The sequence below is a fragment of the Paenibacillus sp. RS8 genome, assembly GCF_041956825.1.
GTDB lineage: Bacteria > Bacillota > Bacilli > Paenibacillales > Paenibacillaceae > Paenibacillus_AQ.
Genome location: NZ_CP168131.1, coordinates 4,776,426 through 4,891,768, shown reverse-complemented (window position 1 = coordinate 4,891,768; position 115,343 = coordinate 4,776,426). Strand labels below are relative to the sequence as shown.

The 115,343-nt window shown below is 40.8% G+C and carries 125 protein-coding genes and 1 pseudogene (2 of these 126 cut by a window edge); 23 read left to right on the top strand and 103 right to left on the bottom strand.

Translation table 11 applies throughout. From position 1 onward, the window contains the following. Positions 1-858, bottom strand: partial view of an ABC transporter ATP-binding protein gene (locus ACDZ28_RS23220; RefSeq protein ID WP_375102854.1) — the 5' portion only. 87 nt of this gene lie to the left of the window's left edge; only the first 858 of its 945 coding nucleotides appear in the window; its start codon is at positions 856-858; the stop codon falls past the left edge of the window. Positions 859-1,043: 185 nt separating this feature from the next. Here ACDZ28_RS23220 and ACDZ28_RS23215 point away from each other — a divergent pair, with 185 nt between their 5' ends. Together ACDZ28_RS23215 and ACDZ28_RS23210 are read left to right on the top strand one after the other, a co-directional pair. Next, complete coding sequence (locus ACDZ28_RS23215; RefSeq protein ID WP_375102853.1) at positions 1,044-1,265, top strand: helix-turn-helix transcriptional regulator; 222 nt, start codon at positions 1,044-1,046, stop codon at positions 1,263-1,265. After that, positions 1,246-1,692: a hypothetical protein gene (locus ACDZ28_RS23210; RefSeq protein WP_375102852.1), complete on the top strand. Its 447-nt coding sequence runs from the start codon at positions 1,246-1,248 to the stop codon at positions 1,690-1,692. Before ACDZ28_RS23215 ends, ACDZ28_RS23210 begins: the two co-directional genes overlap by 20 nt. A 106-nt stretch (positions 1,693-1,798) precedes the next feature. Here ACDZ28_RS23210 and ACDZ28_RS23205 read toward each other — a convergent pair whose 3' ends face one another. The 5 genes from ACDZ28_RS23205 to ACDZ28_RS23185 all read right to left on the bottom strand — a co-directional run bounded on the left by ACDZ28_RS23205 (position 1,799) and on the right by ACDZ28_RS23185 (position 6,678). Then, positions 1,799-3,349 carry a TPM domain-containing protein gene (locus ACDZ28_RS23205; RefSeq protein ID WP_375102851.1) on the bottom strand — a complete coding sequence of 517 codons (1,551 nt, stop codon included), beginning with the start codon at positions 3,347-3,349 and terminating at the stop codon, positions 1,799-1,801. 129 nt (positions 3,350-3,478) lie between these two features. After that, positions 3,479-3,991, bottom strand: a complete 513-nt coding sequence (locus ACDZ28_RS23200) for a hypothetical protein (protein WP_375102850.1) — start codon at positions 3,989-3,991, stop codon at positions 3,479-3,481. A 70-nt stretch (positions 3,992-4,061) separates the two neighbouring features. Continuing rightward, complete coding sequence (locus ACDZ28_RS23195) at positions 4,062-4,424, bottom strand: acylphosphatase (RefSeq protein ID WP_339290997.1); 363 nt, start codon at positions 4,422-4,424, stop codon at positions 4,062-4,064. A 217-nt stretch (positions 4,425-4,641) separates the two neighbouring features. Beyond that, positions 4,642-5,580 (bottom strand): cysteine synthase A, encoded by a 939-nt coding sequence (gene cysK / locus ACDZ28_RS23190; protein WP_339290995.1) that lies wholly within the window; start codon positions 5,578-5,580, stop codon positions 4,642-4,644. Between the two features lie 72 nt (positions 5,581-5,652). Continuing rightward, on the bottom strand, positions 5,653-6,678 hold the full coding sequence (locus tag ACDZ28_RS23185; RefSeq protein WP_375102849.1) for a LacI family DNA-binding transcriptional regulator: 1,026 nt from the start codon (positions 6,676-6,678) through the stop codon (positions 5,653-5,655). Between the two features lie 325 nt (positions 6,679-7,003). On the opposite strand from ACDZ28_RS23185, the gene ACDZ28_RS23180 reads away from it, so the two are divergent. Further along, the gene (locus ACDZ28_RS23180) at positions 7,004-8,056 is read left to right on the top strand and encodes a 2,3-butanediol dehydrogenase (RefSeq protein WP_042127492.1); all 1,053 of its coding nucleotides are present in this window, start codon (positions 7,004-7,006) and stop codon (positions 8,054-8,056) included. Between the two features lie 78 nt (positions 8,057-8,134). Here ACDZ28_RS23180 and ACDZ28_RS23175 read toward each other — a convergent pair whose 3' ends face one another. Next, positions 8,135-8,731: a GNAT family N-acetyltransferase gene (locus ACDZ28_RS23175; protein WP_375102848.1), complete on the bottom strand. Its 597-nt coding sequence runs from the start codon at positions 8,729-8,731 to the stop codon at positions 8,135-8,137. Then, entirely contained in the window at positions 8,728-9,408 is a 681-nt protein-coding gene (locus ACDZ28_RS23170; RefSeq protein WP_042127488.1) for an HAD family hydrolase, read from the bottom strand. Before ACDZ28_RS23170 ends, ACDZ28_RS23175 begins: the two co-directional genes overlap by 4 nt. Positions 9,409-9,536: 128 nt before the next feature. Between ACDZ28_RS23170 and ACDZ28_RS23165 the strand changes: the two genes are divergently transcribed. Continuing rightward, positions 9,537-10,031, top strand: a complete 495-nt coding sequence (locus tag ACDZ28_RS23165; RefSeq protein ID WP_042127487.1) for a DUF6803 family protein — start codon at positions 9,537-9,539, stop codon at positions 10,029-10,031. Between the two features lie 71 nt (positions 10,032-10,102). Here the strand turns inward: ACDZ28_RS23165 and ACDZ28_RS23160 are convergent, their stop codons facing one another. Further along, on the bottom strand, positions 10,103-11,551 hold the full coding sequence (locus ACDZ28_RS23160) for an MDR family MFS transporter (protein ID WP_375102847.1): 1,449 nt from the start codon (positions 11,549-11,551) through the stop codon (positions 10,103-10,105). A 152-nt stretch (positions 11,552-11,703) separates the two neighbouring features. Here ACDZ28_RS23160 and ACDZ28_RS23155 point away from each other — a divergent pair, with 152 nt between their 5' ends. After that, positions 11,704-12,261: a PadR family transcriptional regulator gene (locus tag ACDZ28_RS23155; RefSeq protein WP_042127485.1), complete on the top strand. Its 558-nt coding sequence runs from the start codon at positions 11,704-11,706 to the stop codon at positions 12,259-12,261. 50 nt (positions 12,262-12,311) lie between these two features. Here ACDZ28_RS23155 and ACDZ28_RS23150 read toward each other — a convergent pair whose 3' ends face one another. The 4 genes from ACDZ28_RS23150 to msrA all read right to left on the bottom strand — a co-directional run bounded on the left by ACDZ28_RS23150 (position 12,312) and on the right by msrA (position 16,396). Continuing rightward, positions 12,312-13,718 carry a cell wall metabolism sensor histidine kinase WalK gene (locus ACDZ28_RS23150; RefSeq protein ID WP_076118461.1) on the bottom strand — a complete coding sequence of 469 codons (1,407 nt, stop codon included), beginning with the start codon at positions 13,716-13,718 and terminating at the stop codon, positions 12,312-12,314. Beyond that, positions 13,715-14,422, bottom strand: a complete 708-nt coding sequence (locus ACDZ28_RS23145) for a response regulator transcription factor (RefSeq protein ID WP_375102846.1) — start codon at positions 14,420-14,422, stop codon at positions 13,715-13,717. The genes ACDZ28_RS23150 and ACDZ28_RS23145 overlap by 4 nt, the downstream gene beginning before the upstream one ends. Positions 14,423-14,517: 95 nt before the next feature. After that, positions 14,518-15,708 (bottom strand): ArsR family transcriptional regulator, encoded by a 1,191-nt coding sequence (locus ACDZ28_RS23140; protein ID WP_042127481.1) that lies wholly within the window; start codon positions 15,706-15,708, stop codon positions 14,518-14,520. Between the two features lie 175 nt (positions 15,709-15,883). Beyond that, positions 15,884-16,396: a peptide-methionine (S)-S-oxide reductase MsrA gene (msrA, locus tag ACDZ28_RS23135; protein WP_042127479.1), complete on the bottom strand. Its 513-nt coding sequence runs from the start codon at positions 16,394-16,396 to the stop codon at positions 15,884-15,886. Positions 16,397-16,558: 162 nt separating this feature from the next. Between msrA and ACDZ28_RS23130 the strand changes: the two genes are divergently transcribed. Beyond that, on the top strand, positions 16,559-17,467 hold the full coding sequence (locus ACDZ28_RS23130) for an aldo/keto reductase (RefSeq protein WP_042127476.1): 909 nt from the start codon (positions 16,559-16,561) through the stop codon (positions 17,465-17,467). A 55-nt stretch (positions 17,468-17,522) separates the two neighbouring features. Here ACDZ28_RS23130 and ACDZ28_RS23125 read toward each other — a convergent pair whose 3' ends face one another. The 25 genes from ACDZ28_RS23125 to ACDZ28_RS23005 all read right to left on the bottom strand — a co-directional run bounded on the left by ACDZ28_RS23125 (position 17,523) and on the right by ACDZ28_RS23005 (position 35,741). Continuing rightward, positions 17,523-18,329: a class I SAM-dependent methyltransferase gene (locus tag ACDZ28_RS23125; protein ID WP_375102845.1), complete on the bottom strand. Its 807-nt coding sequence runs from the start codon at positions 18,327-18,329 to the stop codon at positions 17,523-17,525. A 56-nt stretch (positions 18,330-18,385) separates the two neighbouring features. Further along, positions 18,386-19,015 (bottom strand): class I SAM-dependent methyltransferase, encoded by a 630-nt coding sequence (locus ACDZ28_RS23120; RefSeq protein WP_375102844.1) that lies wholly within the window; start codon positions 19,013-19,015, stop codon positions 18,386-18,388. A 74-nt stretch (positions 19,016-19,089) separates the two neighbouring features. Next, on the bottom strand, positions 19,090-19,488 hold the full coding sequence (locus tag ACDZ28_RS23115; protein WP_042127470.1) for an Rrf2 family transcriptional regulator: 399 nt from the start codon (positions 19,486-19,488) through the stop codon (positions 19,090-19,092). Positions 19,489-19,595: 107 nt separating this feature from the next. Beyond that, positions 19,596-20,123 (bottom strand): N-acetyltransferase, encoded by a 528-nt coding sequence (locus ACDZ28_RS23110; protein ID WP_042127468.1) that lies wholly within the window; start codon positions 20,121-20,123, stop codon positions 19,596-19,598. 33 nt (positions 20,124-20,156) lie between these two features. Then, on the bottom strand, positions 20,157-20,561 hold the full coding sequence (locus tag ACDZ28_RS23105) for a hypothetical protein (RefSeq protein WP_042127466.1): 405 nt from the start codon (positions 20,559-20,561) through the stop codon (positions 20,157-20,159). 67 nt (positions 20,562-20,628) lie between these two features. Continuing rightward, positions 20,629-21,426 carry a DUF817 domain-containing protein gene (locus ACDZ28_RS23100; protein WP_375102843.1) on the bottom strand — a complete coding sequence of 266 codons (798 nt, stop codon included), beginning with the start codon at positions 21,424-21,426 and terminating at the stop codon, positions 20,629-20,631. Between the two features lies 1 nt (position 21,427). After that, complete coding sequence (locus ACDZ28_RS23095) at positions 21,428-21,634, bottom strand: helix-turn-helix transcriptional regulator (RefSeq protein WP_042127462.1); 207 nt, start codon at positions 21,632-21,634, stop codon at positions 21,428-21,430. Between the two features lie 10 nt (positions 21,635-21,644). Beyond that, positions 21,645-22,118 (bottom strand): DUF2975 domain-containing protein, encoded by a 474-nt coding sequence (locus tag ACDZ28_RS23090; RefSeq protein ID WP_042127460.1) that lies wholly within the window; start codon positions 22,116-22,118, stop codon positions 21,645-21,647. 203 nt (positions 22,119-22,321) lie between these two features. Further along, on the bottom strand, positions 22,322-22,537 hold the full coding sequence (locus ACDZ28_RS23085; RefSeq protein WP_042127458.1) for a helix-turn-helix transcriptional regulator: 216 nt from the start codon (positions 22,535-22,537) through the stop codon (positions 22,322-22,324). A 10-nt stretch (positions 22,538-22,547) separates the two neighbouring features. After that, positions 22,548-23,030, bottom strand: coding sequence for a DUF2975 domain-containing protein (locus ACDZ28_RS23080; protein WP_076298949.1), 483 nt, complete (start codon positions 23,028-23,030; stop codon positions 22,548-22,550). 219 nt (positions 23,031-23,249) lie between these two features. After that, on the bottom strand, positions 23,250-24,449 hold the full coding sequence (locus tag ACDZ28_RS23075; RefSeq protein WP_375102842.1) for a hypothetical protein: 1,200 nt from the start codon (positions 24,447-24,449) through the stop codon (positions 23,250-23,252). Between the two features lie 24 nt (positions 24,450-24,473). Next, the gene (locus ACDZ28_RS23070; protein WP_375102841.1) at positions 24,474-25,319 is read right to left on the bottom strand and encodes a hypothetical protein; all 846 of its coding nucleotides are present in this window, start codon (positions 25,317-25,319) and stop codon (positions 24,474-24,476) included. After that, positions 25,316-26,002 (bottom strand): ATP-binding cassette domain-containing protein, encoded by a 687-nt coding sequence (locus ACDZ28_RS23065; RefSeq protein ID WP_375102840.1) that lies wholly within the window; start codon positions 26,000-26,002, stop codon positions 25,316-25,318. Before ACDZ28_RS23065 ends, ACDZ28_RS23070 begins: the two co-directional genes overlap by 4 nt. Further along, positions 25,999-26,409, bottom strand: a complete 411-nt coding sequence (locus ACDZ28_RS23060; RefSeq protein WP_375102839.1) for a GntR family transcriptional regulator — start codon at positions 26,407-26,409, stop codon at positions 25,999-26,001. Before ACDZ28_RS23060 ends, ACDZ28_RS23065 begins: the two co-directional genes overlap by 4 nt. A 234-nt stretch (positions 26,410-26,643) precedes the next feature. Further along, positions 26,644-26,907 (bottom strand): CDP-alcohol phosphatidyltransferase family protein, encoded by a 264-nt coding sequence (locus ACDZ28_RS23055; protein ID WP_081954080.1) that lies wholly within the window; start codon positions 26,905-26,907, stop codon positions 26,644-26,646. A gap of 8 nt (positions 26,908-26,915) precedes the next feature. Beyond that, positions 26,916-27,578, bottom strand: a complete 663-nt coding sequence (locus tag ACDZ28_RS23050; RefSeq protein WP_375102838.1) for a uridine kinase — start codon at positions 27,576-27,578, stop codon at positions 26,916-26,918. Between the two features lie 40 nt (positions 27,579-27,618). Next, the gene (locus tag ACDZ28_RS23045; RefSeq protein ID WP_375102837.1) at positions 27,619-27,855 is read right to left on the bottom strand and encodes a DUF3977 family protein; all 237 of its coding nucleotides are present in this window, start codon (positions 27,853-27,855) and stop codon (positions 27,619-27,621) included. A gap of 155 nt (positions 27,856-28,010) precedes the next feature. After that, positions 28,011-28,667: a CatB-related O-acetyltransferase gene (locus ACDZ28_RS23040; RefSeq protein ID WP_042127439.1), complete on the bottom strand. Its 657-nt coding sequence runs from the start codon at positions 28,665-28,667 to the stop codon at positions 28,011-28,013. A 174-nt stretch (positions 28,668-28,841) separates the two neighbouring features. Further along, complete coding sequence (locus ACDZ28_RS23035) at positions 28,842-29,309, bottom strand: DUF2691 family protein (RefSeq protein WP_042127437.1); 468 nt, start codon at positions 29,307-29,309, stop codon at positions 28,842-28,844. A 121-nt stretch (positions 29,310-29,430) separates the two neighbouring features. Beyond that, positions 29,431-30,927 (bottom strand): malate:quinone oxidoreductase, encoded by a 1,497-nt coding sequence (locus ACDZ28_RS23030; protein WP_375102836.1) that lies wholly within the window; start codon positions 30,925-30,927, stop codon positions 29,431-29,433. A 246-nt stretch (positions 30,928-31,173) separates the two neighbouring features. Beyond that, entirely contained in the window at positions 31,174-31,434 is a 261-nt protein-coding gene (locus ACDZ28_RS23025; RefSeq protein ID WP_339290956.1) for a hypothetical protein, read from the bottom strand. A 205-nt stretch (positions 31,435-31,639) separates the two neighbouring features. Next, on the bottom strand, positions 31,640-32,641 hold the full coding sequence (locus tag ACDZ28_RS23020; RefSeq protein ID WP_375102835.1) for a Gfo/Idh/MocA family protein: 1,002 nt from the start codon (positions 32,639-32,641) through the stop codon (positions 31,640-31,642). A gap of 31 nt (positions 32,642-32,672) precedes the next feature. Then, complete coding sequence (locus ACDZ28_RS23015) at positions 32,673-33,761, bottom strand: Gfo/Idh/MocA family protein (RefSeq protein ID WP_375102834.1); 1,089 nt, start codon at positions 33,759-33,761, stop codon at positions 32,673-32,675. A gap of 30 nt (positions 33,762-33,791) precedes the next feature. Further along, positions 33,792-34,553, bottom strand: a complete 762-nt coding sequence (locus ACDZ28_RS23010; protein ID WP_339290950.1) for a sugar phosphate isomerase/epimerase — start codon at positions 34,551-34,553, stop codon at positions 33,792-33,794. 24 nt (positions 34,554-34,577) lie between these two features. Next, positions 34,578-35,741 (bottom strand): Gfo/Idh/MocA family protein, encoded by a 1,164-nt coding sequence (locus ACDZ28_RS23005; RefSeq protein WP_375102833.1) that lies wholly within the window; start codon positions 35,739-35,741, stop codon positions 34,578-34,580. A gap of 155 nt (positions 35,742-35,896) precedes the next feature. On the opposite strand from ACDZ28_RS23005, the gene ACDZ28_RS23000 reads away from it, so the two are divergent. From ACDZ28_RS23000 to ACDZ28_RS22985, 4 genes are all read left to right on the top strand, one after another. Beyond that, positions 35,897-36,733 (top strand): AraC family transcriptional regulator, encoded by an 837-nt coding sequence (locus ACDZ28_RS23000; RefSeq protein WP_339290948.1) that lies wholly within the window; start codon positions 35,897-35,899, stop codon positions 36,731-36,733. Positions 36,734-36,800: 67 nt separating this feature from the next. Next, a complete protein-coding gene (locus ACDZ28_RS22995; RefSeq protein WP_375102832.1) occupies positions 36,801-37,232 on the top strand; it encodes a GNAT family N-acetyltransferase in 432 nt (143 codons plus the stop codon). A gap of 29 nt (positions 37,233-37,261) precedes the next feature. Next, the gene (locus tag ACDZ28_RS22990) at positions 37,262-38,152 is read left to right on the top strand and encodes a LysR family transcriptional regulator (RefSeq protein WP_375102831.1); all 891 of its coding nucleotides are present in this window, start codon (positions 37,262-37,264) and stop codon (positions 38,150-38,152) included. 354 nt (positions 38,153-38,506) lie between these two features. Next, a complete protein-coding gene (locus ACDZ28_RS22985; protein ID WP_042127419.1) occupies positions 38,507-39,667 on the top strand; it encodes an asparaginase in 1,161 nt (386 codons plus the stop codon). Between the two features lie 64 nt (positions 39,668-39,731). Here ACDZ28_RS22985 and ACDZ28_RS22980 read toward each other — a convergent pair whose 3' ends face one another. The 4 genes from ACDZ28_RS22980 to ACDZ28_RS22965 all read right to left on the bottom strand — a co-directional run bounded on the left by ACDZ28_RS22980 (position 39,732) and on the right by ACDZ28_RS22965 (position 43,662). After that, positions 39,732-40,427: an ABC transporter ATP-binding protein gene (locus ACDZ28_RS22980; RefSeq protein ID WP_076118416.1), complete on the bottom strand. Its 696-nt coding sequence runs from the start codon at positions 40,425-40,427 to the stop codon at positions 39,732-39,734. Then, a complete protein-coding gene (locus ACDZ28_RS22975) occupies positions 40,424-41,521 on the bottom strand; it encodes an ABC transporter permease (RefSeq protein WP_375102830.1) in 1,098 nt (365 codons plus the stop codon). Before ACDZ28_RS22975 ends, ACDZ28_RS22980 begins: the two co-directional genes overlap by 4 nt. Positions 41,522-41,611: 90 nt before the next feature. After that, positions 41,612-42,988: a sensor histidine kinase gene (locus ACDZ28_RS22970; RefSeq protein ID WP_375102829.1), complete on the bottom strand. Its 1,377-nt coding sequence runs from the start codon at positions 42,986-42,988 to the stop codon at positions 41,612-41,614. After that, positions 42,985-43,662: a response regulator transcription factor gene (locus tag ACDZ28_RS22965; protein WP_042127411.1), complete on the bottom strand. Its 678-nt coding sequence runs from the start codon at positions 43,660-43,662 to the stop codon at positions 42,985-42,987. Before ACDZ28_RS22965 ends, ACDZ28_RS22970 begins: the two co-directional genes overlap by 4 nt. A 143-nt stretch (positions 43,663-43,805) precedes the next feature. Between ACDZ28_RS22965 and ACDZ28_RS22960 the strand changes: the two genes are divergently transcribed. After that, positions 43,806-44,279, top strand: a complete 474-nt coding sequence (locus ACDZ28_RS22960; protein ID WP_339290936.1) for a ferritin-like domain-containing protein — start codon at positions 43,806-43,808, stop codon at positions 44,277-44,279. Positions 44,280-44,297: 18 nt separating this feature from the next. Here the strand turns inward: ACDZ28_RS22960 and ACDZ28_RS22955 are convergent, their stop codons facing one another. The 5 genes from ACDZ28_RS22955 to ACDZ28_RS22935 form a co-directional block, all read right to left on the bottom strand. Next, positions 44,298-45,113, bottom strand: coding sequence for an SDR family oxidoreductase (locus ACDZ28_RS22955; protein WP_375102828.1), 816 nt, complete (start codon positions 45,111-45,113; stop codon positions 44,298-44,300). A 48-nt stretch (positions 45,114-45,161) separates the two neighbouring features. After that, complete coding sequence (locus tag ACDZ28_RS22950) at positions 45,162-45,611, bottom strand: MarR family winged helix-turn-helix transcriptional regulator (protein ID WP_042127406.1); 450 nt, start codon at positions 45,609-45,611, stop codon at positions 45,162-45,164. A gap of 147 nt (positions 45,612-45,758) precedes the next feature. Then, positions 45,759-46,955: a metallophosphoesterase gene (locus ACDZ28_RS22945; protein WP_375102827.1), complete on the bottom strand. Its 1,197-nt coding sequence runs from the start codon at positions 46,953-46,955 to the stop codon at positions 45,759-45,761. 182 nt (positions 46,956-47,137) lie between these two features. Next, complete coding sequence (locus tag ACDZ28_RS22940) at positions 47,138-47,548, bottom strand: bacteriohemerythrin (RefSeq protein WP_081389791.1); 411 nt, start codon at positions 47,546-47,548, stop codon at positions 47,138-47,140. 141 nt (positions 47,549-47,689) lie between these two features. Next, positions 47,690-48,559: a cation diffusion facilitator family transporter gene (locus tag ACDZ28_RS22935; protein ID WP_042127403.1), complete on the bottom strand. Its 870-nt coding sequence runs from the start codon at positions 48,557-48,559 to the stop codon at positions 47,690-47,692. Between the two features lie 291 nt (positions 48,560-48,850). On the opposite strand from ACDZ28_RS22935, the gene ACDZ28_RS22930 reads away from it, so the two are divergent. Beyond that, positions 48,851-50,209, top strand: a complete 1,359-nt coding sequence (locus ACDZ28_RS22930; protein WP_375102826.1) for a PQQ-binding-like beta-propeller repeat protein — start codon at positions 48,851-48,853, stop codon at positions 50,207-50,209. A gap of 42 nt (positions 50,210-50,251) precedes the next feature. Here the strand turns inward: ACDZ28_RS22930 and ACDZ28_RS22925 are convergent, their stop codons facing one another. Both ACDZ28_RS22925 and ACDZ28_RS22920 read right to left on the bottom strand, forming a co-directional pair. Continuing rightward, complete coding sequence (locus tag ACDZ28_RS22925) at positions 50,252-50,755, bottom strand: ferritin (protein ID WP_042127399.1); 504 nt, start codon at positions 50,753-50,755, stop codon at positions 50,252-50,254. A gap of 105 nt (positions 50,756-50,860) precedes the next feature. Further along, entirely contained in the window at positions 50,861-51,061 is a 201-nt protein-coding gene (locus ACDZ28_RS22920) for a hypothetical protein (RefSeq protein ID WP_339290926.1), read from the bottom strand. A 49-nt stretch (positions 51,062-51,110) separates the two neighbouring features. Here ACDZ28_RS22920 and nagZ point away from each other — a divergent pair, with 49 nt between their 5' ends. Continuing rightward, a complete protein-coding gene (gene nagZ / locus ACDZ28_RS22915) occupies positions 51,111-52,181 on the top strand; it encodes a beta-N-acetylhexosaminidase (RefSeq protein ID WP_339290924.1) in 1,071 nt (356 codons plus the stop codon). Between the two features lie 20 nt (positions 52,182-52,201). On the opposite strand, the gene ACDZ28_RS22910 is transcribed toward nagZ, so the two are convergent. From ACDZ28_RS22910 to ACDZ28_RS22855, 12 genes are all read right to left on the bottom strand, one after another. Continuing rightward, positions 52,202-53,290 carry an efflux RND transporter periplasmic adaptor subunit gene (locus ACDZ28_RS22910; RefSeq protein WP_042127397.1) on the bottom strand — a complete coding sequence of 363 codons (1,089 nt, stop codon included), beginning with the start codon at positions 53,288-53,290 and terminating at the stop codon, positions 52,202-52,204. 30 nt (positions 53,291-53,320) lie between these two features. Beyond that, entirely contained in the window at positions 53,321-54,700 is a 1,380-nt protein-coding gene (locus tag ACDZ28_RS22905; RefSeq protein ID WP_375102825.1) for an ABC transporter permease, read from the bottom strand. Next, positions 54,690-55,409, bottom strand: coding sequence for an ABC transporter ATP-binding protein (locus ACDZ28_RS22900; RefSeq protein WP_042127391.1), 720 nt, complete (start codon positions 55,407-55,409; stop codon positions 54,690-54,692). Before ACDZ28_RS22900 ends, ACDZ28_RS22905 begins: the two co-directional genes overlap by 11 nt. A 39-nt stretch (positions 55,410-55,448) precedes the next feature. Next, positions 55,449-58,034 (bottom strand): hypothetical protein, encoded by a 2,586-nt coding sequence (locus ACDZ28_RS22895; RefSeq protein ID WP_052414594.1) that lies wholly within the window; start codon positions 58,032-58,034, stop codon positions 55,449-55,451. A 136-nt stretch (positions 58,035-58,170) separates the two neighbouring features. Continuing rightward, positions 58,171-59,505, bottom strand: coding sequence for a hypothetical protein (locus tag ACDZ28_RS22890; RefSeq protein ID WP_375102824.1), 1,335 nt, complete (start codon positions 59,503-59,505; stop codon positions 58,171-58,173). Next, entirely contained in the window at positions 59,502-60,590 is a 1,089-nt protein-coding gene (locus tag ACDZ28_RS22885; RefSeq protein WP_375102823.1) for a DUF58 domain-containing protein, read from the bottom strand. The genes ACDZ28_RS22890 and ACDZ28_RS22885 overlap by 4 nt, the downstream gene beginning before the upstream one ends. 3 nt (positions 60,591-60,593) lie before the next feature. Further along, entirely contained in the window at positions 60,594-61,571 is a 978-nt protein-coding gene (locus ACDZ28_RS22880) for an AAA family ATPase (RefSeq protein ID WP_375102822.1), read from the bottom strand. 138 nt (positions 61,572-61,709) lie between these two features. After that, positions 61,710-62,759, bottom strand: coding sequence for a GerAB/ArcD/ProY family transporter (locus ACDZ28_RS22875; protein WP_375105397.1), 1,050 nt, complete (start codon positions 62,757-62,759; stop codon positions 61,710-61,712). 83 nt (positions 62,760-62,842) lie between these two features. Beyond that, positions 62,843-64,063, bottom strand: coding sequence for an IS256 family transposase (locus ACDZ28_RS22870; protein WP_076119303.1), 1,221 nt, complete (start codon positions 64,061-64,063; stop codon positions 62,843-62,845). A gap of 124 nt (positions 64,064-64,187) precedes the next feature. Next, positions 64,188-65,342: a Ger(x)C family spore germination protein gene (locus tag ACDZ28_RS22865; RefSeq protein ID WP_375102821.1), complete on the bottom strand. Its 1,155-nt coding sequence runs from the start codon at positions 65,340-65,342 to the stop codon at positions 64,188-64,190. Next, positions 65,339-66,781, bottom strand: a complete 1,443-nt coding sequence (locus ACDZ28_RS22860; protein ID WP_375102820.1) for a spore germination protein — start codon at positions 66,779-66,781, stop codon at positions 65,339-65,341. Before ACDZ28_RS22860 ends, ACDZ28_RS22865 begins: the two co-directional genes overlap by 4 nt. Positions 66,782-66,934: 153 nt before the next feature. After that, a complete protein-coding gene (locus tag ACDZ28_RS22855; protein ID WP_076118388.1) occupies positions 66,935-67,795 on the bottom strand; it encodes a DUF421 domain-containing protein in 861 nt (286 codons plus the stop codon). Positions 67,796-68,001: 206 nt separating this feature from the next. On the opposite strand from ACDZ28_RS22855, the gene ACDZ28_RS22850 reads away from it, so the two are divergent. Next, a complete protein-coding gene (locus tag ACDZ28_RS22850; RefSeq protein WP_036678243.1) occupies positions 68,002-68,208 on the top strand; it encodes a DUF1657 domain-containing protein in 207 nt (68 codons plus the stop codon). Positions 68,209-68,308: 100 nt separating this feature from the next. Here ACDZ28_RS22850 and ACDZ28_RS22845 read toward each other — a convergent pair whose 3' ends face one another. The 5 genes from ACDZ28_RS22845 to ACDZ28_RS22825 form a co-directional block, all read right to left on the bottom strand. Beyond that, positions 68,309-70,009 carry a sensor histidine kinase gene (locus tag ACDZ28_RS22845; RefSeq protein WP_375105396.1) on the bottom strand — a complete coding sequence of 567 codons (1,701 nt, stop codon included), beginning with the start codon at positions 70,007-70,009 and terminating at the stop codon, positions 68,309-68,311. A gap of 64 nt (positions 70,010-70,073) precedes the next feature. After that, complete coding sequence (locus ACDZ28_RS22840; RefSeq protein ID WP_375102819.1) at positions 70,074-71,660, bottom strand: response regulator; 1,587 nt, start codon at positions 71,658-71,660, stop codon at positions 70,074-70,076. 178 nt (positions 71,661-71,838) lie between these two features. After that, the gene (locus tag ACDZ28_RS22835; RefSeq protein WP_375102818.1) at positions 71,839-73,524 is read right to left on the bottom strand and encodes an extracellular solute-binding protein; all 1,686 of its coding nucleotides are present in this window, start codon (positions 73,522-73,524) and stop codon (positions 71,839-71,841) included. 72 nt (positions 73,525-73,596) lie between these two features. Beyond that, a complete protein-coding gene (locus tag ACDZ28_RS22830; protein ID WP_042127373.1) occupies positions 73,597-74,493 on the bottom strand; it encodes a carbohydrate ABC transporter permease in 897 nt (298 codons plus the stop codon). A gap of 29 nt (positions 74,494-74,522) precedes the next feature. Then, positions 74,523-75,491, bottom strand: a complete 969-nt coding sequence (locus tag ACDZ28_RS22825) for a sugar ABC transporter permease (RefSeq protein ID WP_042127372.1) — start codon at positions 75,489-75,491, stop codon at positions 74,523-74,525. A 367-nt stretch (positions 75,492-75,858) separates the two neighbouring features. Between ACDZ28_RS22825 and ACDZ28_RS22820 the strand changes: the two genes are divergently transcribed. Together ACDZ28_RS22820 and ACDZ28_RS22815 are read left to right on the top strand one after the other, a co-directional pair. Then, entirely contained in the window at positions 75,859-76,332 is a 474-nt protein-coding gene (locus ACDZ28_RS22820) for a MarR family transcriptional regulator (RefSeq protein WP_341112547.1), read from the top strand. A 155-nt stretch (positions 76,333-76,487) separates the two neighbouring features. Beyond that, positions 76,488-77,723, top strand: a complete 1,236-nt coding sequence (locus ACDZ28_RS22815) for an MFS transporter (protein WP_375102817.1) — start codon at positions 76,488-76,490, stop codon at positions 77,721-77,723. 65 nt (positions 77,724-77,788) lie between these two features. On the opposite strand, the gene ACDZ28_RS22810 is transcribed toward ACDZ28_RS22815, so the two are convergent. From ACDZ28_RS22810 to ACDZ28_RS22760, 11 genes and pseudogenes are all read right to left on the bottom strand, one after another. Then, positions 77,789-78,223, bottom strand: a complete 435-nt coding sequence (locus tag ACDZ28_RS22810) for an NUDIX hydrolase (RefSeq protein WP_375102816.1) — start codon at positions 78,221-78,223, stop codon at positions 77,789-77,791. After that, complete coding sequence (locus ACDZ28_RS22805) at positions 78,214-79,107, bottom strand: PhzF family phenazine biosynthesis isomerase (protein ID WP_375105395.1); 894 nt, start codon at positions 79,105-79,107, stop codon at positions 78,214-78,216. Before ACDZ28_RS22805 ends, ACDZ28_RS22810 begins: the two co-directional genes overlap by 10 nt. Positions 79,108-79,143: 36 nt before the next feature. After that, positions 79,144-79,881 carry a DUF5071 domain-containing protein gene (locus tag ACDZ28_RS22800; protein ID WP_375102815.1) on the bottom strand — a complete coding sequence of 246 codons (738 nt, stop codon included), beginning with the start codon at positions 79,879-79,881 and terminating at the stop codon, positions 79,144-79,146. 19 nt (positions 79,882-79,900) lie between these two features. Next, positions 79,901-80,944, bottom strand: a complete 1,044-nt coding sequence (locus ACDZ28_RS22795; RefSeq protein WP_375102814.1) for a serine hydrolase domain-containing protein — start codon at positions 80,942-80,944, stop codon at positions 79,901-79,903. 149 nt (positions 80,945-81,093) lie between these two features. After that, positions 81,094-81,525, bottom strand: coding sequence for a hypothetical protein (locus tag ACDZ28_RS22790; protein ID WP_375102813.1), 432 nt, complete (start codon positions 81,523-81,525; stop codon positions 81,094-81,096). A gap of 15 nt (positions 81,526-81,540) precedes the next feature. After that, positions 81,541-82,254, bottom strand: a complete 714-nt coding sequence (locus ACDZ28_RS22785) for a hypothetical protein (protein ID WP_375102812.1) — start codon at positions 82,252-82,254, stop codon at positions 81,541-81,543. A 189-nt stretch (positions 82,255-82,443) separates the two neighbouring features. Continuing rightward, a complete protein-coding gene (locus tag ACDZ28_RS22780; RefSeq protein ID WP_375102811.1) occupies positions 82,444-82,974 on the bottom strand; it encodes a ClbS/DfsB family four-helix bundle protein in 531 nt (176 codons plus the stop codon). Positions 82,975-83,004: 30 nt separating this feature from the next. Further along, positions 83,005-83,448 (bottom strand): annotated as a pseudogene (locus ACDZ28_RS22775) (DUF2569 domain-containing protein); the annotation flags it as partial. Positions 83,449-83,560: 112 nt separating this feature from the next. Continuing rightward, positions 83,561-84,418: a S66 peptidase family protein gene (locus ACDZ28_RS22770; protein WP_339290896.1), complete on the bottom strand. Its 858-nt coding sequence runs from the start codon at positions 84,416-84,418 to the stop codon at positions 83,561-83,563. 20 nt (positions 84,419-84,438) lie between these two features. Next, positions 84,439-85,089 carry a pyridoxamine 5'-phosphate oxidase family protein gene (locus ACDZ28_RS22765; RefSeq protein ID WP_339290894.1) on the bottom strand — a complete coding sequence of 217 codons (651 nt, stop codon included), beginning with the start codon at positions 85,087-85,089 and terminating at the stop codon, positions 84,439-84,441. Continuing rightward, entirely contained in the window at positions 85,086-85,958 is an 873-nt protein-coding gene (locus ACDZ28_RS22760) for a phosphotransferase (RefSeq protein WP_375102810.1), read from the bottom strand. Before ACDZ28_RS22760 ends, ACDZ28_RS22765 begins: the two co-directional genes overlap by 4 nt. A gap of 261 nt (positions 85,959-86,219) precedes the next feature. Between ACDZ28_RS22760 and ACDZ28_RS22755 the strand changes: the two genes are divergently transcribed. Together ACDZ28_RS22755 and ACDZ28_RS22750 are read left to right on the top strand one after the other, a co-directional pair. Then, the gene (locus ACDZ28_RS22755) at positions 86,220-86,714 is read left to right on the top strand and encodes a hypothetical protein (protein WP_042127350.1); all 495 of its coding nucleotides are present in this window, start codon (positions 86,220-86,222) and stop codon (positions 86,712-86,714) included. Between the two features lie 97 nt (positions 86,715-86,811). After that, positions 86,812-87,570: a hypothetical protein gene (locus tag ACDZ28_RS22750; protein ID WP_042127348.1), complete on the top strand. Its 759-nt coding sequence runs from the start codon at positions 86,812-86,814 to the stop codon at positions 87,568-87,570. A gap of 71 nt (positions 87,571-87,641) precedes the next feature. Here ACDZ28_RS22750 and ACDZ28_RS22745 read toward each other — a convergent pair whose 3' ends face one another. Genes ACDZ28_RS22745 through ACDZ28_RS22735 form a run of 3 tightly spaced genes read right to left on the bottom strand, consistent with a single transcriptional unit; the run spans position 87,642 to position 90,116 of the window. Next, positions 87,642-88,115 carry a GNAT family N-acetyltransferase gene (locus ACDZ28_RS22745; protein ID WP_375102809.1) on the bottom strand — a complete coding sequence of 158 codons (474 nt, stop codon included), beginning with the start codon at positions 88,113-88,115 and terminating at the stop codon, positions 87,642-87,644. 45 nt (positions 88,116-88,160) lie between these two features. Then, on the bottom strand, positions 88,161-89,210 hold the full coding sequence (locus tag ACDZ28_RS22740; RefSeq protein WP_375102808.1) for a Gfo/Idh/MocA family protein: 1,050 nt from the start codon (positions 89,208-89,210) through the stop codon (positions 88,161-88,163). A gap of 18 nt (positions 89,211-89,228) precedes the next feature. After that, entirely contained in the window at positions 89,229-90,116 is an 888-nt protein-coding gene (locus ACDZ28_RS22735) for a sugar phosphate isomerase/epimerase (RefSeq protein ID WP_076118355.1), read from the bottom strand. Positions 90,117-90,239: 123 nt separating this feature from the next. On the opposite strand from ACDZ28_RS22735, the gene ACDZ28_RS22730 reads away from it, so the two are divergent. After that, entirely contained in the window at positions 90,240-91,124 is an 885-nt protein-coding gene (locus ACDZ28_RS22730; protein ID WP_375102807.1) for a helix-turn-helix domain-containing protein, read from the top strand. Between the two features lie 66 nt (positions 91,125-91,190). Here ACDZ28_RS22730 and ACDZ28_RS22725 read toward each other — a convergent pair whose 3' ends face one another. The 6 genes from ACDZ28_RS22725 to ACDZ28_RS22700 form a co-directional block, all read right to left on the bottom strand. Further along, positions 91,191-92,018, bottom strand: a complete 828-nt coding sequence (locus ACDZ28_RS22725; RefSeq protein WP_375102806.1) for a DUF3221 domain-containing protein — start codon at positions 92,016-92,018, stop codon at positions 91,191-91,193. Between the two features lie 76 nt (positions 92,019-92,094). Further along, the gene (locus ACDZ28_RS22720) at positions 92,095-93,198 is read right to left on the bottom strand and encodes a Gfo/Idh/MocA family protein (RefSeq protein ID WP_375102805.1); all 1,104 of its coding nucleotides are present in this window, start codon (positions 93,196-93,198) and stop codon (positions 92,095-92,097) included. A gap of 20 nt (positions 93,199-93,218) precedes the next feature. Further along, complete coding sequence (locus ACDZ28_RS22715; protein WP_341112524.1) at positions 93,219-93,941, bottom strand: ThuA domain-containing protein; 723 nt, start codon at positions 93,939-93,941, stop codon at positions 93,219-93,221. A 64-nt stretch (positions 93,942-94,005) separates the two neighbouring features. Then, entirely contained in the window at positions 94,006-95,166 is a 1,161-nt protein-coding gene (locus ACDZ28_RS22710) for a Gfo/Idh/MocA family oxidoreductase (protein ID WP_339290878.1), read from the bottom strand. Position 95,167: 1 nt separating this feature from the next. After that, the gene (locus tag ACDZ28_RS22705) at positions 95,168-96,268 is read right to left on the bottom strand and encodes a LacI family DNA-binding transcriptional regulator (protein WP_375105394.1); all 1,101 of its coding nucleotides are present in this window, start codon (positions 96,266-96,268) and stop codon (positions 95,168-95,170) included. 71 nt (positions 96,269-96,339) lie between these two features. Beyond that, on the bottom strand, positions 96,340-97,224 hold the full coding sequence (locus ACDZ28_RS22700; protein WP_042127329.1) for a LysR family transcriptional regulator: 885 nt from the start codon (positions 97,222-97,224) through the stop codon (positions 96,340-96,342). 128 nt (positions 97,225-97,352) lie between these two features. Here ACDZ28_RS22700 and ACDZ28_RS22695 point away from each other — a divergent pair, with 128 nt between their 5' ends. Then, positions 97,353-98,246 carry a DMT family transporter gene (locus ACDZ28_RS22695; RefSeq protein ID WP_375102804.1) on the top strand — a complete coding sequence of 298 codons (894 nt, stop codon included), beginning with the start codon at positions 97,353-97,355 and terminating at the stop codon, positions 98,244-98,246. An 82-nt stretch (positions 98,247-98,328) separates the two neighbouring features. Here the strand turns inward: ACDZ28_RS22695 and ACDZ28_RS22690 are convergent, their stop codons facing one another. The 6 genes from ACDZ28_RS22690 to ACDZ28_RS22665 all read right to left on the bottom strand — a co-directional run bounded on the left by ACDZ28_RS22690 (position 98,329) and on the right by ACDZ28_RS22665 (position 104,393). After that, a complete protein-coding gene (locus ACDZ28_RS22690; protein ID WP_042127325.1) occupies positions 98,329-99,828 on the bottom strand; it encodes a DHA2 family efflux MFS transporter permease subunit in 1,500 nt (499 codons plus the stop codon). A 251-nt stretch (positions 99,829-100,079) separates the two neighbouring features. Continuing rightward, the gene (locus ACDZ28_RS22685; protein WP_042127323.1) at positions 100,080-100,829 is read right to left on the bottom strand and encodes a stalk domain-containing protein; all 750 of its coding nucleotides are present in this window, start codon (positions 100,827-100,829) and stop codon (positions 100,080-100,082) included. Positions 100,830-100,955: 126 nt separating this feature from the next. Next, the gene (locus tag ACDZ28_RS22680; RefSeq protein ID WP_375102803.1) at positions 100,956-101,720 is read right to left on the bottom strand and encodes a M15 family metallopeptidase; all 765 of its coding nucleotides are present in this window, start codon (positions 101,718-101,720) and stop codon (positions 100,956-100,958) included. 45 nt (positions 101,721-101,765) lie between these two features. Then, positions 101,766-102,671, bottom strand: a complete 906-nt coding sequence (locus ACDZ28_RS22675) for a hypothetical protein (protein ID WP_375102802.1) — start codon at positions 102,669-102,671, stop codon at positions 101,766-101,768. Positions 102,672-102,738: 67 nt separating this feature from the next. Next, the gene (locus ACDZ28_RS22670; RefSeq protein ID WP_375102801.1) at positions 102,739-104,064 is read right to left on the bottom strand and encodes an FtsW/RodA/SpoVE family cell cycle protein; all 1,326 of its coding nucleotides are present in this window, start codon (positions 104,062-104,064) and stop codon (positions 102,739-102,741) included. Then, the gene (locus ACDZ28_RS22665; RefSeq protein ID WP_375102800.1) at positions 104,061-104,393 is read right to left on the bottom strand and encodes a PadR family transcriptional regulator; all 333 of its coding nucleotides are present in this window, start codon (positions 104,391-104,393) and stop codon (positions 104,061-104,063) included. Before ACDZ28_RS22665 ends, ACDZ28_RS22670 begins: the two co-directional genes overlap by 4 nt. A 365-nt stretch (positions 104,394-104,758) precedes the next feature. Here ACDZ28_RS22665 and ACDZ28_RS22660 point away from each other — a divergent pair, with 365 nt between their 5' ends. Both ACDZ28_RS22660 and ACDZ28_RS22655 read left to right on the top strand, forming a co-directional pair. Further along, a complete protein-coding gene (locus tag ACDZ28_RS22660) occupies positions 104,759-105,292 on the top strand; it encodes a PadR family transcriptional regulator (protein WP_375102799.1) in 534 nt (177 codons plus the stop codon). A 57-nt stretch (positions 105,293-105,349) separates the two neighbouring features. Beyond that, the gene (locus ACDZ28_RS22655) at positions 105,350-106,168 is read left to right on the top strand and encodes an SDR family oxidoreductase (RefSeq protein ID WP_042127317.1); all 819 of its coding nucleotides are present in this window, start codon (positions 105,350-105,352) and stop codon (positions 106,166-106,168) included. A gap of 159 nt (positions 106,169-106,327) precedes the next feature. Here the strand turns inward: ACDZ28_RS22655 and ACDZ28_RS22650 are convergent, their stop codons facing one another. After that, on the bottom strand, positions 106,328-107,782 hold the full coding sequence (locus ACDZ28_RS22650) for a DHA2 family efflux MFS transporter permease subunit (protein ID WP_076118628.1): 1,455 nt from the start codon (positions 107,780-107,782) through the stop codon (positions 106,328-106,330). 49 nt (positions 107,783-107,831) lie between these two features. Further along, positions 107,832-108,401 (bottom strand): TetR/AcrR family transcriptional regulator, encoded by a 570-nt coding sequence (locus tag ACDZ28_RS22645; RefSeq protein WP_042127315.1) that lies wholly within the window; start codon positions 108,399-108,401, stop codon positions 107,832-107,834. Positions 108,402-108,809: 408 nt separating this feature from the next. Here ACDZ28_RS22645 and ACDZ28_RS22640 point away from each other — a divergent pair, with 408 nt between their 5' ends. After that, a complete protein-coding gene (locus tag ACDZ28_RS22640; RefSeq protein WP_042127313.1) occupies positions 108,810-109,241 on the top strand; it encodes a DUF4395 domain-containing protein in 432 nt (143 codons plus the stop codon). Between the two features lie 12 nt (positions 109,242-109,253). On the opposite strand, the gene ACDZ28_RS22635 is transcribed toward ACDZ28_RS22640, so the two are convergent. From ACDZ28_RS22635 to ACDZ28_RS22595, 9 genes are all read right to left on the bottom strand, one after another. Then, positions 109,254-109,787, bottom strand: coding sequence for a hypothetical protein (locus tag ACDZ28_RS22635; protein ID WP_375102798.1), 534 nt, complete (start codon positions 109,785-109,787; stop codon positions 109,254-109,256). 64 nt (positions 109,788-109,851) lie between these two features. Then, the gene (locus tag ACDZ28_RS22630; protein WP_042127309.1) at positions 109,852-110,292 is read right to left on the bottom strand and encodes an NUDIX domain-containing protein; all 441 of its coding nucleotides are present in this window, start codon (positions 110,290-110,292) and stop codon (positions 109,852-109,854) included. A 25-nt stretch (positions 110,293-110,317) separates the two neighbouring features. After that, positions 110,318-111,193, bottom strand: coding sequence for a serine/threonine protein kinase (locus ACDZ28_RS22625; protein WP_375102797.1), 876 nt, complete (start codon positions 111,191-111,193; stop codon positions 110,318-110,320). Between the two features lie 22 nt (positions 111,194-111,215). Further along, positions 111,216-111,728 carry a GNAT family N-acetyltransferase gene (locus ACDZ28_RS22620; RefSeq protein ID WP_375102796.1) on the bottom strand — a complete coding sequence of 171 codons (513 nt, stop codon included), beginning with the start codon at positions 111,726-111,728 and terminating at the stop codon, positions 111,216-111,218. After that, positions 111,725-111,994, bottom strand: coding sequence for a PQ-loop domain-containing transporter (locus tag ACDZ28_RS22615; protein WP_042127303.1), 270 nt, complete (start codon positions 111,992-111,994; stop codon positions 111,725-111,727). The genes ACDZ28_RS22620 and ACDZ28_RS22615 overlap by 4 nt, the downstream gene beginning before the upstream one ends. Positions 111,995-112,059: 65 nt before the next feature. After that, positions 112,060-113,031 carry an ROK family protein gene (locus ACDZ28_RS22610; RefSeq protein WP_042127301.1) on the bottom strand — a complete coding sequence of 324 codons (972 nt, stop codon included), beginning with the start codon at positions 113,029-113,031 and terminating at the stop codon, positions 112,060-112,062. Between the two features lie 106 nt (positions 113,032-113,137). Further along, on the bottom strand, positions 113,138-114,646 hold the full coding sequence (locus ACDZ28_RS22605; RefSeq protein WP_375102795.1) for a PLP-dependent aminotransferase family protein: 1,509 nt from the start codon (positions 114,644-114,646) through the stop codon (positions 113,138-113,140). A gap of 32 nt (positions 114,647-114,678) precedes the next feature. After that, positions 114,679-114,990: an AzlD domain-containing protein gene (locus tag ACDZ28_RS22600; protein ID WP_052414590.1), complete on the bottom strand. Its 312-nt coding sequence runs from the start codon at positions 114,988-114,990 to the stop codon at positions 114,679-114,681. Further along, on the bottom strand, positions 114,987-115,343 hold the end of the coding sequence (locus ACDZ28_RS22595; protein WP_375102794.1) for an AzlC family ABC transporter permease. 387 nt of this gene lie beyond the right edge of the window; only the last 357 of its 744 coding nucleotides appear in the window; the start codon falls outside the window, past its right edge — the gene reads right to left on this strand; its stop codon occupies positions 114,987-114,989. Before ACDZ28_RS22595 ends, ACDZ28_RS22600 begins: the two co-directional genes overlap by 4 nt.

Here is a 115,343-nt window from a genome sequence, read left to right as displayed (position 1 = left end):
CTCTAATGTAGCTAACACTTTAATCAACTTCGAAATCGCAATATTTTCTGTTAGTTCAACGATAATCGTGTTTTGCTGTACCTTGTATTCAATATTTATTTCAAGACTAGATAACGCCTTATGAAGACGTTCCAAATCAGCGGACAAATCTTGGTTGCAGATAATACGGACTTTACTTTTGGCTTGCTCTTTCAATGCTGCCATTGTGTTATTATATACGTTTTTCCCATGTCGCATTATTGTGATCTTATTGCAGATCTTTTTTACCTCTTCTAAATTGTGTGTGGTCAAAATAATGGTGGTCCCGTACTTCTGTGCTAAATCATGCAGCATTACTCTTAAATGATCAATGCTTACTGGATCTAGTCCATTCGTGGGCTCATCTAATAGAAGGATTTTGGGTTTGTGAAGTAAGGCTCTAGTTAAAGCAACCTTCTTCTTCATCCCTGTAGAAAAGCCCTTAACAGGCAAATGCTTCTTATCTAGTATTTCAAAATCACTCAATAGCTCGTCTATTCGTTTGTCGTAATCACTACGTTTCATACCATATATTTGAGCAAAATAACTTAAGTTATCATATACACTCAAAGGCTCATATAACCCAACGTCTTCTGATAAAACACCACACATTTTACGAACAGTGTCACCCTCTAGATTAGGATTACAACCAAATACAGATACTTCTCCCTCATCAGGCTCTAAAAGTCCTAATAAGAAACGAAGAGTTGTTGTTTTCCCAGCTCCATTATGTCCCAATAAGGCGTAAACATCTCCCGCCTGAATGGAAAGGCTCAATCCATTGATAGCATCTACACGCCCGAATGTCTTTTTTACATCTTTCAGTTCAATTTTCCGCATCGCACAATCCTCCTTAATAAATCCAAAATAAGTATAGCAGACTATACATAGAATGTATAGTTAACTATACTTATTTTAATTGTGATAATTTTTTTTATTGATATAATAAGAAAGTACGACGTTGTCGTTTTCGGTTTTCATCATGAAAGCAATTTTCGATATTATATAATACATGGGAGCAGGACATGAAAACAAGAATAAGAGAATTGCGAAAAGAGCGAAAAATATCTCAAGAGGAATTAGCAAAAGCGGTTCGTGTCACTCGGTTAACCATTATTTCAATTGAGAATGAAAAATACACAGCTTCTTTAATCCTTGCTTATAAAATAGCTAAGTATTTTAGATTAACGATTGAGGAAGTATTTGATTTCTCTGAGGTGGAGGAAAATGATGAATCAAAAATATAAAGCGAGGATTCAAAAACGTTTACGTACCAAAATAGTTATCGCTGTTATTGGTGGACTTGCTGTAATAGGTACCTATATTATTAAATTGCTCAATACCACGGCAGATTTTGCTTCTATTGATGCGTATATCACAGGATTTTTCTTTGGTATTGAAGGCGTCTGTGTAATGAACATAATACAGCTTAGAAAGCTGCTTAAAGACGAGAATGCGCTTGAAGAAATGGTGATTTATGAAGAAGATGAAAGAAATCAAAGTATCAAATTAAAAGGTTACAACTCCACTATAAATTTAATGATTTGGTTGCTTTCATTTGGAAGTATTATCTCATCTTTCTTCAACCAGGTTATCTTTTTCACATTGGCAAGTGTTCTTGTGGTCCTCTTAATCGTGTCTTCATTATTCAGATGGTTTTATACTAGAAACTGAGTGGGGTACATAAGCTCCCTTCTTCCAATTAAAATAGCTGTCTCAGTAGTAGAATTTCTACTTGTGAGACAGCTCCTTTGCACCTCTTATTAATTGCATGATTTATTTAGTGTCTACCCGCTCCACCACCACTGCTGGCGCTACCTCCACCACCTGATGATCCACCACCGCCGGAATAACCTCCTCCACCGGAAGAGCCACTATCATTGTTAGAGTAGCTGCTGCTGGAAGAGCTGGAAGAGCTAGAAGAATGTCTACCTGCACCTCCGCCACTACTCGAACCTCCGCCCCCACGATTCTCGTTACTTGAGGAATTTCGTCCTGCTCCTCCACCTCTAGTAGAGCCGCCTCCACCGCTGTTTCCCCAGAAGCTTGACTGTGAGTTATTTGATGGTGTGTTTCTATGATGATGATGGTGATTATTATAGTGATTATTATAACGTCTGTGCCAACGTCTACCATAACCGTAATCCGCTTGACCGTACCAATTCCCATACCGCCGAATATTTCTTGGGCTATAAGGATTAAATGGCAAACCGTACATTTCAATATATTTATTGCGTCGTGAAAGACCATATCCGAACAATATGAGCGGAGCAAATATCAATAAGTATATTAGGAGACCTTTGCCTACACTAACACTAGCCTCCTTTGCTGAAGTGGTTGTTGAGGGCGAAGTTGAACCAGTTGTGCCCCCATTATTTCCTGCCGTCCCTGTTGTTCCAACGACCTGATCCGCTCTTGCTAGCAAAAAACTGTACAAAGCATTGACAGTTGCCGTAGCACCTGTCCCGTAATCTTTTTTCACAAATTGAGGCTCAAGTACGGTATCCAAAATATTACTAATCGCATCGTTAGTTAGAATCTTATCGATGTCCTTCCCTTGAAGAACATGATAGTTGTCTCCATCAATATCTAGTACGAGCATAACATCCTTAGGGCCTGCTGCAACGGAGGCAAACTTCATGTAGGTATAATCCTGAAGTGTCTTATCTCCTGCATTCTTTACAGTAACCACATAAATGCCACTGCCAGTTGTGGTTTTATATCTATTGCTAGATTCGTTCAGATAATCCTTTGTCACTTTTTTGAGTACACCGGCATTATCGGATACATAGTTTTTCGTGCCGACAGTTTCCACCCAAGTCCCACCCATGGCCTGAATAAAAGCGCCATACGTCTTGCGTGCGCCATTACTATATGTTTTAGCTGCAAAATCAGGTTCAAGGTATTGAGAAAGAATTTCTTTAATCTTACTGTTAGGCAACGTATCCTCAATACCCTTTCCTTGTACCGCCCAGTAATCATCATCTTTTATAGATAACAGCAATAGAAGCCCGTTATTCTTGTCGGCGGAACCTACGCCCCAGCTATTGAATAGCGAAGTGGCATACTCTTCCATCGAAACTCCATTTGTAGAATCAACTGTCACCACTACGACTTGAGCACCCGTATCCTGATGTAATCGAATCCCATAGTTCACCATGTAATTCTCAGCTTTCTCGTCGATCACATTCGCAAAATCATTTACATAAAATGACCCCGTATGCTTTGGTACAGCAGTCTTGGCTGAAGTTAAAACCGGAAGAAGCAAAACGCTTAACATCAGTGTGGCAAGTGTGGTAAGAAGCATTTTTCTAAACATTCTGTAGTTCATATGTACCTCCTGCGCTATCATAATCTCTTTTATTTATCGGTTACGGATGGCTTAAGCAATAGTTCCATTTATTTCTAATCTGTAAATTTTACAGTTAATTAAGATACAGCCGCCTATAACTGAAAAATCTTACATAATAAGATCAACATGCTGATGTTTAGATATAGCAATTATAATAATAATGATAATCACCAAGTTAATGAGTATCGCTATCAAAAATTCTGATAATTTATTTTGATCTCTACGAAAAACTAATCGATTTATCTGAAATCCTAATGATATCCCTTCACCTATTAAGTTGATTGGTAAATCTATAAACGAATAAAGAGCTATTACAAAGAGTAATTCCCAAAGCAAATGCCCAGCAAAAAAAGAGAAGATTACGATACCAATATGTATTAAAGGCCACATTAAAATGATTGTACTGAACACGGATGTCCCTTCAATTAAAAATCCAAGCATTATTCCAACACTAATCAACAAACAAAGAAAACTCAAAGAGGACCCAAAGGGTACAGCCGCGTGGCTGAATACCTTTCCATCGAATTGATCAATAATATCAACACCATATATAAAACAAGCTATAGTTAAAATGATAAGAAGAATGAACTGAGAGACTTTAGTCCCAATTAATCTATTCATGTTTTTCTCCTCTATCTTCCTAATCTAGCGCAATATAATCTACTTCTTAATTCCACTAATCCATATGTACTTATTTCACTATCGTAAAATCTTTCTCACTCTCATTAAGAGGCAGATCACTCATAGTTACTTTCTTTACAGATGCCCGTTTCAATGATTGCATGCAATGAACTAAAAAAGAGATTTGTTGCTCTTCTCCTTGCACTTCTACCTCTACACTTCCGTCGTTTAAATTTTGTACCCTACCCGTTAATCTCATTCTTTCAGCAATCGTATATATTTCCAAGCGGAATCCTACATTTTGAACTCTACCTGAGAAAACCACTTGCTTTCTAACGACAGGACTTGAAGGAAGATCCAGTAACTGAATACGATTTGCATGCCAAATCACATAATTATTTCTAACTTTTTTGAACACATTCACACGTTTCATACTCCTTTTTTAGAACTACTACGATTTATGCTATATTGTACCATAGCCGTTGGTAAAATAAGGGGCTGAGTTTATCACTCTTTAATTACAAAATGCACAAAAAGACTCAGCATTCTGCTGAGCCTCCTTGTTGGTATTAACCTCAGTGCTAGAAATTGAAATACTCCGGATCTGCACCCATCCGATGGCTTACATTCAAGTCATAAGTTGGTTCAATCTATTCGTTAAAATCAAACAGAGTAGTCGTTAAATATCGTTCACCAGTATCCGGCAAAATCACCACAATCGTCTTCCCTTTATTTTCTGGACGTTTAGCAATTTGTGTAGCTGTATATACCGCGGCGCCAGACGAGATCCCTACCAGTAACCCCTCGGTCTTGGCAATTTCACGCGCTACGTTAAATGCGTCTTTATTCTTCACCTGAAAAATCTCATCAACAACCTCTTTATTGTAAATCTCCGGAATGAAGTTAGCCCCAATCCCCTGAATCCCATGCGCACTAGGCCGTCCACCAGATAATACTGGTGAATCAAACGGTTCAATAGCGACGATCTGTACCGAAGGGTTCTTAGCCTTCAAAGCTTCCCCAACCCCTGAAATTGTGCCTCCAGAACCAACACCTGCGATAAAAATATCTACATTTCCATCAGTATCTCGCCAAATTTCTTCCGCTGTAGTCGTTCTGTGAATTTCCGGGTTAGCTGGGTTGCTGAACTGTTGTGGAATGAATGCATGTGGAATTTCCGCTGCCAATTCCTCCGCCTTTCTCAAAGCACCGCTCATCCCTTCAGCTCCAGGTGTTAATACAAGCTTAGCACCAAGCGCAGCCATCACCTTACGGCGTTCAATACTGAATGTATCCGGAAGAACGATAATCAACGGGTACCCAAGGCTGGTTGCAGCCATTGCAAGGCCAATGCCGGTATTGCCACTTGTTGGCTCTATAATTACAGAATCTTTATGAATTAAGCCCTTATCCTCAGCATCCTTGATCATTGCATAACCTATACGATCCTTGACGCTACCTCCAGGATTAAAAGACTCTAGCTTGGCAAGGATTTTTGCTTCAACGTTTTGAGATTTACTATATTTCGAGATTTCCAATAACGGTGTGTTGCCAATCAAATCAGTTACGCTTTTATATATATTAGCCATAATATTCTCCTCATTTCTTATTAACCCATCAGCTTACTTAGCATTAAGTCTAACAGGATTTAGAGTATATTATCAACTTGTTGTATTCCGTCTAACCGAAACGCTGGACTCTCGCACGATTAAACGCGGATCAAGCTGCACCCTTTGGTAGTCACCCGTAACATTATCTTGGATCCGTTGCAAAAGAAGCTGAGTAGCTAATCGAGCTACTTCATTTCCCATGATCGAGACTGAACTAATCTGTGGAGTTGTAATAGTTGTCCATGAGTTATTGTCTACTCCTACCACTGCCACATCTTCAGGAACATGAACCCCTAATTCTTTAAACCGGTTTACGATTCCTATGGCGACCATGTCATTGACTGCATAAATAGCATCTGGCATATGGGTCAGGCTATAAAAATAATCTGCGGCTTGTACCCCAGTTCGCAGGGAGAAATCTTCTCCAAAATAAACCAAAGAAATATCCACTTGATTTAAAGCTTGTTGATAAGCGAGATAACGATCCTCAATGAGATCTTTCTGCGCACCTGCGTATGCGATTCTAGTTCGACCAATACTGATTAGATGCTCCATTATAAGCTGACCTTCAAAACGTGACAGGCTGACGATATCGGCTTTTACGTTTTCTGTGATCCGCTTCCCGTAGTTAATAATGGAGACTGGAACGCTCGATTTATTGATTAGCTCTACCATAGTTTTGGGATAAGCAAGGGGCATGATAATGAGGCCATCGACATGTAATTTCTTGATTTCACGGATTGTTTCAAGCTCTGTCCGCGGATTTCCGGAAGTATTAATCTGAATCACGCGATAACCGTCCTGTTTAGCGGCTTGCTCCACGGACCAAGCAATATCTGGAATAATAGCATTTCGAATATCAGGCACAGCCAGAGCAATTTGCTTCGTTTGGCGAATTTTCAGACTTTGTGCAGAAGTATTAGGTGTAAAACCCATTTCCTCAATCACTTGCAGCACTAATGCTTTAGTCTTGGAACTGATTCCCTCTGAATTATTGATCGCCCTTGAAACTGTAGCAATACCTACTCCCGCTCGTTTCGCTACATCCTCTATGGTTACTTTGTTTTTATTAGCCAAGTTGATAGTCCCCTCATTTTCGGAATCGTTTCCGTTATCATAGCTATTATTATATCAATCCGGCTCATCCAAGCCGCTTTTCCAATGTGTTTATTATAACATAAATGTGCTAATAAAAGCACTTATAGCATGTACAAGTAATCCATTTTCGCCTACAAACACTACGTTTAGGTGAAATTTTTCACTAATTTTCGATATTAATATTTTATTATTTAAATTTGACAATATGAAAATTATGTGACATATTTGTTCTCGGAAACGTTTCCTCTTTCACAGGAGAAAAACACTATTTATTATCAATTAATTAATCTAGGAGATGAATGATATGCAAGCATTAAGATGGCATAACGTCAAAGATCTACGGTTAGAAACGATTGAAGAACCAGCAGCCCTTGAAGGAAAAGTGAAAATCAAAATTGAATGGTGCGGGATTTGTGGCAGCGATCTTCACGAATATGTAGCCGGCCCTATTTTCATTCCCCAAGGTACAGATCATCCCCTTACTGGTGAAAAAGCTCCAGTCGTAATGGGACATGAATTCTCTGGACAAATCGTGGAAGTAGGTCAAGGCGTTAGCAAGTTTAATGTTGGTGATCGAGTCGTTGTCGAGCCTGTCTTTGCATGTGGTGAATGTGCAGCTTGTCGACAAGGTAAATACAATCTTTGCGAAAAAATGGGCTTCCTAGGTTTGGCTGGTGGTGGCGGTGGATTCTCAGAATACGTCGCAGCAGACCAACATATGGTACACAAAATCCCTGATAGCTTGTCCTATGAGCAAGGCGCTTTAGTAGAACCCTCTGCAGTTGCTCTCCATGCTGTTCGTTCCAGTCAATTAAAGGTTGGGGACAAAGCTGTAGTCTTCGGCGCGGGTCCAATCGGTTTGCTTGTGATTGAAGCGTTGAAAGCTTCCGGTGCTGCTGAAATTTATGTCGTAGAACTTTCCGAAGAACGTAAGAGTAAAGCTGAAGAACTAGGCGGTATAGTAATCGATCCTAAGCAATATGATGTGGTTGAAGAAATTCAAAAACGTACCGATGGTGGCGTGGATGTTGCTTTTGAAGTCACAGGTGTCCCTCCCGTCCTAACACAGGCAATTAATTCCACTAAATTGAGTGGTCAAATCATGATCGTCAGTATTTTTGAAAAAGATGCTACGATTACTCCAAACAACATCGTACTTAAAGAACGTAATTTAACTGGTATCATCGGATACCGTGATGTATTCCCAGCAGTAATTAGCCTGATGGAACAAGGTTACTTCCCTGCGGACAAACTGGTTACTAAGAGAATCAAGTTGAACGAAGTGATTGAACACGGGTTCGAAGCGTTACTGAAAGAAAAAAATCAAGTGAAAATCCTTGTAAGTCCTAAACAATAACCATAAGCAGCCCTGTGGCTGATCTATAGAAGAAGAGTCCTTCTCGATAAGAGAGGGACTCTTTGCTCTTTTATAGAATTATGAGTACTTCTCATTTAATAAATAGTGTAGATTCTCTTTTACCGATGGCCATTCTTTATCCAAAATACTAAAGACCACATTATCATGAATCGAACCGTCAGATCTGATTCTATGCTGGCGCAGAACTCCTTCTCTTACAGCCCCTAATCGTTCCACTGCTCTTTGTGACCTCAAGTTACTCGCCACCACTGTAAACTCTACACGAACCAGCTTAAGCTCTTCAAAGCAATAGTGAAGCAGTAATGATTTAGCCTCAGTATTCACACTAGTTCTCCAATATTCCGGCGAGATCCACGTACATCCGATTTCAGCATTACGATGAACCATATCCGGATGCATGATTCGAGTAGTGCCGACGATTTGTCCAGAAGCTTGTTCAATAATTACGAAGGGGAATTGCGATCCATTGGTTTGATTCGCGAATGCGGTTGTAATTAAATCCTGCACCTGCTCGTCCGACGTTATTTTTCGCCAAGTAAATTCCCAGATATTCGGATTTCTTAATACTCTCGCTAGCCCTTCTACATGAATTTCATCCATAGGAACTAGCTTGATTGTTGTGCCCTCCAAGATAGAATGACGAGGTTGGTTCATTTTGCACACCGCTCTCTTAATGATATATGTTGGATGATATCCGCAATTTCTTCTACTTGATAAGCGATATGATCTGCCCCGGCATGCTCCAGTTCTTCTTTAGGTCCGTAACCAAACGTCACACCGATCGATTCCACTCCACAACCTTTAGCTCCGATGATATCATGCTCGCGGTCTCCAATCATCACAGCTTCCTCTGGATGAATAGCATTCTGATCGAGGACGTACTGTATCACTTCTTTCTTTTTAGATCGGGTTCCGTCTAGATTACTACCACCGATATGCTCAAAATAATGATCTAGTTTGTAACGTTCAAGAATTTGTTCTGCAAAAACAGTAGGCTTGGAGGTGGCTACATACAATGAAAATCCATTAATCTTAAGACCTTCCAGCAATTGCGGTATACCATCAATCACCATATTCTCAAATAGCCCAACGGTGCTGTAACGCTCACGGTAGAAAATAACCGCTTGACGCGCTTGTTCCTCTGAGAACTGATGCAGTTCAATAAATGAATCGTAAAGAGGTGGACCTATGTAAGGAAGAAGCATATCCAAATGCTCGATCTGAATATCAAATTTGTTCAATGCGTATTCTACGCTTTTTGTAATGCCTACTTTTGGGTCCGTTAATGTCCCATCCAAATCAAATAAAATACTTCGTAGTCCTCTTCCCACGCTCGTCTTGCTCCCCTCGATTGTAATTAATGGATGTATTTATAATACATTCGTTTCTACATACTTTCCACATACTTCTCGAATACGATCAGTACGAAAGTTATTTTTATATAACGGAGGAGTATTTTATGAACATGACGCATTATATGTCTTTGCTAGCGGACAATCAGCCATGGAACTTGATTTTATTCATGGCGATCCCCGTGATTTTTGCTGAGACGATAACCGTTACAGAGTTTATTATCTTATTCACCAAGAATCTAAAAGGCTCGTTACGAACCTTCAACAAAATCTGCAGCATTCTAGCCGGATTGTACTTCACAGGGGTATTTCTCTACTTGTTCCCTACCGCATTCATCCCTTTGTCAGTAAATGGCGAGTGGCATACGTGGGTGGATGTGGTAGCCGTAGGTTTCTATTTGAGTGGAGTGCTCTTCTTATTACCGTTAGCTTTGTTAGATCTTGGTCTGATCGCTCGTAAACGGACTGAAGAAGAGAAAATGAAGCTTCATTTCATACTCATCAGCGGGTTCTTGGTTGTAGCGCATATCGCGATGATCTTTGGGATGATCAATCCGGAAATTGTGGGCAGCATGGGTGGAATGGGCGACATGATGCACTAACTTAACATATAAAAAAAGCAGATCAAGGCTAAACCCTTGGTCTGCTTTTCTAATCTACTAGGACACGAAGGTTATCCTGTGCTTTGAACGGAGATCACACTTCGTTTCTTGCGCAATAATAACATAAGCGGTAATCCAAACAACACGATGATTGAACCGACTACGAATACATCATTCACACCCATCGTGAACGATAGTAATCTTATCGAATCAGTATTACCTGCACCTGAGTTAATTAACTCCTTAGAGTGAAACAAGGATCTTGTTGACAAAATAGAGGTGAAAACCGCAATACCGAGTGAGCTTAAGACATTCCGAACCCAGTTGTTGATTGATGTGGCGTGACCTGACCATTCGACTGGAATTTCCTCCATAGAGGCTGTGCTGCTTGGGACGTTGGCTAATCCAATGCCTAGATTCCGAACGACCATCGCCCACATAATGAAGCTGTAAGAAACGTTCGTATGCAGCCGACTCATCATGAATAAACCGATGAAAATAAATAAAATACCAGCAGAAATTAACTTCACAGGCCCAAACTTTGGATACATCTTACCCACGATTGGACTAAGTAAAGCCAGAAGAATCGAAGATGGCAATAAGATAAGCCCCGTTTTAAGCGTTGTTGCTCCTTCTACTGTTTGCAAGAACAATGGTGTTAAGTAAGTTCCAGCATACATCGCTATCGTCACCAGGCTATAGATACTAAGCATGGCAGTAAAGCGGCGATTTCGGAAGACGCGCAGATTCAGCAGTGGTACTTCCGCCTTCAGCTCGTGCAAGACAAAGTAAACTAGAAGAACGATACCCACAAGGATTAAGGATAAGGTCTTCCATGAACTCCACCCCCAGCTGTTGCCTTGGCTAAATGCAGTTAGCAAAGATAAACTCCCCAGTACGACGGTAAGAAATCCAGGAATATCAAAGGACTTCGGAACATTCATTCGATAGTATGGAATTAACGCTACAGTCAGAATAATAGCAATGATCCCAATGGGAATGTTAATTAAGAATAACCAGTGCCAGCTTGCATACTGAAGTAACCATCCGCTAAATGTCGGACCAATGGCTGGGGCAACCATCGCGGACAGTGACCACAGGCTAACAGCGAAAGGTCTGCGTTCAGACGGAATCACTTGGAAAATAATCGTCATGGTACAAGCCATAATCAATCCGCTGCAAGAGCCTTGAAGCATTCGAAATACAATCAGAGAGGTTGGATTCCAAGCTATTGCACAGAGTAAGGAGAACATGGTGAATCCCATCAAAGCGAACAGATACAGTCGCTTATAGCTGAATCTGCCACCCAGATATCCGGCAAGTGGTGCAGTCACTCCTGTTGCTAGCATAAAACCTGTAACCATCCATTGCATAGTGTTCAGGTTCGAATGAAAATGATTCATTAAAAGAGGAACAGCTATGTTGATGGTCGTTGTACTTAAGACAGAGACGAAATTTCCAAAGAATATGGCAATCATTATAGGCCAAAAATGAATTTTACTTTCTTGTTTAACATCCATGCTACCCCTCCTTATCTTTTTTATATGTCTACTTTTACATATATAATTTAACTTAAACAATGTTATAATCGTATAGACGATATGTCAATCATGACATATGCCCAAAAATCACAATATTAACGGAATAATAATAACTGGAGGGCTTCAGAGTAATGAATACACTGTCTTATGGTCTTCTGACTTTACTTAGTGCTAACTCGTTGTCTGGATATGAACTAACACAAAATATCAAACCGTTATGGCGAGCCGGACATAGTCAAATCTATCCGCTTCTAATGAGCATGGAGCAGCAAGGTTTCATTTCATATCAGCTCATTCAGCAATCGGATAAGCCGGATAAAAAGGAATACTCCATTACGGAAGCAGGACTTGAGCAATTGCGGAAATGGGTGGAAACCCCAGCGGAGCCTCCAGTTCTTCGGGACGAGCTGCATTTCAAGTTGTATAGCTTATGGCTCTCCAAACCTGAGGAGGCAAAGGACCTTCTGCAAAAACGTGCAGAGTTTTGTAAAAGCGAACTAGAGCGCTACAAGGTCTTGCTGAAAGCCAACGAAGTTTTACGTGATGAACGAGGTGAGACTCGCGAATTAAAAGCAACGACTTTTGGACGTTATTTACTCATTCAGAAGCGTGTGCTGGATATGGAGAGCTCTATACAGTTTTGCGAATGGGCGCTTAAAGAGCTTGAGCCAACAGAATCGCTTAGTTGATTGCATGTAAAAAGAGACTTCGCGTAAATACGCAAAGTCTCTTTTGGTTCTTACTTTTCGGTTTCTGCTAATCTAGGCAACTGTACCTCGCAACGGGTTCCAACTCCAGGCTGACTTGTAATTCGAATCTTACCGCCGTGTAATTCTACAAGCTTTTTAACAATGGATAGTCCAAGTCCTGTACCCCCATATTGCCTTGAGCGTGATTTCTCAACTCTGTAGAATCGCTCAAAGACAAAGGGGAGTTCTTCCTCAGGAATCCCGATTCCGGTATCTTCTACAATAAATTCAACAGCATCCTCGTCAGCCTTCTCGTTCACATGGACCTTAATCTCACCTTCATCCGAATAACGGATCGCATTCTCCAGAAGATTCATCATAATCTGTTCCATCCGCTTTTCATCTCCACGAACCCTATACGAATCTCCATGATAAGCAATCTTCAGCTGAATTCCCTTCTCTTTGGCTTTCAGCTCGACTCTGCGTACCGCTTGTTCTGCCATATACTTAAGATCTAGCCACTCCAACGTAAGCGTGACTTTACCTTCCTCCATCTTTGCCAGTTCAAATAAATCTTCTACCAGATGTTCAAGCCGATTCGCTTCCTCGTGAATAATATCCAAATACAGATCTCTTTCCCCTTCAGTCTCATAAAGTCCACCCTTTATGACCTTGGTATACCCTTTCAAATATGTGATGGGTGTTCGAAGCTCATGAGAAATATTGGCTAGAAATTCCTGACGCGTATCCCGGTATCTTTGCAGATCTACAGCAAGGTCGTTAATCGCTCCTGCCAAAAATCCAATTTCATCGTTGCTCCGTATGGAAAGTCTCGTTTCCAATTCACCGGCAGCGATTTTTCGAGTCGCTTTCTGCATCTTGATCAGCGGCCTTGATAATAGCAAGCTAATTATTCCTGTGATCCCTAATGCCAATATAAAAGCCCCGATTCCTGCGAGCAGCAGTAGGTTACGAATTGAAGCCAATGATTGCTTCATGTTCTCTGTAGAGGACATAACATAAAGAGCGGACTGAATGGCGTGATCCTCTGAAATGGGTTTTCCAGTGATGAAATATCTATGGCCTGTAGGATCTTTATACTCAAAACTCACACTTTTTCCGGCAAAAATCCGATTAAGATCCGAAGCATGGATGAATGAACGATCTGCGCGGTCATGAACACCCGAATGTAGAATAACACTACCGTCTTTTGAAATATTAAATATACTCACGTCCGAAAACTCTGCAAAAGTACTCATCATCTGCTCGTTTGAACTATCCGGCGATTCAGCCATCCCGATAAAGTGTGAGGTCAGCTCCTCCGTTTCTTTTTGCATCTCGTTGTAATAAAAGCTGGTAAACATTCGGTCTATTGTGATCCCAAGAATAAGCAAAACAACTAAAAAAACAGACATGATGACCGACCCGAGCTTCAGTCCGATAATATTATTCTTCATAGATGATTACCTGGGATCTCAAATTTATAGCCTAAGCCCCATACCGTTTGAACAGGATTATAGGACAGTCCGGCCTTATGTAGTTTCTCGCGAATATTCTTAATATGTGTGTCGATGACACGATTCTCCCCCTCATAATCATTGCCCCATAAACGCTCCACTAGTTCTTCTCTCGTAAAGACACGATGAGCATTTTGCGCCAAGGCTGTTAGCAGATCAAATTCCTTGAGTGTGAATTCAACAGCTGTATCCAGAATATGTACCTCACGAGCGTCCGGGTAAATCGCTAGCCCCGGATAGGTCAGAACCTTTTTTAAAGGTTGTTGGGTCGATGTTAGCATTGAACGCCTTACTAAAGAATAAATTCTTGCCACTAATTCCTCTGGCTCAAATGGTTTGGTGAGATAGTCATCCGCGCCTATGCCGAGGCCGTGTACCTTGTCCTTGGTTTCCGAGCGGGCTGTAAGCATTAGAATAGGGACAGAACTTACCTCTCTGACGGCTTTACAAACCTGCCATCCGTCCATATCTGGCATCATCACATCCAAAAGGATTAGATCAAAGTTTTGTTGTTTCAACAAAGCGAGTGACTCATGCCCCGTTGACGCTTCTTTAGTCGTCATTCCTTCTTTCGTTAAATAAATCCGTATTAAATTCCGCATGTTCCATTCATCATCAACGATCAATACCTGAAGCTTATTCAAGTCGTTCACCCTCTTCGTGGCCTAGTTCTTCTTATTATACAAAATAACACAGAACAAGCCGACATCGTCGCTATTGATGCCAGCCTGTCGTACTCTTAGTGACCGGAATGCGGATTGCCTCCTGCAGCCGGTGAAATTTCCAGCATATCATCAATTTCGCTTTGGGCATTTTCTTTTATTACATTGCTGTCTCCAGTTATCCATGCATGGTTATAGGGTCCTTCTGCTGGTGAATCTTGAAATTTGGGTTGAAGGGTCATCATATATTCCATCACTGCATCTGGCAGCCCGTCTTTTTCCGTAAAAATAAGCGGTGCGTGTTTCCCTAAATGTGAAAAAGGTGCAGCGGCGATCGCCAACATCGTTGAATCGGTAGTCAACAAAGACAAGTTATGTCCAGGTGTCGTTATGCCCCAACCGAAACCGTTGCTGGCATCCTTAAAAGTAGCAAAAGCAATGGCATTCTCATAAATGTCTTTTCCAGCTATACGGGTTACTGTGCCGAATTCCTGTAATTGCTTTTCTACTGCTGTAGATACAACTTTTTCAGGTCCTAAGATATAAATCGTAGCCGAACCACCACGCTCTTTCAAAGCATCAACTGTAGGGGCGGGAATTTCATCTTTTGTTACATAGAGAAGCGGCTCCGGCATATGGGCGATCCAGTTCACTGCAGGCAGTGTGTACTCAGGACTATCCATAGAACCTACAATGACTGACTTTGGAAGCTCACCGGAAGCTTTTGCATAATAAGTATCAATGGTTTGCGCTACAGCTGCCGGCTCGTCCCCTTCAATTCGGTCTACTTTCAGATCCAGTGTCTTTAATTGTTGTTCCACATTGGAAGCCATGGGTCCGACGAGCACTACTTGTACACCATTATTACCTTCAGCGCCTAAAGGATTCAATCGCTTAAGCTCTGCTAACGTTGCCTCGGGGACACCCTCTTTCGTTGTAAAAAGAATAGGACCATTGTTCGGATGATGAATCAAATCCGCGCTGACCGCGGCAATCTGCCAATTGCTCATATCCGTTAATACTACACTTGAAGGACTATTGTTCTTGGTCTGTGCCGTCCATAACGTTTGAGAGACTATAACGGCTGCCTCTATAGGGTCAGAAGTGTTAATACGTGTAGTGTTTTTTGTTGCTATCCAGGGTTGATCCAGGGTTGAAGTAACAGCTTGCTTATCTGAACCAGAATTGGCTTTATCGCTCGATTGACAGCCAGCTAACACTGCACTTAGTAGCATTGTAACAGCAACTATGGGTATGATTTTTTTCATTCTAAACCCTCCATTTTGATTTTCTCGCTTGATTTAGAGTAGTTTAGTCTATAAATGTGTAGAAAGTATGTAGAATTTAAAATATATAAAATTTGTATATTGATGCAAAAAGAGCATCCGTAAGTCACAAACGACTTAAGATGCTCTTTTTACTTTAGAAACACTATTTAAGTGATTACCAGTGTTTAGCGATAAAGGTATCCCGTCCGGATTGCTCACGATCCTCTTTATAATGCTTGGGGTTCTTGTGATGATAGTCCTGATGATACTCTTCCGCTCGATAAAAGGTTGGCGCAGGAAGGATTTCCGTCACGACGGGTCCTGAGAATCTGCCACTGACAGCCACCTGCTCCTTCGAGGCAAGGGCTGCTAAACGTTGTTCTTCGTTATAGTAAAAAATGGCTGTCCGGTATTGTGTTCCTCTATCCTGAAATTGTCCACCATCATCCGTGGGATCAATCTGAGGCCAATATAATTCAAGCAGCCTCTCGTATGAAAAAAGCGCCGGATCAAACGTAATTTGTACCACCTCGTAATGTCCTGTTGTTCCTGTTTTGACTTCTTCGTAAGTTGGGTTCTCGGTTAATCCTCCAGCATATCCCGATACAATCCCTTGGATACCTGGTAACTCCTCAAACGGTGTAACCATGCACCAAAAACAACCACCTGCAAACATTGCTTGTTCCATATGTTCAAGTCTCTCCCTATCCATCATCATCTAGTAAATAACATATGCTATGACGATAATCCTTATAGGTTATAAAGTCAAAGGAAATAACCATTAATATTCGAATTCAATGCATTAAAACGTTATAATATGATCATCAACGGAATTAGAAAGGAATAACCTATGAATAAAAATCGCTTGGGTCAGTCCGATTTGTATGTAAGTGAAGTAGGACTCGGGTGCATGTCCTTAGGTACGGACGAGGCAAAGGCCATTTCCATCGTCCATGAAGCGCTCGATCAAGGCATTAACTTTTTAGATACAGCCGATCTGTATGATGAGGGTCGTAATGAAGAGATCATTGGTAAGGCGATTCGTCACCGCCGCGAAGAGGTAATATTAAGTACAAAAGTGGGCAACCGCAGAATTCCAGGTCAAGAAGGCTGGAGCTGGGATGCATCGAAATCCTATATCAAATCTGCAGTCAAAGACAGTTTAAGACGCCTCCAAACAGATTATATCGATCTGTATCAGCTGCATGGCGGAACGATTGATGATCCGATGGATGAGACCATTGAAGCCTTTGAAGAACTTAAACAAGAGGGTCTAATTCGATATTATGGAATCTCTTCTATTCGTCCTAATGTCATTAGAGAATATGTAAAAAGATCAAACATAGTCAGTGTAATGAGCCAATACAGCATCTTAGATCGACGGCCTGAGGAAGAAATTCTCCCTCTGCTGGCCGGGCATGGAATCAGTCTAATTGCCCGAGGTCCTTTGGCGGGTGGCATTCTTTCCGAAAATGGCCGCAGCAAAGCAGAGAAAAAGTACTTAGATTACAGTAGTGATGAGCTTCTACAATTGCATGATCAGCTTTCGCAACAAAAGAGTGACTCTCGAACCCTAGCACAAACGGCACTGCATTATCCATTAGATCATCCATCTGTGGCAGTTATTATCCCAGGAGCGAGTAACATGGAGCAATTGAAGAATAATGTAACGGCTGTTAAGTCTCCCCCTCTAACTTCAGAGGAAATCGAAACGATCCGCGGGTTGAGTAAAGCGAACCGCTACACACTACATTTGTAAAGTAATCAGTCATTTATAAAATTAAGAGCGTCAGTTAAGAAACTGACGCTCTTTTTTATTTTCTTTTACCGATGTATAACAAATGTGATGATATGCCTAAGATTGAGGGATCGTTTGCTTTGGAGATGAGGAAATTTATCAAACGCTCATTCCCCTCTTGTCGGGTCCAAAACTGCTGCTGTTCAGCAGTTAACATGGCTGCAATGCTTGATGATCCAATTAAATCTATAGATTCAAATCCATTCGTTTCCATGAAAGGCTGAATCTCATCAATATTAAAATAATAAGCACCTGTAAACCGGCCCTTGTCACTATGATTAAAGATTCCATTCTCAAAGAATTCATTAATGGTGTTCATATTGTCGTTCGGTTTCCACTGCTGCGGGGATTGTAAGGAATTAATGGTCATTCTCATTCGACTTTGAAAAGCCACAAATACTAGACCGTCCTGTTTGGTCACGCGATGCAACTCTTTTACAGCTGAAATTCGTTCCTCTTCCTTCTGCAAATGATACAAAGGACCAAGCATCAATGAAACATCATAATTCTCATTAGGTATTCCTTCTAAATCAATAGCATTTAAGTTATGAAACCCGTCAAATTGCTCAGTTAATTCTAGTTCAGCTGCCTTTTCCATTGCTACTTCAACTAATTTAGGTGTGATATCTGAAAGGGTTACTGTATATCCGAGCTTAGCCAGTTCCATCGCATATTTACCGGGTCCTGCGCCATTATCCAGCACCTTTCCAGCTGACGGCATATATTTCTTGATATAATGAAGATTAATAATGAACTCTAAGGGTTCTCTATCCAGCCTGCCCCACTCATCAAAGCTAGAGTAATAATCAATAATATTGCTCATCAATATAACACCTGCCTTCTTTTGAAAACTATTATCTCCGATATACCAAATTTATACTATAGATCTTTCTTACATTTTACCATTAAAAAATTGATTGAAGGTTTATTGATCATGTCCTTGTGCGGCTCGTCAATTTCAGAGAACTCAACTAGTCCATAGGTTTCAAACTCTTGTGTAATGGATTCAGCATCATAAAAAAATATTTTTACACCATAATCTGTCTCGTAATAATTTTTATCCAATAGAGTACCTTTTCCAAACATAGGAGCTTTTTTCGAAACCGTTGTAAAAATCATATAACCACCTGGCTTTAACTGGTTGTAGCAATCCTTAATGAACTTTTCTCTTTCACTTTTATTCAACAAATGAATAAGACCATGGCAAAATATACCCTCATAACGTTTGTTATCAAAAGGCATGTCAGTCACTGAACCATGATAAATGCTAATATCAAGCCCATTTTCTCTCGCCAAATCAATCGCCGTTTGTGAAATCTCAATACCTGTAACTTTTATTCCACTCTCAACAAAAACCTTTGCATTTCTACCATATCCAATACCCGGTACCAATATGTCCTTAATGTTCTTTTCAAGGAAAAAGTCTTTAGTGGCGATTGCGGAGTCTGCAGGTTCAAATCCCCACATCGTTTGTTTTTCGATAAAGCTTGATTCCCAGAATTCCGTCATATTTCATTCTCCTTTATATTAAAGTTATTACGGACTTATATTATCTTTAATTGTTTCCAAAAAAGAACGGATCATTACTCCGTCTTCATTGTTTTCGCCAAATCTGCAATTTTCTTGTTCTCCAAGTACTGCTCCATCTGTCTTTCAGCGTCAATCACAACCTGTTGAATCAGGCACTCGCTACCGTGATCCAGGCTACATTCGAATAAAGATGCAGTCCCTTCGATCGCATGGATAATATCCAGAAAAGAGATCTCTTCGGACTTCCTTCTGAGACGATAGCCACCGTTTGCGCCGGGTGCAGATTGAATCAATCCAGCCTTCACTAGCTTGGTCATCATTTTGGACAGATAGGTTTGTGAAACACCCAGCTTCTCAGCAAGCAATTGAACACCTACGGGCTTATCGGACGCTGCCGTCACCAGATACAGCATTGCATGAAGCGCATAGTCTGTCGCTTGGGAATATTTCATTAAGCACCTCCATTAACGACTTTGAAAATCCATAATAACTCTAATCATTAAAAAAGACAAGCATATACAATGTGTGCTATCAGTTACCCAAACTGTATTAGTATAACTTACAATTTGCTCTGTAAATCTTTAGTTAAATAAAGTAATAGATCATCATCGACCATGACGGGTTGTCCTGGTATGACAGGAACATTATTATACATCATTCCTCTACCGTCTAAAATGTAACCGCGAGCAGTATACATTCTTTGCGCATTACCGTAATCCTTATAGAGGCCTACCCCTAACCCAATAAATCTAAAGTCCTTAGCCGCAATACGTTCTAATTCATCAAACAATTTGCTCGCAATCTGCTTTCTTCTATACTCGGGAAAGATATTCAGATCGTTAATTTCCGGGATGTGATCCTCACGAAAAAAAGGATATTTTGATTCATAGAGTAAATGGCAACATCCTGCTACGGAATCATTGTAATGCGCAATTAAGGTTACCCTTTTATTCGTTTGATTCTCTTTTAGACATTGACGATAGTAATCTCCGCGTTGATACCATCCAAAGTGTTCAGCAAATTTAAAATCTAGGATTTCAGCTTCTTCGATTGTGGTAAGCCTAGTAATGCTTATTACTTCTTTCATCTTTTCCCCTCCATCTCTCAAGTTCATACGACTCTATTTAGTTTCCCTTACAATAGGCTCCGATGTTGAAATAATATCAACGACATGGTCAATACAACAGATCCCATAATGCTTATACGGTCTTACAAAATCCTTTGATGCGAATATTCCATAAGAAATAAAATCAAGATACCTTGATTTCTTATAAATCCTAAATGTTTTTCCGTCAAATTCCTCATAATCATCCCTAGAAGTAAAGAATTCATTTCTAACCGAATATGCAATATAGGAGTGAAAATCCACTTGTATTATTGGAGAGCTCTTTTCGTTAACCATAAGTGGCTCAGTGATATCACTAGCTTTGCTTTTACAAAAAGATAGCCTTAGTTGATTTACCTCTGGCTCTATTAGACCAAAGAAAAACACATCCTGCAATTCTTTTAAATCTGTATAATTCATCTCATCGCCTCCTCATCACTAATTTATTCTCATGCCATGTTCTACGATTTCTTTTGAAGCTGATACGCTACTCTTTCACTTTACGGTTAGCTTTTACATGCTTGAGTTGAGCAACTATAATGACACTAATAATAACCAGAAGGAACCATGAACTGATCTTACTGACACTAACCACATGCCATACCTGATTCTGATCAGGATATTTCCAACCATTAAAGAATGTAGCGATGTTCTCAGCTAACCAGATGAAAAAACCTACTAAGAAAAATGCCAGTGTCAAGGGCATCCGATAAGTAGTGGTTCGTACCCGATAAATGATCCAAGTTTTCCAAAAAACAATGAGTACAAGCCCCTTTAGCCACCAGCGAAAATCAGGAATGAAGTGATGCGTGAAAAAGTTCAGATAGATAGCTGCTCCGAGCGACCCAGCAGCAGCAAGTCCCGGCCAACCGGTCATATCCATCTTCAGTCTACGCCAAATTTGACACATATAGCTCGCTACGCTCGCGTACATAAACCCGCTATACAGTGGCACTCCAAACACCTTGGTTAGCCCGGGTTCAGGATATGACCATGACCCCATTCTTATCTTATAAATTTCCAGCAATAAACCAATAATGTGAAATACACAAATGACTTTAATTTCATCTAGCGTCTCTAATCCAGTACGGTACATAAGATATTGAACGGTAAGCAATATAATAAGAATGGCATCATATCGGTAAATGTAAGGCAGATCTATTACGTTAGAGAGCGCTAAAGTCCCAAAGATCGCAATAGGAAATATGCAACTCATCGCCTGATGGTAGCCAAAATGCAGAAGCTGCGTTATTGATTTCAATGATGCTCTCTCCTTTCCAGTCATGCTACTCTTTTCGGTATTCTAAAATATCTCCAGGCTGACATTCTAAAGCTTTACAAATCGCATCAAACGTCGATAATCGGATCGCTTTTGCTTTTCCATTTTTCAATATAGAAAGATTAGCCATTGTAATGCCAACCCTTTCAGTAAGCTCTGTAACGCTCATTTTCCTTTTAGCTAACATCACATCAATATTCACTATAATCGCCATTATTTTCACCTCAGACGGTTAAGTCATTTTCTGATTTTATTTCTATGGCATTTTTCAAAAGCTTTTGAAGAACAGCAGCAAAGACCGCAATTACAATTGGAGCACAAGTCATGACAAGTCCGAGTACTATTAAGCCTGGTGCATCAGCTTCCTGTGCCATTTCGTAAATAAGTGGCATACCCGCCGCATATAAGATACTGATGATGATTGCACAGTAAATTATATTTTTTAAAGCCTTAATGGATAATTCTGAGAACGCTTTGTTCTTGTCTATGAAGCTTAGAAGTCTTAACGCCTGATATAAAGCTACAAAATAGGCTATCACCGTTACATACACCCCTATAAGAACGGGATAAACCAAATACACCGGATAATCTCCAGCTGCTTTGTTAGGTATCGTAGGTAACCAAAAAATACACAAAGCAAGAACCGGAAGTCCAATAAGAATTACAACCATCTTTAAAAAGAGTGTTTCTCGTTTCATAAGCTGCACCTCACAAAGTTAATAATCTGGATTCAATTTATCATATAATTTATCGTAATTCAATATATTTTCATTGTATAACAATTATTATTTATCATTAATACATCCCCTATTATTTTTCACCTCTAATTATTGCACATCAAAAAGGCCCCCTTCTCATAAAGATTGAGAAAAGAGCCACGCCTCTACTATTCATTTATTTCTTAAGTCTCCTCGTCACTTTTATATTCTAAAATATCGCCAGGCTGACAATCTAAAGCTTTGCAGATCGCCTCTAATGTTGATAATCGAACCGCTTTCGCCTTTCCATTTTTCAATATAGACAGGTTAGCCATTGTTATTCCAACCCGCTCCGAAAGCTCGGTCACGCTCATTTTTCTTTTAGCCAGCATCACGTCAATATTAATAATAATCGCCATTGTTTTCTCCTCAGACTGTTAAGTCATTTTCTGATTTTATATCAATAGCTTCCTTCAAAAGCTTTTGGAGCACCGCAGCAAACACTGCAATCACCATGGAAGCAAAAATCACAACCACCCCAATGACAATGAACCCCGGGGCATCATCTCTCTCCGCGACGAGATAGAAAAGTGGCAATCCCACAACATAAATTCCACTGATTGCAATTGCACAGTTCCTGATATTTTTTAATACCTTTACAGATAATTCTGAGAAAGCGTTGTTGTTGTCAATATACCCTAACAGTTTGATCGCTTGATACAATGCAAAGTAAAAAGGTATCGCCGATGCATATAAATCAATGTACAAGAGATATTTAATATAGGTTTGATCAGGGTATAATTCTGCTGCATAATTCGAAATCGCAGGCACGAAAATTATACACAACGCAAGAACTGGAAGTCCAATAAGAACAACTGCTATCCTTAAAAAAAGCGTTGATCCAAGTTTCATAAAACACACCTCACAAAGTTATTTTCAAAATTGAATCTAACATATAGTTTATCGTTTTACAATATATTTTAATCGAAAAATAGTGTTTAATGACTGTTATAAATTTCACGACTAAAAGGCCGAGCTAATTGACTATTAAAAGTCATTAGCCCGGCCTTTGTCACCTTTTCATATCTCTTTATGTCTCTTTATATTTAATTTTTTATTCTAAAAACAATGCTAGAACTGACCGAGATCGATAAAATTCAAATCCATGTTAGCTTCATCTTCAGCCTGATTTGCGGCCTCTGTTGATATTACTTTTCCTTCGTACTCAAGGTTACCGCTTGTCAAATTGAATACATATAGACGATTACCTTTGAAATTCTTATAACCCATAATATAGAGATGGTCTTGTTTAAAAGCATAGGTAATGTTTTCACTTAAATCTATAGTTGTATTCTTCAGAATAGCCTCATATTCTTTTCTCACGAGATCGTAAGAAATAACAGTGAATCCTATATTCTCCTTACTCGACACGGCTTTTTGCAGGAAATAAATTTTCTGTCCATAGGCATACATAATATTATTCAATAACATTTCATGCCCTTGGAATGTGAGTGGAGTGATTTGTCCTGTCTTAACATCCACTTGATATGCCTTTCTATGATTATCTCTACTAATCCTTAAAATCCATTGCTCAGTGTGCTCCAGATTTTGATTGGCTAGCCATGCATATTGAGTATCCCCGTCTGCTGCTACAGATTTACCGCCTGGTAACGCGAGCGGCTCATTCTTAATCTCTTTTGTGGCTAGATTGACACGGAGGATCTGCGGTTCAGAAACATAACCTTTGGCACTGTGATTCATAAACACCATAGCAACAAGCTGCTGATCAATAAGCTGTACATTTTGTACATACATATCTGAAATATCATGATCTATATTGATATCGGATGTGATTTCAAGCGTATTGTTCTTCTGCTTGTTGAGTACAGAAATACTAAGCTTTGCATATTTCTTCGCTGATGAATCATTTGATCGCTTCATATCTACTGTCGCCTTAACATAAGCAAGCATTTCCTCATTCTCATAGAAACCAGATGTGTTTGTCTTACCGCGCATGAACTGACGATGCTCTTCAATCCACTGATCCAATTGCGTTTTCATTGGTCTTCGATTTAAGCTTTGGCTAATTGCCGACTTTTCATCTGGATAATCTGTACCATTTGTCGTGATATAAGCTCTTTTGATACCAAAAGTACTATCCTTAATCACGTAGTTTCCGTATACCGCTATACCTTCAACGAGGGAAGCATCCCCTTGAACCGTCGTCAGCTTATAATTAGGTGGTGTCTCTTGTGAAGCTTGCACATAATACGTCCCGATTGTAACAACCGCGAACACTACAAGAACGGCGGTAACCATATATTTTCTCATTTCCTAACCTCCATACCCCTTCAATTATACCGATATTTTTTTACGCAATAGATACAAGCTGTACCAAAGCGAACCTCCAACAATGATCACTATTAATCCGAGACAAGCGCCTATGATTTCACCTGGATAGAAATAGCTATCGTAACTGCTATAACCCATAAGAAATGGTATTGAGGCTAGTCCAGCCAGAACCGCTAAATATAGTACGATAAAGCCAATCCCTTTCAGTCTGTAGCTCCGCTCGATTAGAATCACTGTGAACAAGACGATCAAGCCAATAATGCCCAGTCCATAGTATAGTACAAACTCAGAAAAGTAGGGCGGAACCAAAACTTTAAGCACAGTAGGATACTTCAAAAAATCAAATACCGAGATGTTCCGATATAATTCAGCAGGGAGAATCGACTGTGCTATCAAACGCTCCAGTGGAACAAGGATAATTTGCAGGGCGACAAGTCCAAATGCGAATAGCAAGATCGTAACCAGCTTGGCAAAATACAAATACGCCCGATTGGAGGGCAACGTGAGCAGGCGATATACTACCGTATTTTTACCTCTCCAGTCGCGGTACCAAATGAAGCAGCTATATATCAGCAACACTGTGATGCTCAAAAATATGGGTCCGAAATATAGAAGTCCATTATAGCGAGCATACATCATACTGTTTAGCTGAATATTTCCAGTCACATTGTGATATTGCTCAAGGGTCCATTGATTCACTCTCATTGCCTCATTCGCAGAATCCAGCCAATGATTAGCACCGAGGGTGACTGCTACAAGTTGCAAGGCGACTGTCAGCAACATGAGTCCAATATATATTTTGGCAAATCGGTTCATTTCAAAATTCAATAGCTTTACAAAAGCTCTCATTTTATGTACACCTCTCTCATTACGTCCGTAATGGACTTACCTTCTTGCTCGCGAACTTCTTCACAGTAGAATTCACGTTCTACCTTCCCGTGCTGTAGCAAGACCGCTTTATCAATTAAATGCTCAATATCGTTAATTTCATGAGTTGTAATAATCACACCACGATCCTCGATCAATTCACTCGTGAACACATCAGTAATTTGCTCGCGGCTGAACATATCAATCCCCGAGAACGGTTCGTCCATTAGGATGTAATCACAATCCAAGGCAAGTCCGAGCAACAAATTTAACTTCGCAGCCATCCCCTTTGACAATGAGGATACGCGATCTTTAGAGCTCAGTTGGAAGAACTTAAGCAATTCCTCTGCACGTTCAGCGTTCCAATTCCGATAAAAGTCAGTCATAAAGCTGAAGCAATCAGCAATTCGCATATTGGAGGGCATCGTTAACGAATCTGGAATAAAAGTCATTTTCTCATACATCGCAGGTGTTAGTGATGCATTATCTATTAAGACTTCACCTTTGTATGGTGTCAGTCCCATGATGGACTTCAGCACCGTTGACTTTCCGACACCATTGATTCCGATCAGGCAGGTGATCTCTCCCTTGGCAGCAGTAAAGCTAACGCCATTTAGTACCTTCTTGAATCCATAATTCTTCACCATCTGATTCACTTGGATCATCTTGTGTCACCACCCTCTGGAGATCGTTCTATTGTATATTTTGTCTTTATGATGTCTACCAGTTCTTCAACTGGAATTTGAATATTTCGAATGGAACCGATGAATACATCCACTGCACTTTCGATTAATTCAGCACGAATCGAGCTTAGTATTTGCTGATCCTGTGTAATTCTACTTGGGGAATTCCCTTCTGTTACGATCAAACCCTGTTCCTCCATTTCCTTATATGCCTTCTGTGCCGTGTTCGCATTAATCTTCATTACTGATGCCAGTTCACGCCGTGAAGGAATCTTGTCTCCTGCTCCGATTTGCCCTGTAGCAATCTGTTCTTTAAAGTAACGGACAACTTGAATATATACCGGTTCACGAATATTAAAGCTGACACCTGATTTTTGTTCTTCTGTCATACAACCAACTCCATATACTAAGTGTGTGTACTAAGTGGTTCATACATCTTACTTATGTACTATACGTGTAATACACTTTTGTGTCAATAGTTCGGATTTGAGGTTAGACTTGGCATACACACGCAAGGGCAATGGGTTTATTTACAGTGAAAAAAGGCGAATTCTTACTCGAAATGGAGTGAGAATTCGCCTTTATCTATTTGGTTGCGTTACTCGGCAACCTTTTTATCGAGCTCATGCTTCTAATTTTAAAAAACGATAGTTATTTCTTATGTAGTTAAATCCTGAATAGATAGTTATGACCAGTGAAATATAGATTAGGATTTGATTGATAGGTATATTCGTAATCACTTCCCTCGCTACAATAACTAAAGCAACCCATGCGTATAACATCTGCTGACTTACCAGTAGAATCAACGCAGCAGAAATGGGCAACTTATCCGCTAATGGATCAAGTAACTTTCCAAGGTTCGTAACCTGATTATACTTCCTTGCAATATACCCATCTAGTTTGTCGGTGGCTTTTCCCTCCTACATTCATTTTCAAGAATATAACCTTCATTGGAATTTTTTATAATGATATCAAAGTTTCGATGAAAAGGATGCATAAATAACTCATATTGAATTCTACGGTCTTCATGTGATTTCCTTAAATATTTGATGTCTGTTCCTCTTTCAGAGACATCACGTGTACTCCTTCTCATCAATTCAGTGTCTCCATCCGTATATAAGTAAACCTTCAGATCAAACAAATTCGGGTCTGCAAAAGCAACGCTCATGCCCTCTACAATATTCACTCTGTTTTGTGAAGCTATCATTGTACTCTTTAAATAATTGGTGTCTATTGTATAAAAATCTAAACCATCTCGCATCATTCGGATGTCTCTCTCTAGAGCAGATATATTATGAGCAGAAGGATGACAAGCTGTCATTTTATTACGATGACGTTCATTGCTATATTCATAATCGATTACAGTGTACTTTCTAAGATGTGAGCCGATAATATAGGGATCAGTATTCATATAATTCACCTTCTCATGACCCAGACGCTTTAAAAGATTATGGGCAAATGTTGTCTTTCCAGATGCACCATGACCCGAAATCCCAATAGTAACTCTTTTTTCCTCACTGCTTATCAAATTGGCTATTTCATTTAATATTTTATCCATAGTTTCCTCCATCTTGTCGTTATATGTATGCTCCTTTATTCTAGAGACTTGTTATACCAAAAATAATTTTAAACGCGTTATAACTTTTCTTACTTATTTTAAAACCTTGTTTTAAGTCTAGGACTACTACAGTTTTACCAATCCAAATCCTGAAATATAGAGAATGGAACCTTACCGGTTTCACAATTCCTTTTTCTTCAAATTCATTTCCATCCTCTAACTCCGTTTCGGTTCTAATAAACCATGTATTGCCTAGACCAAATTCAATATATTTCATATATCTAGCACACTTTCCTCCCAAGAGATTAGATGAGCCCATTCATATTATCATACTAATTAGGATTAATCTGGTAAAGAACAATTATTGTTAAACTGCCTTAACTGATAAAAGAACAGGCTGCCGAATAATTGCGGCAGCCTGTTCTGATTGTGTTATGAAATTATTTCCCTTAGATAAAACTCATATAATTGATCAATCGATGAACTTGAAAAGATAGACGTAGCTTGTTCTATTTTCTCACGTTTCCAATCAAACCAACGCATTTCCTTTAACTTTTCGATTTCACGATCTGTAAATCTTTTTCTAATCTCTTTAGCAGGATTGCCACCTACTATTGTATATGGTGGAACGTCTTTTACAACAACCGAGCCTGCCGCAACAATAGCACCTTCACCTATTTTCACACCTGGCATAATCATTGCATTCATCCCAATCCAAGCATCACTTTCTATGATCGTATCCCCTTTGGGTTCGTAAGAGGTTTCAATCTGGTCCACAAAAGGATACACGGTAATCCATTCAGGATGATGATTGTGATTACCACCCATTAAAATAATTACACCACTTGCAATACAAACATAATTTCCTATAATCAATTTATCTAAATGCCACCCAAAATCTTCGATCGGGTTAAATAACTTTCTTGACGTTTCGTCTCCCCAAAGATATCTGACGCACCCGTCTTCAAAATGATGATTATCGTAATACCCAGAGTAGTACGAGTAATCCCCTACCTCAATCATTGGGTTGGTGACAATATCCTTTAAATACTTCGTTTCTGACCAGTGGTTAAACAACTGTTGTTTCATTCTTTTCCCTCGCTTCTAAGTAATTTATAGCATTTATACTTAGAAGCTTGATACAGTAGCGACATTCTTAAACCGTTTCAAACGACGAACCATCGTCCTCATCCTTTTCCTAATTGATGGGGCCATTGTAACAAACGATTGATTTGTTCGTCAAATCAACCTTACGGTTTCCATCTACCATATTGATAATCTTGTTCTGAAGTCATTCTCATTCGTAATGTACTGAACATCTTCATATCCATTTGAAATCGCGTTATGGTACAGTGCTTCAAGCTTCCCTTGGTCTTTACAATAAACTGTAGCATATTCACAATCGACGACTAAAAGTACAAGCTGGCAATCACTATTTAAGAACTCCTCATAGGTCTGAACATCAATTACATCCTTCTCTCGTAGAAAAGCCTTGAAGTTCGCAAAAATGATATAGTATTCGTTATTCTCCAACAGTTCTTTCAGGACTCTGCCGTCCATTCCATATATGTCTTCATGGAACATGAGCTCCCCTAATGTATCGTTTTGGATAAAATAAGACTCCTCGCCACCTATATACCAATTGAATGATTCGATATTAAATGGCTTTAATAGATCTCCAAGTATTTTCCCGTATTCATTAGGAATCTTAAAAATGATGCCTCGTTTCATGTGCACTCCCCCCTTCTTTTTTTTTCGAATTCCCTAAACAAAAAACCTATGAATGAAATCCATAGGCTTTCTTGAAGAAAATATCTGTCAATTATCATACTTTCGAGCGATTGATCATTGCTTAACTATGCACTCGCTCTTTTCCACCTAGACCCAATGTAGTTGCCGTTAATGTGTGCACTTCTTGCAAAAGCTCTGGATTTTCCAGTAGTGATAAGCCATAAGAAGGTATCATTTCTTTAATTTTCGGTTCCCACTCTTTTATATGTTGAGGGAAACATTTATTAAGTACTTCAAGCATCACGTGAACAGCCGTAGAAGCACCTGGAGAAGCTCCTAGTAATGCTGCAATCGAACCGTCTTCTGCGCTAATTACCTCTGTACCAAACTGAAGGATTCCTTTGCCGTCATCTGTATCTTTGATAACCTGCACGCGTTGGCCTGCTACGACTAAATCCCAATCTTCGATTTTAGCATTCGGAATAAACTCTCGTAATTCTTCCATACGCTTTTCTTTCGATAACAACACTTGCTCGATCAGGTATTTAGTCAAGGACATGTTCTTTGCACCTGCCGACAGCATTGTTAGGAGATTATCCGGTTTTACGGAAGTTATCAAATCAAACATTGAGCCGGTTTTTAGAAATTTTGGTGAAAAGCCGGCAAACGGTCCAAATAGCAATGATTTTTTGTTGTCTATAAATCTGGTGTCCAGATGCGGAACAGACATAGGAGGCGCTCCAACCTTAGCTTTCCCGTAAACTTTTGCATGATGCTGCTCGATAACTTCTGATTTATTACACACCATAAATATTCCGCTAATCGGGAATCCTCCAATATGTCTCCCTTCAGGAATTCCGGACTTTTGCAGGATATGCAGGCTTCCTCCCCCACCACCGACAAAGACAAATTTTGCATTATGGTGTTCGATGGTTCCGCTGTCGTTTTTCACTTTCAAATCCCACGAGCCATCGCTAGTACGTGTGATTCCATCCACACTATGCTTATAATGAAGGTCAACATTCTTACTCTTTAAATGGTCAAATAAAATGCGCGTTAAAGCACCAAAGTTAACATCCGTGCCAGTGTCAATTTTTGTTGCTGCTATAGGTTCATTCGATGGACGGTCTTTAATAATAAGTGGTATCCATTCCATTAATTTACTGTAATCATCAGAGAATTCCATTCCCTGAAACAAAGGATTTTTTGATAGCGCTTCAAATCTTCTCTTCAAAAAAGCAACATTTTTCTCACCTAATACCAAACTCATATGGGGCAATGGCATGATAAAGTCCTGCGGATTATGTATCAGCTTACGATTTACCAAATAGGACCAAAATTGCAATGAAAGCCGAAACTGTTCATTAATTTGGATAGCTTTACTTATATCTACGGTTCCATCGGATTTTTCGACAGTGTAGTTAAGCTCGCAGAGCGCCGCATGTCCAGTTCCTGCATTATTCCATTCATTCGAGCTTTCCTCACCTGCATTTTCGAGCTTTTCAAACACTTTAATCTTCCAATCCGGCACTAATTCTTTTAAAAGTGTTCCTAAAGTCGCACTCATGATTCCAGCACCAATTAAAATGACGTCTGTTTCAGTTGCACTTTTGCCCATTATTACCATCCTTATCCCCTGAATTTTGCAGAAAGGATGTGGGCGCTCCTTCTTAGGCGTCACACCTTTTCTGTCTCAATTATACCCTTATCCGAGTGTATTACAATTATTTATAAATTTAATATCTACTATTATATGAAAAAAATAAATTATTTAAAAGCTTGCAAAAAAGAGAGAAATAAGTCCTCCAGGTTAAGGAACTTAAGCTACAGCCATAAACCCGCTTCTTGCAAGGATTAATAACAGTTAAGCATTATAAATAAAATAAATGAACATACTGCCCGCAGCAGCAAGATCAACAATTGTCCATAAGAAGCTTTTTCGAATTAGCATGAGTAAAGCAGCGATCACACTAACAAAACAAGCAATGAGCATAATAAAAAAGGTGGTGAATAATCCACCAGAAAGAAACATCAGTACGTATAATATGACAAAGATAAAAACAATGGTCTGCACAATGGAAATTAGTTTGGTGTTCGTTCTAATGTTCTGTAGTATTTTCTCCATATTGTATGCACCCTCCAGATATCTTGCTGTTAATAACCTATACTTACTTTAGATTATTCCACTAAGGAGAATTAATCAAATCTATCTTCCTCTGCAAGTCGTAGTCTTCTTAGTGTTTAACCAAATGTGGGAAGTCCCTAAACACGAAAAAGCTGTCTCATTTGTAGATAAATCTACTTTTGGAACAGCTTTACTATATTAATGATTATTTATTCCTCTGCGATGAGCTGTAAATAGCCTTCACAAGCTCCAGTGCCTTTATCCCTTCAGAACCCTCAATCCAAAACTTTCGTCCACTAAAAATATGGTCATAGAAGTCCTCAATCAGTCTTTTATGCCCAGTCCCCCAATACGACTTTCCTTCGGTAGGACTGAAAATAGGCTGACAAACCAAGCTTTCCTTCCCATCTTTCCAAAGATACAAGTAGTCTCTACGAAGGGTAAGCGTTCCCTCTTCAAAGACTAGCTCCAACTCCACCGGAGAGTTCTCAAGATAGGTATTCGTACCATAAAATAACCCGCGAACATTAGTGGCGAAGTCGATGCAAGCATGTGCGGTATCTTCTACTTCAATGATATCATCCAGCACATCCGTGGTAATACTGCCTTTCACAGAGATTATCTCACCCCCAAACCACTGGAGTAAGTCCAAGGTATGAATGGTCTGATTAATTAGAACCCCTCCGCCTTCCGTGGACCATCTTCCTCTCCAGTTACTATCTCTGTAATAACTTTCGTTTCGGTGCCAGGTTACGATCCCCTTCATACAAAGCAGTTTTCCTAAAGCACCAGAATCAATCGTCTTCTTAATATAGATCGATGCATCATTATAACGGTTCTGGAACACCACACCAAGCTGGCCTGAACTCTTTTCCGCTGCATCCAACATAAGCTTAGCTGAAGGAAGGTCAACGGCGATTGGTTTTTCAGTTAACACATGCTTTCCTGCATGCAATAGCTCTACAGCCATTTCTGCATGAAGATAATGAGGTGTACAGAGATGTACAACGTCAATACGATTATCATTTAGTATTTCCCTATAATCATCAGTGACATGGCAGGCGTATTCTATTCCCGCTTGTTTAGCTTTATCAACATCAATATCTACAACAGTAAGGAGATTTACATCTGTTATAGCTGATATCGCTTTAGCATGGAGAGGATAAATCGCCCCGCAGCCAATAATCGCTGCTCCAAGTGTAGTCATCTATTCCACCCTCCTATAATCGTTCCATTCGCTATTTTAGTTGATCAGGGGTTAGATTCATCGCTTGAGCTTGAGCCATCAGACATAGTTCAGCAGCCTTAAAGACATGTGCCTGTGTCATCGCCTGCTCCGTCCGGTTCAGACAATCAAGGATAAGCTCACCAAAGAACGGAAAACCAACTTTTCCAGCCACATGTTCATAATGCTCCCCTTCTCCGTTCACCCAGTACACATGATCTGTTGTATTTGAACGCCCGACATCAGTATATTTTCGCAATTCAATATAGCCTTCAGTCCCCATGATCATTGTACGTCCATCTCCCCAGGTTCCGAGCCCATCAGGTGTAAACCAATCTACTCGAAAATATTGGGTTGCACCATTGTCCCCGACAAGCGTCGCATCACCAAAGTCCTCCAATTCAGGGTAAGATGGATGATTATAATTAGCTACCTTACTGTGAACAATTGAAGCATCCTGACAATCTGCATAATACAAAAATTGTTCGATTTGATGGCTGCCAATATCACTTAGGATTCCGCCATATTTATCCCGCTTAAAGAACCATTCCGGTCGACTAGAAGCATTTAAACGATGCGGTCCTAATCCAATGACTTGAAGAACACGACCAATCGCCCCCTGGCGGATCAACTGTCCCGCATAGATTGCGCTTTCAACATGAAGACGTTCACTATAGTAAACCATGTACTTTTTATTGGTTGCTGCGACCATAGCTCTAGCATCATCCAGTTGTTCAAGTGTTGTAAAAGGGGTCTTATCCGTAAAATAATCCTTCCCATGAGCCATAACCTTATTTCCTAAAGGTCCTCTCTCTGAAGGAACAGCTGCCGCCGCAATTAAGCGAACCTCTGGATCCCCCAATATTTCATCCATAGACTCAGCAGCCCTAGCTCCAGGATATTTGGCTATGAAAGCTCTAACTTTCTCATCATCCGGATCATATACCCATTTCAACTCTGCCCCTGCCTCAACGAGCCCGTTGCACATTCCGTAAATATGACCGTGATCTAGTGCAATCGCAGCGAAGATGAATTCACCTGGCATTACAATTGGTTTAGCTTCATACGTGGGGGCATAGTTCATTCCATCTTTTCTATTCATCAGAATCCTCCTAATGGCTTCTAAGTGATACTATAAAAGATTAAGCAGATAGCGCAGACTAATCTCCAGACTCTCAAAAGGATCACGACGGCAAACATCTTGCTCCACTACATACCATTCAACACCTGTTCCACGGCAAGCTGTAATAATCTCACCGTAGTTCATATTTCCTTCACCGATCTCAGCAAAGACTTGCTGTCTGTCTATAATCGCCATATCCTTTAAATGCACGACCTGCATTCTGCCTTCAACTTTACGTATCCATTCCACTGGACTTGCCCCGCCTGCCTGAACCCAATATAGATCAAGAATGAAACCAACTGCAGGGTCCGTCTCATTGAGCAATACTTCCATTCCAGTAATACCGTCAAAACGTTCAAATTCAAAATCATGATTATGATAAACAAATTGCAGACCGTGTTGTTCTTTGAGTGTTATCGCAATTTCTGATATCAATTTTGCGAATTTCCGGTAGCTTTCAATTCCAGTACGAAATTCTTCCGGTAAACTTCCAAGTCCAATGTATTTGCACTTCCACAGCTTATGCTCTGCGGCAAGAGCGTCCAGATCATTCACTAACCGCTCCCATGACACATGAGTCGCACATATGGCCAGCCCTGCTTCATCAGCATATTTTTTGACTAGTTTCGGATCAATCGGTCCGATGGATGAAATCTGAATACTCTCATAACCCATTGCTGATACCTTTTGAAAAGTTGTTCTTAAATCCTCCGCCGTTTGAGTAAAATCACGCAATGTGTACATTTGTGCCGCAATCGTTGAACGTTTCATAGGCTTTAACCTCTCTCCTTCGATTTAATGAGTTCCTTTAACATTCAATGTTTTAGATTCTGAGGTTTCCTTTTGGAAAGTCGAATTTTTTACTTTTTCCATTAGTTTCTCATAGAATAAATCTGAATCTATCGGAAGCTCCACCCAATTGTCCGTCCAAGCCGATAAATACATAGCATTCGAAAGCGTTAGCCCTTTAATCCCTTCCTCTCCAGGAGCAAGTAATACCTCATCATGTAAAATGGCATTCGTAAAGTTCCGTAGAATCCCTTTATGTTGCTCCCCTCCGCCATTTTCTACAGGAATCTCACATTTCCAACACTCTGGACTACCGAATCCTCCTGTGAATTCTGCGTTGAACTGAGGCTCAGGTGTACGTAAACGCCAAAAGGTCAGCTTCCCGTCTTCCACTACGATTTTCCCATTATCGCCATTGATTTCAAAACGATTGGTCCCCGGTGCCTCTCCAGTTGTAGTAATAAACAAACCCGTAGCTCCATTCTCATATTCCACATAAGCGGTTACATCATCTTCAACCTCAATGTTGCGATATTTTCCAAAGTGGCAAAATGCTCTTATCCGCTTCGGCATCATGCCTGTTGTCCACTGCCATAAATCTAACTGATGAGGATCTTGATTAAGCAATACCCCACCACCTTCACCCGCCCATGTCGCCCGCCAGCCACCAGAATTATAGTAGTTCTGCGATCTATACCAGGCGGTAATAATCCAATTCGTCCGGCGGATCTCACCTAACTCACCAGACTGAATAAGATCTCTCAGCTTCTGATACAAAGGATTTGTACGCTGATTGTACATGATTCCAAATTTGCGGTCAGACTGTGCTGCAGCATCATTCATCTGTTGAACAGCTTTCGTATAAACACCTGCAGGCTTCTCCACTAGTACATGATAACCATGCTGAAAAGCTTCGATTGCAAGTGTAGGATGATCATAATGCGGAGTACAGATTAATACCGCATCCATGATACGTGACTCGAATAATTCTTTCGGAGTTGAATACTTCCTGACGTTCTCAGGTAATTGCTCTTCAGCCCATTTCAAACGTTCTTCTCTTATATCACATACGGCAGTAAGTTCAGCCCCCTTAATATCACTCAGCAGACTCTGCGCATGTGCCGTTCCCATATTTCCAATGCCAATAATTCCATAACGAACTGTACTCATCTCTGGTCACTTCCTTATTAGTGGTTATGCTTAGAGGATATACTTAATTTATGGACATGAACATGATTGAAATTAAGGTTTATTTGCATTTAAGTAAGATGTTTTAGTTAAATAGAACCGTTATAATGAGGATATACGAGCGTTAAAGGAGTTAGATGATGAACAACCCAGGTAACTTATCAGGACGTCTCCTGCAGAATCTCAAGGTTACTGTGACCCATGCCCAACTGAGTAACAGATATCCCGGATGGAACCGCACGCTGGAAACACCCGCTTTTAATCGGCTATATTATATAGACGGGGGCATGGGAAAAGTTATTATTAACGGGATTACCTATTATCCGAAACCGGGTCAGCTTATGATCATGCCTGCGGGGAGCACACAAACTACCGAAACTTCTATTGATGATCCATATATCCGTTATTACTGCCACTTTGATGCTGATATTGGGGAGTGGCCCTTATTCCATGCAGAGAAAAAATTATACATCTGCGATTCACCTAATCCAGATTCAATAAGGGCAATCTTCATAGAGATGATCGAACAATTTCAAAAGGACGACGTTCTATCTATCCTGCGCACGCAAGCGTGTTTGCTCAATCTCATAGCCACTTGTCTAGAATCGAGCGATAGTAGTGATACAGACTTTATGACTCAATTCATACACACCGGTGACCAAGGCAAGCTGGCTCATGTGCTCCATTACATCGATAAATATCTGAATAAGCCCATAGAGATTGATGACTTAGCAGAGCTTGTCCACCTCCACCCGAACTATTTCATTCCTTATTTCAAAAGATTCATGGGGGTGACTCCTATGCACTATGTTCAATTGAAACGTATGGAGCATGCCAAAAGACAGCTTTCTTACACAGATTTCAGTATTTCGGATATTGCGGAGCAAGTCGGCATGGAATTAGCTCATTTCTCTAAGTATTTTAAAAAGACAATGGGTCTTTCCCCATCCGCTTATCGGAATAGTACAAAGTAGCTTATTAGAGGTGTTCCTCTGTAAAAGATGAAATATAATAAAGACTTACTTCATTTTAAGGCGGTGAATGAACATACTTATTAGAACAGCAACAATAGACGATACGCAAGAGATTGCAAGACTATCCAGTGAACTCGGTTATCCTTTAAATATCGAGCAACTAGAAGAAAGAATTCCAGAGATAAGTAATCGTAAAGATCATGTTATTTATGTAGCAGAGTCGGATAGGCAATTAATAGGATGGATTCATGCCAGTGTGCGATTGTTAATTGAATCTCCACCCTTTGTTGAGATTGGTGGTTTAGTGGTCGATCAGCAACATCGCGGAGTAGGGACCGGTAAACAACTTGTTGAAGCCTGTGAACGCTGGGCAGCACAAATTGGAGTGAACAAATTAAGAGTTCGTACAAACCAAACTAGGGAAGATGCCGTACGTTTTTACACACGAATTGGATTCTCACAAAAGAAGGCTCAGTTCGTACTTGATAAGAAACTTTAATACATTTGGACTTTCAGAGAGGGATTTTTATGATTGTTGATACATTACGGGTATTCGTTACTGTAGCTGAGCAAAGCCATTTCTCTAAAGCAGGAGAATTACTAAATCTATCTCAACCCGGTGTCAGTCTACATATCCGGAATCTTGAGAATGAACTAGGCGCAAAGCTTCTGCATCGGTCTCCGAAACAAGTGAGATTAACCGAAGCAGGTGCAATTCTTTATAAACACGCCAAGCAAATATTGGCCCACTTTGAAGAAGCTCATCAGGAAATACAAATGCTACAGGATGAGGTAACTGGCAGTATACATATTGGAGCGAGCTTTACAATTGGAGAATATATATTACCCTCAAGACTTGCGGAATTTGCAAATCAGTACCCGCAAGTTAAGCTTCAAGTGACAATCGGTAATACCGAAGAAATTATTGGTGGTGTAAGATCTAATGAATTGGACATAGGCTTTATCGAAGGAGAAGCCCATGAGAATGATCTGATCGTCACACCTTACATGAAGGACGAGATGATTATCGTCTCCCCTGCCGATCACCCTTTGTCAAAAAGGGGGGCTGTCGAGCAAAGCATGCTGCAAAATCAGGTTTGGGTACTGAGAGAGCCTGGCTCTGGAACGCGTGCTTTTAGTGATCATTTCATTCAAGAAGAAGAGATATTTGTCAAAAGATCATATGTTTTCAACAGTAGTCAAGGAGTTAAAGAAGCGGTCTCCTCCGGTTTGGGAATCGCTATGCTCTCCAGATGGATTGTGCGTAAAGAATTAGCATGTGGTGAAATCTATGAACTTCCCATCAAACATCACCATCTTGAAAGACAATTTTCTATCATCCGCCATAAAGAAAGTTCCTCCTCCATGGCCACCAATGTGTTTATACAAAAACTACTAGTCTCTAGAAAAGACATGTAGTCAGGCCGCCGAGAAAGTTTCGGCAGCAAATTTATAGATTAGCAACGCCGGACAATCTCACAAAGATAGTCCGGCATTTTGTTATTTATTAGATTCATAAACCTCGCAAGTTTAGTGTTATAAAATATAACATAACTATTATATTTTACTTCAAAAGTTGATTAATAAAATTCATATAATATATAAGCAATAGATAGAAAATCGGCATAAATAGTAGATTTAAGCGTTTTATCAGCATGTAAGTAAACTTGTCGTAATAATATATTCATAGATATAATCCAATCACGAACCACCTATATGTAATATAAAATAACATATAAGTGAAAGTACATACTCAAATGGGAGGCTACATCTATGAATGGATTTCAATCAAAGCTCGCCAAAACTACTGTTGCCGCAGGACTCACTTTCACACTACTCTTCTCCGCTTCAACAATGCTTCCCGTTTCTACCACTTACGCTGCAGAGGTTACCCAAACGATTGAAGGAACAGTTAAGCTTCCAAAGGTCCAAGTCATAGCAACCGGTGGTACGATTGCCGGTAAATCTGTGGATGAGACCAGCTTTCAGAATTATAAAGCCGGGACTTTGTTAATGGAGGATATGGTCAAGGCGCTGCCTAACCTTAAAAAGTTCGCCGATGTAACTAGCTATCAATTTGGGAATGCAGGCTCTGGCTCGTATACCATGCAACAACTATATGATCTCTCCTTAAATGTAGATAAAGCACTAGAAACCCAAGACGGTATCGTTGTTACTACAGGTACAGATACGATGGAGGAAATTGCTTATTTCCTTGATCTTACTGTTCGCAGCTCCAAACCTGTCGTGGTAACTGGTTCTATGCGTCCATGGACTGTTATCGGAAGTGACGCTCAGGCTAATCTATTCAATGCTATTAAACTAGCTGCTAGTGGAAAAACGAAATATTACGGTACTGTACTCATGTTAAATGACGAGATTCATACAGCTAGAGAGGTTACCAAGACGAATGCCTATCGTACTGACACTTTTGAAAGTCCGCAACTAGGTATCCTCGGATATATCGATGAAAATAATATTAGAATATATCGTGCGAACTCCAGAGCGCTATTGACCGCTGACAAATGGGCAACACCATTCGATCTAACTAAGATTAAGAGCAGCGATATGCCGAAGGTTGAAATTGCTTATGCCTACCAAGATGCGGGTGCAGGAGCAATTAAAGGTTTCGTCCAAGACGGAGCAAAAGGTATCGTTACTTCAGGCACAGGGGCCGGTGGCGTATCCAAAGCGATGGGAGAAGCTCGTACAAAGGCTATTAAGGAAAACGGAGTGATCTTCGTAGCTACCACTCGTACGGGTTCCGGTTCTAACTATACATCAAGTGACGGCATAATTGCCGGAGACAACCTGAACGCAGCACATGCCCGAATTCTACTAGAACTGGCACTGTCATTCAGTAGCGATTTCAACACAATTAAAGGCTGGTTTGACACATATGGCTCAGGCCAAGTTACCATAGCTGACAAATAAGGACAGTCTATTACTCACACGCAAAAAAAGATTCATGCCATTCAAGGCATGAATCTTTTTTCTACTAAATTTTGCTTAACTCATGTTCAACCAAATGTCCATCTTCCAGATGCAGCACGCGGTCGCACCATTCAAGCATCCGTTCATCATGAGTGACCATTACAGCAGCCTTGCCTTCACTCTTAACTTCGTCAGCAATCATTCGCACGACTTCTCTGCCCCGTTTGAAATCTAAACTTGCTGTCGGTTCATCTGCAAACAAGATCGCAGGTTTATTCATCCATGCTCTTGCAATGGCTACACGCTGCTTCTCCCCGCCAGATAACTGCTCAGGATAATGGTTCCGACGTTTCCAGATATCCAGACGCTTCATCAAATCTGCTGCCCGTTCTTTAGCTTCTTTAGCACTCATCTTAGCTTGTTTAGCTACAAAGAGAAGTTGCTCCTCAACTTTCAAATAAGGCAGTAGCTGTGCGCTTTGGAACATAAAGCCTATCTTCTCTAAACGAAGCTCAGTCAGCTCGCTTTTACTTTTGTCAGTAAGCGATTCTCCATCTATGAAAATCTCACCACTGGTAGGCGTAAGAAGTGCTCCCGCTGCTGAAAGGAATGTACTCTTCCCTGTTCCCGAAGGCCCAAGGACGGCAACGAATTCCCCTTCATTGACTAGAAGATTCAAATTGTTCAGAACAGATACCGTTGTATCGCCGTCTCCATACGTCTTGGTCACTTGCTTCATCAATAATTTAGTAGTACTCATGCCCCAGCCCTCCCAATTGCTTCTAATGCATCAACTTTTGCCACTTTAGCGACAGAAATGAGTGATCCTAATAGAGACATCCCAACGAACAAACCGCTGGTTAATAGAATCGTAGAAGGTTCCAGTTGGAACGGCATAGTGTCTGGTAGTACCTGATTCATTCCAAAGGTAAGCAGTAAGCTAATGCTTAGACTTGCAATAGCCAATATCATGACCTGCCCTACAACGCTCCAAGCCAAGTAAGACATTTTTGTACCCATGGCTTTCAGAATTCCAAACTGGCTTGTTTTCTGAATGGTAATAACATAGAAGAATACAGCCAGAACAAACCCGGCGATTACGAACAGGAAAGCAATCATCATAAGCAGTGAACCTTGTTCTGATGAATAACCCGGAATATTAGAAATCGCTTCTTTTTGCGTAATCACTTCCACATTTTTCGTACTAGCAGAGATCTTATCCACTTGCCCTGCGTTTGCATTAAGCGCAATTACATTAAAAGGCGCTCCTGATGTAGCCTCACTACCTTGATTAACACCTTGTCTCATTTCCTGCCAATCTTTATTGTTAATATAGACTACTGGGGTATGGCTGTATGAGCTATTCTCAACATATCCTGTAACTTTAAATTCCTTCCCAGTTGCCTGATCTTGGATCGTACTACCAATCTTAATGCCCGACTGTTCCAAGTCACGATCAACGATGACACTTCCCTGCGTATCATTCGTAATCTTGTCACCTTCAATCACTTTTGGAGCCAGTAAACCGTTCATATCAACTGCAAAAAAAGTTACGTCTGCTTTAGTATCCGTATCGTTCGTAGTCACTGTACTCATCTGTAGAGCGAGTGATGAAGCATTATTATCTCCTACTACTGCTCGAACACTACCCAGCTCCGTATCCGTTAACTGAGAACGTCTAAACGTCTGATCCGCATCCTTCTGCACCACGTAATAGTTTGCCGGCATATTCTCTATTGCTGAGATATTAGCATACGCTAATCCTCTGGCCAGTCCCGTTACGAAAAGTACAAGAAAGGAAACCAATAACATGATTACCATTATCAACAGGTATCTGGCTTTAGAATGTCGCATTTCTCTTAAGGCTAGAAACATATTACCACTCCTTCTAATCTGTATAGTCACAGTTTAGAAGATGAAAATGAACGGAGTATGAATAACCAGTTACAAAAGAGGAAGAGTAACAGTAAAGGTCGTGCCTTTGCCAACTGTACTGGATACTTCTATGGTTCCGTTATGTGTCTCTACAATCTTTTGCGTAATCGCAAGTCCAAGTCCGCTGCTATGTGTTTCTCGTGTACGTGCCCGGTCAACTTTATAAAAACGGTCAAAGATGAGTGGTAATTCCTCAGCAGGAATACCTTCCCCAGTATCCGAAAAAGTTACAACACAATTCCCTTCGTCAAGTTTTGCGGAAATCATAATAGATCCCTCAGCAGGTGTATATTTGATAGCATTAGTAATGAGGTTCATCCACACCTGATACAACAGATTGGAATCGCCATGTACGCGAATGTCCGCAAGACTTAAACGAACCGCTAATTGCTTCTCTGTTAATCTCCACTCCATGATTTGTACAACCTGCCGAAGCTGTGCACGCAAATCTATAGGCTTCTTCTGCAAGGAATCCGGATCATAATCGAGGGAAGATAACGTTAGCAGCTGTTTACTAAGCATCGATAGACGATGGCTTTCTTGATCAATAATATTGAGGTACTCTATCCGTTCATCCTCTGGTAATGTAGGATCTTTAAGGGTTTGGGCAAACCCTTGAATAGAAGTTAATGGCGATTCGATTTCATGCGACACATTCGCAACAAACTCTTGACGCGCACGATTGGTCCGTTCCAGCTCACGGCTCATAATCATAAAGTGTGAGGCTAACTGACCAATCTCATCCCTGCGCCAAGTATTTAGTTTAATATCATATCTACCTTTTGAAATCCGCTTAGTTGCCGTTGTTAAACGTGTAATAGGTCTGACCACATGTAATACGCTGATCATTACGAATCCCAGACTGAACAATACGGTAAACCCGATAATAACAGCAAAAAATACACGCAGCTCACCGAATTGAACCTCTGCATCCGGACGCATGAATAACGCGAAGGTCTCATTATTAACTTCGATTGGCACACCTATCGTATTGCTTAATTGGTTATCAAAAAAACCTGTAATAAATGCACTATCAGGAAACTCTGCTACACCATGATACACTTGTCCATTCAGTACTTTTTCTAACTGTTGCTTATCTAGATCCTCTTTCCGAAAAGGCTTGCCGTAGAATCGGGATTGACCTTCTGCATCGGTTAGATAGATTTTATAACCCAGCTTGGCTACACTTTGCAGATAATCCTCCATAGAATCCGTGTGAGTCTCCGCAAATTGCTGGATTTCAATAGCCATCCCCGTAAGCTTGGCATCGTTCTGAGATTTAATCTGAGCTTGATAATAAATATTAGATACCAAGAAACCAAGAAGACTGCTCACAACAATGGCCGAACAAAAAAGAATACACATCCTCACATACAAGGACTTCACGAATTCACCATCTCCAATTTATATCCGATTCCCCTTACCGTCCGAATCACAAAGTCATCCTGATAATCCAGAAACCGCTGACGTAATCGCTTGATGTGCACATCCACCGTACGTTCATCACCTTCATAATCCATTCCCCATACTAGTTCAATCAACTCACTGCGGGAATATAGTCTACCTGGATATTGTGCCAGTTGCGCTAGCAGTTCAAATTCCTTTACCGGCAGCAGGAGAACTTCGTCGCCATCCGTGATCTCATAGTTTTTACGATCGATCACAAGTGAATTCAAGCGAATCCGATCATCCGAAGCGATGGAATACCGCCGAAATAAAGCTTTAATCCGAAACAACAATTCTTCAGGCTCGAACGGCTTCGTTACATAATCATCTGTTCCCCGTAAATAGCCTTGCTCTTTATCACTAAGCTGCTGCCTAGCTGTCAGCAAAATGATCGGTATATCATACGTTTCTCTTATATGCTGGCATAGCTCTAATCCATCCACATGCGGCATCATTACGTCCACTATGGCTAAATCGGCAATACTTTCTTGCAGTTTATGTATCGCATCCCGACCATCGACGGCCTCCATGACTTGATAACCTTCTCTGGTCAATACATGCTTCAATAAAGTCCGAATATTGCTATCGTCATCTGCTATTAAAATCTTCTTCATCATTTACACTCCCTGAATTACGGATGAACCCATAGTATCAACTTTAAAGGGTTAGAACAACTAAAGACAAAAAGAGAACATACCGGGCATTCGCTCATATACTACTCCTAATTATAATGTGCAAATCAGGAGGTTAATAAAAAATGTATTGGACACCCTTATCTCAGAATAGATCTGATTTCAAACCTATTTGGGCAACCTCTCTTCCACAAGCATTAAATTTAATCAAAGAAGCTGTGCAAGGTGAACGAAATGATGAGCTCTTCTATGATGAAATTATCAAATTAGCTCCGAACTCCGAGCAAGCCCTCATTATCACCTCTATACGCAATGACGAACGGGGTCACAACTCCATGTTCCGTGGGATGTTCAAAGAAATTACAGGTCAAGATATCGAAGGAATTAGCAGCGAGCAGTATCAACGGGTCAATTCCTATGAAGAAGGATTAGAGAAAGCACTCCAAGGTGAACTGGCTGCTGTCGAAAAGTACCGCGAAATATGGTTTGGTCTGCCTGTTGGAGTTTATCGCGATACTGTATATGGGATTATTTTAGATGAATTAAAACATGCCAGTAAATATAATTATTTACTCACTTTAGATCGAACCACTATATAATTGAATTATTCAATATCGCTATTCATTCTGAAGGAAAGTGACTATGCTCTCCTTCAATGTGGTAACAGGCCGTCCCATTAGTCTCTCCATATCATTTGAAGTAGAAGCTGTATCTAACTTCGCAAGAAATGAATAAATCCAGTGCTGAATGTTTGAATCCTGCCGATGAACAATCCTTGTTCCCGATAGCTCTGATAATATCTCCGCAAGTTCGTCGAAATCCCAAGAGCGTGGTGCAGCTAATTCATAAATCTGATTATGATGCCCTGTAGTGGTAAGCACGACTGCTGTTGCTAAAGCGAGATCCTTTCGTGTCACCGAATTAAATAACCAGTTCCCTGGATAGGTGATTAGCTCACCGTTTTGGATCGCCTCTTTCAGACCTAGTACATTTATAAAATCCATATACAAAGCGTTGCGGAGAAATGTATAGTCAATCCCTGATTTAAGAATCATCTGCTCTGTAAGTAGGTGAACATGATTCGCTGGAATTTGTCCTTTTGGTGGAAATGCAAAGCCTGTATACAGCAAATGCTTTACCCCGGCCTTTAATGCAACATTAACGACCTCAGAATGTTGAATCAATCTGACGTTATCATCGGGATGTGAACTAGAGATGAACAACAAATTTGCAACTCCTAAAAAAGCTTCCACCAGGGAATCAGGCTGGTCATAATCGCCAAAGCGAATCTCAACCCCTTTTTCCAAAAGATCCTTTGCTTTCTCTAGATCACGGACACATGCGATAATCTGACTGGACGGAACAAGCTGTAGAAGATTCTCCATAATCAAACTCCCTAATTGCCCCGTAGCCCCAGTAACCATAATTGACATTACACTCCACCCTTCCCTTTCCTTGAATTCGAGACCGCAACATTATAGCTAGCTATTATTAAGCTTATCTAATAAAACGATGAGTTGTCGAAGCTCTTGTTCATCCAGTCCCTGCATACGTTCAGCGATCACTTCACGATTTCCGGGAAGATGTTCTAGGAGTAATCGCTGACCTTCACCCGTGATCGAAATAACGCTTTTTCGACCATCCTGTGTATGATTCGAACGGGTGATCCAACCATCTTTCTCTAGGGGGGTCAGCAAAAGACTAATATTAGCTTTTGTGACACCAATATTGTGAGCCAATGTAGAAGGCAGAATTGTTCCACCCTGTTTAGATATTTCTACCAAGATACGAATTCTTGCGCCATTTAATCCTTTAGACTGCCAATATTTATCAGAGACAGAAACCAAGCTTGCAGTAGTATGAACTAAAGTAAAAAAAACCTGAGTATGCAGCGGCTGCTTCAAAACGAACGGTTGCAAATGTTCATTCATAGATTTTCCAACTCCAATTTAGTTAAGTGCTTAACTATCACAAACAAACAATACTACACGCTCATCTAATTGTCAAAAAAAGAAGCTGCCTTATCTCGCAGAATAATTCCACGGGTTAAGACAGCTTCTTATCATTTAATTTCTCAGTTAGATTAATACCGTCTTTGTAGACACGGCTTCTTCACTATATTGTTTAGTCCCTTCTAAGACTACTTCAAGTTTAATGATCTCCGAACGGCTGGCTAATCGGATTGGAGGTCCCCATGTCCCATAACCAGAGGAAACAACCACATGCAAGTTATCTTTACGAAGATAACCCCAGTCCAGTTCGAATAACCGTTTAGTGATCCAGTGATTAGGCGCAATCTGTCCACGATGCGTATGACCGGAGAGCAAAATATCTACCCCTTCTTGGGCAGCGACATCAAAACCGGTAGGCTGATGATCCATCATGATTACAGGACGTGTAAGATCGAGACCATTCAATAAAGAGCTTACACTCATTCTGCCACCGGCTTCCATTGTTTCGGCAGTTTTATCTTTTCGACCCACAATATACGTTCCAGCTACTTCTTCAACCTCATCCTGTAAGACTTTAATGCCTATGCTACTCATTAAATCGGTATATTCTTTAATCGAACCACCGTAATATTCGTGATTGCCCAGCACTGCGTAGACACCATGACGCGCTTTTAATTGCTTGAGCTGTTCACTCATACCGTTGCGAATAAAAGGCTCTATACTATCGTCAAGTACATCCCCAGCCAGCAAAATCACATCAGGCTTCATAGCGTTCATTTGTGCAACCATTTTTTTGAGATGGCGATTACCGACGATGTTTCCTAAATGCAGATCAGATGCAACCGCGATGGTTAATGGTGTACTGGTTCCTATGGATTTATCGATGGGAATGGGATGCGTACGGATTACTGTACTCCAAGCATTAATCGAACCCCAGACTAGAAAAACTATGAGTAATATCAGTAGCGTAACTCCCGCTTCTAAGATGTAGTGCGTTCGATCAACACCCATCCAGCCCAGCAATACATACAACAGATCAGCTAACGGCAACATGATAATAGCAAATTCCATACAGGCTAGATAATACGATCCAATCACTTTAAAGAATCTAGCTAACGGCTTCACAATTGTAGGCCATGGTATCATTCCAACGACATACGCAAAGGCCACAAGCAGGAATACTGTCCAGAACAAAGCTAAGGAAGCACCTGAAAACCATTCATGAACCAGCAACCATCCATGATACCCAATGTAAAAATTAACAAGGCCCAGAATAAGCAGCATAGCAAACCCTGAAGCTAACATTCGTAATGTTTTCATCATTCCACTCCCTTTACTATACTAACTCTATATGTCTTATCTCAAATCATAACACAAACCGTTAACCCAGTATAAATTCCGGTGCTGTCTTCGGAAATCGGAGCAAATAACATACCACAATTTCTTATCACATTCCCTGTCAAAAAAAAGAAAATGCCCGTCGGCATTTTCTTTGGGGGTTTAAGTTATACCGCTCTATCCCGTGTGGCCATACACTCACCAATTAGCTTATCGCATTTATTAATGTGATTCAGAAGCCAATCGGTCAACGTACGGTTAAGCTTAATTGTCGAGAGAACGGAAACTCCCTTAGTTTTAATGGTTTCTTCCAATTCAAGAACGGCTTTTACAAAATCAGCATGCGTCTGACGATGTTCCGCCAATTCAGGAAAATCGATCTCTTCCATCAATTGTTCTTCATTGCTAAAATGCTCAATGGTATATTCCTTCAAGAATTTCAGCGTTTCTTCGATCTTTTCTTTCCCCTGCTGCTTACTGCAAGCATCAAAAAATTCGTTCAATTTCGCTAGCAACTGTCTGTGCTGACAGTCTATTTTCTCTACACCGATATCATATGAATCCTTCCACTCAATCACGAAATCACCATTCCATTTCCTGAAATTTACATATCGATAAATACAACTAATTTTCCACCTTTCTGCACAAAAGATCTATTAACAACATCACAGAGGAAATCCCATATTCATCCAAGGAAAGTCACACTTCTGAGTCTACTTCTACTTCATTACCGGTTCTATGTGGACAAGCACATTCGAAACTTGGTGTCGGTCCTTCAATTGTTCTTCAATTTCTTCCGTAATATCATGGCTCTGCACCACACTAAGCTCAGAGTCTACTAATACAGTTGTATCCACTAGCACGTTATTCCCATGGATGCGGGCTTTGATATCTTTAATAGATTGAACGCCGTCCACTTCAGCAACGGTTTCTTTCATCAGTTCAAGCTCTTCCGCATCAAAACCGTCCGTTAAGTCATGTGTTGCTTTACTAAAGATATCCCATGCCGTCTTGCAGATGATCAGGCCGACAATAATCGCTGTAAGTGGATCAAGCCATGGTATCCCAAATCCAGAAGCCACAATTCCGACAAATGCGCCAATACTAACTAAAGCATCCGATCGATTATCTAGTGCAACGGCTCGCATAGCGTTACTATTAATGGAGCGGGCCAGTCTAATGTTATACATATACACGCCCATCATGATTACAGCACAAAAGACTGCCGTCCACGCTGCCATAAGATCTGGACTTTCCAGTTCCGGTTGGATAAATTTATTCACACCCTGGTACAACACTTGAAGTCCTACCACAATCATAATGAACGAAGCAATTAAGGATGCCACGGTCTCCGCTCTGAAATGCCCGTAGCTGTGATTGGAATCCGGCGGTCTTCTGGAGATCTTGAGGCCGATTAGTACGGCGATAGAAGCGATAATATCCGTGCTGTTGTTCAGACCGTCCGCAAGCAGCGCTTGAGATCCCGAGACCGTACCAATGAACAATTTGATGGCGGATAAGAAGATATAAGCAACTATGCTTAGCCAAGCTCCTTTTTCACCTTGTTTGATGTCGTTGTAATTTTCCAAAAAAAAGAACCCCCAAAGAATAGTATTGTTCTATACTACACTCCAAGATTCGGGTGGGTCTAGAGAAACAGTGTTGCTAAGAGGCGTAATAGTTCCCTCCGTCAAATAGAGTTGCTAGGTCATAACTGTTTTGCGGAGTGTAACATAGTTTGCCTTTGTTCAACTTTACTTCCAAATTATAAGAAAGTATAAGTTGCCGAAGTCGATTAAGCTTGTTCTATTGGTATAGTAACTTTTTGCCATTTGAAATGTCTAATTATAGTAAACACTAATTTTGAGGGGCGTGGAACGATGACTCAGTCTTTGCACAAGACCATGATTAAAGTTTTAGCTGTTGCTAGTATTGCATCCCCATTAGCTTACAATGGAACATTATCCGTCATTTCTGCGGAACAAGCAGTCATTAGTACAAGCAATCCCTTTTACAATGAGATCAAAGCGCCTATTCTTGCACCGGTATGGTCAGCACCGTTAGCCTTCCTAAAAGAAGGTAGAGTCACTGAGCAGAATGTTACAGCACTAGCGGAGAATGGGAAGGTCTTTGCTTTGCAACGGAATGAAAAATTAGTCGCATTGAATGCTGCAACAGGTAAAAAAATGTGGGAATTCGGAAATGCATTAGCCCCGTTGTTCACGTACAGTAATGGATTTATCTATGGACTGACCCAAAGTGGCTCCTTATATGCCGTTAATGAGGCAGGCAAAAAAGCATGGTCAGCAGCTGTAGCATTACCTAAAGCAACTAGTATACAACGTTTAGGCACCACTATTTATGTTACACAGGAGACTCAACTTGCAGCCGTTGATGCCGTCAACGGAAAGATCAAATGGAAGGCTGCGGTGGAGAGTAATAACTTTACAGGCTTATCGAATCTTATGGAAACCGACGGGGTTATTATTCGAAGTTATCTCTCTCAGGGTGCCTTAACAACTGCCGGACTTGCCGCTTATGACAGTCTCACAGGCAAAAAACTATGGGACCATAGCCGTCAATGGTGGCCACTGGCAGTAAAGGATGGGCTTCTCTACTCTATTACCAATACGTTAATGATGGATGATGATGCTGTAAATCGTAATGTCAAAGTATCCGTGTTCAACGTAAAGACTGGTGAATTAAAGGGAGAACGTTTATATAAATGGACAGATACCGAGAATAAAGATGGGGTATTTAGTTATGGTGGCGTAAATGGGACTGCATTCTTGGATGGAAACGACTTCTATATCTTTCAGGGCAGTAAGTTTGTGAAATATGATTTTTGGAATTATTCAGCAGACGGCAAACCGATTCAAACCTGGGCTTCGATGATCAGAGAAAAGGACATACCGTTGAACCAAGTCTATCAGCAAAGAATGTTATTTCAAAATTATGATAAAGGTACGATATCCGCACTTAAACTAGGAACAGGACAACTCGTCGACCTTAATATTGGTGAGAATCCTGTAGTTCAGACGGATCTTTTCGGAAATGTGGTTTATAGCGGACAATCCGATGGCCTATTTCACGCCTATGACATGTTGACTTTGAAGCCTATTTTCACTGTGAATACCGGCTCTCGAAACTTTGCTCCTTCGCTTAAAACCGGAAGCATGCTGATGATCCGAACGGATAATAAACTGCTTGCCATTAAACTGCCTTCATCCATAAAATAAAAAAAGCCTGATTTCTCAGGCTTCTGGGCTTCACAACTCAACTTATTCAGCAGGAGCTGTAAAAGTACGTGCTGCAAATTCTGCATCCAGCATGTAGAAGGCGTTGCTATCTTTATCTATTCGTTTCAGTTTGCTAATGATGTTGCTAAAGAGTGCTTCCTCTTCTACTTGCTCATCAATAAACCATTTCAAGAAATAGATCGTTGCATGTTCACGCTCATCCAGTGCCAAATCAGCCAAATGATAGAAACGTTTCGTGTTTTGTTGTTCATGTGCAAAAGCATGTTCAAAAGCATCAAGCATCGAGGAGTACTCGTTCTTCGGCTCTGGGAGTGCTTCAAGTGTCGCCCGATTATCGCGATCATTAAGGAACTTATAGATTTTCATGGCATGAAATCGTTCTTCTTCTGCTTGAATCAAGAAAAAGTTTGCAAAACCATCCAGACTTTCACCGGAACAATAAGCAGCCATAGCTAGATAAACATGAGCGGAATAAAACTCGAAATTCATCTGTTCATTAAGTGCGTTTACTAATCCATCTTTCATCTGACCGTCACCTCATAATTCAAATTTAATATGTAAAGATTTAAGTTCATCTTATCACCGTGTATCTAAGTCAGCAAGGATTCATCCTTCTGACATCTAAATAAGCTACGAAGGGACGACTTTTCTGATGACCAGTTTCACTCGTAACCTCTTAAGACCTAAAATCTCCGGTAACCTTCTAATGGCTTCAGCTATGTTATCTATGCTTCTAATAACAAGTTGTTCCAATAGCAGTAACAGTTCCCAACCTATCGCTACAAATTCGACGACTGCTGATTCCACACCATCACCTGTTATCAGTGCCACACCTGTTCCCTCCTCAGAAAGTGATCCGATTACTCTTCAGGTTTCCAATATGAGCCTTGAAGAGAAAATCGGACAAATGCTCCTTGTTGGTATTGAAGGAACCGTTCTAGATGATCAAGCAAAAAAGATGATTTCCGAAGACAAAGTCGGTGGAATCATTCTTTATAAGAACAATATTCAAGACTTAAAAAGTATGGTTAGCCTTGTAAATTCCATGAAAGAGAGTAACAGCAGTAACCCTACTCCATTATTCATGAGTGTCGATCAGGAGGGTGGAAAAGTCAACAGAATGCCGAAAGAGTATGCTTCCATCCCTTCTAATGGGAAGGTTGGTTCTTCTAATGATGCTAACGCTGCCGAAATGATGGGCAAGCTTCTCGCAAGAGAAGTGAATTCAGCCGGATTTAATATGAACTTCGCTCCCGTACTTGATATCAATAGCAATCCAGATAATCCTGTGATTGGAGATCGCTCCTTCGGCAACTCCACCGAACTAGTCAGTACACTAGGGATCGCCGAAATGAAGGGTATTGCGAGTGAAGGTGTTGTGCCGGTTGTTAAACATTTTCCGGGCCATGGCGACACTTCTGTCGACTCTCACCTTGATCTGCCGATTGTGAATAAGACTGTCGAAGAGCTGGCTAAATTAGAATGGCTCCCATTTCAAGCAGCGATTAAAGAGGGAACGGACGCCGTAATGGTCGCTCATATATTATTTCCGAATCTTGATCCTGATAAGCCTGCATCTTTATCAAGTAAAATCATTGGTGAGCTACTACGTGGAGAAATGAACTATCAAGGGTTAGTGATCACAGATGATCTTACTATGGGTGCTATCATGAAGAATTATGACCTTGCCGCAGCGGCGGTAGATACCATTAATGCAGGCAGTGACATTCTACTTATCGCTCACGGCTATGATAATGAGAAACGAGTACTGGAAACCCTTCTGGACAATGTAAAAAAAGGTAAGATACAGGAAACACGGATTAATGAGAGCGTCTATCGGATTTTAGCATTGAAAGCTAAATATAATCTATCCGATGAGCCAGTTCCGGTTCCTGACCTTACCGAGCTAAACAAAGATATTAAATCTTGGAAGCTAACGATTGAGAAATAGGCTTAGGTCGAATACAATCCTTACTGAAGGACTACAACATCGCCTACGTTCAACCCGGAGATGGCCTCAGTTTTGTCCGCCGTCTCCATGCCCACTTCGATATCTCTTCGTTCATACTCCCCATTGCCTTTATCCAGCATCACGTACGAAAGATCTCCTTCGTGCATTACAGCGATGCTGGATACTACGATGGCATTTTCTTTGCGGACTGTCTCAATTTCTCCACTTAAGCTTAGTCCACCAATCAAGTGCTCGTCAGGCTGTAATGAGATTACCACTTCAAATTGTGGAACTGATGTAGCAGAAGTGTTTTGACCCGATGCAGTCTTAGCAAATTTAGATACCTTAGTAACTTCTCCAGATAGCTTCAAATCTTTTAAAGCTGTCATTTTAACATCCACTTTCATTCCCGTCTTAATACGGAATACATCCTGTTCCCCAACAAGAGCTATGAATTCAAGCTTGTTCATATCAACAATTTTGCCGATGTATTGATTGTCTGTCACCGTCTGTGGAATTTCGCTGGCGCTATCGAATAGAAAAACACCAGATGCCGGAGCATGGTAGAGGGCTGTTGAGAGCTTTGCCTTCTTTTCTTTTAATTCACGAGCTTGTATTTCAGCATTTACTTGGTTAAGCTCATCCCCTAGCCGTGCCGTTTCTTGGGCTGCAAGAGCTTTTATACGTTCGGCTTCTGTTGCACCAAGAGCTGCATTCTCCTGGTCCTGCTGACTAACAAATTCATTTAATTCCGCTTCCAGCTGGGCCTTTCGGATGGTCGCCTCCTGTGTAGCAATCTCATTCTTTAAGGGTTCCTGATCAAGGGTAAACAGTAAATCCCCTTTTTTTACTTGCCCACCGTTCTCAACCTTCCACTTTGTTACCTTTGAAGCATAAGGTGCATATACAAGCGTTTCCTGCTCATAGTGTGAGTTCCCTTTAACCTGAACGGAATTCGTCATTGTTTCCTTTGTCACTTCAAACGTTATCGCTTGCGGCGGTTCAACAGGCTCTAGCTGTGCCTCAGGTTTATACATCTTGTTGTATACAAAATAACCTGCTGCAATAATGATCAATACCAATACAATCCACTTGATTCTCCTCTTCATCACTTCTGCTTCCTTTCAACTTGAAAATAGCTAATCCCGTTTTATCGCCGTGAGCGCATTCGTTCTGGACGCGCTGATCGCGGGATAAATCCCTGACAGTACTCCTGTCATCACTGCAAATGCAATTCCTACTGGAAGTGTCATTAGAGGTATAGTGATAACCAAGGGTTCACCCATCCCCATTCCTCCAGCAGTACCAATGAGCTTATTTATGCCGAATACAATTAAGTATGAAAAGACAATGCCGAGCATACCGCCGAGCATACCAAGCAATGCCGCCTCTGTAATGAACATATTTCGGATCTGCCCCATATTAGCGCCTAGCACTTTCATAATACCAATCTGGCGTCGTCGCTGATGGGTAGACATGGTCATTGCAACGATAATCGAGATCGAGGCAATAATAAGGATAAACACACCGATACCAAGCGCTGCTTTCTTGAGCATACTGAAGGTGGAAGCCATCGCCTCTTTTTGATACAGATTCGTGCTAGTGTTTAGTGTGAGCTTATGTATAAGCTTCTCCACTTGCACGATGTTGTCGGTGCTGTCAACTTTTACAATGGCTGAGTTGTAGACACCCTTCTGCCCAGCGGTTCCGTTCATTAGTTTCAGTTGTTCAACCAGACGCTCACCCGTTTCTAGCGATACGTAAATCTTCTTGTCGTACATCGCCATATCAGGGTTCCCCCCACTATCCAATATCCCAACAATTTGAATGGGTGAACTGACTAGGGACTGTCCAGTCTGCGAAGCAGGGTCATACGATTGTAATTGAACCTGTTGTTTGTACATTTCCGATGGAAGCATGCTTAAACTATTGTACTGTTCCATTATTTTATTATTGTACGGATCTGAATTTAGCTGTTCAAAAAGACGCTGCCGTGTCTCGACATCTATCAATCCTACAGTTGCTCCATAGTTAAGCACTGCCATTCCGATCAAATCAGAAGGACCGCCTTGCTTAAACGTCTTGTCGTATTTCGTTAGCAACCGAAGATCCGTTCCGATAAGCTGTACATCCGTAATTTTATTATCGATAGTAGTCATTTGTATGTAGCCAAGCTCTTGAAAAGGTGCAGCTGCTGTAACATGCTTCAGGCTTTGAACAATTTCAAGCTTCTGAGCTGTTAACCTGCCGGGATCGAGCTTAGCATCAGAAGCAGAAGCTCCATTTCCTTCGCCGCCCCCTTGTGAAGGGATACCGCTGTTCGGAGTCACTGTAATTTCATCCATTTTGAAATTCCGATTAATTTCCCGCTCCGTATAGCTTTGTGCGGAATCTCCTATACTTAAAGCAACAATAATAGCAGCACAGCCAATCGATATACCAGCCATACAAAGACCTGTGACAACTTTCCGTCGTTTGACCTGCTCCCAAGCCAAACGTGAAATATCACTAATCCTCAATTAATTTACCCCCTTCGAGTTCTGTCTCCGAAGAAGTTTGTTTCTCAGTAATCATATATCCATCCTGAAGCGTGAAAATCCGTTGCATTTGTTCCGCAACTTTGAGCTCGTGTGTTACGACTATGAAGGTCGTCTTCATCTTCTTATTCAGGTTAAGCAGGATATTAATAATTTCCTCTTCTGTCTTCGAGTCCAGGTTTCCAGTCGGTTCATCTGCGAAAATAACAGAAGGCTCCGTAATCAAGGAACGCGCAATACTGACCCGCTGCTGCTGTCCACCAGACAACTGAGAAGGGAACAGGTCGGCTTTATCCGGAATACCGACCCCTTCCAGCAAAGCTAGAGCTTTTTGCTTACGTATTGATGGAGAGACGGATTGAAAGACTAACGGCAATTCCACATTTTCACGGACAGTCAAGCTAGTAATCAGTTCATAAGCTTGAAAGATAAACCCGATATGCTTTCTTCGAAATTCGGATAGCTTATTCTCGCTCATTTTCACGATATCTTGGTCAGCAATGTATATGTGACCTTCCGTAGGCTTCATCAGACCTGCCATCAGGTTTAGCATGGTTGACTTACCGGAACCCGAGCTCCCCAGCAGAGCAACCATTTCCCCCTTTTTCACAGAAAAGTCTATTTGATGAAGGACTGCCGTCGTTTCATTACCATTCTTAAAAGAATGCGTTACATTTTCCACTCGCAACATTGGAGCTGCTCCTTCGCGTACATTAATAGATATGAATGCTTACTTTTCTGTTACTAGTCTATCAATCTTTATGCTATATGCCTGATTAGCCAGCTCGATCCGTTCTCCCTGAAACTCATCATACAGCGTGATCCGGTACGAACCACCCTCCAAATTCTTGTACATATTATTCGTAAAGGTTGCAGTATACGAGTTGTTATTCCCTTCAAGTAGTTCGGTACCGATGTTCAAGCTTCGTTCCTGTGATAAGCCATATGGATCTGTCATTTTGAGTACTAGTTTATGGGTGAAGGTTCCCATATCGTAGGTACTGTCACGAAGCAGGTTGTAATTCATAACGATGTCTAAAGTGTTACTTCCTTTCAGTGTTCGCCCTTCCGAACTTAGGACAGACATCGTGTATGGATATAGCGCAACCTTCGTCAAGTTATTCTCCGGTGGTGTGGAAACTGGATTCAGAGTCAAGGAAGCAATATTTATAAATCCTGTGGCTTCTTGACCAGGTTCAGTCAACTTATTCCCGGTTATTCCCGGACCTAGATACATACTCACATCAGAAGGTATAACTGACTTCGGTAATTTTGCCCAGTACGTAATTAATTGCTTACCACCAGGAGTGGCTGAAGAATCCGGTTGATTCGCTGTGGCTTCAAATAGCTGACCATCAGCCGTTTTAAAGTACGCTTGAAGGCGAGCCATTTTGCTTTGTCTTTTTTCTTCGCTGCTCAGCAGTAGCTCTGTATATACGATATTAGAGTTGAGACCTTCATAAATGATCGTTTTGTTCTCTTGTACCTGGGCATTCTTGCCTTTACCGGTGATTGTATAACTTCCCCCACGTTCGATAGTGGATACTGCATTCATCGTGCTGTTTGTGCTTAACGACAAGAACGAGCTCTTTTCTTCTTTGACCGTGGAAAAGAGGTTCACTTTTAATTTATCGAACTCTTGCGTGTATGGAATTTTAGCAAATACATAGATCTCAGCATTTTTTCCTGGCGCAATTGTCGAGGTTTCCTTGTCCATGAAGAGTTCTGTAGAAGCAGACACATCATCATTGTCTACTTGGACAGACCCTTTTAATTCTGGAAGCATCAATGCCACCGACTGGGGATTCTTGATATTTATTCTAGCAACAACGATATCATCAGCTTTCCAAGGAAAACGCTGTAATGACAACAAGTTATAAGTGAAAGAGCCATATTCATTCGATGCGCTATACTCCACGCCTTTTTGAATCTCAGGTCGTAATGTATAAGAAATTGCGTAGTAGGCAACCGGTACTGTCAGCTTGGCAGTATTGCCCGTACTTACATTATTCCCTTCAGATCCTGTTCCCTCCCCCACACTTCCAGTATCTGTACTGGCTGGAGCTGAAACAGCCTCTATCATTTGCAATTGCAGTGAATTCTGTTCAACCTCAAGCGGAACCTGTGCGGTAAGAGGAATGATTTTTTCTTCCAAAGGCTTTATGGTTAATCCGCTCAATCCTTTCGCATTGATCGGAAAGGTTGTCCCTGTTGAAGATTTGACAGCAAGCTCATAAGTAGGCAATGTCACGGCTGTCTTTCCTACATTTTTCACTCGTAGCTGGAAGGTCCAGATTCCCTTATTATTCTCAGCGTATACGTTTGCGTTGTTTAACTGAGTTTCTATCGGATTATTATTAATGGTGATTTTCTTAGTCACACCTTTACCTACCACCAAATTAGGTGTTGTAGCTGCCGGTAGCTTGTACGAGGATTTAGCGATTTCAAGCTTCAGCGCTTCATCCTTTTGTGTAAATTGCAGCTTCATATTATCCGTTTTCATATATGGAGGAATCTCGGCAAGATAATAGATTGTCTTCTTCTCTTGCGGTTGGATCTTGTAACTAATCTGAGATCGATCAAGTGCTAATTCATAAGAACTACCACCTGCAGAGAGCAAATAAGCCGCATAACCTGGATCACTGAGTACCTTGCTACCTTTATTGGTCAGGCTTATTCCAACCTTGGCATAGACCTTTCCATTATATTTATAGAGCTCCAAGGACTCACTTTTGGCGATGACAGGAATATCATTCATTGTAGTGCTAACATTTTTTCCATTTACAGCGGTTGGAGAATAATTAGCTGGCACTGTAAAACTTCCTGCGTGCTTTAAATAACCTTTGGTTTTGGAATCCCACACATACATAGGAATCTTGATCCCTTTTAACGAATTAGCCTTGCCTATGTTGACGTAATATGTAACGCGCAAGCTTTCTTTTGCACCAATCTTCTTCTTAAGCGCGTCAGCACTCAGAGGGTTACCCGGAATGACAGCTCCCCCTGGCGTCGTAACTCTCGAAAAATAGTACATTAGGTTTGCATTTTTACTGCTGCCATTCGAATAATTCAGCGTATAGGTTAAAATATTCCCACCTGTTTGTGACCAAATATTGACATCTTCAAGTGTGGCTTTAATATTTGCTCCTAAAGAAATGGAACCTAGATTACTAGTTGCTGTAACGGCCGCCGCAGCCACAGCTGGATTTGTATTAACAGCATTAGCGGATGCCGCTGAAGCGGTATGTCCAGTCAGTTGACTGATGACAAAGGTACTTAATAGTAAAACAACATATGTACTGCTATGCTTTCTCATTTACTTCCCTCCACGAGTATTTTGCTAGAATTATTATAGTGGCAAGCGCAAAACCAATTGTATCCATGTTGTAACACTTTTGGGCTGATTGTAACCTATTTGTTCTATTTGCATGATTTTTGATGAATACTCTATTCTATAATTTCAATTCATCTTTCAATGCAGCCGCATCATTAGCAGAAGGATTTTCCTCACCGTATCTAACTTTTTCATATATTTTAATCAATGAATTCGACGTGTTAACAGAACTTTCATCGCCCTTACGTTTAGAGTGGTTAAGAGCTGTCCATTTTAAAATATCGTCTTCCGTTTCTTTCGGTGTAAGATATTTTTTAACTACATAACCTTGATCCTCTTTCATATGAAGCCAACGCCGATACAACCAGCGAACACGTTCCCGTTCACTCTGCATCTGCTCCCAGCGATCTTTTCGATGTCTTGGCGTAAGACGGGTACTCCAGAAGTTCCTCAGTCCTTGAAGCGTTTGTTCCCATGTAAATACACTTTTCTCCTCATCAAGATAAGAGGTATTGTCTTTAGGCGTATGCTCCCTGCGCAGCATGGATAGCAAGGCATCCATGAATCTCTTCAATTTCCCTCCGGCATTTCTATACAACCACCGAACTGCAAAGTAGATTGCCACTCCTACTAGCACAGTTCCAGCTACATAAAAAGCGACATCTAAGATAGCAGCTAGCAGGCCTGGTTTTTGCTCTCCTACAAAAGGCAGCTCCGGACTCGCTTGCGGCTGTTCTACTGACGGTGGCAGCGGCTCACTCGATCCAGAGAATAGTTTACTAATCCATCCGAAGAACGAACGCACCATATTCCATAGCAGTGTTCCTATGGCTTTTCCGACCCCTGCCGCTAACACGGCCGCAACAATTCCTATACCAATAACATAAATACGGTTATTTCTTTGTAATCCTTTTGGCAAAGCTTTGCCCTCATTTGAGAGCGTACTATATTGTAAATAACTGCTATTAGATATAAGTAGAGTGAGCAATAAACATAAGCTGCCACACCAGGTCAGAAGGGTAACGGTTGCCTCCAAATCAGGAATTCTATGAAAGACAATGGTCGCAACAAAATAAATCACAATCCCCAGCCAATACTTCCTACTGGTCTGATCACGAGAGTCAGCAGTCATCCCTAGATATGCGCATATAAAACCTGCGATACCTAAAGGCAGACTTTCGATAGACAGACTTCCTGATGACAAAATACCAGTCGTTGCCCCAAGGATTAATGCAGCCAGCAACTGTTTCCATCTGACACTACACTGTCGCCGCAGCAGAATGCCCAGTAATGATACTAGCGGCATGACAGATAACCACAAAGGGTCAATTTGCTTGGGCAGTACATAAACCTGAAACAGAATCCATACAGGTAGAACTAATAATAGTTCTAGAATAGAGAATATCCAGAGTTTGATTGTACTCCATACGTAACCAGATGACGTAAGCTTCATGCACTCTCTCCCCCCTGTTCCGGAATATCCAGCCACTCCACACCGTTTCCTAACTGGTATAGAAGTTCTGCGGACGCTTGTAATTCTGTTCCTCTATGACAGCTAATGATCAGAAAGTCAGTATCACTTATTCCACTCTCGGCTTGCAGGTCCAGCAATCGGCTCATAGGAAGCGTTCTGTCAAGCTCCAGCTTAGCTAACAGCTCAAGTAAGTCTTCCAATTGAGCCATTGGTTCTGCTTCTACAGGATCTCTTTCGCCCCTGTTGTCCAGTCTACCGTTACAGATAAACCCCGTCTCAATTCCATGGCGCATGGCGTATTCGGCGATAGTGGCCGCATACCTTATCCCTTGCTCGATACGTTCAACATCCGTTACCGCTCTCCACATGGAATGACTGTCCTCTATATTCAAGCAAATGACGAGTCTGGAATCTGCGGTGTAGTCTTTCTTATGCACCTGCATAGTACCTGTGCGTGCTGTAGCCTTCCAGTTTATAAGTCCCATAGAATCTCCTGAGCTATACTCGCGAATACCTGCAGTCAGGAAAGGATCTTCTACGATCCACCTTTTCACCGGAAGTTCACCCAGCCAGCTATGTATCGGCAGTGGTAGATCATCTAAGCTCAGCAGATTAGGATAGACCAATAACTCTAATTCAAGTGGATACGTTTTGTTTTTCCGAATTAAACCAAAGGGATCTCCAGTGGTCATTGTGACCGTCTCTAAACGGTATATCCCCCGTCGCTCGCAAGTTACTTGATGACGCCGTTTAATATGACGGTATGATTTCAGGTAGAACAAGCTGATATGATTCTGATAGATTTCCCCCGTGCTAATTCCGAGATTATCCTGACTACTAAATTCCAAACCTCTAGAAATACTAGATTCCAGCCGAAGCCATGGTAATGGCAAAAGCTTAGCATTAACGATCTCCTCGATCATCTCAAGATGATCCCCTTCATAAGCAACTTTTGTTGAAAAATAACGAGTATAGCTAAGCGCTTTCAGACCATTTCGTTCATAGATAACGGCAAGAAGGAACAATAGAACTACAGTAATGAAAATGAACCAAGGTAAAGCCATAGCTCATTCCACCTTTCCGCCTCTAATGGACGTAACGAGTTCAGTCGGCACCTCTACCTCACGAAGCACTTGTAGCACAATATCCGCTGCCTGTCCTTCTTTTGAACCCAATCCTCGATGAAGAAGTAGACGATGGGCAAGCACCGGAACGGCTACGGCCTTAATATCATCCGGTGTTACGTAAGATCTCCCTTGAATAAGTGCATATCCTTGAGCAGATTTAAGCAAAGCCCCACTAGCACGGGGACTCGCACCTAGTTTAACTGCCGTTGATTTCCGTGTAGCTTCTGTAATTCGAACAATATAAGCCAGCAAATCATCGCTTATACTAACGGAAGCGGTTAAACGCTGTGCTGCTTGAATATCTTGAGCGGTAGCCACTGAAAAAGTCTCTTCCAGCGGGTTATTCTCACGGAAGCGCTGTAAAATATGAATTCCTTCGTCAAATGAAGGATAACCCGTAGTAATCCGCATTAGAAATCTATCTAATTGAGCTTCGGGCAACGGAAAAGTGCCCTGGTTATCAATCGGATTCTGAGTAGCAATTACGAGAAAAGGTGCTTCTAAGCCATGAGTCACACCATCGATCGTGATTTGCCGCTCCTCCATACATTCCAGCAGACTGGATTGTGTTCTTGGTGTTGCACGGTTAATTTCATCAGCCAACAAAATATTCGCAAATACTGGACCTGGTCTAAACTGAAATTCACCTGTCTTTTGATTATAAAAATTAATCCCGCTTAAATCAGAAGGCAGCAAGTCTGGAGTAAATTGAATACGCTTAAATGTACAATCTAAAGATTTTGCAAGGACTTTGGCTAACAAAGTTTTACCTGTACCCGGAACATCTTCCAGCAGAACATGGCCATTCGCAAGTAATGCGGTTAGTAGCAGGTCTACTCCATCCTCTTTTCCAACAATGACTTTAGCTAGATTGGATCTAATAGATTTGATAAGTTCAGTGACTTCTTGAAGATTCATGTAAAATACACCATCCAATCTGGGAAATTAATATAATTAGTCCTTTAATCATAACAGAAAGTGTATCCAATATATAATTCACAAGAAAAGGTTCTGCCCATTAAAAAGACAGAACCTAGATTTCCACTCCTAATTTATTTACTTCGCAGTTTTATTCCGATATCGAAAGAAAGCCGTGATGGCATAATAGATCGGGATGCTTTCAACGATTAGCCAAATGACAACAATAGCAAAACTATTATAGTGTTTATAATAACTGCCTATGTGTCGTGAATATAAAAAAGCTATCGTTATTGAAGTTATTGTTAAGAAGGGAATGTACATTTTTCTAGCTTTTGTATTAAACAAGCCGGATACACATCTCGAGGCTACATAGATAAGGAATGAGCTGTGTATGAACATAGAAGACGACCATATTCCAATTAATAGCGGATCCGAATTGCCTAGCAGATTATCTTGTTTGGCGCTGCGCACCAATTCAAGGAAAGGATATTGCAGTTCCCGACCCAAATGTGGACCAAAACTCATCATCGTCAGCGACCAACCAATTAAGACAGTGACTAAGACAAATATCGCCGTAAGTACTAATCTTTTCAACATCTTCGCTTCAAGCTTCAGATCGGGCACAACAAACAAGAGGACAATCCATTCTCCAAACCATGACATGACTACAATAGAGTCCTTTAGGGCAATTCCGGGATCATGATAATGAATGAAGGCGGGTAGCATATTGAAGTCCGCATTCGGGAGAAATAAATTAAATAAAATGATCATTGTTATAAAAAAAATAATAAAAAGCCCATCCGCCATATACGCCATCGTTGTAAAACCTAAACTAGCCGTATACATAATCACTAGCCCAATTACGCACTGAATAAACAGAGGTGGAGTTCCTCTCAGATAATTAGAACCAAAGAATAGTACAAAGTTCTCAATATCAGTAGATGCATAATAAACACACCAGCATAAGAGCATAAGAAGCATGAATTTGTGTGGCCATTTACCTATGATTTCTTTTCCAAAGCTTGCCCATGCTTGATTAGGCCGCAACATACCGACGTGAAAAGTAAACCATAATAATATCAACCCTAATAAAGACCCCACTAATAATGCAATCCAGCCTTGATAGGATGAAGTAGCAATTAGATTCGGAATCAGGAAAATAGTGGTTTGGGAGTTAAAAAAAATAATAAAAAAACGGAAAAGGGTCTGTCAATAATTTTGTGTAAACTCTTTTAAGCACAGATTCCCCCGAGGGGGAAGTCGCGAATTTAACGCAAGTGTTGACCGACCCGATCGGGGAAAAAGACCGACAGCTGGAGCAGCATTTGCCCCCAGTTTTGGACACGTCCTGTCCATTTCCGAGTGACGTCGACGGTGGCCAGATAGAGCATTTTTAGTAGCGCCTCATCTGTGGGAAAGATGCTTTTTCCCTTCGTCACTTTACGAAGCTGACGGTGGTAACTCTCAATCATATTGGTGGTGTAAATCAGTTTGCGGATCTCAGGCGGGTACTTGAAAAAGGTAGCGAGTTCGTCCCAATTGGTCCGCCAGGAACGGATAATGAGGGGATATTTCGCTCCCCAAACTTCCTCGAAACGGTCGAGTTCAAGCAAGGCACCTTCCTCGGTAGCTGCCTTGTAAATAGGCTTTAAGTCGGCTGTTACCTTCTTAATATCCTTGTACGACACGTACCGTGTGGAGCTGCGGATTTGGTGAATAATACACTTCTGGATTTCCGTTTGAGGATAGCAGGCGGCAATCGCTTGAGAGAATCCGGACAGGTTATCCACGCAGATAATGAGAATGTCCTGAACCCCGCGATTCTTCAGTTCATTCAGCACACTCAGCCAGAACTTGGAGGACTCATTCTCACCAATCCACATCCCCAGCACGTCTTTGTTTCCGTCCAGATCAATGCCAATGACCATGTAGGCAGCCTTATTGATAATGGCCCCATCTTGCTTGACTTTGAAGTGGATCGCATCCAAATAGACGACGGCATAGACCCCTTGCAGAGGCCGGTTCTGCCATTCTTTAATGAGAGGCACAATCTTGTTCGTGACATTGGAAATGAGCGTTGGAGATACCTCAATACCATACATCTGCCCTAAATGGTCCTGAATTTCTCGGGTGCTAATCCCTTTCGCATACAGCGCAATAATTTGTTCTTCGATGCCCGTTACATTCGACTGATGCTTCTTGACGACCAAGGGCTCAAACTCGCCCAACCGATCCCGAGGAATAGCGATTTCCTGCTCACCATACTCACTGACTACGGTTTTACGGCTCTTTCCGTTACGGCTGTTTGGCGTGAGCTTCGCTTTCACCTCATGCTTTCCATAGCCCAAATGAGTATCCATTTCGGCTTCCAGCATCTCCTGAATCGTCTCCGCAAACAGCTCTTTTAGAGCATTCTGCGCATCCTGTGCGCTTACCAAATTGTTTTCCTTAATAAATTCCCGTAACTGCTGTTTTGTCCAAAGTCCCATGTGTTCTCCCCAACCTTTCTCTTACTTCCATTTTAATGGGTTTGAGAGTTTACACAATATATTTTACAGACTCACGGAAAAGCTGCCATTTCGATGTTCGCATAACTTCTCCCTCTAAATGTTTTTATTTTGCTGTTCCATAGTCTACAATATAAAAATCTGTCTTTACCTTAATATCAGCTTCATGAGCATAATAACTTTCCCACCGCTCTCTAATCTGCTTCCATAGCTTTGGTTCGTTCCATTCCAGTAGCAATCCGAGTTGCAGAACATCGGCACCTGCTTTTTGGGTATTACGAATGGCTTCGGTAAGATTACCAGAGACTTTCTCTTTAAGCTTCGCAATGATAATTTGGCCGAGTTCCTCTTTATCCCTTTTTTTAGGGTCCCTTAAATAAATAACACTTGCTTTCCCCTTTAAATTCACTGTGAAAACAGGTCCTTCATCCGTTAGGTTTAACTTCTTTGATGATGTTGTGCTTACAAATATAACACTTGCGGCACTTTGTCCCTCATCCCAATCGATGGAATAGACTGCCAACTTAAGTTTGCCTAACGCCCATGCTAATGTCCTTCCCTCTTTAAGATTTAGTATTCCTTTCATCTTATCTTTTTGAAACAGCATGGCCCCTTGAATTCCCGCCCAGTACTCCGGTTTTCCTTCTTTCGATGTTTCTTCTTTTTTACCAAATGAAAGATTGTTAATAGCAAATCCAACACCTGATGCTTCTGCAAACAAGCAATCCTTTATCGTCGTTGAAAACAAATATCTCTCTGATCCAAAGTTCTTCAGTACATCCGAAGGCAATTGCTCGTAAATAGGTGTTAAAGTATTCATCTCTTTTGCACTTTCGGGGCTTGCCATAACATAAGTACCAAGAGGAAGACTTGGTTCTCTTTCAATCCATAGTAGTAATTCGCTGATTCCTTGTTCAGCATAGGTCTTTCCTAAGACAATTACTTTTAATTGAGAAAGACTAAGTTGACGTGTTAAGTCTTTTTGAATTAACAGCATGGCTTCTGGAATCGTTCCTGCGGTCTTAGAAATTGTAGAATAAGTATTACCATCTCCTCCACCGCCATTTGATGGTTGTCCTCCCGCGTTAAGACGATTGGGCAAGGGTGAGTTAATCGTAATTTCAACAGTATTTGGTTCTTTGCCTTCATCGATAAACATTCCATATACAAATGTCAGTTCATCCAGTTCTACCTTCGATGACCAACAACCTGTTATATTTAGGAGCAAGATTGCAATAACTCCTATCTTCAGGATTCTCATTTCTCTTTCTGTCTCCTTTTATTCCTATCTGTATAGAGGTTGCTGCGTTTCGTCATAAAATTTGAGGGAAAGCGAGCTAATGCATCCTTCCAGTCTCGTAACACCAGTGGAGCAACGGGTTGCAAATATGGAGCACCTAAAGGTCTCAGATTAGCTAGATGTCCGTAAATCAAGAAAGCTGTAATATAAACCCCGAGCAACCCCATTATTCCACCCATAATCAGTAAGAGGAAGCGAAGTAATCGAAAAGTCAAGCCTAGCTCATAATGGGGAATGATGTAGGTGGAAATTCCAGTAATGGAAACGACAATGACCATTGGAGCAGATACAATTCCTGCTTGTACAGCGGCTTGACCGATTACTATACCCCCAATAATAGATACTGTCTGTCCCACAGGCTTTGGTATTCGCGTACCAGCTTCTCTAAGGGCTTCAAAGGTAAGTTCCATAATCAGAGCTTCTGTCAGCGCTGAGAAAGGGATATTCTCTCTCGCAGAGGCTATTGTTATCAGCAGATTAGATGGAATAATCTGAGGATGAAAAGTTGTGATTGCAACATAAAGCGATGGAAGAATCATGGATATAATTGAAAATACAAATCGGACTATTCGAATCCAACTTGCTGCATAAAGGCTTTGGTAATAATCCTCAGAGGACTGGAGCATTGTAAAAAAGGATGTCGGAGCAAGCATTGCAGTAGGTGTGCCATCTTGTAATATTCCGATCCGGCCTTCCATTAAAGAAGCCGCCACCGAGTCAGGGCGTTCTGTATATTGAAATACTGGAAATGGTGTGAAGTTCCCCTTCCTCAATTGTTCCGATATATAACTAATGCCTAGTATCCCATCAATATCTATTTCATCTAGTTTCTGTTTAATCTCAGCTAGAACTTCTTTTTTGTAAAGGCCTTCAATATAGACCACATACACATCAGTTTTTGTATATTTGCCAATTGAATAATGAATGGTCTTTAGATCCGGATGTTTAATTTTATGTCGAATCAAAGAGAGATTCGTTTCAATATCTTCAATGAAAGCCTCTTGGGGACCAATCACTACAAGTTCGTTTTGTGATTCGGTCACTGATCTTTTTTGATATTGAGTAATTTCAAAATAATAAACATAAGGAAGATCCTCTATACAAAGCACTACTTTTCCGGCAACGATCAGATCTACAATCTTTTGTACATCAAATGCCTTGAGATATTGGATAGGAAAAACAATTCCTTGATCTAACCGTTCTAAAAATTTCGGCCATTCCAGCTTTGCTTCTGCTTCTTTTTTTAGTGGCAAAGCAATACTTTCATGAAGTGTCTTAGAATCGATGATGGAGGGGATATAGATCAGAAGACAGGAATGCCCATGAACGGAAATCGACTGATATACCGCATCACTACATCCTTCCAGTTGTTCCTTAATGGTTTCTAAAATTCCTGACATGGGCTATACCTCCTGAATTGTGACTTTCGAATCTGGCTTAGTTTGCCAATTGTATACGAGGTTTATACTACCTACTCCATTAAGCTGTATACGAAAAAAAGAACCGGTGCAAAAACCGATTCTTTCTTGTTTTTTGTATGAGGTTGTATCCCATCAACTTTGGATTAAAGGCTTTAAAACTTTCAAAGATGCTTGCAATTGCTCTGCACATTGTTCATACATTTTTTTAGCTTTTTCATTTTCTGTCGACAAACTGAACATTTCCAGATCTGCTTCACATTTTTTGAGCAAAGCATATAATTGTGGTTTATCTTGTGGCTGTGGGACTTTAAAGTTGTCGGCGTACAAATCGACCGTCAACTCACCATAAGAATCAACCTGACCTAGAAATACATTCTCAACAGTTAGACCCATTTTCTCTAGAGCTCCATCAAGCCAGCTGCGAGTCAGATTTAAAGTATCCAAAGGTTTATCAAGTACTTTCCCATCCATAATGACGGCTTGTGGCTCTTTTTCTGGAGCAACTTTAATACCGAGATGTTTGGGTGTAAGCGGCTGATTCTCTCTCTTAAGCAGAACATTAATGGCTCCATCAGATTCCATAATCGCAAATTCCACTTCAGATATATTGAATACATCCTTTTTACGTAGCTCTTCCAATAATTCATCTGTTGTTAAGCGTTCCTTTTTCATATGATCTTCGAGTATTTTTCCGTCCTTAATAAGTACGGTGGACTTAAAATCAATGAAGTCTCTTGCTTTTTTACTCTTCATCTGAAGATATTCAACCCCTAAAGAACAAGCGACCCATACAATCAGTGCAATGAGTCCTAGATGCCAATGCTTGTCCGTATCCAAAGAAATATAGGCAGCTAAGCTACCGACGGTTATCCCCGTAATATACTCGAAGAACGAAAGCTGCGATACTTGTCTCTTCCCCAATAACTTAGTTAATAAGAAAAGCACAACCACAGCAAAGAGGGTTCGTACTATAACCTCCAGCCATTCCGGCATCTTAAATTTCCTCCTTTTGATGAGCCTTTGTTTATTAACACTCATTATTTGTTAAAAAAGGTTCATTCAATCCGAAATCACACTACTTATTTATGGAAAATCGGTTGCCGTGAAACGCTTCTATTTTTTTCCTGCATAACTAAAGTGAAGGTTGAGAACAATAGGAAACGTCATGCTAAAAATTCAAAATAGAGGAGAGAAACCTAATGACAGTAGCCTCACAAGTAAAAACATGTTTATCTTCTTTAAAAGGCGCTCAAGCGAGCTTGGAACAATTTGCACTTGAAACACAAAATGAAAGTGCAAAAACTTTATTCACTAATGCAGCTGAGCAAACACAACAAATCGTAACACAGGTTGAAAATCGGGTAACCGAATTAGAGTCTGAGGAACCTCAATACAAAGGCTTCTAGCTTTCACTTGAACAATCAAAGGGGTCTTAAGACTAGTAATAACTAGCCTTAAGACCCCTTTTCTACATCATTCATTTCTACAACATAACTGCAATACCTCTTACTTTCTTTTTTTTGCAGGAATCCGAATCTGAACTGAAGTGCCAATTCCAACACGACTAAAAATTGTCACGCCATACTCTGGTCCATATTGCAGTTTAATGCGTTGATCCACATTACGGACCCCGTAACCTGTGTTCGTGTGACCCTTCGAATCAAAAATCTGATCGATACGTTCCTGTCTGATGCCTATTCCATCGTCAATGATGCGGAACAGGATATGATCGCCTTCCTTCCGACCAACAATTCGTATATGAATGTGATCGCCACACCAAGCATGCTTGAGCACGTTCTCTATAAAGGGTTGTAGAATCAGTTTAATGGTCTCATAAGGCCAAATCTCTGTATCAAAATCAAACATGACCTCTAAGCGGTCACCGTATTTAATTTTCTGAATTTCTAAATAGGCATTCGCCTGCTCAATTTCCGTTGGAACCGGAATCATCGTACGACCTTCATTAAGCGTAAGACGGTAAAACTTCGCTAATTCCAGTACCATCTTCTGTAGCTTCTCATTTTGACCAAATTTAGCTAACTGAACAATAGATGATAAAGTATTATACAAGAAGTGCGGATTGATTTGCGATTGCAGAATCTCAAGCTCCGCTTCCTTCTTCTGGAGCTGCGTCAGGTACACCTCTTTAATCAACATATCAATATTTTCACCCATATCATTTAACGCAGTTGCTATCTGAGAGAATTCGTCCTTCCCTCGATATTTAATACGTTTGTGAAGATCACCTTCCCGATAGGCATTAAGCACATATACAAACTTATTAATCCGTATTGAAAAATAACGGGAGATAAATATGCCCACGAAGCTAAAGACCACACAACATATGAGACACATTAAAATAATAAACAAACGTACCTTCATTGCATCCTTTTCAAGGATTGCAATTGGAACAAGAGCGATTAATTGCCATGCTTGGTTAGCAACCATAATGGTTTCTTTAATCGTCATGTAATCCTTATTCAGCTCGGCTTCATTGGTATAGTTCTCCGGTAATTCACCCGATTGATACATTGTTCTACCAAATTCGTTCTTTATAATTAGATTACTTCCTTTTCCAATCTTCGTATAATTGACACTGTCAAAAAGATCTGGAATCCTTACATTAATCCGTAGGAATCCAATCTCTTTAGGCTTAAGAGGTTCGTATGTATCAATTAGTCTACGGAGCAACGAGATGCGATTATTCTCTACATCGCTCTCGATCTGCCACCATTTCATAGTTTCAGCGTATTTTTCAGCTGGAAAATCATAATACCAGGATTTCCCTTCAATCCGTTTCATGTGGTAGAGATGATAAAAGCTGCTATTATCTAGATAGCCCTCAAGTGAATTCGAGTAGATCTCAGGGATCGATTCATTCTTTAAGAATAGCGACATCCCAATCTTCACACCTGTAGATTGAATAGCTACGTCAAGCTTCGGCAATACCTTCTTAGACATCCGGTCGTAATTTTCCCAGCCTTCCTCATAACTCCGAAGATTTCGATAGAAATCAAAATCACTGTATAATTGTGTTGATATTCGAGTGACTTCGTCCATTTTATAATCAATGTTGTCACGAATCTGTAATAACGTTCCTTTAATATTCGTATTGATATGCTCTCGTAATGAATCATTATACATGGAGTGGGAGACGAACCCGATTAGAGAAATAGGAATAATAATAAAAAACATATACGTCAGCATTAACTTATAGCCAATCGGCACATACTTATGTCTACTTCGCTTTTTCACAGAACATCATCCCCCATCACTTGTCGCGCTTACGATACTCCATAGGTGTCATACCATAAGCCTCTTTGAACTGTCTGCTGAAATAAGGGAGATAACGATAGCCTACTTTGCTAGCGATTTCATAGATTTTACACGTTGGATCTTTTAAAAGCTTGCCAGCTTGATCCATTCGAAGCTGTGTGAGTACTTCACTAAACGTTTTCCCAGTTTCCTCTTTGAATAGATAGCCCAAATAGTTAGGCGAGAAAGAGAACTGCTGCGCAATATCTTTAAGCGTAAAGTTATCACTCATTCTGTCCTGCATCATTTGGATAATCTCTCTAATGAGTTTATGGTTCACAGAATCAGATTTGCTACGGAGATACTCTGAGATTTCAAATGTTTTAAGTACGAGCCAGGAGCGAATATCACTGATCGTATCGAATTGGTGTAGAACATCTAAGCTATGTATCTCCATCCCTAATATTTCAAATAAATCCTCGTTAACATCCTTTAATTGCTGATCCAGCTTCCATATGATATACATGGCCAGATTATGAATAGTGAATTTGGATCTCAAACTACTTACAGAGCGGAACAGTTTGTCAATTTCATCATAAATAAGAACTAACTCATACTCTTTCATTGCTTTAAACAGCGTATCCATGCGGGTATCTAACATACGAGCGTCAATCATCCCAGGTTCGCTGCTAACCGTTTCATACATAATAAGTTTGCCTTTGCCAATGAACATTTTTCCGTCCACAGCCTCCATAGCTTGTCGATAGGAGATGTGGACCTGTTCCATAGAAAATGTTGGTTTCCCAACACCCACAGTCATTGTGACTGGAAACTTCGCACGAATCGAGGCGAAAATATCCTCAGTGAAATTCCCCATTTCCTGTTCGTTAATCAATAATGCAATCCGGTAAGACGATACCTTGTAGCAATGTGGCATACCATGCTTCTGACCTATTCTATTTACTTCATAAAGGAAGTCCTTAGCCATTTGATGTTTAGATAGATTATCCTGTCCTTGAAGCCAGTTAAAATAGTCCAGCTCCAAGACAGCTACACGAACAGGCCAATTCAGCTGATCCAGACCGTATGACTTTACAAGTGACAACATTCCGGCCTGGCTCTTCTCATCTCCTTCCCATTCTCCTTCAAACAAGCGTATCAACAAATCATTTTTGGCCATTGGAATCATATGCTGATAGGCTTCTTCGACGTCACGACGTTTTCGTTCATCGTCTAAATCTTGCCTTACTTTCTGAAGTGCAGCAATAAGTTCGCTATCATCCATTGGCTTAAGGACGTAGCTATACGCCTTTAGTGACAATGCTTGCTTCACATAGCTGAAATCTTGGTAACCGCTTACAAATATCACGCGTATATCCTTTTTCTTCTCTATGGCAATCCGGGCCAGCTCTAGACCCGACATATTCGGCATATTCACATCACTAACTATAATATCAATCACATGCTGATCTAAAATATCGCATGCGGTAAACGCGTTATTTGCTGCCTCCACAACTTCCATACCAAGCTCATCCCAAGGAATGAATTGTCTCATACCTTCTAAATCAAGCATCTCATCATCTACTAATAATACGTTGTACATCAACAAGTCCCCCTTTGAAATGCCTTAAATCTATCCCTGAAAATCCTGTAAATTCTACCATTACTCTTTTCCAGTATACCATTCATTAATTTGTCTATCAGCTCATAAACAAGGAGTCATCAGAATCGAACGTAAAAACGAAGGCTTGCCTAGTAGCAAACCTTCGCATTACTAATGATTATTTTCCTAAAGCTTTCTTGTTTTCAGTCCATACTTTTGTAACATAATCAAGGAATTTCTCATAACCAACCTTCATGGAATCATCGTGCGCTTTATCAAGAATTGCTAATGCTTCTGCATCAGTCTTCGCATACATTGATTTCGCTCTAGCAGTTAACCAGATATCTCTGACACTTTGTCTGATAATACCTTCTTCACTGTCGGGAGCCGGATCCCAATTTAGGAACTCCGTAATGTCGCCTTGTGAAGCCCACGTTACTTCCATCTGCCAGCGGTTACTAAAGTCGATTTTATCAGCTGGAAGGGTTTGCAACATCATTTTCTTCGTATTATCCAAGAAAACTGTATTTCCTACCCAAACCAAGTCACCAGCCTTACCGCTAATTTCAGATAATGCTTCTGGCTCATTTAGATATTTATCTTTATTAAATTTAGGAGTAAGTCCATCTGCTTCAAAGCCATCCCAGTAAGCGTCTGGTCCTGGAGGACCCCAGTTCAGAACCATAGAACCTTCTGGACCTGTCATCCAGTCAAGCATAGCAAATACAGCTTCTGGATTTTTAGCGTTTTTAGTAATTGTAGCAACGTTCCAGCCTAGCTGATTGTACGTTCCCGGAGTAATCTTACTTTGATCCAAGCCCGGTTTGTAGATTGGTTTAATAAACATGTAACCATCTTCCGGATTTTTCTTCTTCATCTCTTCATCAGCAGTAGCGAGCAACTTCATCGGATCGAATGTCGCAATCACAGCGAACTTGCCATTCATCGCTTTCTCTCTAATTTGGTCCTCTGTTTGGGTATTCGCATCCTGTGTCATAAGCTTCTCACGCATTAATTTAGCACCAAAGACAACGGACTCACGGAACCCTTCATCTTTGTAAATGGAAGCCATTTTGTCGCCATCAGGTACAGCGTATATTCTAGTATACGAAAGGTTATTCTCTTTAAACGAGGAGAACAACTGGTCAATACCGTTACCATCTTTCGCTAAGCCAGTCTCAAACGGAATAACGTCTGGGAACTTCGCTTTAACTGCATTTAAGTAAGCGTACAAATCATCCGTAGTCTCTAGCTTAGGAGAACCGAGTTCTTTGTAAATTTTCTTATTGATCGCATAACCGGCATTTCCGTTTGGCTGTGTTGTATAATAATTCGGCAGCTGATAGATTTTTCCATCAGGAGAACGAAGCAATTCCAAATGTCCAGCTGTTAAGTATTTTTTAAAGTTTGGATATTTATCAATGTATTCATCCAAAGGAACTAACATATCTGCTTGACGAAGACGTTCTACGTCAGCACCTTTCTCAGTCCACACAATATCCGGCAGCTCGTTACCCACGATCATTGTTTGCAGCTTCTGAGCATTATTACCACCGGAGCTAATACCAGTGACATTGATTTTCAGATTATCTAAAATCCATTTAGAAGCGGCATCCTTGCCCCATTTCGGCATTTGATACCAGCCGTAGTTTCCGTAGAAGGATACTTCAAGCGGTTCTTTCCCTAACTCATACAAATCAGCCGCTGGAGCTTCAGTTGCTGTATTAACCGCTGTTCCTCCTTCTTTCGCTGGTTCAGCAGTTGCAGCTGGAGCGCTTGAATTGTTGCCACTACAACACGCCACCACAGTCGACAATAGCAAGGTAGACAACGTTCCGAGAAGCATCTTTCTCTTAGTCTTCAATGTATTTTCCCCTTTCAATTTGTAATCTATGTTCAAAGCAATATGCTCTAAACCCCATCTCATTCTATCATCCTACTCTTTCAATGATCCGACTAAGACCCCTTTAACGAAGAATCTTTGTAGGAATGGATATACACATACAATCGGAATGGTTGCAACCATGATCGTAGCCATCGTTAATGACTTTGACGTTATTTTCTTGGCTGAGTTAATATGAGCAATGGAACTTGCATCTACATTAGACAGCTGTTCTGAAGCAATATTAGAGAACAATATCTGTCTCAAGATGGTCTGAATCGGCATTAACTCCTCTTTCGTAATGTAAATACTCGCTACGAACCACTCATTCCAGTGATTGACTGCTGTGAACAACGATAATGTTGCGATAACAGGCCCTGACAAGGGAAGTACGATTCGGAGAAAAGTTCCCCAGTATCCGCAGCCATCAATCTTAGCTGACTCCTCCAAGCCTTGCGGTAGACCTTGAAAGAAGGTCCGAAATATGATCATATTCCATACGCTGACAAGTGCAGGAATAATAAACACCCAAAATGAGTTGAAGAGACCTAAACTTCTGATTAGCATGTATGACGGAATGAGTCCCCCACCGAAATACATAGTAATGATACACATAATCATGTAATATTTTCGACCCATAAGTTCACGCTTTGACATCCCATAAGCAAATATCGAAGTCGCCAATATCGCTGTTACTGTACCAATTACCGTTCTTAATGTAGCAATGACGAATCCACCCATTAAACGAGAATCTTCAAATACGATCTTATAATTCTCTAGCGTGAACTCGCGGACCCAGAAAGTAATTCCGCCTTTGGAAGTATCCATCCCCTCGTTAAAAGAAATCACAAGTGAATTCCAAAATGGATAAAACGCGGAGAATGCCAGTAAGGTCAAGAATACATATATGAATCCAATGAACAATCGGTCTCCTATGTTAGTACGTTTCATAGTTCAGTCCCCCTATATTGAGTAATTCATTACCACAAGCTGTTTCCTGCTCTTCTGGCAATGAAATTTGCAAAGGTAAGTAATGTCACACTGATAACGGCCTTGAACAATCCGATAGCAGTCGCATAGGAGTACCTGAAGTTATCTATACCGACACGTACAACATATACATCAACTGAATCTGATACTTCTCGTAGAGCCGGATTGGAAGCAAGGATCAAAATATCTTCAAATCCTGCATTCACCAGATTACCGATAGCCAGAATCATAAAGATGATCACAACTGGCATTATGGAAGGCAACGTAATCAAATATATCTGTTTAAAGCGACTCGCACCATCCATCGAAGCAGCTTCGTATAAGTGCGGATCAATACCAGCAATGGCAGCTAAGTAAACGATCGAGGCAAAACCAATTTCCTTCCATACATTGGTTGTAACTAAAATGCCCCAGAAATACTCGGTCATAGATAGGAAGTTAATCGGTTCATCAATAAATCTCAATTTCTCAAGCAGCATATTAATACTGCCATTATCTACGGATAGCATCGAGGTAACCATTGAGCCGATAACCACCCAAGATAAAAAGTGAGGCAAGTATGTAACGGTCTGAATAACCCGTTTAAAGAACATTTTACGAACTTCGTTCAGCATTAACGCCAAAATAATCGGTGCAGGAAATCCAAAACAGAACTTCAGTAAGCTGATTATGATTGTATTTTTCATAACCACTTCAAATTCAGGAGCATTAAAGAAGTAAATAAAATGCTTTAATCCAACCCAATCACTGCTAATAAAACTATTACCTAACTTGTAATCTTGAAAAGCAATTAGAATACCGTACATGGGGATATAAGCAAAAATAAAAACTAGAACGAGTGCTGGCAATACCATAAGCTGTAGATCTATTTGCTTAAAAAAGCGTCTTATCCCGCTGGTCCGATGCTTGCCCAGATTCGGTCTTGATGTCTTGTCTGGTGCGACGCTTGCGTTCGCCATATGTAAGTCCTCCTAAACCTAGATTCTTATAATTAAATCAGCTTGCATGGCCTTCTCTCTTTTTGCAGCCTTGGTTCTCCTCTACTCTCCTTCCGTTGATCTGCGACCTTATGAACCAATCTTAATATCTAAGCGCTTTCAAAGGTATATGACAAAACAACTATTATTGATACTTTGACACTGTCTTGTAATTGCTCGTCCGATATTACTTTTATTGGAAATCACCAGCGCTTTTCATCGTTTAGCAATCGAATTATACCTTGAATCCTGCAATCAGTAGAATGTTTACTCATCTTTAATATTGTTGAAACAGAAACAAAAATTGAATATAATATTGCTAATGCACTTACGGGTAGGAGGATAGGTCATGAACAAGGAAGAACAGATCCTAATGGGTGTCAGGGACCTATATAATAAGATCGTTTGGCTTAATAAAGATAAGATGGAAGAAAGTCTTAAGGGGTATACATCTTCCGAAGTACATTGTATTGAATACATTGAAAAAAATGTAGATTCCAACGTGACAAAACTTGCGGAGTCCTTTTATATGACTCGCGGTGCCATCAGTAAATTAACTAAGAAGCTCATAGAAAAAGGCCTTATCGAAAGCTACCAGAAGTCGGATAACAAGAAAGAAATCTATTTTAGGCTTACTGAGCAAGGAAAAGTAATTTATAAAATCCATGAGGATCTGCACAAAGAGTTTCAAGAGCGGGATAAAGCTGTATTTGAGCAAATAACCGAGGAACAATTTGAAAGTATGCTTAGTTTCGTCGAGAAGTATAATAGGCATTTGGATAAAGAAATAAAGAAAATGGGGATAGATATTAAGTCGGAATAAATTTAAATAATGATATGAAACCACAGGCAGCCGGGCTCTATTGAGAACGAGCTGCATTTTTATTGTTATTATTTTGTTGACAAGGAAACATAATTTCATTAAGATGAATATGTTTCCTAGGAATCAAAATCATAACGTTTGAGGAGCGAATTTATATGTCCTTATTTAGATCACACAATAAACAGAACACAGAACAATCCATAGATAAACACGCTTTAATATTCGGTCTTATCTCTGTGTTTCTTTGCGGAATCGGCTTCAGTATCATAATGCCTGTCGTCCCATTCTTAGTGCAGCCTTATACAAGCAATCCGGGAGAACAAGCTATAATTGTTACGCTGCTGACCTCTGTTTATGCAGTCTGCGTGTTTTTTGCAGCCCCCATACTTGGAGCTTTGAGCGACAAATATGGTCGTCGTCCATTGCTCTTAGTTTGCCTCTTGGGTTCCGCAATCGGGTATTTCGTTTTTGGTATTGGAGGTGCTCTATGGGTACTTTTTGCTGGACGCATAATCGAAGGTATAACAGGCGGGAGTATAAGCACGATCTTCGCATATTTTGCAGACATTATTCCTTCAGAACAGAGAACCAAATACTTCGGATGGGTGAGTGCGGTTGTAGGTGTAGGCACCGTCATCGGCCCAACTATAGGCGGATTACTGGCTAAGTTTGGTTATTCTGTACCCTTGTATTTTGGAGCAATAATAACTTTATTGAACGTTGTTTATGGATTCTTTTTTATGCCTGAGAGCCTTGATAAGAAGAATAGACTGAAAGAGATTACCTTTGTAAGACTGAATCCATTTTCACAGCTTGCGAACTTACTTTCTATTAAAAACTTAAATAGGTTACTTGTCTCAGCGTTCTTACTTTGGATACCTAACGGATCTTTGCAGGCAGTTTTTTCACAATTCACTATGGATACTTTCAGTTGGAAGCCTGCACTAATCGGACTTATGTTTTCAATAATGGGCCTTCAAGACATCATTTCACAAGGTTTCATAATGCCAAAGCTTTTGAAGAAACTTAGTGATAAACAGATAGCAACTCTTGGAATGTTTTCGGAGATTATTGGCTACAGTCTTATTGCAGCATCCGCTTTGTTCTCATTCTATCCTCTTTTTATCGCTGGAATGTTTATATTCGGTTTTGGTGATTCGATTTTTGGGCCTTCCTTCAATGGGATGCTCTCCAAGTCTGTCGATTCTAGTGAACAAGGAAGGATTCAGGGAGGTAGCCAATCTATCCAGGCTTTAGCTAGAATGATTGGGCCTATCATTGGAGGACAAATCTATGTATCACTTGGTCACGCCACACCCGCTTTTATGGGTATGATCCTTATTGCAGCAGCTATATCAGTATTGAATAAGGGGACACTTGTAAATATGTAAGCAGGTGGTCTTAAGAACAAATAATAGGGTTTCAAAACTTAGTGACAAGTTCTGAAACCCTATTATTAATAAGAACCCAGCAGTATTTTTTTAACGAAAGGTGTTAATTCTAGGGTGTTTAATTGTTCAATGTCTATCCACTGGGCGCCTAGAGAGTCTTGTTCATCCCCATCAGTCTTTAGTTCATAATTCAAATCTAGTAATTCCACTTCATATATGATCCCTATATGGTGTAATTCTTCTAGCTGAGTATCACTGTATGGATAAATTAAAGTATAGGAAATTGAATCTTGAAGTTCCCCTTTTAAACTTGTAATTCCTGTCTCTTCCCAAAACTCCCTCTTAAGAGTCTCATATGGTTTCTCTCCAAACTCAATAGATCCACCCGGAAAGTCCCACTTCCCCGTATGAGGGCCTCTTGCTTTCTTAATTAGTAATACTCTATCGTTAATCACTAAGACACCATATACTCCAAGATGAGTATGTTTTATCAGCTCCATATGTCAAACTCCTTAACAAACACTGCGGTTCCAGAAATAAATACATCCATTTCACCGGATTCATTTCGATATACGTCAACACTCACTTTTCCATCTCTACCAATTTCATGCCCTTGTTCTACATTAAATTGAATCGAATCCAGATGCGTATCAATATAATTCAAATAATAGGCCCCCATAACACCTGACGCTGTACCTGTTACTGGATCTTCAACGGTTCCCGAATAAGGCGATGAGAAATGTCTAGCGTGCATGAGTGTGTGCGGATTATCATTTAGAATTGCGAATGGGTGCACCGATGCTTTTGGAAGCTGCGTTAAAATATCTGGAAACAACCGGTTTATCGGTTTCATTCTATTAAAACTTTCTTTATTCTTAACAGGGACTAATAGCGTCCAAGCACCTGTACAACCATACACAATAGGCAGATCCTCTTCTACCTCATCAAGGGTTAAACCTATGGCGTGTGCAAGCTTGGCTCTATCACCGTTAAATTCAATAAACTTCGGATGATCTTGCTTCATTTTTATCATTAATTGGTTGTTATTATCGAAGCTAAATCGAATGGGTAGCACTCCTACATTTGTTTCAATATTTACCGAGCTAACCTCTCCAAGAATCCCCTTTGTTTTCAAAGCAAATAAAGATGCCATTGTAGCATGTCCACAAAGATCGATCTCATGGCCTGGCGTAAAATACTTAAGCCTTAAATCAGCTACATCTGATGAGATTACAAAAACTGTTTCGTTAAAACCGACCTTGTGAGCAATAGATTGCATGTCACTTTCACTTAAATGAGCCGCATCTAACACTACTCCCGCAGGATTTCCTTTGTTCGGATAGGGCGAAAAAGCATCATAATGAAGGACTTTGACATTGTTCACTGGTAAGTCTCCTTTTTTTAAATACATATAGACTGATTAAGTGAGACACTCTGCTGTAAAAATCTCTATTTCACTTAAATTATTTTCGAGATTTGAAATAGCATTACATATAATAAACTGGTCTATATTGTCTTCATGATACTCTTTAGATAAATTTGGTTGTTTGAAGATTGTTTCTCTGAATCCTTTATTAAGTGCTTCACAATCAATTTCAGGATGAGTATCATGAAGTTCCTTGAGTTCAAATACAAGGGCATCTTTTTTACGCTGGATGATTTCACAGACTCCTTCTTTTGAGTACACATTATGAGTTAATAGGATTCTTAACGCCGTAAGATCACTGGCTTTTTCCTGTGAAATTTTAATTAATTCTTCTTGAATCTGTAGCACTTGTTTCGTATTCCAATGATTTATTAATTCTTCAAAAATATTGTACACCCATTCTTGATCATCGCTGTGGTGATTTAGTACTTTTTTAACATATGGAATCATCGGATCCCCTATTTCACGTAAAAAAACTGATATTTGCCCCGCACCTGGCCAATTTGTATCTTGTAACCATTCAAGTAAACCTGTCAGTACACTCTTCACACGTGGATATCCCAAACGCACGACTGTTTCAGCCGCACCATCCCAATAGTCTTTTGAAATAGGCTGCAGTAACAAATGAAGATTCTCTTCCTCTATATATTGTAACTTCTTTATTGCATCTTCTTTTTCCTCTTCGGGTGTGCCCCATGATAACTTTTTGATTAAACTTGATATACTTTCCATTGTATCCGCCTTTTCATCATCATTTCGTTGTCATAGCAAGCTTCATCGATAGCCTTATAGGTAGTGCAGCATTCCCCATCTGGTTCAAATCTCCCACCATAAATAAATCTTTAGTCGGATAATAAAAAGCAAACGATCCTGTTGATCCAGAGTGCCCCATTAACTCTCCCTTGCCCATAAAAAGCGTAATCAACCCATTCAAAGGAATTCTCATGTAACCACTGCCATAGTAGATAGGTCCCATGGATACTTGAAGTTTATTAGATGCCGATAGTTGTTCAAAAAACTCCTTATTAAACAGCTTGCCTCCAAAGAAGGCCTTCGTAAATATCATTAATTCACGAGCAGTGGTGATACAGCCTCCACTCGCACGACTGCTTCTAATCACTTTGGGTCGATAAATAGATTTATCCATATAATAGATATTCGGTATAATATCATTTTCATGTTCAGGCAGATATGTACTCTCGAATGCTAGTGGTTCAAATATGTATTTCTTATAAGCATCAGCTAATGTTGTATTTGTTACTCTCTCAACGATTTCACCAAGCATGTCAAAGTTTATATCGGCATAGTATGCTTTTCGCTTAGTTCGAGGTGCAAAATGTGGTTTCAGGTTCTTTACCAGCGCCACCTGCTCACTGAAGGTTGTGTAATAGTCCTCCTTTATGGCACGACTCTTAGCACTATTTCCTCCTTCTTCAAACACATCCGGCAGCCCACTGGTCTGAAACAACAAATCGGATAGGGTCAGATCAAATGAATAATCCTTGCCACCAAACACATGGATATTACTTAACAGCTCATTATCAAAATACTTTGTAAGCCTATCATCCAAAGAAAGTTCATTTTTCTCTAGTAAACCTAAAATACAGGTTGTAGTAAATAGCTTGGTGATGCTGGCCATTAGTAACGAGGAGTCAACATCCTTGCCTCCATATTCTTTGCTGTAAGAGAAGTCGCCATTGGTGTTCTCTACGAAAATGACTCCTTCATGAATATGTTTAGAACTTGTTGTTTTATTAAAAATCTTCGCGATGTTTTGTATTCTTTTGGTTGTCATGGGTTATCAAATCCTCCAATCCACCTTCCAAATGACAAGAAGAACAACAAAAACACATAACTCCAGCAAAAATACTAAGGATATAATTATTAATTACAACTTGGTTAACCCCGAATCATACACTGTCGTAATCAAAGTAACAGGTTTTCCTAACGATATTTTCGTTTTATTATCCATATTATTAATAACACAATAACTAAAGACCCAATTATAAAAAACCAAATCGTTTTACTTTCCAATTGACCGTTAGCATATTGACCTTTATTTATGGCTTTGACAAATTCAGCTTCGTTGGTCTGAATGGCAATGATTTCTTTTGGATCAGTATTCTTAATCGAATAATATGGCGTTCCTTTAGGGTAAGTATTTGAAAAGTTGCCGCTGTATGTTCCTTCATGGTCTGTATATCGGGTTACTTGACCTATCTTCTTATCGATTTCATTCGAAGGGACGAGTTCTTCGGGTGATATTTCATAAATATCGCCTGAGTAAACAACAAAAGAATAGGTCCAGTCCGCGCTCATAGAGCGTATTGGTAGCAAAGCAACAATGGCTAGAAATATAATAATGAACTTCTTCATCTTTTCCCCACCTTATCAACGGGATTCGATTGCTTTATACAGTTCATTAAACGTTCCGCCTTGATTTAATCCCTCAATAAGTTCCATTAAGCCTGACTTTCCTACGATCCCAAACCATCTGACAACTTCTGAATGGGCGATCTCATAATTTCCTTTTACTTGTGAGGGTTCATAAAAAGCATCTCTACTACTTAAATCATTAATATGATCTAAATTTAGACTTTCATCTCTTATATATCTATGATCAACTAGGGTTGCTAACCCTTCATCAAACCATACAGGCACCTTATCCTTATTCATTAATCTCGTTCTTAGCTCACTATGCAGCAGTTCATGAGCTATCACATCCTCATTAAATCCATCAGGACCAACAACGATGTAATGACCCCAATACGTATAATAAGTTTGTGCTGTTCGATTATTTTGAGCATATTTCTCTAGGGCTTTAGAAGATTGAACGAATAAAATGGTTGGATTAGCTTGTAACCCGTCAAAAACCTCTGAAATTCTCTCTTTAGATTGTGTGAGATCGTTTAAAATCATATCCTCCATATTCTCAGGGATGTCAGGTTCCACATAAACATGTTCAACACGCTCCTCCATACTAGAAAAGTCGACCATCATCGCATGAACAGGTTGAGGATTTAACATGTAGCTACCTACTAGTAACATTAGAAAGATAGAAAGAATTGCAGCGATGATGAATTTCTTTTTCCTTTTTTTCATCATACCAGTAGCTCCTTTGGGGTTATTAAAAATACTCCTGTTTCATCTAGAAGTACGGGATATCTTTTTTTGCATACTAATATACATTCTCTTCCACTAATCCCATCTCCTCCACATAAAACTAATCTCTATTCACATAAAAAAGCCTCTGCTTCAGAGATTTCTTCTCTTAGACAGGGGCTTGGTCTGCTGTTATTTAGTTGAGCTAATACCATTGTGCTTTTTCCATTTACGAATTTTCGAACGAAAAGTCTTGAACGGTGCAACGGAATTGATATGAATCCATTTGACCATAGGCCATCTTGGATTCTTACCTGTCCATTTCCGGACTCCTTGCGTAAAAAGCTCTTCATCACTTAAAGAATCAATCCATTTCTGCCACTGATGTTCCGTTTCTTTAAATAAAGATCTTAATTCGTCTAATGTGCAGGTAGCATATGAATGATAAAACGATTGATATAATCCGCCAAGTTGATTCCATTTATAGTCCGGTGAAGGCGTAATGACGGCTCTTCCTGCTTTTTCATCCCTATCCCATTTCATCACAAGGTTCAACCAACCCAATTGATACGCAATGATTTCTGCTGGTGTCCGATCAACCTCTTCCATACGAATGTCTTTTTGAGTATTCTCAATGCCATCAAATTCTTTATCAAGAGACAAATACGCAGTATGTATAGCATTTTTCAATACTTCTTTAGTGGGATAGTTGAGTGTAGACATCATAACTCTCCTTTATAGACCTTTGCTAAATCACTTTATAAAAGTATTATGTACACGTTCAGATTTCATGAAGTACGCAATCCAAATTGCACTCGTCATCACGGGTATAATAACATTCCGGAGTGACCGTCCCATTTCAATTTCTCTGACAAGTGGAATTTGTAAAAGAAGGACATAATCAATGATTCCAACTACGGGTACCACCACATAAAAAATAATTAATAATCGAGGTAATATCGATTTCCGTCTATAGAAATGAACTAGAATATATACACTGAAAAGTAATAGCGCTAGGGTAAATACGATTTCAAAAACAACGGTAGTTCCCCATAAAGGATGATAAAACTCTGATTCGCTTGAAGTTAGTGCAGTCCAGACTTCGGTGTCAAACATCATGGAAGAGTTCTGGAAAAACTGCATGATCTGAATGATAATCGTCCCATAAAGACCTATTTGTACGAGGATCAACCATCCCCCAAGTCCTGATACTCCTAAAGGTTTGTAATCTTTTTTGTTTTTCGATTATGTTTGTTTCCACGACAACTCTCCCTGTTTTTACATCTAAAGGATTATCAAAATCATTTCCTTATAAAGTAATATTCTCTCCAATAATAAGACACTTACTATCACTACCATGCCCGATCTCGTTCGTCTTTACGATAGGAATCCGGCTGATCTCCTTCAGATACTCTTCAACGATTGAAAATTCATTATAGCGCTCAAGTTCAGTAAACGACCCAAGAATTACTCCAGCGCATTTATCAAAGCTTCTAACTTGCTGCAGCTGGGCAAATAAGGAGACGATTTTGTTCGCTCTGCCACTTAAACTTTCTAAGAATAAAATCTGGTTCGAAGGGTCTGGAATATAATTGGTTCCTGCCAGCTTCAGAAAACATCGAATATTCCCTCCAATTACAATCCCGCTCATCTGGTTCCCACGGATCCAATGATATTTGAAATCATAAAGATCGTTATGCCCTTGGAAAAATGTTCGATAAAAAGCAGCTTGCTGCTCCGCCCCATCAGAAGAAACAAGAGTCATCAATTGATAATGATAGGATTTAGCATTACTTTGCGTGTATAAAGCATTCAAAATAACGGACAAATCACTCATTCCGAAAAAAGGCTTTGGATGCAATCGAATATTATCGTAGTCTAAATACTCCAAGATCTGGTTCGCGGAATCCCCACCTGAAATATCAAAAATCGCACGAATTTCATTATTTTTAAATAGTAGATTCAGCTCCGCTGCTCTTTCCTTAGGACTCCCACTGAAATAACCATTCCTTCTAAACAAGGTGTTGGAAATCACTACTTCAAGACCAAACGAGTTCATAATTCTAATTAGTTCTTCAACTTTAGTTAGGTTCTCTACCCTCACGCCATCAGAACAAGCGATAAGTCCTACTTTATTCCCAACAGTGAGCTTTAGAGTTCTACTCATCTCTGTTATTCCTCTCATCTCTAATATAAGCGATTCTCGTAGCTGTCCTTTAAAGACTTAGATACATCGTCTTGAGATAGCCCAAGCTTTTTCGCGTGATCGGCTATGATTACCGAGGGTTTAGGCAGCTCTTCTTTCAAGGGCCAGTACGTATCATCCCATAGATGTGATCTCTTAAAGGCTTTAGCACAATGCATATAACACTCTTCTACTTCAACGGCAATGCCCAATTTCGGTAGTTTACCTTGAGCCTCCATATGAACCATTATTTCTTGATCTTTGATAATTCTTGCCTGTCCATTGATCCTTAAGGTTTCTTCCAATCCAGGAATAATAAATATCAAGCCCACTTTTGAATTTAAAAGGATGTTGCGCAAAGAATCAAAACGTCGATTACCAGGCCGTTCAGGAATTACTAAATGCTTGTCGTCTAACACATATACAAAACCTGGAGCATCCCCACGCGGAGATACATCACAATTACCTGATGAATCACTTGTTGCTATAAAGAGTAACGGTGATTTGGAAATATAATCTCGGCAATGGTGATCGATAAGGGTTATACTCTTGTTGTTTACCAATTCACTGGGATACCCATACATTGACCTTAGTTCTTCTTCAGAGTCTATAACTTCTTTAAAAATCTCTTCACTGCCCAGCTCATTTTTCATTTGATCACCCCTAAATTTCTGAAATAATCCATTTTACTATCGATAAATCCATTGTCAAAGTCAGCGGCACCAATAAGTTCACCCTCACTGAAACATAAAGCAAATAACCAAAGCTGTCTAAGCGCAACGAACATAGGAACAGCACTAATATCATTGTCACTGAGATTTCTTAAGCTTCTGTATCCATTTAAAAATGCTGCCCATAACCGCTCTACTTCATCTTTATTATGGCCACTATGAATCTCTCTTGCTAATCTAAACTCTGCGATATCATAGGCTCTCCATCCGTAACCACAAATATCGAAATCATAATGAGTTAATTTCCCTTCGTCCGTGAAAGTCACATTCGTATTCCCATGCAAATCGCCATGGCAGATGCCCCAGTCGAGCCCCGCTTCCAGATGTACTTCAATCTGCGCTTTTAATTGTTTGGCAAGGTCATACAGGAATTGATAATCCTCTTGTCGATGCTTCATATGCAGTTTGATCGTATGAAGCGGTTTCTCAATTAAATGTTCAAAATCAAGTTTACCTCTTACATGTGCACTCTTAAAGTTATCCGTAGCTGTGTGGATTTGTGCAACTGACTGGCCAAATAAGTAGCTGTCTTCTACCGCATGAATAGGCTTTTCATTTCCTACAGCAAAACTAAACATAACGCCATACTTCACACCCTCAGGCACCAAAAACTCATTAATCATCATCCCATCTACCCGAGAAATAGGAATGGAGACGTTCACACCTTTTCCATGCAAATCGTTCAATAATTCTAATTCAAAATTTATGTCTGATTTATTTCGTCTATCCGCGCGATACACACGAAAGATGTATTTTTCCAATGCTGTTTCTAAGATATATGTATCGTTCATACCTCTAAGAAAATACTGCAGCTGTACTGGTTCTGGAATCTCATAATGTTCTTTAATATGTAATAATAACGCGTCTGTTGACAAGAGTGAGTATGTAATAGGAAAAAAACTCAAGTGTATCCCATCCCTTTAGATTATTGATAATACTATTTACACCATACCATATTTAGGGAATTGAATCATTTCCTTCTTAAATTCATGAGACCAATGTATGGTAATATAAGTATAATAATACAGAATCAAATACATGGAGGTGCTCGAATGCGTAAATCATCATTGATATTGAGTATAATTTTATTATCACTATCGTTAATTATGGGATGTAGCTCAGAAGTGGATGATGCCACTAAGGCCGCTGAGAAGTACAAAAACGTTGAATATACTGTCAAGGTTTCTGATGAGTTGTTTTCTACTGAATCCATTCTAGCGCGGAATGAAGAAATGAAACCGTATTTTACTGAATACTATACCGAAAAGGCTATAGGGAGCCGAATCACAACTATCCCTTACCAAATCGCTAATAAACAGAAGCTTTCTTTAGAACCAGATAACCTAAAGTTCACCCTCTCCGATCAAAAGAAAGATATTGTTGAGTTAAAATATACTTGTGATCTTGTTTTGTTGGATAAGGATGACAAAGAAAGTAAACGTGTCCCTTTGGAGGGAATACTGACTATGTTTGATGTGGATGGTCAATGGTTAGTGCAAGGAGATCGTTTTGACTCGGAGGCTTTAATGAAACTGATTTATGACTAAACACCCTTCATATACCATATTATTACTGGAACATATTATCTAACAATAGTAATATTAATTTCCAGTACATAGTAATATGATAAGGAGCTAATGAGTCATGAAGCGAACTGCATTGATCATAGTAACATTACTTTTATTATTGGGGAGTGTTCCAATTACTGCGTCAGCAAAAGCAGCAACTGCAAAATCATGGAAGACACTTTACTCTGAGTATATCAAGAAAACATTAATGGATGCTACTAGAGACAGGTCTTATGACGATAGCTTCAATTATTTCACTTTAGTAGATTTAAACTTTGATGGTACTCCCGAACTTATACAGGGGTATTCTTTCCGTTTCATCCAGCCCATCAACATTGCTCTAACCGTCCAAAATGGAAAAATCATTCCATTCAATTACCAAGGAAAGCTGAAGGATAATTCAGAGGGCATATTTAATGTAGGTATGAGTGGATTTCTACCGCGCAATGAAAATCGTGGCCTGAATCTCTATAAGAACAAAAAGGATGGAACATTACATTATATTTCTTTTGTAGATAGCAGTGGCTCGTACAATTCTTATCTGCAGGTTTTCGAGATTAATTTTCAAGGAACCAAATTTAATGATAAAGAGATCTTCTTGGCAGACATACCAGACCAAGATAAAACGGATGATACGCCAAGCTTTTATGTAAATCAAAAAGAAGTGAATAAATCCACCTATGATAAGGCGTATAAGCAATATTTTTCAAATTTAACATTAGTACCAAGTAAAGTTATCACTGCAAACTATATAGACTTGTTTAATAATGAAGTTAACAAATTCGTTCCAAATGGAATCACTAATTATATAAATCGTTTTTCTTCATCCAAATAAAGCTTGTTGATTGATCCTCGTTCATTAGATACAAAAAGCAGACTGCTCATTGGAGCAATCTGCTTTTTGTATTACATTAACTTTTTACGCATCCGATAATTAATTAACAGAACGCCTTTTCGTTCAACACTTTGTTCTGCAGCAAGCTCGTAACCATGTCGTTCGAAAAAGGGTCTCGCTGTAATACTTGCTTCGGTATCCATTTCATGAAGACCAAGCTCCCTCGCTTTCAATTCAAGCTTGTTCACGAGAGCAGAGGCTACGCCTTGGCCTTGGAAATCTTTGTGGACATAAAGACGATCCAAGTGCCCTTCCATCGTCATATCCGAAAAGCCAACTATATATCCGTTCATTTCGGCTACATAAGTAATATTTTGACGTAAAGAAGTGCTCCATGTATTAAGTTTGAGGGACTTTTCCTCTTTAGGTGCCCAAGCATCAAGCTGTTCTTGTGAATAGTCTTGTTTGTTTACAGCATGAACCGTCTCATAGAACAATGAGATAAGCTGACTAATATCCGATTCCTGATAAGCCCTAATTTCCATTCATCTTTCTCCTTGCTGGCATTTCTTCTATTTCACAAGTACTATTTACAGCTCTGAAGCACTCATGAACTGGATAAGATCAATTTTCTGACCTGTTTTAGCACTTTCCAGCGCTCCAAATACCATTGCCATACTATACCGATTATCCCTACAATTCGTCTCTGCTGGACGCTCTTCTGCTAGGGACAGGAACATTTCCTCCAAACATCCTTGATGGAAGGTTTTGTCCATATCAAGAACCTCTCCATTTACACGCTCAACATCACGAATAAATTTATCACTCTGATCTCCTGCTACGACTACTTCTGCATATGGCATTTCATGACCATCCCAAATCGCAGTTCCTTTTTCTCCATTCAGACGCCAAGCTGCTTCCCAAGAGGTAGAGGCACCTTCTGCACACCAAGACCCCTGATAAGTAAATACAGACCCATCCGACATCTCAAAGATACACACTGCCGACGCATTCCCCTTATACCATGATCCGGGTGGATTAAACTCCTGGCAGTAAACGGATATCGGATTAGCTCCACTTATAAATCGGGCCTGATCAAAGGTATGAATCGCCATATCCAGCAGTAGAGGACTTTCCATGACATCACGGAACCCCCCAAAATGAGCGCCGAGGAAAAAGCTAGCACTGATGTACCCTACTCTCCCAATGGTATCAGACTCAATTAAGTTACGCAAAGAACGTATACGAGGGTCATAACGGCGATTCTGCATCACAGCATGGGCATTTCCAGTTCTTTCTGAGATCTCAACAATCTTAGTGCACTCTGCCATAGTCTCTGCCAGTGGTTTCTCACTAAACACGTTACATCCAAGTTCTAATGCAGTGCTAGAAATACTGTAATGGCTTCCCGGAACTGTAACGTCAAACACAAGATTAGCTTCAGTCGCCTGAATTGCTTCTTTAATATCAGTAAACGTCAGACAAGAAATCTCATGCTTTGCTGCCATCGCTTGTGCTGACTCCAATCGTATATCTACAAGAGCAACAATCTGAATATCTGAACGTGATAAAGCGTATTCAATCCAGGCGTTAGCCATTCCTCCGCAACCTGCAACCGCTACACGGTACTGAGCTGTCATAATTCTCCCCCTCTACAGTTACAGCGGATTAGGTACAAAGCTACCGCCCCGGCATTGTTTCAAATAATTTAAAGCATGTACTTGTCCCATCATTTCCAGCTCATCCCGATAAACAGGATCATGCCAGCCTTCAATATCAATAGTACCTTTATAACCTGCCTGACGCAAAATAGAAATAACATCGGTCCAGTTCGTATCACCAAAGCCCGGAGTACGGTGCCATACATAAGGATTGGGGCCAAGAATACCATATTCTTTTACGATATCCCAAGCAATGGTGGCATCCTTACCATGTACATGAAAGATCTTATCTGTCCATTTACGTAGCTGCGGAATCGGATCAATCAATTGGACCATCTGATGACATGGCTCCCATTCGAGCCCTATATTATCAGCAGGCACAGCATTGAACATCTTCTCCCAAGCTAATGGATTGTGAGCAATATTCCAGTCACCTGATCCCCAGTCTCCACCCATGGAACAGTTCTCAAAGGCAATTCGCAAACCGCGATCCGCTGCTCTTTTGGACAACTCTCCAAACACCTCGGTGAACTTCGGAATAGATTCATCAATGGATACCCCTGGCAGCCTTCCTGTAAAACCTGATACCATATCCGTTCCGAACAAATGAGCATGATCAATCAGTCGCTCCCAGCTCGCAATTGCGTCGGAATTATCACCAGTATTCGTCAAAGGATTGCCGAAGATCCCAACAGATGAGATCACGAAGTCATGTTCTGCTGCAAGCTCTTGCACACGCTTTCCAGTTTCTACGAGATCTGTTTCCCCTGTAGTTTGCCAGAAGGTTAAGCTAAAAGATTCAAATCCATGTCCTACAATTTGCGGAATCACTCTTACAGCGTCGCCGCCGCCTACTAATGTTCCAATTCGCATTGTATCCTTCATCTTGTGACCACTCCAATATTGGTTTATAGTAAGTGCTATAACCCGAGTATATACTGCTTATGAGCTTAAAACTCTTATTATCTTGTGTTTATATAGTCGTATCTTGTGGGAGTTGTGTGAAATATGAGTTACCCTAATGATCTTAAAGAATATCCTCAATTAGAAGAAAAAACGTATCCCTTCCGATTATTTTTTAATGAATGCAAGAACGCAAAGATCGGTCAGAATATCCTATTTTTGCACTGGCATGAGCATTTCGAAATCATCATTATGCAGGAAGGCAGCGCCATTTTTCACATAGACAGCAAGCCCTATGAACTGCATGCCGGAGAGGTACTGTTTGTTCCCTCTGGAGGATTGCATGTTGGGTACAGTCTACGGGATGATCATGTTCGTTTTATCTCCGTCGTATTCCATAGTTCTTTATTTAAGGATTGGAAGCAGGATCCTCAGCATGAGCAGTTTGTAGTCCCTTATTTAGAGAATCGTTATCAGCTGCCGGTCAAACCTGCAGAGCTTGTTCCGACCTGCACCACATATTTTTCTCTTCTGGATACCATCGTTGATGAAGTACTGCAGAAAGGGCCTGCTTTTCAACTGGTCATCAAGAATCAACTGCATTTACTCTTTGTGCTGCTCTCTCGCACTTTTCTGCCTGAACAAGAATCCGGTAGAACAAATGAGCGTCACTCCTTTAATCGCGAACGTTTTAAGCCGCTATTAGAGTACATGGAGAACCATTTCGATGACAAAATGACCGTAGAGAGCGCCGCAAGATCTGTAAATCTAAATCCATATCATTTCTGCAAAACCTTTAAGAAGCTAACAGGTCGAACCTTCATCGATTATGTTAATCTTTGCCGAGTCAATGAAGCAGAGCGATTGCTCCACGAGACAGATTTTACAGTGACTGAGATTGCAGGAAGAGTCGGCTGTGACAATCCCAATTATTTTACCAAGCTGTACAAGCAGTATAAAGGCCTTACCCCTTCAAGGGTTCGAAAATAGGAGATTCGGTCTCTGTTCACAAAAAAAAGCACCGTTTGCCTCTCGCAAACGGTGCTGGCTATAGGATTATTCCGTAGCAGTAAGCTCTAGCCTCCGCACACTTGCAAGCGCGGGAAAAGATTCATTCACCGTACCGGTACTCCAAAGCTCAACATGCTGCCCTACTTTCAAATCCTTAAAGCTAATCGATTCTCCAGCTTCATTAAACATTGTTGACTTCTGATTGAATGAGAACCAGTAAGAGGGATCTTCCATACCAGGTTCAAGAATGAGAATCCGCTTCGCCTGTTTGGTATCGATCTGTACGATTTGACCTATTACATGTGGTTCGCCTAGCTCTGAAATGTCGTAGGTCAACATATCCGGATCAATCCACTTTTCTATCTCAAGTATGGCAGGTTCAGCATAATCAGATGGTATTGTAATCGTTACTTTATTACCAATCGTGTCCACACCGGAACCGTATAGATTAAGCTTCTGGTAGAGTTCTTGTTTATGCAAAAGCTCTTGTGCAGCTAATAACTCTTGCATCGAATATTTAACATCATGGAGCTCATAAGTACCTGCCGCGAAAGTCTGAGCAAACCGCTGCTCGATCTGCTTGCTCAAACCCACGATATTGATATGAACCTTATTATCCTGTAGATAGATATCTCCGTTAGGAATCTTCTGAGCCGACAGGAAAGCTTTAACCGCCTCTGGATCACTGGAGTAAAGCACTTTTTCAGCTTCAGGATCTTCTATTTCAGCGCTCGCAGTAGCCAAGATATCTGGATTTGCAGTAATTGCAGCAGCTGGAGCCGGCTCTTTATACGATTGTTGATCTTCTGAACAACCACTTATGAATAGAATAACAACAGCTATCACTATCCAGCTGCCAATCCTCTTACGCATCCTTGTCACTCCCTCACTCTTTATCTTCTCAAACGGAGATTGGAAGTGATAGGTTGCAGATTCAAAAATGAATTCTCTAATCTAATGTATAAGGAGCGAGTCCAATCGGAAGAGCTTCAGGACGGGTGCAGGTACTCTCCATTTCGTAGAATGAATGAGCGTCTGAAGAATCATGGAATGCCCACATCGCTTCTAGTACATGATAAGCCAATTCTCCACTGGCGCGGTGCTTTCTTCCCGTCCGAATGGCATAAGCCATATCCGCTGGACCAATTCCGCGCGTATTTTGATCATATCCAGACAACAGCGTTTGCTCTGTCCATTCATTCTCACCCATGAGCCGGAATTTCACCGGACCGCCAAAGTTATTAGGATCCGGCACTTGAATTGTTCCAAGTGTTCCGTAGATTTCTATATGCGGCAGGTTACTGCCGCCAAAAATATCAAAGCTTGTAATCAGCGTTGCAATGGCTCCATTCTCAAATCTTAATGTTCCGGCAACGTGAGTTGGAATTTGAACAGGAATTTTATTACCCAATTTCTTCTCACTTGTAATCGTGCGTTCTTCTAGCGCTTTACCAGTCATCCCGCTAACCGTACGAATTGGACCCAATAACTGCACCAATGCTGTCAAATAGTATGGTCCCATATCAAACATTGGACCTCCACCAACAGCATAGTAGAATTCTGGATCTGGATGCCAATGTTCATGTCCACGCCCCATCATAAATGAGGTAGCTGCAACGGGTTCGCCAATTACACCCTCCTCAATCAGCTTCAAAACGGTTTGAATGCCCGATCCAAAGAATGTTTCCGGGGCGCTGCCCACTAATACGCCCTTTTCGCGTGCCGCAGAAAGAACTTGGCGTCCTTCTTCTCTCGTCACAGCTAGTGGTTTCTCAACGTATACATGTTTACCCGCTTCAATAGCTTTCAGGCATACTTCCGCATGAACCGCTGGAATCGTCAGGTTGATAACGATCTCTATCTCCGGATCATTCAGTAATTGCTCTGTGGTATAAACGTTCGGAATATTGTATTTATCCGCTTGTTCCTGTGCTCTAGCCAAGTCCAAGTCCGCACAGGCAACTAGATCCAGAATCTCGAACTTCTGACAGTTCTCCATATAGATACTGCTAATTTTGCCGCATCCGATAATTCCTACTTTGACTTTATCCATTTGTTGATCGCTCCCAGAGATTATTGACTGTCTGCCATTCCGCTATAGCTACTACTAACCGCTGAAAGATGGGATTGTGCGTGAGTTTTTCCCTCGGCAGCCCATAGCAGTCCTCTGCGCATCATTTCCTTTACCTGTGGCATAGCTACAATATCCGCATGATGTCCAAGTGAATTATAATACACTCTGCCATGACCCCATCGTTTGGTCCAAGCTACTGGCATATCCACGGCTTTGTTGAAGGAATGCGGGCCTTCAACAACTGGAAACCGAGTCGTTGCAAGTACTTCTACAGCCGGATCAACATGCAGATAATATTGCTCTGAACAAACGGTGAAGTCTTCTAATCCCTCTACCAAAGGACTTGAGCTTTGGCAAATCTCTACGGTGTAGTTCACACCATCATTGCCGGGATGAGCCACCCATTGTCCCCCCGTCATAAACTGCCAATCCACATTATTTCGGAAAGAATCACACATCCCGCCATGACATCCTGCAAGACCCGTACCGTTCTGTACAGCTGCCGAGACATTATCCACTAGCTTCTGATCGATTGTCCCCATTGTCCATACCGGAACGATCAAATCTAATCCAAGAAGCTTCTCTGCATCACCAAAAGCCTCAAGTGTATTCGATACCTCCACTTCAAACTGTTCCTCTTGTAACAACTTAGCGAATATATCAGCTACCAGTTCAGGCTCATGGCCATCCCAGCCGCCCCATACAATCAATGCTTTTCTCATTCTCAGCACTCCTTCTATTAGAGGTTGTTCAAAAAGTCCGCTTTTGATCACGCATTTTTGTTGATTACATCTCAGATATATCGACCCACCGGCGCTGTTCAATAGAGCGTTCTACAGCTTCTAACACAGCTTGGCATTTCACTCCGTCATGGAAATTAGGTTCAGGCTGACGTCCTTCTTCTATCGCATTGGATAACTCCAACATCTCGTGAATAAACGTATGTTCAAAGCCAATCGTATGACCCGGCGGCCACCAAGCCTCCGCATATTCATGCGCAGGATCTGTAGCCAGCACACGCCGAAAGCCCTGTACATCCTCTGCGTCTGAGGTTAAATAGACTTCAAGTTCATTCATCCGCTCAAAATCGAATTTCACACTACCTAGACTGCCGTTTATCTCAAATGAATTGGTAGAGCGATGGCCTGCTGCGAACCGCGTAGCTTCAAAACTACCCAAGGCACCGTTTGCAAAACGGGCTAAAAACAATGTCGCATCATCAACAGTAACCTTTCCCTTTGGTGCATCCTTGTCCCCTTTAGCGCTTAATCCGGTCATTTCAGCAGCAAGCGGACGTTCTTTAATGAAGGTCTCACTCATGCCGATTACTTCCTTCACATCACCTACTAAGAAATGTGCCAAATCAATGAGATGCGCACCCAAATCACCATGTGAGCCTGAACCCGCAATCTCCTTCTGCAATCTCCACACTAACGGGAACTCCGGATCAATAATCCAATCTTGTAGAAACCATGCCCGAAAATGATAGATTTCTCCAAGCCGTCCGCTCTCAACTAGCTTCTTAGCAAGTCTAACCGCTGGCGAAAAGCGATAATTAAAACCAACCATATGTGTAACCCCTGCATCTTCAGCGGCTTGCAGCATTTCACGGGAATCCGCCAAGGTCAACGCGAGTGGTTTCTCACAAAAAATATGCTTACCTGCTTTGGCTGCAGCCAAAGCTATCTCCTTATGTGCATTACTAGGGGCATTTATATCAATAAGATCAATATCCTCACGAGTGATTAGATCTTTCCAATCTGTTACACAATCCGACCATCCTAACTGAGTGGCAGCCTCTTCAAGCGCTTCAGCATTCCGTCCACAAATCACAGACATCTCTGGCTTAAGCGCTTTCGGGAAAAACATTGGCAGACTGCGGTAAGCATTACTGTGAGCCTTACCCATAAATTTATAACCGATCATTCCAATGCGAAGCTGTTTCATCTTATTCCTCCTTAGGATTCATAATTATTGATGAAGCTCGTATTACTAATTCTGTCGGATGTTTAATCTGGATGATTTGGGAGGACGCTGCCGTTTCTGAGAGGCTACACCCCAGCAATTCTAGTACCTTAGTTACAGCGATTTCACCCAGCTCATAAAAGGGAACATGCACACTGCTTAAGGCGGGGGTGGTAAGCTCAGCAGCATCCGAATCATCATAGCCCACCATAGCTGGGATACGATCCTTTGGGATACCTAGCTCCTGCAAACCTTGTTGCAAACCAATAGCCATTCGATCATTTGCGGCTACAATGGCATCAATCTCATTCAGCAGTGGCAACATCTCTTTGGCAGCCTTAACACCACTTTTACGGCTGAAATTCCCTTCGAATAAAAGTGAAACATCCAAAGGAAGGTTCGACTCCTCCAACGCACGCGCATAACCAGTTAAACGATCTCGGCTGTTCGAATAAGATGCCGGGCCGTTTAGAAAGGCAATCCTCGTCAATCCCTGATCCAGGAAGTGCTTGACCGCTTTCCGGCTTCCTTCGACATGATCAGCATCCACCTCATGAAAGGCCTCTCCTTCAAAATGCTGATTAATCAGGCAAAACGGATGACCTTCCACCTTCAATCGGCGAAGTGAGGCTAGCTCACCTGGTTCTTCTTTGGCACCGAGTACAATGCAAGCATCAATCTTCCGCATCTTAAACAATGCGCTATAGTCCATTGGCTCTTCAGCGTTTCGAAACAGCATTAACAGATCATAGCCCTCTTCTCGCGCCTTACTCCCAATGCCACTTAATATTTCCGAAAAATAATAAGTGGAGAACAAGCGAGCTTTTGGCAAATAAGGCATGACTACACCGAGATTCCCACTCCTTCTTCGAGCAAAGCTCTGAGCGAGTGAGCTAGGAGTATATCCCAGCTTTAGAGCAGCGGCCAACACCCGTTCCTTCGTCTCTTCCTTGAGCGGACCTACATTGTTTAGCACACGAGAGACTGTGGCTTCTGAGACTCCGGCAAGCTCGGCAACCTCTTTACGGCTGGCGATAGAAATCCCTCCTACGAAAGCGCATTCAATTAATGTACGCGCGTACATTCTCTCATGAACCATGCCCTTCGTCAACCCTAATTTTGGATATTAAAAAATAATAAATCCCCTGAAATAAATCAGGGGATTTTATCATTGCCCGTCAACCACGCTTGTACGTGCTTTAGGAATTTTTTAGTGGCAGGAGAAGCGTATTTCATGGAATGTACAGCAATCCCCAGTGATCTGAAACTACGTTCCTCCAATTCAAGCATCGTTACATTATAATTCTGACGAGTTAATACAAGCTCTGGCAAAATACTAATTCCAAGCCCCTTCTCCACCATGGCCATAATGGCATAATCATCACCTGCTGAGAACTTAATATTCGGTTTGATGCCTGCCTTATCCAGTACACGTCTAACATCATAATCCGAACCTGCCTTTGGTATGATGAAATCCTCTTTAGCAATTTGGGATAAGGATAGAAACGGCTCAGCACTAAGCGGATTTTCTTTGGACACGATGCCTAGCATCCTATCCTTTTTTAAGGGAATGACATCGAACTTATCGCGTGTAGGCAGAGAAATAAAACCACAATCAACGACTCCAGCCTCGATCCATTGCTCAACCTCTAAGTAACCACCTTCCATCAACCTGATTTCTATATAGGGATACTCACTGCGAAATTGCTTAATCATTCCTGGCAGCCAATGCACAGATACACTGGTGAATGTACCGATGGTAATGGTTCCTACCTCTAGCCCATGTATATCTGCCACCTCCTGCTTCAACTTTTCATTCCACTTTAGAATTTCACGGATAGGCTGCAGCACCTGCTCCCCATTTACCGTCAATTTAACGCCGGATCTATTTCTAATTAATAACGTAAAACCAAACTCCATCTCCAAGCTACTAATCGTGTGGCTAATTCCAGATTGCGTAAAGCCCAGCACATCTGCTGCTTTTGTTAAGCTCCCTAGCTCTACAACCTTTAGAAAAATCTCATATTTATTAATGCTCAACCTCTATCCCTCACCTTTTTAATTACATAAGTTTTACTCATGTATCCTATGATAAACATTCAGTTACCTTATGTATAGAGCCGTATTATACTAAATTGAGTTGAAAATGAAGAAGGATGGATGACGAGATGAAACCGCTCAAAGCTGAGCTGATGCTGTTAGTTGTAACATTATTTTGGGGTTCTTCCTACATATTTATGAAAATGGGGTTAGGTACGTTAGGTGAATTCAATCTGATTGCACTCCGCTTCGGACTTGCTTTTATATTAGCCGCAGTGATCTTTCATAAACGCTTAAGAAAAGCTGACATCAAAACATTGAAATATGGTGCTTTACTCGGATTCTTACTCCTAGGCGTGTTCACATGTATAACGTTCGGACTTAAGACTACGACAACCTCCAATGCAGGATTTTTAGTAGCCCTTACGGTCATTTTTGTACCGATACTAGATCGAGTACTTTTCAAAAAAAGAGTCGCACCTCCGCAAGTTTTTGGCTCCATACTCGCTATTGCTGGAATCGGACTCCTTACATTAAACGCTACCTTAAAAATTGGGCCCGGTGACTTCCTTTGTATTCTTTCGGCGGTGTTCTATGCGGTACAGATCTTATTTACTGGAAAGGCAGTCAAAGAATGTGATTCACTGAATATTGGGATCTTGCAGTTAGGATTTGCCGGAGGGTTTGCTTTAGTGTTATCTGCACTGTACGAGACACCTTCGCTACCTTCAACTTTACCGGCATGGATAGCGATCCTCGCACTTGGGATACTCTGTAGTGCCTGCGGATTCATCTTACAACCGATAGCTCAAAAATATACGACACCAACCCGCACCGGACTGATTTTCTCCCTTGAGCCGGTATTCGCTGCGCTGTTTGGTTATTGGTTCGCCGCCGAAAAGCTATCGATGCAAGGGTATGCTGGCGCAGCCCTTGTTCTACTGGGGATTGTAGCATCAGAGCTACTCGGTAAAGTTACTGTCAGTCCTCAGTGGACTCAGAAGAAACCAGAACATCTATAAAATGATTATCTAATACAAAAGGCGTCGTTAGCTATGCAAGTTGAACGACGCCTTTTTATATTAACTTAGATTATCGTATGAATTAATGTCCCATCATCATGGCAGCATCCGCCTTTTGACCCTCTTCGGAGGAGGAATCATTAGCGGAAAGCTTCGGTTTGCGCAGGATAATACTCATGAGTACACCGACTACAGCTATACAGCCAGAAAGGAAGAATACATCATCGAAGCCCAGTACTGCAGCTGTCAAAGGATTGCTTCCTGCTTTCAGTGCTCCCATGTGTACAGTAATTTGACTTGTCAAATAACCTGTTAAACCTGCAACCGCAAAGGCCACCACTACCTGCTGTGCAGCCGCTGTAAGCGATGTGACCCGGCTCACCAAATCACGCGGCGCTGCATTCAGAACATGTGTATTGAGTGGCATCATCGCTATCCCCATCCCAAATCCTAATAAAGCAAGATACATCATAATGGTGTTTAAGCTTGTAGTTATCGTAATCCCCGATAGAAGGAATAAGGTAACTGTAATGATGCTCAGACCCACAAATGCCAGCGGGCGTGCCCCTATCTTATCAAACAATTTACCACCAAGCGGCATGCCGATTACACATGCTAAAGCTTGTGGAAGCAGAATTAACCCTGTCTCTAATGGTGTATAAGCCCGGATCTGCTGTAAGTATAGCGGTACAAACAACATGGAACCAAACAATGCGGCTTGCATGACCCAAGTTAAAATAATACCGCGGGTGAAATCTGAGGAACGAAACACACGAAGATCAAGCAGAGGCTGCTTATGCCGCAGTTCAACGATTATAAATAGAATCAGTGCAACACCCCCAACAGATAACCCGAGGATTGCAGGAGTCGATGACCAGCTATTCGCTCCACCTTCATTTACTCCATATGCCAGCATAGAGAACGCAATTGGAGCCAGTATAATACCTAGTATATCGAGATTGCCTTTACCGATCTTCTCCGTCTTGGGTAGATACTTCACACCAAGAATAATACCAACAATCCCAATCGGCACGTTAATCAGGAAGATCCAATGCCAACTAACATATTCAACAAGCCATCCGGACAATATTGGGCCAAGTGCAGGTGCAAGCAGCATGGGAATCCCAAGCATCCCCATAATCGACCCTCTTCGTTCAGCTGGAGCTAACTTAAACACCATGGCCATCCCAATAGGAGCTACCATCCCCCCACCAAGACCTTGGATCACTCGAAAAATAACAAGCTGCGAAGAAGTTTGAGCTATGGAACATAACATGGAGCCAAGAATGAACAACGTGAGCGTCACCAGAAACACCTGTTTAGAACCGAAGCGATCAGTCATCCAGCCTGCGAGCGGTATTACAGCAGCTAAAGCTAACGTGTAGCCTGTAATCGCCCACTGAATCGTTTTTAGATCTGAAGAAAAATAATCGACCAGTTTGGGTATAGCCACATTCACGACGGTGCCATCCAGAATAACCATAATCATTCCGACGATAATAGCAAGAAGCGGGGGGAGGATAGCTCTTAGTGAGAATGGCCGTTCTTCTGTCGGGCTACTCTGAGTAATTGATTTTGTCATCCAGTACTCCACTCTTTTCTCTAATTTAGTTAAATGCTTTAACGATTATTTCAAATTTTAATTTACCTTCGATGAATGTGAAAGTCAACAAATAAAACCCTTTTTTACAATAAAAATACATTGCATTTACTTTCATCTCAGAAAGTTTATTGAAACAAAAAAAAGACTATGCATAGTCCCTTAGAAATTTCTTCTTAAGGAACGTACGCATAGCCTGTTGTACTAAAACTGTATCAATAATTTCCTCCAAATTATATGGAAGGAAGGTTTCCCTTTAATTCAACAATCTTACCCGACTTATTGAGAACAAACTCAAGGGATGCTTCCGTTACAGCAAAGCCAAGTACACATTGTATGGACATTTGATCTTCTTTTTGACTACTTTCAGTAGACTTTATGCCATGGTAAGTACCAGCTCGTGCAGTGAAATCAGCCCAATATTTCTGTAAACCCGTAACGGAAAGCGAACGCTTCATTTCATCACTAAAGAATCGATTCTCTAATTCTTGAAATTGTCCAGTGCTCAGCAGTCCCGCTATCACACTAGCTGTAACCTCGGGCGCATAAACTTCCACTAGATTAGCTTCTGCATTATAAGAGGTTACCAGTCCAGCACTAGTGAAAAAAGAGAGCGGAACATATAAGTGTTCCTTCTTAAGCACAACTGCATCCTTAAAATCTCTTTTTGCTGTATCATTAATGGTAATGTGGTCGTCTCCAACTTTATATTCAATCTTTTGTTTGACTCCACTTAATGTAATGGTGTCTGTGCTTTTTTGATAAGTGGTCTGATATTTTAAGACGCTTGATGTCTCTCTAAGAGGAAGCAGGACCGTAGAACCGTTTGTATAGGCTGAATACAGATCTGATTTCAGAACCTGACCATTTAAAACCACCTTTACTTCACTAGCATCTGCCCAAGCCGTAGAATAGGTAGTTCCTCCAAATCCATTTACCAATAATAGTACACTTAACACCACAACAACCGCGATTTTGTTCATCCGTTCGAAACCTCCCTTTTTTTGACTATTAGTATTATGTGCGTTTCCAGCATCTGCTAATCCTAATGGTAATCAAGCTTAACAAAAAAAGTGAATTGCTTCTTACATGGACTTTCAAGTTCTAGGTTATTCCACTTTGAAGTCAAAATATTGTTTAGGATAAGGTTCCTTGATCAACGTAAAATGCCACCATTCCTTACTGTAAGGTTTAAATCCTTGTTTTACCATCGCCTCTTTGAGAATTGCCCGATTTGCTTTCTGAGTCTTGTTAATTAAGGACGTATCGTAATAGGAAATATCTCCGAAAAAATCAAACGGGCTGCCCATATCTACCTCAGCTCCCGTCTCATTATTTACGATCGTTAAATCGATGGTGCTGCCTCTGGAATGGCCTGATTTTTTAGCTATAAATCCGAGTTTGAATAGATTACGTTTATCCAGTCGCGGATAATATTGCTGTTTCATTTTAGTATCTACGGCATTCTGAGACCATCTTACAAAATGATTCACTGCCGTCTGAGGACGATACGCATCATAAATTTTAAGGATGTACCCTTTGTTTGCTAAATCATCACTTACAGCCTTCAAAGCTGTTGCCGCTGTCCGCGAAAATATCGCTAAGGGCGCCTTATAGCCATCGATCCGCTTCCCAACAAAATTGTTGTCCCCGAAATAACGAATTTCAAATTGTGCGGTAGGAATCACTTCATCCAGATAGACAAAACCTTGCGGTAAATGATTCTTCTTCTCCATTTGCATCTGCTGTAGCACGGAGTCTGTTGAAGAGCCGACATAAGCAGCATAAGTACTGCCCATAAACATAGTGTTTGTCCACAATAACAGCACAACTGTGAAAACTGCGATTTTTATTCCTCTTGATCCAATTCTCAATTGAGCCAGCCTCTTCTCAGATGTTGTCTTCACATATTCTAATAATTATGAGTTTACGGTTTCAACTAGAAATTTTTCGATTACAGGTGTGAATTTATTATTCGTAGAATTAAGTAATTGCAGCAGCTTTTCTAAAATCGAAAGAATTCTAGTATCGACTTTGCTATCTTTTAGTGCACCCTCATATGCCTTTTTTACTTCTGGTTTAATTACTCGCTCATCATAGTCATATGCAGGTGTATTACTTGTACCATATAATAAGCGAGACGTTGCAAGGAGAAGTTCTTTTTGAAGAGCGGTTGAACGGTTAGAAGCAGGATATTTCGTTACAAAATCCTCTAGCGCAAGTGCCCTGTTCGTTAACTCGGTCCAACTAATCACAATCGCTGCATCAGAGACACTCGGTTGATTAGATTCGGTGGCCATAATATCAATATATGCTGCAATGTCCTTTGTAACATACGGCTTAAAAATCTTAAATCCCTCATAATGCATCACCGGATAGTACATGCCTTCACTGGTCTCCAGCTTATATCCCTTATCCCGGCCTTCAATTAACATGTTGCGTACGTTGGCATCTTTGATCGTATTAAGGAGTGAGGTATAGGTGAGATTTTTGCTTTTGGAAAAAGCATTATTTATCTCTTTCTGCATCTTGTCCGGAAAAACCTTTTCTGAGTATACAGATAAATGAGCCTTCTGTGCATTCTCGAGCTGGAGAGTCATCCGTGTCGCTGTCCAGTTATCCACTTCTTTGATGTGGTTAATTAAATAATTACGTGCGGCAGCAAGAGATGTCGGCTTCTGTACATACTGCTGGAATTGATTATAGACTTTTAGCGTTTCCGTTGTCGTTGCGGCAAGTACTGGCTCTATAACCAAAGTACTAAATCCTGTCACTGAACCAAGGGTTATAGCAATACTTAACAAGCTTGCTTTTTTCCAGTTCAATTAATGACCTCCTTATGCCATATATGTAATTGTACTTAATATTTAGACATACGGGAAGATCCTGAACCTATTCCAGCGCAGTATTATTATGGACGCCTTCATTATCCTTCCTACGATAAATGCCCATCAAAAGTCCAATAGCAGCATATTCAAACCACACATGACTCCCATAGCTGAGAAACGGAAATGGAATTGAGGTCAGCATCATTCCCCCGCTCAAAACAGCAAGACCATAGGCAAATCTTATAGCAAGAAAAAATGCTAAGCCAACAACAAGTGCCTGTCCGTAAGGTTCACGAATAGCTCGTATCGTTAAAAGAAGCTTAATGAAAAGCCAGGTTATAACAGCTACCAGAAGCAATCCACCCGCCCAACCAAAGCAATGAATAAGATAGACTGGCAACATATCGGAGTAGACATACGGCAGCTTTTGTTCTACTGATCCGAATCCGTGACCCCACCACCCAGCTGAACGAATTACTTCACGCATGACTTGATAAATATATCCATAACCTTCCGGATCTAAAGATGGATCTATAGCATTTATGAATCTAGCCAGCAAGTACTCACTATTTAATATAAAAAGTAGTCCAGCTATTGAAAAGAACCCTAACAACACGAAGCTCTTTAACCAATTGCGAATAATCCATAAATACAGTACTAGTGAGGAGACAAGATACAATACTAACTCTGGAAGAGCGTTTAAAGAGATAAGCAACAACGCGGGGAGTAACAAAATGCCTACTTCGAACAGCCCGCTTCGCCAAGTTTTCTTGATAGCTGCTTCCCTACGATTTACTAGAATACCTGTTAGCGCAACAATCAGCATAAAAGGACGATAGGATGTCATGTCAGGTAAAATCAAAAAGATCCTAGGACCATAATTCACACCGTTCACTTGCGTTCCCCATCCAATACTCACTAATATCCCTATTATAGAAGTAGCATATAACAACCAAGAAAGTCCTTTTAGTCTTCTGAAATCAATGAAGTACAATCCAAACATCAATACAGTTCCTATGAGTATATTTATGGACTGCCGTCTAAGCGCATTATCTAAAAAAGAACCTTTAACAATATCACTATAGCCAGCATCCACAGAGCTCATTCCGATCAAACTAATCGCGGACAACAAAGCAATAACTCCAAACAATCCCCAAGGAACTCGTGGTTTATGTATTTGGTGAAGTTCCTTCCCTAATGTTTGCGGATTCCCCATTTGTGCGATTGCCCAAGCTATTGCTTCATCTCGGAGCATGCCGGTTGCTTCTTTTTCACAGATCAAATCTTCTAAATGACTGGCTAATTCTTGACGTATTTCTGGATGAGTTTTTTTCGCTTTAATCTCTGCACATACTTCGTCCAAAAATTGCTGCTGCCTTTCTTTCATCATACATTCCCCTCTCCCAGAACAGAATCAACTGCACCTTTGAACATAACCCATTCTGCCCTTTTCTCTTTGAGCTTCTCTTTACCTTCATCCAGAATTCTATAGTACTTTCGCTTCCTTCCCTCTACCTCCATCCAATAGGCTTCAACCCAGCGTTCACTTTCCATCGCATGCAGGATCGGATATAAGGTTCCTTCTTTTAATGAAAAAATGCCCTGTGATCTCTGCTCCAACGCTTTGATCAGTTCATAACCATATAACGGCTTCTCCAGTAAAAGAGTCAGAATCAACGTGCCTGTACTACCCTTCAGCATTTCTTTACTTACTTTCAATGGTCTGCACCTCCTGATTTCTTAAGTCCAATGATTAATATTTGAATATCCTGTATATTAATTATCCTCCAATACCTAGAATAACTATACATCGTAAATCTATGTATGTAAAATCCACGCTTATTGGTTACTCTGACATGTGTAATATTACGTAAAAAACAACAATAGAAAAAATTAAACGACGATCGCTCCACGGTGTTCTGCCGATGGGTGATCGTCGTTTTTCTAAATACCTCTATATAATAATCAATTCTCCTACTTGTAATCATATATATTTATCCAATATATATTGACACAATATATATTGGTCCGATATATTATAAGCGTGATATACAAATATTTCTAATCAACAAGGAGGTTCTGTTTTGAACAGTCAGGATGTTATTTTAGGCATGCTTATGAAAGAATCGAAGACTGGTTACGAAATAAAACAGTTATTGGAGGATGTATTCTCTAATTTCTATAGTTCTAGTTATGGAACGATTTATCCCACACTTGCCCGCATGGAAAAGGAGGGTTTGATAACTAAGGAAAATGTGCAGCAGGAAGGTAAGCCTAATAAGAATCTTTTAAACATCACGGATAAAGGAAGAGATAGTTTTAACACGTATTTACTAGCCCCACTAGAGGCTGACAGTATTAAGAAATCTGATTTTATGATGAGGCTATACTTTGGTGAATTTGTTGGGTATGACAAGGTGATTCTTTGGTTGAAGCAAGCACAGGAAGAATCACAACAGAAGTTAGATCAATTACTTGAGCAGTATTCACTTTATAAAAATACAATGCATCCAGCACAGATCATCTGTATCCAAATTGGCATAGAAGAATATAAAGCAAAGCTCAAAATCATTGCCGAAGGATTGTCAAACATGGAGCAGTTAGTGCTTACAAAGTAAGTTTTGTACGTACCAAGTGAAGAGATAACGCTCAAAAAACTTTAGGAGGAATTGTTAATGAAAACAATTTTTATAACAGGTGCTTCGTCTGGCATTGGGAGAACTACAGCAAAACATTTTGCTGAAAGAGGATGGAACGTCGTAGCCACGATGCGTTCACCTGAACAAGAAAGTGAACTTATTACACTTGATAATGTATTGGTTTTACAGCTTGATGTTGAGAAATCAGACACAATTCAACCTGCGTTAGCGGAAGCGATTAAGCGGTTCGGTAAAATTGACGTTCTTCTCAATAATGCTGGTTATGGAACAATGGGTCTTATAGAAGTAGCTACAGATGAGCAGATCAGAAGACAGTTTGAAGTGAACGTGTTTGGTCTTATCAGTATGACTAAAGCCATATTGCCACATTTTAGATCGAATCAAGAGGGTTTACTGATCAATATCTCTTCTATGGGAGGGAAAGTAACCTTTCCTACGATGTCTCTGTATCATTCAACTAAATTCGCCGTAGAAGGTTTTTCTGAATCCGTATCTTATGAATTAGCATCACAGAACATTAGAGTTAAGTTAATTGAACCAGGTGCTATTCAAACGGACTTTGGTGGAAGATCGATGGAGTTCTTTTTTAATGATGCATTAACGGATTATAAACCCTTTACTACTGCATTCTTGGGTAAATTAGGTGAGATGGAAAACCAACCTTCCTATGCTTCACCTCCAGAAATTGTTGCGGAAACAATATATCAAGCCGCCACTGATGGGACAAGTCAATTCCGGTACATTGTTGGAGAAGATGCAAAAATGCTCATTCAAATGAAAGAAAATACAGATGAACAAGAGTATCTGACTAATATAGCCCAGCATTTTTCTTAAAAAGAAGTTAGGTGGCGGACGCTTCTCGGTATTCTACCGGGGAGAGGTCCCTCTTTCTTGTTATGAGTAAAAAAATCCCCTCCGATTAACAGTGGTATGTTCATACGTACATGAACCTTCTCCACTATCTACCGTAAGGGGATTTTACAAGCTTAAGGATTAATGCATAGGTGTATTCATTTTATGATCAACAACTACTCTTTTTACGAAGAACGCAAGAATTAGACCTACAATTGCCATACTCATTCCGAAAATAAATGCATTTTGCACACCTTGCGTGAACGCAGGCAACATATTAGCCGGATCGGCTGGATCAGCCACAGTCTTCATATAACTCTTAGAACCTGCAGACATAATGCTGACAGCTAATGCAGTACCGATCGCACCAGCAACCTGCTGCAATGTATTCATGATCGCTGTACCATCAGGATATAATTCTAGCGGCAGCTGGTTAATTCCGTTGGTTTGTGCAGGCATAAATACCATCGACACACCAATCATAAGCGTACTGTGAAGTACGATTACGAATACGACTGTAGAAGCTACAGTAATACTGGAGAAGAACCATAAAGCTGTAGCAGCAATAATCAGGCCTGGAATAACAAGCCATTTAGGACCGTATTTGTCGAACAGACGACCCATGATTGGGGACATCAGTCCGTTAATAATTCCCCCTGGAAGTAGCAGCAAGCCTGCCTTGAACGCTGTATATCCCTGACCCTGTTGAAGATACATTGGAAGAATCAACATGGATGATAGGATAACCATCATACAAATAAATACCATAGCCACACCAATGGAGAACATTGGATATTTAAAAGCACGCAGATTAATCATAGGCTGCTTCATCTTCATTTGGCGCAAGCCGAACAATAAGAGTGATACCACACCTACTACGATAGCTATGATTACTTTTGGACTTCCCCAACCGGCTTCTTCACCGGCGCTGCTGAAACCAAACACGATTCCACCAAACCCGATCGATGATAATGCTATGGAGAGGATGTCGATCTTCGGCTTCGTTACCTTCGTTACGTTCTGCATGAAGAGGATTCCGAATATCAATGCGATCACCAGGAAGGGCAGTGACAGCCAGAAGATCCAGTGCCAGCTAAGACTTTCAATTAGAAGTCCAGCAATAGTAGGACCGATCGCTGGCGCTACCATGATAACCAAACCAATCATCCCCATCGCGGCACCACGTTTTTCAGGAGCAATGATGATAAGGATCGTATTGAACATAAGCGGTAATAGAAGCGCTGTACCCATTGCTTGTACTACACGCGCTGTTAATAGGAACTCAAAGCTAGGTGATACTGCAGCTAGAAACGTTCCTAGTATTGAAAAACATAATGCAGCAACAAACAACTGTCTAGTCGAGAACCACTGAAGCAGCATACCCGAAATCGGTACTAGAATTCCCAGTGTAAGCAGATAAGCTGTCGTTAACCATTGTGCTGTTGCTGGAGTGATTTGAAGGACATTCATAAGATCACTTAAAGCTACATTTAGTGCGGTTTCACTGAACATTCCGATAAATCCTGCAAGTAGTAATGAGACTAGAATCGGAATGGTTTTAAACTTCTTTACTTCCTTTTGTTGCTTTCCTTGCATAGTTGCTTCCACTCTTAATCCCCCTGATGTTCTTATCTATTGTCTCTCTCTAACCAAGTATTGCTGGGATAATCTTCGCCGCCGCGAGAAGCGGCTGTTCATCCCGTAAAGTCAGCGTCTGAAGAAGCGCTCCTTCAAATAATGAGACTACTACTGAAGCCTTATCGGCTGCAGTGTTGCCCTCCACACCTTCTTCCAGAAGGCGTTTCTTGATCACATCCTGCAAGTCCATAAACACAGATTTACATGCAGCCCGCAGCTCCTCACTAATACAAGAGGTCTCCGCCGCTAACCAAAAACTGAACGGAACGATCCCCTCAAATGAAGATTCTACTGCTTTCATAGCCATTCCTAGAATAAAGTCCTCCATTGCTTCAGCTGCACTATTGCTGCTCTCCATATGACAGTTCAGCTTCTGAGCGACTGTTAGACTATTCCGGTTAATGCATGTTAAAGCCAGTTCTTCTTTACCGTGAGGGAAGTAGTAATAAAGAGATCCCTTCGGTGAATCGCTGTCTTTAATAATCTGATTTAATCCTGTTGCATGATATCCCTGAGAAAAAAATAATTTCGAAGCGGTGTCCAGAATCGCCTCACGCGTATTCGGCTTGTTCGACAAGCTGACACTTCCTTTGCATTATAACAATTGGTCTACATAATAAAACCATATTTTTAAGAGATATGTCAACATATAAATTACTTAAATTCAAAGTAATTTGGTGGAAGTACGGTAGTCAGGTTACCACCATCTGCTCAGTACATCATGTTACCCCATCGGACTCAGATGCAGCTATTTGCGCTAAAACTGGCTTTAAGATACATTATCGGACCTGAGCGACACTACTTCACTAAAATGGAGTAGTTTCCATCTATTTTTGAGCACCTAGCTGCATTGGAGTCCGATAGTTCACCCTCACCGGGAAAATAATTAGCCTCTCGCCCACTTTATCCGCCCGAAATTATCTACTTCCCAATCCCTCATCCTCAGCGTATACTATAATTATTCCAATGAGAAAGGTGTGAATTTATGCAGGACGTGCCTAAAGGAATTCCACGGCCATTAGTAAAGACTAATCAGGCGTTTATCGTCATTTCAGTAATATTAACATGGCTAACAGGACAGCACTGGATCCTTGCGCTGCCCTTGTTCGCCGGATTGCTTGGCCTCTCGTTCGGTTACAATCCCATTATTAAGCTTGCTGGTAAGTTTCTGACCAAAGAACGTTCGCACTATGTACTCGAAGACTGGTCACAACAACAGTTTAACCAAACCATTGCTGTCTTCTGCCTAGCAGGTGGTCTGATCAGCTTCTTCGCTGGCTGGACGATTGCTGCTTATATTTTCACAACGCTCGTTGCAGTGGCGGCTACGGTTGCGATTTTTGGTTTTTGCATCGGATGTTTTATCCATTATCAGTGGAGAATGTACAATTACAGACGTAAACAAAGCACAAATTAAATCGCAAAACCCCTAATCCCGTACTTCTCCAACAACATCCCAACGATGACGAAACTTTAACAATCGTGGATGAAGTGATGGTGGTGCTGATGTCAGCAATAACCGAATCTTTACAATCCACTCTTCAAATGAGGAATATGACGCAAACTGATTTGCCACCTCAGGCGTTAAATACAAAAAAATCGGCGAAGGATAGATTTCAACAAGATGCCGAAGCGCCGAATCGAGCGGAGTATACTTCTTTCGCTTCCCTTCCAAGCTCTCTACCGTGATGAAGCTACGTCCTTGTTCCCTTTTCCACTCATGCAGCCGGTCTTCACGCTTATAATAAGCGCTCACCGGCTCTTTTGTCATTCGTCTCACCGTTTCTTCATGAAGCGGATACAGCACTAGCTTAGTGAAACGCCGATCTGCTGCAGTCTTTGCTGCGATTTCAAGTTCCTGATCGGTGATATGCTCAAAAGAATCGTAAAACACTAACGTCCCTTTACGTTGTTCAACGGGTGGCTCATAGCCGTAGGGAACATGCTGAATGTCTCTTTTCAATGAAACCCCTCCTGCTTGTTCTATTCATTAATCATATCATGTGACAACGGCAGGGCTATCATTCTTATCTTGCAGCTGAAGACGAACTGTTGATGAAATCCTGAACTTTTAAAATTAGAGTGGGATAAATCAATGGATAAGTTAGATTCGTTGGGATATCAGTAAATCCTTTGATTTCTGCCATCTCATATGGTGGGAGCTCTGCGAATTGTTCCACATTTGCAAAAAATAGTTTTCCATAACTCCCAGGTGCATCATCCATGGTTACCTTATAAATGGTTATCGGGACAATAGAGAATTGCTCCGCTCCCGTTTCCTCAAATAACTCTCTAGCCGCTGCCTGCTCCGGTGTCTCGCCTACTTCTATATGACCTCCGGCAAACTCCCACGTCGAACGATCCTGATGTCTTGCTAAGATCCATTCTTCACCATGCTTAACCATAATAACAACGTATTCTAAATCAACTTCTTTTTCCTTTTCAAGATTAAATAAGCTTATCAGCAATTCTATCCCTCACTTTCCCACTGCTTCAGATACTCCCAGCCTCATCCCAAGCTAATTTAAATGCTGCTACACTCTGAAACCGCTCCTCCCGCTCCAAGCTGACTGCCCTTAAAGCAACATCGTATTGGGCTTTGCTCGCTTCCCATTTTGCAAACGATCGATCGGAGGCTCCTCCTAAAAGAACAAATGCAGTGGCACCCATATTGAATACATTTGTAACTTCATCAATCGGTGCATCTAAAATAAATTCTTCCGGCGACTTGAATCTTGATGAGCCCCAGAAGTTCTCGCCCAGATCATTTACAGTAGGCTTAAGTCTATAAAAATCAATATCACAAATCCTTGTTTCATCGTTCGTAAAATCATACAGAATACTTCCATCATAAAAATCCACTGCTACATAACCCTGCAACTCAACAAGCTCATGAAACGAAAAGATCACGTCTAAGGACGCTAAACGTTGTTCAACAGATAACTGCTTATAGCGGTAAAAAGGCGACTCCGGATGGCTCAGCTTAGCTTCACCCGCAAAAAGCCAATGTGAATGTAAACATTCACCTGCAAACCATTCAAATACCGCTGCATACCCCGTCCCAACTTCAAAATGTGACACCAAATTGATCAGCGATTTAGATTCAAGTTCGTTATACAACGGGATAGCTTCAATTAAACGGCTAACAGCATCCAAGGGATTCCCGTCGAAGGTCAAAGGCTTTGCCCCAGCAAATTTCACAAAAAACTTCTGCCCCTCCTTCTCCACACCAAAAGAAAGATTTCCAGAGTCCTGCTGGTCAAACACTTTAAACACCACACCTAGCTTTGTTAACCATGCAAAATCATAAGGCTCTTGCAATTGAAAACTTACCGCGTCAATTTCATATGTATATTTTTTTTCGCTCAACTGTACCTCCGCATTTACTAATTTAAGTTAGTTCTATTTTCATAAAGATTCCGGCGATGGTTGTTTCCTGTGGACTGGTTCTTTTGACAATCTCATATGGCTTAAATCCTAACCTGGAATATAATAACATCCCTTTGGTATTTACATTATGACAAACCAGATGTAACTCATGAAGCTGTAGGTCCTCTTTAGCAGCAGCCAGCATGGTATGGATCAAATACTCCGCGGCTCCTTTACCTCTATAATCGGGTGAAATAATAACATTCCCCAGCCAGTACAACTCTTGATGTTGTTGGTAATATAAATTGGCGTATCCGATGACTTGGTCGTGTTCATTTAGAATCACTGTTTGCTTATCCCGGCCTTGTGCAGCCTGCTCTAATTGTTCGGAGGTAAGTGGATATTCCAGCTTGGGCGACATAAAGAACACTTCCGTTGAATCTTTAGGAAAAGCACATATTGCGGCATAGTCTGCAGATACTGCTTTTCGATAACTGTAATTCATTTCATTTCCTTCCTTCTTAACTTCATTCATGTTCTTGTTCGATATTTAATCACTAGAATAATAACCAGCAGCACAACACATAGGGACATCGTATTCGTAATTAAAAAAGCTAAACCTACTCCCGTAACCGCCAAACTGATCGCGTAAGCTTCCATTAGACTAATCCCAAGCAGCATTAGCAAATACGACTTTAAATTCAAATCAGCTACGGATTTGGATTTCAAGATCTGAACAATCTGAGGAATCCAACCTAAAGACAGGATCACTCCACCTATTAATTGCATGACTGCAAACATAACAGCACCTCCACGGATTGTATTACTGTTGTATTCCGGGCGGCTCAGTCTGGTTCCAATTCATTTCAAAATAACTGAAGCTTACTATAGGCATAAGAGGCGGCACCAATAGTACCCGCCCGATTCCCAAGCTCTGCTTGAACAATTTTGCACTTACTGCTGGATAGCTTCAATGCATGCTGACTTACTGTTTCTCTTACAGGTTGGAGCAATTTATCGCCCGCAGCAGCCATCCCTCCACCTACAATAATTAGATCAGGATTGAGAATATTCACCACATTTGCTAATCCAAATCCAAGGATAGTGCCGGTCTCCTGCATAACCTCAATGGAGAGGGCGTCTCCGAGTTCGTAAGCTTCAGATATCATTAACGCGGTAATTAGCTCTTCTTGATCATTCGTCCACGTCTGAATCATACTGGTTCGGCCTTCCTTTAGCATCTCTTTAAACGTATTCACCATGCCAATAGCGGAGACATATCTACCTAGGCAACCCGAGCTCCCGCATTTGCAGGGACGTCCGTTTCTGTACATATTCATATGTCCGATTTCACCAGCGCTGTAGGCCGTGCCGTAGATTACTTTTCCGTCGTTCACGATACCCGATCCTAATCCTGTTCCCAAGGTAATCAGAACCAGATTGTTGTAACCTCTACCTGCGCCTTGCAGCCATTCTCCATAAAGATTAACCCTCACATCATTATCAATAAAAACAGGAAAGTCATAGAACGCTCTCATCTCGTCAACAACATTTACATGCTCCCAATCCGGAAAATTCGGCGAGAAAAAAGAAACTCCAGCAACTGGATCTAATAATCCGGGCACTCCGATTCCCATACCTACTACTAAATCAAATGAAATATTTGCTTCAACAGTAATCAGACGTACAGCTTCTCTAATCCGTCCCAGTACATGTGATGGCCCTTTAGCTGCCTCAGTAGGTGTAGATATTTCTTTTACAGCTATAAAATCGGTATCGTACATTCCTGCTTTGATATTCGTTCCACCGAGATCAATCCCAATAATATATCGTTTCATAAGAACCTCCAGAATTAGAAATAACTTACCCTTTCATTATGAATGCCTGAAGGCTGAAACTATAGAGTAAACATACAAGTTATATGATAAAGTTCCAACATTTCTATTACAAATGACTTCTACTAACTGTCGCTTCTATTTCGGCTAACATCAGTCTGTTCACACCCATCTTAATCTGATTCTCAGTGAGATTGGAATAGCCTAGTAGAAACACTGGACCCTTAGGTTTGCTCTCCAGAAAATAAGAAGATGCAGGATATACGCGAACACCGTAACGTAGCGCCACCTCAGCAATGCGATTCTCCTCGGCATCCGACTCCAACTCAATCAATAAATGTAGTCCAGCTTCCTCGCCATAATATCGCACACGACTTCCAAATTCCGTATTCAAACTGTTTACGAGACAGGCTCTGCGTGAGGCATACAGCTTTCCCATCTGCGTAACATGCCTTGCATAGTGACCATTCTGAATAAATTCTGCTAACGCTTCCTGGTCCAGAGCAGAAGACATTCGATCTGTAATCCATTTAACAGCTAAAAAAGGCTGAAGCAAAGCCGGAGGCAACACAACATAACCTATCCGCAGAGAAGGAAATAATACTTTACTAAAACTGCCTACATAAATAACTCGACCCTCAGTATCTAGACCAGCAAGCGCGGATAATTTCGGACCCTCGTACCTATATTCACTGTCATAATCGTCTTCAATAATAAAAGCATGATTCGCTTTCGCCCAATCCAACAACTGAACTCTTCGCTTCAAAGACAGCGTTGTCCCTGAAGGGAACTGGTGAGAAGGAGTAACATAGACTAGCTTTGGCGTTTTTTTAAGATTACCATCTTGATCGTTATCACTGTTTGTTTGGAATTGTTCTACGCAGATGCCATCTTGATCTACCTTAACAGGTAAGACCTCTACCCCAGCAAAAGAAAAAATTTCACGTACAACGCTATGTGATGGATCTTCAACAATGACATGATCACCTTTAAACAAGAATATCCTCGATAAAATATCGAGCGCTTGCGTAGCCCCAGACGTAATCACGATTTGTTCCGGAACAACGGGCATAGACCGTGTGGAACGTAATAAACGTGCGATCTCTCGACGCAATCCCAGTGAACCCTCCGCAGGGCCATAACCTAACGTATCCGGAGAAGCACGGCGGCAAGCATTCATTAGGGCCTTTTGCCATTGATCCATAGGAAACGCGTCCCAAGCAGGAACACCATGTCGAAAATCGCAAAACACCGGATTCAAATGATCCACTTCTCTAGTAGACGGTGGGTTAAGTGCAAGGAAATCAGGTCCCTTCGTTACAAAATTGTAAGGGCTCTCATAAACCTTTGTCACTTTCTCCTCCAACGTCAACTCCGCAATAAACGTTCCCGCTCCTTTTCTCATCTCCAGATACCCTTCTGCCTGTAGCAGCTCATAGGATTGAAGGACCACGCTTCTGGATACGCCAAGCTGGTTAGCTAAAGTTCTAGACGGAGGCAGGGGGTCACCCCCGCTTAAAGCTCCTGAATGGATAGCATTTCGAACTTGCTCGTAAATTTGACGGCTAAACGGAATCTGTCGTTCTTTATCGATTGTGATCAGCAAATCATGCTTCATAAGAGGTCCTCCCCTTCTGTTCCGACTTTTGTTCAAAAATAAAGGGTAAGCATTTTTACGAGTAGTGCTGCGGAAACAGAGCCTAGAATCACGAGGAGCAGCGGAATTTTTCTAATTAATACCAGTATAACAGCGACAGTCCCTGATGCGATACCCACAAGATTAACATCTGGGTCTACCTGAATGATTCCAGGTACCGTTAGCGCACTAAGAACCGCTATAGGCAAATACTCTAGCATCGCTTGAACTTTGGAGGGTCCATTCGAATGATTTGTAAGTAGCAAAGGCACAAAACGAAATAAAAATGTAATAACAGCCATACCCACAATGATTAAGATAGTCATAGGGATACCCCTTTCTCCGCTTGAACTCGTACTCTAAACAAGGAGCCCACTGCCATGCCGATTATCATAGCTACAAGGATCGAAGAGTTTCCCAGCAAGGGGTGCAGCAGCCATGATGATCCTGCAGCTGATATACATATAGCCATATTCCGTAAGCTGCCTTTCAATTGAGGTACAACAAGTGCAATCAGCAAGGCGTATAATGAAGTATTTAGCGCCGGTAAATAAAAAGCTGGAATATAGGAAGCAAGGGTTATCCCTGAAGCCGTAGCTAGCAGGTTAGCGACATAAGGAGGGATTTGTAAGCCCAGCAAATAAGGAAGTTCTAGGGGTTGGTTAGATTTTTCATTCAC

Coding starts and splice junctions, on each gene's coding strand:
- ACDZ28_RS23215 (WP_375102853.1), top strand. CDS start 1,044: ATGAAAACAAGAATAAGAGAATTGCGAAAAGAGCGAAAAATATCTCAA.
- ACDZ28_RS23210 (WP_375102852.1), top strand. CDS start 1,246: ATGATGAATCAAAAATATAAAGCGAGGATTCAAAAACGTTTACGTACC.
- ACDZ28_RS23205 (WP_375102851.1), bottom strand. CDS start 3,349: ATGAACTACAGAATGTTTAGAAAAATGCTTCTTACCACACTTGCCACA.
- ACDZ28_RS23200 (WP_375102850.1), bottom strand. CDS start 3,991: ATGAATAGATTAATTGGGACTAAAGTCTCTCAGTTCATTCTTCTTATC.
- ACDZ28_RS23195 (WP_339290997.1), bottom strand. CDS start 4,424: ATGAAACGTGTGAATGTGTTCAAAAAAGTTAGAAATAATTATGTGATT.
- cysK (WP_339290995.1), bottom strand. CDS start 5,580: ATGGCTAATATATATAAAAGCGTAACTGATTTGATTGGCAACACACCG.
- ACDZ28_RS23180 (WP_042127492.1), top strand. CDS start 7,004: ATGCAAGCATTAAGATGGCATAACGTCAAAGATCTACGGTTAGAAACG.
- ACDZ28_RS23175 (WP_375102848.1), bottom strand. CDS start 8,731: ATGAACCAACCTCGTCATTCTATCTTGGAGGGCACAACAATCAAGCTA.
- ACDZ28_RS23165 (WP_042127487.1), top strand. CDS start 9,537: ATGAACATGACGCATTATATGTCTTTGCTAGCGGACAATCAGCCATGG.
- ACDZ28_RS23160 (WP_375102847.1), bottom strand. CDS start 11,551: ATGGATGTTAAACAAGAAAGTAAAATTCATTTTTGGCCTATAATGATT.
- ACDZ28_RS23155 (WP_042127485.1), top strand. CDS start 11,704: ATGAATACACTGTCTTATGGTCTTCTGACTTTACTTAGTGCTAACTCG.
- ACDZ28_RS23150 (WP_076118461.1), bottom strand. CDS start 13,718: ATGAAGAATAATATTATCGGACTGAAGCTCGGGTCGGTCATCATGTCT.
- ACDZ28_RS23140 (WP_042127481.1), bottom strand. CDS start 15,708: ATGAAAAAAATCATACCCATAGTTGCTGTTACAATGCTACTAAGTGCA.
- msrA (WP_042127479.1), bottom strand. CDS start 16,396: ATGGAACAAGCAATGTTTGCAGGTGGTTGTTTTTGGTGCATGGTTACA.
- ACDZ28_RS23130 (WP_042127476.1), top strand. CDS start 16,559: ATGAATAAAAATCGCTTGGGTCAGTCCGATTTGTATGTAAGTGAAGTA.
- ACDZ28_RS23125 (WP_375102845.1), bottom strand. CDS start 18,329: ATGAGCAATATTATTGATTATTACTCTAGCTTTGATGAGTGGGGCAGG.
- ACDZ28_RS23120 (WP_375102844.1), bottom strand. CDS start 19,015: ATGACGGAATTCTGGGAATCAAGCTTTATCGAAAAACAAACGATGTGG.
- ACDZ28_RS23115 (WP_042127470.1), bottom strand. CDS start 19,488: ATGAAATATTCCCAAGCGACAGACTATGCGCTTCATGCAATGCTGTAT.
- ACDZ28_RS23110 (WP_042127468.1), bottom strand. CDS start 20,123: ATGAAAGAAGTAATAAGCATTACTAGGCTTACCACAATCGAAGAAGCT.
- ACDZ28_RS23105 (WP_042127466.1), bottom strand. CDS start 20,561: ATGAATTATACAGATTTAAAAGAATTGCAGGATGTGTTTTTCTTTGGT.
- ACDZ28_RS23100 (WP_375102843.1), bottom strand. CDS start 21,426: ATGACTGGAAAGGAGAGAGCATCATTGAAATCAATAACGCAGCTTCTG.
- ACDZ28_RS23095 (WP_042127462.1), bottom strand. CDS start 21,634: ATGGCGATTATAGTGAATATTGATGTGATGTTAGCTAAAAGGAAAATG.
- ACDZ28_RS23090 (WP_042127460.1), bottom strand. CDS start 22,118: ATGAAACGAGAAACACTCTTTTTAAAGATGGTTGTAATTCTTATTGGA.
- ACDZ28_RS23085 (WP_042127458.1), bottom strand. CDS start 22,537: ATGGCGATTATTATTAATATTGACGTGATGCTGGCTAAAAGAAAAATG.
- ACDZ28_RS23080 (WP_076298949.1), bottom strand. CDS start 23,030: ATGAAACTTGGATCAACGCTTTTTTTAAGGATAGCAGTTGTTCTTATT.
- ACDZ28_RS23075 (WP_375102842.1), bottom strand. CDS start 24,449: ATGAGAAAATATATGGTTACCGCCGTTCTTGTAGTGTTCGCGGTTGTT.
- ACDZ28_RS23070 (WP_375102841.1), bottom strand. CDS start 25,319: ATGAGAGCTTTTGTAAAGCTATTGAATTTTGAAATGAACCGATTTGCC.
- ACDZ28_RS23065 (WP_375102840.1), bottom strand. CDS start 26,002: ATGATCCAAGTGAATCAGATGGTGAAGAATTATGGATTCAAGAAGGTA.
- ACDZ28_RS23060 (WP_375102839.1), bottom strand. CDS start 26,409: ATGACAGAAGAACAAAAATCAGGTGTCAGCTTTAATATTCGTGAACCG.
- ACDZ28_RS23050 (WP_375102838.1), bottom strand. CDS start 27,578: ATGGATAAAATATTAAATGAAATAGCCAATTTGATAAGCAGTGAGGAA.
- ACDZ28_RS23045 (WP_375102837.1), bottom strand. CDS start 27,855: ATGAAATATATTGAATTTGGTCTAGGCAATACATGGTTTATTAGAACC.
- ACDZ28_RS23040 (WP_042127439.1), bottom strand. CDS start 28,667: ATGAAACAACAGTTGTTTAACCACTGGTCAGAAACGAAGTATTTAAAG.
- ACDZ28_RS23035 (WP_042127437.1), bottom strand. CDS start 29,309: ATGAAACGAGGCATCATTTTTAAGATTCCTAATGAATACGGGAAAATA.
- ACDZ28_RS23030 (WP_375102836.1), bottom strand. CDS start 30,927: ATGGGCAAAAGTGCAACTGAAACAGACGTCATTTTAATTGGTGCTGGA.
- ACDZ28_RS23025 (WP_339290956.1), bottom strand. CDS start 31,434: ATGGAGAAAATACTACAGAACATTAGAACGAACACCAAACTAATTTCC.
- ACDZ28_RS23020 (WP_375102835.1), bottom strand. CDS start 32,641: ATGACTACACTTGGAGCAGCGATTATTGGCTGCGGGGCGATTTATCCT.
- ACDZ28_RS23015 (WP_375102834.1), bottom strand. CDS start 33,761: ATGAATAGAAAAGATGGAATGAACTATGCCCCCACGTATGAAGCTAAA.
- ACDZ28_RS23010 (WP_339290950.1), bottom strand. CDS start 34,553: ATGAAACGTTCAACGATTGCGGCACAAATGTACACATTGCGTGATTTT.
- ACDZ28_RS23005 (WP_375102833.1), bottom strand. CDS start 35,741: ATGAGTACAGTTCGTTATGGAATTATTGGCATTGGAAATATGGGAACG.
- ACDZ28_RS23000 (WP_339290948.1), top strand. CDS start 35,897: ATGATGAACAACCCAGGTAACTTATCAGGACGTCTCCTGCAGAATCTC.
- ACDZ28_RS22995 (WP_375102832.1), top strand. CDS start 36,801: ATGAACATACTTATTAGAACAGCAACAATAGACGATACGCAAGAGATT.
- ACDZ28_RS22990 (WP_375102831.1), top strand. CDS start 37,262: ATGATTGTTGATACATTACGGGTATTCGTTACTGTAGCTGAGCAAAGC.
- ACDZ28_RS22985 (WP_042127419.1), top strand. CDS start 38,507: ATGAATGGATTTCAATCAAAGCTCGCCAAAACTACTGTTGCCGCAGGA.
- ACDZ28_RS22980 (WP_076118416.1), bottom strand. CDS start 40,427: ATGAGTACTACTAAATTATTGATGAAGCAAGTGACCAAGACGTATGGA.
- ACDZ28_RS22975 (WP_375102830.1), bottom strand. CDS start 41,521: ATGCGACATTCTAAAGCCAGATACCTGTTGATAATGGTAATCATGTTA.
- ACDZ28_RS22965 (WP_042127411.1), bottom strand. CDS start 43,662: ATGAAGAAGATTTTAATAGCAGATGACGATAGCAATATTCGGACTTTA.
- ACDZ28_RS22960 (WP_339290936.1), top strand. CDS start 43,806: ATGTATTGGACACCCTTATCTCAGAATAGATCTGATTTCAAACCTATT.
- ACDZ28_RS22955 (WP_375102828.1), bottom strand. CDS start 45,113: ATGTCAATTATGGTTACTGGGGCTACGGGGCAATTAGGGAGTTTGATT.
- ACDZ28_RS22950 (WP_042127406.1), bottom strand. CDS start 45,611: ATGAATGAACATTTGCAACCGTTCGTTTTGAAGCAGCCGCTGCATACT.
- ACDZ28_RS22945 (WP_375102827.1), bottom strand. CDS start 46,955: ATGATGAAAACATTACGAATGTTAGCTTCAGGGTTTGCTATGCTGCTT.
- ACDZ28_RS22930 (WP_375102826.1), top strand. CDS start 48,851: ATGACTCAGTCTTTGCACAAGACCATGATTAAAGTTTTAGCTGTTGCT.
- ACDZ28_RS22925 (WP_042127399.1), bottom strand. CDS start 50,755: ATGAAAGATGGATTAGTAAACGCACTTAATGAACAGATGAATTTCGAG.
- nagZ (WP_339290924.1), top strand. CDS start 51,111: ATGAGCCTTGAAGAGAAAATCGGACAAATGCTCCTTGTTGGTATTGAA.
- ACDZ28_RS22910 (WP_042127397.1), bottom strand. CDS start 53,290: ATGAAGAGGAGAATCAAGTGGATTGTATTGGTATTGATCATTATTGCA.
- ACDZ28_RS22900 (WP_042127391.1), bottom strand. CDS start 55,409: ATGTTGCGAGTGGAAAATGTAACGCATTCTTTTAAGAATGGTAATGAA.
- ACDZ28_RS22895 (WP_052414594.1), bottom strand. CDS start 58,034: ATGAGAAAGCATAGCAGTACATATGTTGTTTTACTATTAAGTACCTTT.
- ACDZ28_RS22890 (WP_375102824.1), bottom strand. CDS start 59,505: ATGAAGCTTACGTCATCTGGTTACGTATGGAGTACAATCAAACTCTGG.
- ACDZ28_RS22885 (WP_375102823.1), bottom strand. CDS start 60,590: ATGGCTTTACCTTGGTTCATTTTCATTACTGTAGTTCTATTGTTCCTT.
- ACDZ28_RS22880 (WP_375102822.1), bottom strand. CDS start 61,571: ATGAATCTTCAAGAAGTCACTGAACTTATCAAATCTATTAGATCCAAT.
- ACDZ28_RS22870 (WP_076119303.1), bottom strand. CDS start 64,063: ATGGGACTTTGGACAAAACAGCAGTTACGGGAATTTATTAAGGAAAAC.
- ACDZ28_RS22865 (WP_375102821.1), bottom strand. CDS start 65,342: ATGAGAATCCTGAAGATAGGAGTTATTGCAATCTTGCTCCTAAATATA.
- ACDZ28_RS22860 (WP_375102820.1), bottom strand. CDS start 66,781: ATGTCAGGAATTTTAGAAACCATTAAGGAACAACTGGAAGGATGTAGT.
- ACDZ28_RS22855 (WP_076118388.1), bottom strand. CDS start 67,795: ATGCCGGAATGGCTGGAGGTTATAGTACGAACCCTCTTTGCTGTGGTT.
- ACDZ28_RS22850 (WP_036678243.1), top strand. CDS start 68,002: ATGACAGTAGCCTCACAAGTAAAAACATGTTTATCTTCTTTAAAAGGC.
- ACDZ28_RS22845 (WP_375105396.1), bottom strand. CDS start 70,009: ATGCTGACGTATATGTTTTTTATTATTATTCCTATTTCTCTAATCGGG.
- ACDZ28_RS22840 (WP_375102819.1), bottom strand. CDS start 71,660: ATGTACAACGTATTATTAGTAGATGATGAGATGCTTGATTTAGAAGGT.
- ACDZ28_RS22830 (WP_042127373.1), bottom strand. CDS start 74,493: ATGAAACGTACTAACATAGGAGACCGATTGTTCATTGGATTCATATAT.
- ACDZ28_RS22825 (WP_042127372.1), bottom strand. CDS start 75,491: ATGGCGAACGCAAGCGTCGCACCAGACAAGACATCAAGACCGAATCTG.
- ACDZ28_RS22820 (WP_341112547.1), top strand. CDS start 75,859: ATGAACAAGGAAGAACAGATCCTAATGGGTGTCAGGGACCTATATAAT.
- ACDZ28_RS22815 (WP_375102817.1), top strand. CDS start 76,488: ATGTCCTTATTTAGATCACACAATAAACAGAACACAGAACAATCCATA.
- ACDZ28_RS22810 (WP_375102816.1), bottom strand. CDS start 78,223: ATGGAGCTGATAAAACATACTCATCTTGGAGTATATGGTGTCTTAGTG.
- ACDZ28_RS22800 (WP_375102815.1), bottom strand. CDS start 79,881: ATGGAAAGTATATCAAGTTTAATCAAAAAGTTATCATGGGGCACACCC.
- ACDZ28_RS22795 (WP_375102814.1), bottom strand. CDS start 80,944: ATGACAACCAAAAGAATACAAAACATCGCGAAGATTTTTAATAAAACA.
- ACDZ28_RS22790 (WP_375102813.1), bottom strand. CDS start 81,525: ATGAAGAAGTTCATTATTATATTTCTAGCCATTGTTGCTTTGCTACCA.
- ACDZ28_RS22785 (WP_375102812.1), bottom strand. CDS start 82,254: ATGATGAAAAAAAGGAAAAAGAAATTCATCATCGCTGCAATTCTTTCT.
- ACDZ28_RS22780 (WP_375102811.1), bottom strand. CDS start 82,974: ATGTCTACACTCAACTATCCCACTAAAGAAGTATTGAAAAATGCTATA.
- ACDZ28_RS22770 (WP_339290896.1), bottom strand. CDS start 84,418: ATGAGTAGAACTCTAAAGCTCACTGTTGGGAATAAAGTAGGACTTATC.
- ACDZ28_RS22765 (WP_339290894.1), bottom strand. CDS start 85,089: ATGAAAAATGAGCTGGGCAGTGAAGAGATTTTTAAAGAAGTTATAGAC.
- ACDZ28_RS22760 (WP_375102810.1), bottom strand. CDS start 85,958: ATGAACGATACATATATCTTAGAAACAGCATTGGAAAAATACATCTTT.
- ACDZ28_RS22755 (WP_042127350.1), top strand. CDS start 86,220: ATGCGTAAATCATCATTGATATTGAGTATAATTTTATTATCACTATCG.
- ACDZ28_RS22750 (WP_042127348.1), top strand. CDS start 86,812: ATGAAGCGAACTGCATTGATCATAGTAACATTACTTTTATTATTGGGG.
- ACDZ28_RS22745 (WP_375102809.1), bottom strand. CDS start 88,115: ATGGAAATTAGGGCTTATCAGGAATCGGATATTAGTCAGCTTATCTCA.
- ACDZ28_RS22740 (WP_375102808.1), bottom strand. CDS start 89,210: ATGACAGCTCAGTACCGTGTAGCGGTTGCAGGTTGCGGAGGAATGGCT.
- ACDZ28_RS22735 (WP_076118355.1), bottom strand. CDS start 90,116: ATGAAGGATACAATGCGAATTGGAACATTAGTAGGCGGCGGCGACGCT.
- ACDZ28_RS22730 (WP_375102807.1), top strand. CDS start 90,240: ATGAGTTACCCTAATGATCTTAAAGAATATCCTCAATTAGAAGAAAAA.
- ACDZ28_RS22725 (WP_375102806.1), bottom strand. CDS start 92,018: ATGCGTAAGAGGATTGGCAGCTGGATAGTGATAGCTGTTGTTATTCTA.
- ACDZ28_RS22720 (WP_375102805.1), bottom strand. CDS start 93,198: ATGGATAAAGTCAAAGTAGGAATTATCGGATGCGGCAAAATTAGCAGT.
- ACDZ28_RS22715 (WP_341112524.1), bottom strand. CDS start 93,941: ATGAGAAAAGCATTGATTGTATGGGGCGGCTGGGATGGCCATGAGCCT.
- ACDZ28_RS22710 (WP_339290878.1), bottom strand. CDS start 95,166: ATGAAACAGCTTCGCATTGGAATGATCGGTTATAAATTTATGGGTAAG.
- ACDZ28_RS22705 (WP_375105394.1), bottom strand. CDS start 96,268: ATGTACGCGCGTACATTAATTGAATGCGCTTTCGTAGGAGGGATTTCT.
- ACDZ28_RS22695 (WP_375102804.1), top strand. CDS start 97,353: ATGAAACCGCTCAAAGCTGAGCTGATGCTGTTAGTTGTAACATTATTT.
- ACDZ28_RS22690 (WP_042127325.1), bottom strand. CDS start 99,828: ATGACAAAATCAATTACTCAGAGTAGCCCGACAGAAGAACGGCCATTC.
- ACDZ28_RS22685 (WP_042127323.1), bottom strand. CDS start 100,829: ATGAACAAAATCGCGGTTGTTGTGGTGTTAAGTGTACTATTATTGGTA.
- ACDZ28_RS22670 (WP_375102801.1), bottom strand. CDS start 104,064: ATGATGAAAGAAAGGCAGCAGCAATTTTTGGACGAAGTATGTGCAGAG.
- ACDZ28_RS22655 (WP_042127317.1), top strand. CDS start 105,350: ATGAAAACAATTTTTATAACAGGTGCTTCGTCTGGCATTGGGAGAACT.
- ACDZ28_RS22650 (WP_076118628.1), bottom strand. CDS start 107,782: ATGCAAGGAAAGCAACAAAAGGAAGTAAAGAAGTTTAAAACCATTCCG.
- ACDZ28_RS22640 (WP_042127313.1), top strand. CDS start 108,810: ATGCAGGACGTGCCTAAAGGAATTCCACGGCCATTAGTAAAGACTAAT.
- ACDZ28_RS22620 (WP_375102796.1), bottom strand. CDS start 111,728: ATGAATGAAGTTAAGAAGGAAGGAAATGAAATGAATTACAGTTATCGA.
- ACDZ28_RS22615 (WP_042127303.1), bottom strand. CDS start 111,994: ATGTTTGCAGTCATGCAATTAATAGGTGGAGTGATCCTGTCTTTAGGT.
- ACDZ28_RS22610 (WP_042127301.1), bottom strand. CDS start 113,031: ATGAAACGATATATTATTGGGATTGATCTCGGTGGAACGAATATCAAA.
- ACDZ28_RS22605 (WP_375102795.1), bottom strand. CDS start 114,646: ATGAAGCATGATTTGCTGATCACAATCGATAAAGAACGACAGATTCCG.
- ACDZ28_RS22600 (WP_052414590.1), bottom strand. CDS start 114,990: ATGACTATCTTAATCATTGTGGGTATGGCTGTTATTACATTTTTATTT.